The organism is Marinomonas alcarazii, assembly GCF_003208215.1.
Classification (GTDB): domain Bacteria; phylum Pseudomonadota; class Gammaproteobacteria; order Pseudomonadales; family Marinomonadaceae; genus Marinomonas; species Marinomonas alcarazii.
This window is the reverse complement of record NZ_QKLW01000012.1, coordinates 1-109,550: the sequence shown is the minus strand read 5'-3', so window position 1 is coordinate 109,550 and position 109,550 is coordinate 1. Positions and strand designations below refer to the sequence as shown.

The following is a 109,550-nucleotide window of genomic DNA, read 5'->3' as shown; positions in this document are numbered from 1 at the left end:
GCGTTTTTATCGACGATGGTGTCGGCAGACAGATCCGATTGACGACTGGCAAGAGACAATTGATAACGGAAGCCATAACAAGGCGAACCGTCTTTCAGCAGAGAATCGGAGATCGATTCATGCCCTTGGTATTCTCGAACGACGAGGGTGTCTTCTTCTATTCCGTCGAGTGCCAATGTAAACGTCAATGTAGCCATACCAGTTTCCTTTGTTATGACGGGTCAATCCAATGTGTAGAATGCAAGTCGTGAAGTGCGCATCTTAAACAGTCCATTATTCACGTTCAGAACAGACCATCTACCCCGAAGATCGTGATAATTGCGTAAGAATTGTGAACCATTAATACGCAAAAAGGCCGCCTGAGTGAACAGGCGGCCCGTACCAATACAAGCTTACGCTTCGATTGGCTTACTCCAGTCGTCAGAACCAGACGTACCAGAGTTGATGTGATCCCAAGTGATCTTACGGTAAGCCATAGAGACCGTTAGGTTTTGTGTAAAGTTGCCCATTGCTGGGTCTTGGCAGTGTGGCATTTCGCAATGAATGTCCACGATAACCGCGCCTTCAAGCGCCGTTACGAAGAAGTTTTCTTGCTTGCCTTCCGCAGAGGTGCGGTACCATTTCAATTCCACTTTTGGCAGTTTTTCACCAGAAGACAAGGCGTTGTAAAGCAGTGGAACCGCTTTGTTCAGAGCAACGGTGAATTTGAATGGCTTGTGAACGCGCTGACCAGATGGGTTGCCAGACTGAGGGTTGGTTGGCACCGTTACGTTGTGGTCGAACTTTTGAACCAGCATTTCGTCGTCATGGCCTTCCAAGCCCACGTCACCGATAGAATCAACAGACATAGCGCCCGCAGTGATCAGACCCTGAGATTCACCTTCAATAGAGATATAACATGGCGTTGGCATAATAAAATTCCTTATTCGTAAAATAGTAAAAACGTGTTCTTGAACACTCTATCCAGAAGAGCAATATAGATGCCAAAGAAAAATACCCAATGCTTTCATAGACTTAAATAAAATCGAAGCCACCAGCGAGCAAGACTTTGCTTAGAGTTAGGCAAAAAACCGCTCAGCGAGCAAGAGTTTGCTAAGAAAAGCCCCTCTAATAAAAAACCAGCAGGGGGAAGACTGCTGGTCTTTTGTTATCAATACACTCTGACGCTTATTTCATTTCATCAGACTGCAAATTGATTCATGGTGTTATCTTTGCCAGACGCTTTAAGCGCTTGCTCACCAGAGAAGTACTCTTTGTGGTCATCGCCTATGTTAGAACCAGACATGTCTTGGTGTTTCACGCAGGCTAATCCTTGGCGAATTTCTTTACGCTGCACTTCTCTCACATAGCCTAACATGCCCAGTTCACCGAAGTAGTCTTTTGCCAAGTTGTCTGTAGACAAGGCGGCTGTATGGTACGTCGGCAAGGTGATTAAATGATGGAAGATTCCTGCCTGCGCGGCGGCATCTTTCTGGAAGCGTCGAATACGCTCATCCGCTTCCTCGGCTAACATGCTGCCATCGTAATCTTGTGACATCAGTTTCTCACGCTGGTATTGGCTAACATCTTTGCCTTCTTCCAACCACGCATCAAACACTTGCTGACGGAAGTTCAATGTCCAGTTAAAAGAAGGACTATTGTTATACACAAGCTTGGCGTTTGGCATAACGTCACGAATACGATTCACAATTGCGGCGATTTGCCCAATATGCGGTTTTTCCGTTTCGATCCACAGTAGATCCGCGCCATTTTGCAAAGAGGTGATGCAATCCAACACCACGCGGTCTTCACCCGTATTCGGTTTAAAGCGCACCAAACCATTCGGCAAACGCGTAGGTTTGATTAAACGATTTCCTAGTTTGATCGCCATATCACCAGACTTCATTTGCTCAAGTGAGGTTACTTCCTCGCCATCAATAAAGGCATTGTATTGATCGGCTAAATCACCAGGTGTTTGTGACACAGGAATTTTTTGCGTTAAACCCGCCCCCAAAGAATCCGTGCGCGCTACGATTACGCCATCGTCCACGCCCAACTCCAAGAATGCGTAACGCACAGCGTTAATTTTCGCCAAGAAGTCCTCATGTGGAACCGTTACCTTGCCATCTTGGTGTCCACACTGTTTGGCATCAGATACTTGGTTCTCGATCTGGATACAACAAGCCCCCGCTTCGATCATTTTCTTCGCAAGCAAATAGGTCGCCTCTTCGTTACCAAAGCCCGCATCGATATCCGCGATAATCGGCACTACATGGGTTTCGAAGTTATCAATTTTCTGCTGAGCGGCTTGTTCTCGAACCTGGTCTCCCGCTTCTCTGGCGTCATCCATTTCTTTAAACAAGTGCTGTAATTCACGGGCATCCGCTTGTTTCAAAAAGGTGTACAACTCTTCAATCAACGCTGGCACAGACGTTTTTTCATGCATAGATTGATCTGGCAAAGGACCAAACTCAGAACGCATGGCCGCCACCATCCAACCAGACAAGTATAAGTAACGGCTGCGCGTGGTGCCAAAATGCTTCTTAATAGAAATCATTTTTTGTTGGCCTACAAAGCCGTGCCAGCACCCCAAGGACTGGGTGTAATTCGCTGGATCTTTGTCGTAGCTCGCCATGTCTTCACGCATGATTTTGGCTGTGTATTTAGCGATATCTAACCCCGTATTAAAACGGTTTTGCAATTGCATTCTCGCTACGAATTCAGGGTTCATCGCCGCCCAAGTTGGACCTTGTTGATTGATCGTACTGCTCGCTTGCTGTGTTTTATTGTTATAAGTTTGCATGGTTTTTCTCACTCTTTAGGTTGTTTAAAGGGATACAAATTCTTATTAATCCGTTTGTTTTCAATGCGTTTCCTTCACCTGCATTCGATAAGCATGAAGCAAAGGTTCCGTATAACCGTTAGGCTGAATCACGCCTTTGAAAATCAAATCTTGCGCTGCTTTAAAAGCGACACTATTGGCATTTTGTGCCATCGGGCGATATCCATCCGTCGCTGTGTTTTGCTCATCCACCACCCGTGCCATGCGCTGCATGACGTCATCAAGGTGTTCTTTGCTACACATTCCATGAAGTAACCAATTCGCCAAATGCTGACTAGAAATTCGCAAGGTGGCACGATCTTCCATCAAACCCACATTGTTAATATCAGGCACTTTCGAGCAACCCACGCCCGCTTCTATCCAGCGCACCACATAGCCCAATAACCCTTGAACGTTGTTTTCGATTTCTCGTTCAATCACTTGATCCGACAAGGTCAAATTGCTTGGAATCGTCGGGATGGTAAGCAAATCTGTTAGGCTCGCTTTCGGACGATTTTTGAGTCGCGCTTGCACCTCAAACACATTCACTTGGTGATAATGCAACGCATGTAAAGTCGCCGCGGTTGGCGATGGCACCCAAGCCGTATTCGCGCCCGCTTTTGGATGAGCTATTTTAGTTTCCATCATGGCGGCCATTTCATCCGGCATCGCCCACATACCTTTGCCGATCTGCGCTTTGCCCGGTAAACCACACTGCAAGCCTATGTCGACATTGCGATTTTCGTAGGCCTGAATCCAAGGCTGATTTTTAATCTGATCTTTTGGCAAGAAAGCGCCAGCTTGCATACTGGTGTGAATCTCGTCACCGGTGCGATCCAGAAAACCAGTATTGATAAAAAACACTCGAGATTTCGCCTGACGAATACACTCTTTCAAATTCAAGGTCGTGCGACGTTCTTCATCCATAATGCCGATCTTGATGGTGTTTTCTGGTAAGCCAAGCATCTGCTCAACTCGACCAAACAACTCACAGCTAAACGCCACTTCTTCTGGGCCGTGCATTTTTGGCTTAACGATATAAATGCTGCCAGTACGGCTATTGCGCATGCCTTGAGTACGCTGTAAATCCAACGCACCGATCAAGCTTGTGACGACCGCATCAATAATGCCTTCAGGCACAAAGTTACCCAGTTCGTCTTGCATCAGGTCGCATTCCATCAAGTGACCCACATTGCGAATCAACAACAAAGAACGACCATGTAAGCGGTATTCTTGATTGTCCAAGTCCGTAAAAATACGGTCTGGGTTCATGCGGCGCGTTTGCATTTGCCCGTCTTTTTCGAAGCTGGCTTCTAGCGTACCTTGCATTAGGCCAAGCCAATTTCGGTACACGTCAATTTTGTCTTCCGCATCAACGGCTGCCACAGAGTCTTCGCAGTCCATAATGGTGCTTAGAGCTGATTCGATAAGAATGTCATTGATATTGGCTGGGTCTTTCACACCGTTTTGGCCGTTACGGTCAAACTGGATTTCTACATGCAAACCGTTATTTTTCAGTAATACGGCTTCTGGCTCACTGCGTTGACCATTTACCGCCACCAGTTGACAAGGTTGCTTTAAACCGGTTTGGCTGCCATCTTGAAAAAAGGCCAACAAATGATGGTAATAAACCACGTAGCTGATCACGTCTTTGTGAGAACCAGATTCAAGCGGAAACACCTCATCCAAAAACTCTTTGGCTTTGGCAATCACGGCGTCACCACGAGCTGGGTTATAGGCTTTACCTGTGGCTAGTTCGTCTGTTTTGGTAATCACATCTGTACCGTAAAAGGCATCATACAAACTGCCCCAACGAGCATTGGCGGCATTCAATGCAAAACGAGCATTTTTCACCGGTACCACCAATTGAGGCCCAGCCAAGTGAGCAATCTCTTCATCGACATTCGCGGTGGTGATGGTGAAATCGTCACCTTCTTCGACCAAATAACCGATTTCACGCAAGAAGGCTTCATAAGCCTTTGTGTCCATGGCTTGGTCTTTATGATCCAAATGCCATTGATCAATTTGTTGCTGCATCTGATCACGAGTCGCCAATAGTTGACGATTAATTGGTGACAGATCGGCAATCAGCTGTTCAAGGTCGCGCCAAAATTTTGTTGGTTCGATAGCGTGAAGTGGCAGCACTTCTTCATTAATGAAGTGGCAAAACCCTGGATGAATCACACTGTTATTTTTAGCTTGGGGCATATTCATCTCGCTTTCCTTCTTTCTCTTATCACTCTGATTCTTAGGGTTAGCAATCCATGTAATCTTTCTCTCGGTTGCTTGATTTATAGTCTATGCCCGACTAACCTAAAATTTCACAATAAGAATTACACAGTGTAAATTTTACAAAAATGAAAAATAAAAATAGCCTCAATCGCAAAGCCCATTTCTTGGGCACTAAGATCCGCAACCTGCGTAAACGCAACCGTTTGACCATGGAAGACCTGTCGGCACGATGTATAAAAGTGGACGCAGAATCGGCCCCATCAGTGTCTTATTTATCCATGATAGAAAGGGGAAAACGCATCCCCAGTGAAGATGTATTGGAAGTCATCGCCAGCGTTTTTCAGAAAGAAGTTGAGTGGTTTTTGGATGATATTCCGGAAGAAGACGCCATTACCCCAACGAAAGGATCGGGCGGTGGCATTAATGGTATGGCGCTAGAACCCAACTTTTTGTTCTCAAAAGAAATATTGCAAATCGCCATTCCTGAAATGCTTTCTCAAACAGGGACTAGCGGTCGTCAATTTGCGCATTTATTGATTCGTGCCCACCAAGAACACCATCAAAATCATTTCCCTGATTTAGAACGCGCGGCAGAAGAAGTCGGACTTAAACGCTTACCACTGAGTCTTGATGAAATTGTCGCCATCACCAAGCAAATGGGTTTGCAAATTAAGTGGTTTAAAAAAACCCCGTTAGCCGTTTTACAAGAAATGGGCATCAGTGAAAGTCATGTGGTGACGTCTTTCTTTGATCCACCAAGTACGATTTACATAAACCAAATCATGAAAGCCCAACCACAAAGGTTGAAATACAACCTTGCGGTGCATATTGGTCATACGGTTTTACATGACAAAGACGGCATGAAAAATGTTTTGGTAACAGGGCGAAATGAGATCTCGCCCTTGCAAGCACAAACCGCGAAAATACAATCGTCAGGTATGGATGCACAGGATATTTTGTACGCTTGGCGAGACTTCGAATGCAGTTTTTTTGCGGGTGCTTTGCTTTGTCCAAAAGTGCCCTTTCGGCAAATGTTGGATCGCAACGGCTATGAAATTAATACTGCGCAGCTGGCAGGTGTTTCTGAATCCGTCACCATGCGCCGTATGACGGCGGCATCGCCTTATCCCCATTGGCATTATTTTGATGCTTATGCTCCTGGCAAACTCAAAGCCGTGTACCGAGGCAATGGCATTCCGTTGCCTTGGGGTAATATGAGCACCGTGGAAGACCCTTGCCAGCACTGGTCAGTGTTTCGCAAAATCAGCGAACCAAGCACTGGCACTTCAGCACAAATATCGATTCTTAATGTCGGTGACGAACCGCGAATTTACGCTTGTGAATCGATCAAAGTACAAGATCTTGCAGGCAACAACCACGTACTTTGCTCAGGCATCGATTTGAATCCTGCTATTGATGCTCAAGGTAAAGACGCCCTATCCATCGCCGCTGATTTACGGGAAGCCTGCGTCACCAAAGGCGGCTCCTCACAGATACCAAGAAGCATCAAAAAAGACCTAATGAGCGTGGCGAAGATTCTCAATATCAATTGGGTAGAACGCGGCATAGACAATGATGCCAGATTGATTTGCTCTCGCGGCGCCGTCTGTCCAAGGAAACCGAGCTGTTATCAACAGTGTGAAGCACGTTAGTTTGTTTTAGGAGAGTTTATCTTTGGATACCAAGCCGTGTGGTGTTTTGCTTGCGTCACTGACGTCGTCAGCGCCAAACACCACACGGCAAGGCTTTTGACAATCATTCACTCATTGCCCAATGCTGCGATTCATGGAGCACACGTAAGATTTCTAGGCAGTTTACAGACAAATTTTCTCGATAAACGACGACAAAAGGCAAGCCTGCAATAACAAGTTCTCGTGTGTTTTTCACTCTGCCATAGCGTCCAGCTCTCGGGTGTTCAGACAGAATAAGATTTACGTTATCAATGACCTTCATTACCACATCAATAGCAACAATTTGGCTATTATCTTCTGCGATGTAGACTTCGATTTTTTCTAAATCAAGTTCTGCTAAGTCAGTCCATTTGAGCAGCACGCTTTGCATCCCATTTCGCTTTAATATCAGAATGGTCGATCAATTTCCCTTTGTCCGCTGACTCAATGCCTTTTTCTACTTCATGAATAAACCAATCTTCGCGAGCAACATATTGCTTAATCGCTTCCGCCATTAGCCACGCACGAGGCCTATCCATTGCTTCCGCCATTTGACCAACGCGCTGTAGTGTCTCTTCGTCTAGTCTGACTGAGGTTGCTTTTAAAGACATTGACATTCTCCGAGGTTCTCTAAGAATCTAAATCATAGTCCATGCATGTTTCTTTGTCTTCATCAGTCTTAAAATTTGACAGTGAATAAGACAAGATAAGCACTACTTTTATTCTGCCTCCAAACACTCTTCTACTGCTATTGCGCCAACTTCAATACGCTTTAGAACCCCCGCTTTTTCTAAATAAATCATATCGTTACAAATGATGTTATCCGACACATTAAATCGCTGCTTCAGTGTCTCAGAGAATACTTGGCCTATTCTCGATGCTGATCATTTACTTCGCTCTTGGTTATTAACGAGAGGAAGTATTGCTGTAACGTCGTAGCCGCTCAGTTGTCACTAATATAACGACAGAAAGTAAGACCAATATCATAGGAAGCGAAGCAAAGGTGAATACTTTTGCGGCACCGCCTAGCAAGGGCGGAACGATCATGATGCCGATATACGCAGAGGCCATAGATAAGCCAATAATGGTTTGCGATGCAGCCGACCCAAAGCGTTTTGGTGTCATTTGAAGGGTATTGGGAAAGATAGGCGCGCAACCAAGCCCAATCAATATCAAGCCTATTTTTGCAAGCCCATCATAAAACGGCATAGCCAGTAATATACAGCCAAGTAAGATAATAAACACACCAGCTCGGATTAGAGCTTCTTCGGTAATTTTTTCCGCGATGACACCACAAGCAAAGCGGCCTACTGTAATGCCTAAATAATACATTGCCGCCCAAAACGCGGCATCCGCAGCCAAAACATCTCTTTGTGTGGTGAGATAACTTGCCGCCCACAATCCGGTACTCATTTCTATTGAGCAATAGCAAAAGAACACCGCCATTTGCAGTGGAACGCCTTGAATTTTTAAGGCAGTGGCATTCGAAACGACCGCCACACTTGTGCTATTGCGTTCAGCAGACTTAACAACAAACTTTTTCCACAGTGGCAGAGATAAAAAGAGCAAAATAACCAGTGAAAATTGCACCACGGCGATGGTGACATAGCCATCTCGCCAGCCTTCTTTTAGGGTCAAGTAATTCGCCATCAAAAGCGGGCCCGCTGTCGCACCCACGCCCCAGAATGAATGCAGATAATTCATATGTTTGGCTTTATAGTGCAGTGCCACGAAGTTATTTAATGCAGCATCGACTGCGCCAGCCCCAAGCCCCAAAGGAATGGCCAAAAATGCCAGAGCCAGCGCTACATTGGACAAACTAAAACCCAATAATGCGATGGCTGTTAGCAAAACGCTGATTGCGACGACTTTTCCAATCCCAAAAAAGTTGATTGCTTTTGTCACATAAAGACTAGAAAGAACGGTACCCGCACTAATAATGAGAGAAATCCCCCCCGCAAATTCCGTTGAGGCGTTTAAGTCTTTACTCATCACAGGCCACGATGAGCCCAGTACTGCATCAGGTAGCCCCAAACTGATGAAGGCAATATAAATGATAAAAAGCAATAACATAAAAAGACTTACCCATATTTAATTTGGTAGAACAATACCGCTTAATGCGCGTTAAATATAGGCAGACACATACTTAAAAACAGCCTAATTTCTAAAAACATGCCTGTCGCGTTATGGCAAAAGCACGTAAATTAAAAAGCCCGAAAGTCAGTAATTGGCTTTCGGGCTTTTGCCTCATTTATTCATGCTATTGTGCTTTTAGCGTTTCAAACCTTAGACCGCTGGCTGTTCTATTAGGAAAGCCCTTCCAGTAAGTGTGGTTGGCGCTATCCTCACCATCCCCCCAAGTGCCTTCATTAGAATGCGGCACTAAATCTAAATAGCCTGACATTGCATCATCATGCTTCAAATACTGACCTAACCAAGCCGTAATGAAATGGGTAGAAACATTGTTCATACGCACATTATCCCAAACAGGGTCGAGGTAATGCATAGACAAGTTGAAGCCTAACTCTGGGTCCACTTTATACATTTCAGCTGGCGGCGCCATCGGTGCCCCCGCGTTGTGGTTAGCGTAGTCAAACGTCAATAAAGCACGATCAACGCTGGTTGACGCTTTCCATAAAGCCCGCACTCCGTCTTCATAACCAACAACGTCGTCTACCGACCCTGCTATGTACAGCATAGGAACACGAATTCCCTTAGCGGTTTCAGCATCCATAAAACCATTATTCATACCAGCTGGAGCAAAGGTAACAGCCGTTTTAATACGCTCATCAGCCAAAGCGAGGTATTCATCACTGCCACTTAAATACTGATCTAGCGTGCCACTAGGCGTGGAAAAAAAACCTTCGTTTTTCTTAACACCATATGAGGTTAAACCACCGCCAACCGTCACAACGGTTCCATAACCGCCCATTGAATAGCCGATAATGCCAGTATTATTGGTATCCACTAGGTTATATAAGAAGGAAGATTTATCTTTCGCCAATTGACTAATTTGATCCAAAATAAACAACTGATCTTTGGTTCTGTTAACAATGCTTGAACTAATGTCTGATACGGTTCTATAAGTTGACTCTGTATGATCAATAGCAACAACCACATAACCTTTTGAGGCAATATTCTCAGCTATCGGAGCCATTAAGAAGCGATTACCTGGGTAACCATGGGAAAGTATAACCAGCGGAAAGGCGGTTTTTACCTTAGCTGGCTCAGCATCTAGAATCGCTTGGCCATGTAGCTCAATTTCTGTTTTACCGTCTCGTGCAAAAACCTTTAACACCTGAGAGCCTTTCGAATTAGCTTGTGCTGGATACCAAGCCTCAACCGTTAATGGGCGATCATAGTAAGGGAATGCATCACTTTCTTTTCTGTCTCTTGGGGTGTTTAAAACATCAATTTGGTTTTTATGAATGAAATCTATTTGCCTAACACCAACGGTCTGCTCGCCATAAGCCGCTAATTCAGGGGCATCCGCTCGGATAATATCAATTCTATTTTCAGCTTGTACCGCAGAAAATGGAACACAAGACGCCACAAGTAACGCAGCAGCGTAACGTGTCATTTGCTTATTTTTCATAACAACAGTCCTTATTATCTTTATTATATTGAATGTTTAAACATTATTGGGTTAATCGATTAACCAAATAAGTATAACCACGTCATTACACTTCGCTCAAGAGCGAAAGCACACCTAATAACAGCAAGATCAGTAACTTGCTTGTTGCCACTATCAATCAAGGCTAAAATCTTGGCTCTTTAATGCCTTTATCCCAAGGAAGAGACATGCCATCAGCTCCGCGCAGAAAGCAAAAAAACACATCGAATAAAAGAGTGTCTTTAGCGATGGTCGCTGCTCATGCCAATGTTTCGACGGCAACCGCCTCTCGAATTATCAACGGAATTACCAACAAGGCGTCAGAACAAACGATCCTTCAAGTCAAAAAATCTGTGGCTGAGCTTGGTTACCGACCTGCAAGTATTGGTAGAGCATTAAGGTGCCAGGAAAGCCGTATGGTTGGCGTCTTGGCCGCCAGTTTGGCTAACCCTACCATGTCGGCTATCGCGTCATCGATCGAATGGGCACTAAGAGACGAAGGCTTCATAATGTCATTGTGCGACACCCATCAAGAGGCGGACATACAAGATGAATATCTTCTAGAAATGCGTGCTCAGCTCGCTCGAGCGGTGGTCATTGTCGGCGCGGTTCAAAGCCCGCTATTAACGGATTATCGCAACAGTGACATGACCTTTGTTTTTGTTAATCGCCCCGCACCAGACCAAGAAAGTGCACTTTATGTTGGCATCGATAATTATCAAGCAGGTGTGGACGTTGCTGAATTGTTGCTTCAACATGGCAAAAAAAACATCGCTATTATTCATGCCTCACTTGATCAAACCGCTGCGGAAGAAAGGCGCAGAGGCTTACTCGATCGCCTAGCAAAGGCAGGTATTCACTCTGATCAAATCCCCCATGCTCACGCAGAAGGCTTAAATCATCTTGAAGTTGGCTATCAGTGCATGGGAAACATATTGAACATGGCTGAAAGACCAGAAGTCATTTTATGCCTGAGCGATATGCTTGCGTTCGGTGCCTACAGGCGAGTGCAAGAAACAGAATTGAGTGCGACGGATGATATGACTTTTTTCGGTTTCGATGATAATCCACTTAATCCTTGGATTGCTAATTGGCTGAATTCTGTGGGTGTCCCTGCGGAGTTATATGGCCCTGCCACGGTGGCGACCTTAAAAGCTATCTGGAACCATTCACCACCAACTACACCAACTTATTTATCCCACAAATTTCGCTTAAATAAGGCATTTACAGAGGTTAAGTAGAACTGAGAACAATTATCACCACTGGTAATATATCGAAAATTTCCTCTCATTTTTGGTTAAAGAAAAAGCAAGACTTGATTAGATCGACATAAAAATGCTTTTTTCCTCAATCTGCCCTATCGAAATACGCCCACAAGTATTAAAATCAGCGCAAATTCCCATACCCTTAGTTAAGGAAACCTCATGACTTTGTCGACCAGTCAGTCAACTAATGTCGTAGTTGTTAGTAACTCTTCTGATAATCCCTTTGCTATTGATGTTGCCTATGCAATGGGCCAGCATGAAGACATCGCTGATCTGATCAGTATGAAGCAATTCATGAACTCTGAATTTTGCCCTCGTTTTATTTCTGACGAAGCGGATTTTGAAAACATTGGCCGCAAACTTAAGGGTAAAGCTGTCGTTATCGTCAGTACTGGCAGTCATGTAAAAAGCCGCCAAGAATTGGCTATGTCAAATTTAATAATCGCCCGTGCTGCGAAAGAAAACGGTGCTGATCGCGTTATTCTGGTTGAGCCAGATCTATTCTATAGTGCACAAGACCGTGGTCCTCATAAAAGCTTAGGTGAAACCAGTTTTGATAGAGATATCAACGATATTAAAAAATTCGACGGCCAACCATTCACTGCCAAGCTTTACGCTCAACTGCTAAAACTGTCTGGTGTGGATACGGTAATGACCATCCACAACCACTCTGACTCTGTGCAAAAAATCTTTAATGATGTATTCGAAGGCGATTTCCACAACCTAATCCCTTATGAGATATACGCCCACTACTTACTAAACTCAAACATCTTAAACTACGGCGAAGACGGCGAAGGGCTTGTTCTTTGTGCTCCAGATAAAGGCGCTCGCGATTTTGTTAAAGAAATGTTCAGAACACTGGGCCTTAGCAAAGCAAAATTCATCATGCTTGATAAAGATCGCACCGCTGAACGCAAAGTAGAAATTACCCTTCACAAAGAAAGCGAGCACACTTTTGACGGTCTAGACGGCGCGAGTATTGTGTTGTTTGATGACATGGTTCGCACGGGCTCGACTGTTGTGAAATCTTGCCAGTTCTTACAGCAGATCAATCCTGAACGCATGGTGTTTGCGGTATCGCATTTTTATGCCAGCGATGAAGGTCGTGAACGTATGGCGCATCCAGCGATTGGCGAGATTCTGACACTAAATACCTTACCAACGATTTTGAACCGCGATGAGCAAGGCCGTCTGCGTAAAAAAATGGTCGTACTTAAGGTAGAGAAATGGCTTGCTCAAGAGCTTTGCAACATCCTTGATTTGCCGCAAACTCACGAGCCGAACCCTTACAAGATCGATATGTCGTCTAAGAACCCTCGTTTTAAACGCAAAATTTGGTTCAGTGAAGAGCTGTCTGAATTAAAAGGCTAATGTTATTCGTTTAGAACAACAGCCATAAAAATGCCGCTTAAAAGCGGCATTTTTGTTTCTATTCGAAGTCATGCATTTATTAAGCGCGAAACGCCAGCAAGAGAATATCTTTGATTTTACGATCTATTTCTACTTGCGCAGCCTCAAAATCGGCTCTTTCTACCTTGTACAAGTAAGGCTGAACACCACGCAGTTTCTTGATCGCTTGTGGGTCTTCCGCCAACAAAACTGCCACATAAGAAAACGCATCATAGTAAGGGAATGCCTGCTCTTTGAGTGCATTCAAATAAGAGTCAACGGACTCTTCTCCAAAGACTTGCTTAATGGCGGTAACAGCGCCAAACACGGCAACACCCTCACATAGAGCTGGGGTTTGCGCGCCTTCAAAGCCAACAGGATATTGACCACGAACCATTTCTTGAATTACATCCGCCAGCAACATCACATCGTTGCTGAATACTCGAGCTGGCATTTGGATTTTGTAACGATACGGCTCATCGGCATGTTCAAATACAGCATTTGGTTTGGCAATGTCATCATTGACTTCGAAACCATCAAACTTGGCTTCTTCAACGGCTTCGCCAAAAAGAAACTCTACCGCTGGCAACCAAGCTGCACGTAGTTTCTCTAATTTATTTACTTCTGTTGAGTAAGTGTCTGCCACAAGCTCATCCTTATTTATTCTAAAAGAAACAGAGCGTCAGACCCATGGTCAAACCACCCTTTTTGATAGGCGAAACCTTATCATATTGAGGGAGATCAAGCAGGAAAAATTCGACGGCAAATACGCAGATTCAGTGAATAACACTGGTATTTAGATCAATGAAACAAAAGAAAGTAACTTACGGATCTTATCTTAGCTGACTGTCTTTACTGCCCGCTCTATTATACAAAGCAGAACGGCCTTTCTTCTCTTGCTCGGACTGGCATTGAATGCACAAACGTACTCCCTGAATGGCTTTGCGCCGCGGCTCAGGAATTGCCGCATCACATTCTTCACAATGAGTCAGACTCTCACCTTTTGGCATACTGTTTTTTGCACGCTCAACTTCGGAGTCAACTGTTGCGTCTATTTGATCTTGCACCGCGCCATCTTGCGCCCAACCACTCGCCATACATACGCCCCTATTATTTTTATTGATTACTCTGCAATCTCCCACCACACATGGTAAGAAACAAGCTGCCAATGACTGTAATTTCCAAGTGTTTCAATGACAAGCGTTTTCCTAACTGAGCAATGACAAAAATATCGGTTAATTTACCACCATATTTTGTTAGAAGCTGAATATTTCGTTACCTATTGGCAACATCATTCAATTTACCCTCTCTGTGGGTATGTTAGAATCTCCGCTTCCAGCCGCAAGAGCGGTGGTTTCGAGAAGACCATTTCGTAAGGTCTTATTCATATTTATCTATTTTGGAGACGACACCATGCGTTTATCTTCGCTTAAAATGGCATTAGCCGCACTTGTTGCCGCAATACCAGCTCTTGCATCTGCTCACCCAGGACATGAACACACAACCAGTTTTATGACCGGCTTCATGCACCCTATGGGTGGTTTGGATCATTTATTGGCTATGTTAGCTATTGGTCTTTGGGCAGCTAGCCTTGGCGGTCGTGCGTTGTGGGCTGTGCCTGCGGCTTTTGTTGGTACTATGTTGGTTGGTGGCGGTCTAGCCGTTGCTGGTGTGCAAGTCCCTTTCATTGAGCAAGGTATTGTCTTATCTGTCATCCTAATGGGTGCATTGTTAGTCGGTGCGGCGCGCTTCTCTGTTGCGACTTGTGCTGGTATTGCCGGATTGTTTGCACTATTTCATGGCGCTGCGCATGGCTTAGAAATGCCTCTAAACGCTAATGGTGCAGAATATGCTTTGGGCTTTGCTGCTGCTACGGCATTGTTACATGTTGCAGGTATCGGCTTTGGTATGGGTGTTGCGCGTTTTCAAGCGCCTATCGTGACGCGCCTAACTGGCAGTATCATTGCTATTGCTGGCGTATTTTTAGCACTAGCATAAATACATGAAGCATTAATTGAAGCCACGTTATTTTGCAGAAATAGCGTGGCTTTTTTTATTCTTTAACGCTATTTCCCCCTAACCTATGGTGTTTATAAATCGATTCATTTTTTACATAGTTACCCAACAGCGCATTCTTTTACAAAAAGATTAAATACCCTGTAAAAGTTTATGTGTATGATTTTTGCATATTCAGTAATTTGCCAAGAAAGGATCAATCCTTGAAAAAAGCAGAGTTTAAGCAACCTTCCGCCTTATTTTTCTCCCTGATTGCTTTCTTCGCCATTGCGTCTTTTGGGGCTTATTGGACTCAATCAACAAATAAATCCATTATCAATCAACATCAGTCACTTCTAAGCGGACTGTCTCGTACCCAAGCATCCGTTCTGGAAAGACGCCTGTCTGCAGCCTTTACTTCGGCACAAATTCTCGCTTATGAAGTAGAACAAAATGGTGGCGATGGAGAATGGTTTCCTAATTATGCACATAAGCTGATCGATTCTATTGGCGGTATTGCAAACCTCCAGCTTGCACCTGACGGCATTATTTCAGACATCTATCCTATAGAAGGCAATGAAAGCGCCATAGGTTTTAACATCATATCAACACCAGGTTTTGAAAAAGAAGCGATGCTATCTATTCAGAATCATCGGATGTTCGTCATAGGTCCAGTAGCATTAGTGCAAGGTGGTGTTGCCGTTATCAGCCGTGCGCCAATTTTTCTTAATAAAGGCACGCAACGAGAGCTTTTTTGGGGCTTCGCCTCTGCGGTCATTTATTTAGACGATTTACTCGAAGCAACACAATTAAAACGCCTTGAAAGCGAAGGCTACCAATACAACTTATCAAGAAAACATGCGGCAACAAAGGATACGATAACCCTATCAAGCTCCCTTGCCCCCCTTTCTGACATCCAAGCATCCACCGAGCTTGTTCTCCCAGTCGGAACATGGACATTAAAAATTAGCAAAGCACTTGATAAGGATCTAGATCAAAGAAGAGTAACAGGCTATGCAGTGAGCCTTATCGTTTCACTATTGCTGGCCATCGCACTGTACGCGATATTAATCCAGCCCTTAAAACTTAGAACGCTTGTTAAAGAAAAAACAGCAGAGCTTCAAGACCTCGCGAATAAAGACCCCTTAACAGGACTTCCAAACCGACGTTTTTTACAAAACAATTTACCTAACGTTTTACAGCACAATCAAAAGCATAAAAGGACTTCTGCGTTTATATATTTTGACCTTGATAATTTCAAACGCATTAACGATACGATAGGTCATGATGTTGGGGACCAAGTTCTCATTATTGTTGGTGAAAGATTAACTAAGCTGAAAGGACAATCCGATCTAGTAGCCCGTTTAGGGGGAGATGAGTTCGGAATATTCTTAGGTGAAGTAAGTAGCGAGCATCAAATTGAAGAACATGCCAACCGCATCCTACAAAGCATCCGCGCTCCCATAAAAATGGATAATCGAGAATACCTATTAAGTACCTCTTTAGGCATTGCAAAGATTCCTGAACACGGTGATGACTTAGTTAGTATCATGCAAAATGCTGACATGGCGTTGTATCAAGCCAAGTTGCTGGGGAAAAATCAGTTCTCCTTCTATAGCGAGAACATGAAAGTTAATACGCACAATCTCATGAAAGCAGAAAATGACTTATCTCTTGCCCTACTCAGAAATGAATTCGAAATGTATTATCAACCTCAATTTGACTTGCATACGAATCATATTTTGGGAGCCGAAGCGCTTATTCGCTGGAATCATCCGGAAAAAGGCCTCATCTTTCCCAATGACTTTATACCTTTGGCTGAAAGCACAGGGAAAATTATTGAATTAGGCTACTGGATACTAGAAAACAGCATCGCTTATATCGCAAAGCGGAGAATAGAAAAAAGAGCAGATATTCTGCTGCATATTAACCTTGCCTCTCGCCAGTTATCGGACCCTCACCTTGTTGTTTTGGTGCAGGACCTGTTAGAAAAATACCAAGTACCAGCACACCTTATTGGCTTCGAGATTACTGAAACATCTATTCTTGAGGACGTTCATTTAACAAGAAAGTTGCTGCAGACCTTCAAAAATATGGGAATATGCATCGCCATAGACGACTTTGGAACAGGCTACTCTTCGCTTTCTCAGCTTAAAAACCTTCCGGTTAATCTACTTAAAATTGATCGCAGTTTTGTTATGGATTTAGAATCCGACCCAGACGACCGAAAAATTGTTGAGGCGATTATTGCCATGGCACACAAGCTTAATATAAAAGTGCTGGCAGAAGGCATCGAAACCAGAGAACAATGGAAAATGTTAGCAAACTTCCAGTGCGATTATGGCCAAGGCTATTATGTGAGCAAAGCAGTCACTATGGACGAATTCAATAATGGCAAGCCCATAGTTCACAATGATTCTTGATTAAAAATCATCGATAAGAAAGCAAAAGTTAGCCAATAAAAAAGCCCAAATGTGAAAATTCACACTTGGGCTTTCGGTATAGGCTAGATAGATAAGTCTGAGCTTATCGAACTAAGACGCTAAGCAAATTGCACTACCGTGGTTATGTACTTCAACCAATTCTTTGTGCAGGCTGCAAATCGCTTTTTCGTAATCTTCTTCATCAACCACAAACTGCATATCTACCTGACGCATAGATTGGTGCATAGCCAATACGTTAACGTCTTGCTCAGCGATCGCTTTAACCGCTTTTGCCAACATACCTGTGGTTTTCATATCACTACCAATCGCAGACACAATAGCAACCTTACGCTGAGTAATTTCAGCATCTGCAAAACGTTCGTGCAGAACTCTCATCACTCGCTTCAAGGTTTTCAGGTTAATAGCCAAATAATGCGTAATCGTATTGGCGTTAATGTCTTTTGCGATAATGTGAGCATGGAACTGTCTTAATACTTTAAGAATGTCCACGTCGAATTTATCGATATCACCAGCCATATCTTGATCAAATAGTTCCACAGCAAAGACACCACGACAACCCGCAATGATCTCTACACATGGCGCATCACTGACATAATCACCTGTAATCAATGTACCTGTATGGTCTGGCTCAAAGGTGTTTTTCACGCGTAATGAAATACCGCTCTGGCGCAAGCCTTTCGCTGCTTTTGGATGGATCGCTTCCATACCAAGGTTCGCAAGCTGGTCTGCAACATCGTAGTTAGTACGGCCAATAGGCACGGCATTTTTCTCACCAACTAAACGCGGGTCTGCACTACTCAAGTGGAATTCTTTATGAATAACAGCTTCATGTGCTTTTGTTAAAACCGCAATTCGACTAAAAGTCATTTCACTGTAACCACGGTCAAACGTAGACATTAGACCTGTTTCACTGTGAGCGTAACCCGTTGCAATCGGAAGTTCTTTGCTCAAATCAATGTCTTTAAAAGCGTCAACAATGCGTTCATCAAGAGACATGTGACTTGGGCTGTTCCAGCCAGTTAAGTCAACAAAAACAGCATTTACACCATCGCGTTTTAATAAATGCGCAGTATTCCAAGCACTGTGCGCTTCGCCAAGACTTGCAAGCATTTCTCGTACGGTAGCAAGGTGCTCACTAATCGAGAAATGACCGTGCTGACAAAGGCGGTGTAAATCTTCCAAGCATTCTTGTGCTTCTTTCAAGCGGCTGTTTAAAAAAGCATCTGCTTTTTCACGCAGCTCACCCTCTTCAAACAAAGCATGATTGACCTCTAACATGGCGGTGCGAACATCTTGCAATGCTGGGAACCAGTTATTTTGCTTACGCTCTTGAGCAAATAATGCGAAAACACCTGCATCACCTGTTTTCTTATGCTCTAGCAACTTATCGGTCATACCTGCATAAGCGGAAACAACAAAAATACGCTGATACATGCTGTTTACTTGAGTAGGCTTGAAAATGATATTGTCTCTAACTGAACGGTAGTCACTCATGGACGTGCCGCCAATTTTTTCAACTGTATGTTGTCCCATTATTTACCCAATTCATCAATGGGCCGAAAGCAAATTTTCGACCAGAGTCTAAAACTGCCGCTATATTGTCATAAGGTTGCGGAAATTTTAAGCATTAATCGTATTTTTAAATGCATAAAACCGCAGACAGAATATTCTTTGTTGAGGCTATATTGATTCTGTATTTAGCCCTAAGGAAAAATACATCGGAGGACAATAAGATGCGGCTGTATATAAAGAAGTTTGGGTGCCGTCTACCTCCAAGAGCAGAACAGCACCGACTCCTATAACGTAACCACTAAAATTAAGTTACGCTATATAAGAAGAAGCTCGACACATCAATCTAGAAGTTCGTAAGCACCTTCTGAGTTATGTACTTCTTTACCAGTAATGGGTGGATTAAAAACACACGCCAATTTCAATTCTTTAAAAGCACGCAAAGTATGTGCATCATGTTTATCTAGTACATAAACAACACCAGGTTTTATATGGTGTTTTTGGCCTGTTTCACGGCTCTCAACTTCACCCTCTCCAGAAATGCAGTACACAGACTCGAGGTGATTTTGATAATGCATATCAAAGTCTTTGCCTTCATAGATAGTCGTAATGTGAAAAGAAAAACCCATATTGTCTTCTTTTAATAAAAGACGAGTGCTTTCCCAGTTACCATCAGGTGACACTACTCGGCGCTCAGTTTTTTCGCATTCGGCTAAATCACGTGCAAACATTCTTTTCTCCTTATGATCTTGTTAGATCGATTAACATCTCGATAACGAATATCGAATAACGCTTGAGGTTTTGAACTTACAATTTACGTCACTCAAGCATGTAATAAGAACCACCGCAAAAATTAGGCCGCAGTTCTTTGGGTTACCTTTCTTAGCAAATGGGAACTAAACAGCAATGTCATAGTTCTCATCAAAGTAGCTTTTTGCTTCTGGCATATCGTCTTCCTTGGCACACACATCACGAATTGCACGTTCTAGAATATCGATACCTTGTTTTAGATCTTCATCACTAATAATTAGAGGACAAAGAAACTTCACTACTTGGTCATCGGCACCAGATGTTTCGATCATCAAACCATTCTGGAAACATTTCTTGGTAATCTTGCCAGCCAATTCGCCGCTAACGCAGTTGATGCCACGCATCATACCTCGGCCTTGAACAACGAAATTACCTTCGCCGAATTCATTAACAATGTCTTGTGTGCGCTGGTGAATGTATTCACCTTTTCGTTTGATTTCTTTCTCAAACGCGTCGTCTTTCCAATAGGTTTCAATCGCTACTTTAGCCGTTACGAAGGCCAAATTATTACCACGGAAAGTACCGTTGTGCTCACCTGGTTTCCATTCATCAAGTTCGGGACGCATAAGAACCACTGCGAATGGCAAACCATAGCCGCTCAAAGATTTCGACATAGTCACAATGTCTGGTTTAATTCCAGCGTCTTCAAAACTAAAGAAAGTACCAGTACGACCACACCCCGCTTGAATGTCATCGACAATTAATAAAACACCGTGCTTTTTACAAACCGCTTCAAGATTCTGTAGCCATTCAAAACCTGCCACATTAATACCACCCTCACCTTGAACCGTTTCCACGATAACTGCGGCTGGTGTGTCTACACCACTACTAGAGTCTGACAATACTTTGTCTAGGTATTCTGTTGTTTCAATACCATCCCCCAAATAGCCATCAAAAGGAACGGTAGAAACACCGCCACCCAATGTCGTTCCCGCTGCGCCACGGTGATGAGAATTACCTGTTACAGATAAGGCTCCCAAACTACAACCGTGGAAACCGTTAGTGAAACTAATAATATTTTCTCGACCTGTCACATTACGAGCCAGCTTAAGGGCTGCTTCGACCGCGTTAGTCCCTGTCGGTCCCGTAAACTGCATCATATATTCCAAGCCACGGGGCTCTAAAATATATTTTTTGAAGGTCTCTAAAAATTCACCTTTTGCTTTGGTGTGTAAATCAAGGCCATGTGTAATACCGTCTTCCATGATGTATTCAACAAGCTTTTCTTTAAAGACAGGGTTGTTATGACCATAATTCAATGTGCCGGCACCAGCCAAGAAATCTAGGTATTTATTGCCTTCTTCATCAAACAAATGAGCACCAAGTGCGCGATTAAAAACGCGAGGAAAAGAGCGAGCATAAGATTGTACTTCTGATTCGATTTCGTCAAAAATTTTCATAGTTCTATTATCCTTTTAAGTTTATTACTGTTTTTGATCAAAAAGCTGAGAGCGAAAGCTTGGCTTTCAAGCGTCACACCTTTTTAAATCACAAGACTATTGGACCAATCCGAACGAGGTGTTCGGTATCATGCAAGCCGTTAAAATGAGTCTGTTTATCAAACATGACTGACTCTTCTAATGGCGCGTTGAGCTGATCAGCAAGACGGCGAAACAGAGCCCAAGATCCGTCATTCGCTGCTGTAATACTGGTTTCGATGTAACGCACACCCGAACAACTAGACCGTTCAAGTAGTGATGAAACCATTCTTTTAGCAAGCCCTTGACCACGAGCTTTCTCACTAACTGCAACCTGCCAAACAAACAAAGTATCCGATTGGTTGGGAATGATATAACCGGAGACAAAACCAACCAGTTCGCCATCCTCCAAACTTGCAGCAACCGAGGTCTCGCTAAAGTGACTGGCTTGCAACAAATTACAATAAACGGAGTTGGTATCCAGCGGTGGGCAAGACGCCACCAGCAGATTCACAGCCATTCCATCTTTTGCCGTTGGTTTTGATAACACTATTTTTTTTGAATCCATAACTACATCCATTAGAAATCAAAGTATTAAATATCGAATACAAACGATATATAGGCGATTTGCAGATTAGTTGAGCATTTTTAGACTGCAAAAATAGTTTGATGTCTAATCATTATACCTAAAATGAAGTGCTTGGCTACATTTTATTTAGAGAACTAATCATTACATAACTAACATTTGTTACATTTATGCCGCCGACGATGGCTCAAGCAAGCCCCAGTCACTCCACGAAATTAGGTGAAAATAGAATAAAAACATCTTTTTTGTTGCATAAATGCACTGAAATTCGGAAAATCCTGCCCCTATTCGGAGTTCTGCTGATTATTCTCTTTCTATTAACTAGCGAAAGAGTGAAGCAAAGGCTTGGCAATAAAACCGACTCTGAACGCTGTTTATATACTTATATCAATAACTTAGAGATAACTATGAAAAATAAAACATCGATCCAAGGCTCGTGGGCGAGCCGATGGATTTTCATTTTAGCGGCGACAGGCTCTGCCGTTGGTTTAGGTAATATTTGGAAATTCCCTTACATCACAGGTGAAAACGGTGGCGGGGCATTTGTTCTTGTCTATTTAGCTTGCATATTGATGGTTGGTATTCCGATCATGATGGCAGAAGTATTTATTGGCCGTCGTGCTCGTAAGAACCCTATCAACGCTTTAGCGGATGTCGCAGAAGAGTCAGGAAGCACAAAGAAATGGGGCATTATCGGCCTTATGGGCATGCTATCTGGCGTACTGATTTTCTCTTTTTACTCTGTTGTGGGTGGTTGGGTCCTTCATTACATAAAAGTAATGCTTACAGGTGAAATGATCGGTGTTACTTCTGATGCAGCGGGTTCTGCATTTGGTGCACTACTTGCCGATCCTGCTACTTTACTTGGCTGGCACACTCTATTCAGCATTATGTCTATTGCTGTTGTTGCAGCAGGCATTAACAAAGGTATAGAGACAGCTACTCGCATCATGATGCCAGCGTTGTTCGTGCTACTGATCATCTTGCTTGGCTATGCCATGACAACCGGTGGTTTTGCACAAGGCTGGAACTTCATGTTCGAGTTTGATTTCAGCAAATTGACTTGGAATGCTGCGCTAGTTGCACTTGGTCATTCATTCTTTACCCTATCTTTGGGCATGGGCACCATCATGGCGTATGGTTCTTATATGACAAAGGATGCGTCAATCGGTAAAACGGTATTGGCTATCGGTGGCTTGGATACACTCGTTGCTTTGGTCGCTGGCTTAGCCATCTTCCCGATTATTTTCTCGAACGGAATGGACCCTGCTGCTGGCCCAGGTTTGATGTTTATCTCTTTGCCTGTTGCCTTTGGTCAAATGGCTTTTGGTCAATTGTTTGGTGTTTTGTTCTTTATCCTGATCGCCGTAGCTGCATGGACCTCCGCTATTTCCCTGCTGGAACCAACCGTTGCCTTCTTGATCGAGCGCCTCAAGATAAAACGTATGACAGCAGCAATTGGCTTAGGCATTACTGTTTGGGCTCTAGGCATCGCATGTTTAGGTTCATTTAGCTTTATGTCTGATGTGACTTTCTTCGGCAAGAACACGTTTGACTTCTTCGACTACATCACTGCAAACATTATGCTTCCATTGGGCGGTATCTTCATTGCATTGTTTGCTGGTTGGGTCGTAAAAGATAAGTTCGCACAAGATGAGCTGCAACTTCCAAGTGCTGTTTTCAAATTGTGGAATATCTCGATGAAATTTACAGCGCCAATCGCTGTAGCCATTGTGTTGTATTTCTTGATCAACCCAATGAAATAACCATCACAACATTCGTTGTCATAACCCCATTGGTACTCTGTGCCAATGGGGTTTCTTTTTCTATACGCCAAACATCACATTGATCTAAGCGCATAATTTTCTCCCGCCGACTGAATTGTCTGACTTAACTCAGCAGCCACGTCTGCTTGTTGAAGTTTGTTCCACACAAGTTCATGGAAATAGAATGCAACTGTATTGATCGCAGGCTCTACAATAGCGACCAAGCCACCCACTAACAAACTCCCAGTAATAAGGTAAGCAACAGAGAACGCGATAGAAAAATGCATTACTGCAAAAGTCATTGTTTTAGCCATGGTGAATCTCCTTCTTTTCGATTACAGAAAGAGTAGTGAAACCAGACTCATTATTAAAATATATTATTAATATCTATCTAATAGCTTTTTACATTTAATCATTGGGAGCAGGAATGATGATCCGCTCTATGAAGTCATTCACGCCTTCAAACGCCTCAGAATAGATCTTCACATCCTGCGAATCCTTTAAATTGCTTTCATTGGCTGCTAACCAAAAACTCGCCCCAATTACCGCAACAGGGCGCTGCCATTGCTGCATTTGATACACCAAGTCTGCTGCTTTGTTATTCAATTCACTTTCACAAAAAACCAACACTGACGCAGCCTGAACACCTTCCACTAAACTAAACCAGTCATTACTTTGCAGTACATTGGGCACTACGCAACATGACAACCCTTTATCCAATAACATGGCTGCTGCCATGTAGCACCACAAGCTACGCTGAGACGATAGCCCTGTAATCAGCACTTTATGCGCGCTCTTCTGCTGCCCCTTAAAGCTATTTAGACGAGTCATTAAGCATGACAGCACAATCGACTCACAAAACGCTAAGGCAGCCCCTTTTCCCAACTGCTCGAAGCTAGGCAACAGCCAATCTCGTACAGCAATATTGGCCGGGTACTGAGAAAATATTTGCTGATACATTTGCTCTATTTTCTCACCTTGAAAGGCTTCTGCCGCCTTCACCAGTGCCGCCTGAGACGCCAGCCATTCATTCGAAGGTGATACAGCATCAAACATAGCCCCTTGATCTAATAAGGCGCGCACTTTACTAACAGCAACCCCTTGCTGAATCCAACGCAAAATCCCTTCAACACGCTGTACGTCACCTTGGTCATACAATCGATGCCCTTTATTGGTTCGCTTTGGCTTTAGTAAACCATAACGACGCTCCCAAGCTCTCAGCGTGACAGAGTTAACACCTGTTTTTAGTGATAATTCGCGAATAGGAAAAAACGCCTCGCTGCCCAACGGCACAGCGTCATCTAAAGGCTCAGATGGTTTGAGACTTTCCACTTCCACATTTTGTTTTGACTGACTCATACATTTTTCCAATAAATCATCGTTCACCCAAGGTGATTTACTCATTGTGACCTAAACTTAATATAGCCTTAAAAAGCTATACAAATATTTTTTTGTACAATTTAATTGCTTTTATTGTACAAGATTCTATATTGTATAAGAAAACAATGCACTAACTGGAAAAAACACTATGAGCACATTAACCGCTAACCAAATACACACACCTGCCTTCGACATCGCCATCATTGGCGCAGGCTTAGCAGGCAGCCTATGTGCGCATTTGTTAGCCCAATCAGGCCATAGCGTCTGCATCATAGACAAAAGCCGTGGCAGTGGCGGTCGAGCCAGCAGTAAAAGATTGGAAGATGATACTAGCTGTGACCTAGGCACTCCTTTTATCCTAGCCCAGCATTCTGATGTTATTACTCTCTTGCAACAGCTCACTAAGGAGCAAGTTGCAGCGCCATGGAAACAATTAAATCAAGGTGACGCACAAGCCTTTGTTGGCACACCTAAAATGAGCGCTATCACTCGACACTGGATTCAACAGGCTCACTTTATCGCAAGCACTCGTATTCACCATCTTGATCAAGTAACGCAAAACGGCGATAAACAGGCAAGCTGGCTATTAAGAGACGATAAATACCAACCTGTTGTTATAGCTAGAAAGGTCATCATTGCGGCACCAGCCCCTCAAACGGCATCCATATTGGCTACCCATGAACAACTGGCGGTATTGTTACTCAGAGCAAATCAAGCGAGCGCTTCTTATCAATCTCAGTGGGCCATGTGGCTAGAAACAGAACCATGCGATCTAAATGCCTTAATTGAACCTAAAGATTCTTTAATCAAACGCATGATAAAAGACAATTACAAGCCCATGCGCCATAGTGAAAAGATAGATCGATGGGTCATTCAAACAACGGCCGAATGGAGTAAACAACACCTAGACTCAGATAAGGAATGGATCACTCAAACCTTGCTGAAAGCTTTCGCAGAAATCACGGAGCACAGAGTATTAAAGCACGGAGCACCACACCGCTGGTTCTTAAGCCGATTTAGCGAACACAAGGGCAATAAACCCTTTGCTTGGTCGCCAGAAAATAACATCGGACTTGTTGGAGACTGGTTGTGCCAAGGTGATGCTGAAGGCGCATTACTCAGTGCATTGTCTCTTATTCACCACATCACAGATGCTGAATAGACACTACGATGTCTATTGGAGGATTAACCTATGCCACACTCTCAACCATCACCAGATCAGCTAACACATAAGATTCCCGTTGGTATCAGCGCCTGCTTATTGGGAGATAATGTCCGCTACAACGGTGGGCACAGTCATTCGGACTATTGTGACAAAATCCTCAGTCATTATTTTGACTATCAAAAGTTTTGCCCTGAGGTCGCTGCTGGATTTGGCACACCACGCCCAACGCTTCGCCTAGAAGGTGATCCTGATTCACCAAGAATGGTATTTACTAAGAACTCGGAAGAAGATGTTTCTGAGGTATTTATGACCGCGTCGAATAAGTATCTGGAAAACCTGTCTCATCTAGATGGTTATATTTTGATGAAAAAATCCCCTAGTTGCGGCATGGAGCGTATTAAGGTTTATCAGGAAAATGGTCATCCTCATATGCAACGCAGTGCAGGACTTTTTACAAAAGCCCTTCAGCAACGCTATCCATTATTGCCCGTCGAAGAAGACGGTCGCTTGAATGACCCTGTTTTGCGGGAGAACTTTTTGTTGCGTGTGTTCACCCATCACGACTTCCGTCACAGCATGGGCGAACAGGCAAAAATGAAAGACCTTATCGCTTTTCATAGCCGCTATAAATACATGGTAATGGCTCATTCTCAGCCAATTTATCGTAAACTCGGCCGCATGCTTTCAGGCAATGATCCACGCCCCATTGAGCAATTAAAAACCGCTTACTTTGAAATACTCATGACAACCCTGTCAAAACCGGCGGCACGTAAAAATCATTGCAACGTATTGATGCACTTAGTTGGCTATCTAAAACATGCCGTGGATGTCTCTGTACGCAAAGACATTTTAGAAGTGGTGGAACAATATCGCCGTGGAGAAGTTAATCTAGCCACGCCTGTCACCCTACTTCATCATTACTTAAAGCATTACGGCAGTGACTATATAAACCAACAGAGTTACTTCATCCCATACCCTTCCCCTCTCGGCATCCGTAATACGGTTTAAGGTGACCTAATAGCATGAAAGTTGAACACCTAGTATGGTTGCGCAATGATTTGCGCCACTTAGACAATCCAGCACTTCACTTTGCCGCCAAGGAAGCTCGTGCACAAAATACGCAGCTTGCCGTACTCATTACACCAACACCTGCACAGTGGGCAGAGCATAATGAGTCGGATGCAAAAACAGGTTTACGCGCTGGTTTAATCAAAACTCTAGCGAAAACATTGGCACAGCTTGGCATTCCCGTGCACTTTCTTGAGGTAGATAGTTTCAATCAGCTGCCAGAGGCCATCACTCAATTTTGCCTCAGTCAGCAAATAAAACATCTTTGGTTTAATCGCGACCTGCCGGTTCACGAACAACAACGTGATCACGCTGTCTGTGAACAACTCGCTAAACATCAGATTCACGCTCATGTTCAAGCTGCTGATCTTATCGTTCCAGAGGATGTACTGAGCCAACAAGGAACACCATTTAAAGTATTCACCCCCTTTTTTAACCGTTGGGTGACCATGTTAGCTCTACAAGACACAACCCCCCTTGAGTCCCCAGAACCACAGGCCGATCCATTACCAGAACCTGATGTCGAGTTCGCTTGGGAGAAAACTTTCAGAGACGATTTATGGCCTGCAGATCAGGACACAGCTAAACAAAAGCTTTGGCAGTTTTGTCACCATAAAGAGCGCCACTACCAAGAAGCAAGAGATTATCCCATTGAACCAGCCACCAGCACCTTATCGCCCTATTTAGCGCTGGGTGCCTTGGGACCAAGACAATGCTTAGAAGCCATCTTCTATACCTGTAACCAAGAAGAAAAACGCTGGCAAGACAGCACGTGGCTAAAAGAACTCGCATGGCGAGATTTCTATCGTCAGTTAATGATGCACTTTCCATTTTTGTCTAAACACCAACCGTTCAAAGCGGAAACTAACGCCTTGATTTGGCGAAACAATGATGCAGAATTCCAAGCCTGGTGCGAAGGCAAAACAGGTTTTCCCATTGTCGATGCCGCCATGAGACAATTAAACCAAACAGGCTGGATGCACAATCGGCTAAGAATGGTAACAGCGAGTTTCTTCACCAAACTTATGTTTGCAGACTGGCGAAAAGGTGAAGCGTACTTTATGAGCAAACTGATTGATGGTGAGTTCGCCGCAAATAATGGTGGTTGGCAATGGAGCGCTTCGACAGGCTGCGATGCCGCGCCTTACTTTCGTGTTTTCAACCCCACTAGACAATCTCAAACCTATGACAAAAACGGTGACTTTATTCGCCGCTTTGTTCCAGAACTGGCAAACCTAGATGCGAAATCTATACATGACCCGAAACCGAGCCAAAGGAAGCAATGCGGTTACCCAGACCCTATCATTGATTATAAAACCGCTAGACAGAATGCAATTAACGCATTTGATGAGTTAAAAGCTGGATAAGCCTATTTAGAGGTATTTTTCGCGTTTACTATGCTTTCTCCGAAAAATACCTCTATAGTTTGAGCTGTAATATTTTTTTTGCACTTCGTCTTTACAGACTCAAACAAAGTCTTATAATTCGGGAAATTTTTTGGATCGATTACAGCTATGTCTAACTCTCCACAACACTTACATGATGTTCTAGTCCACTTGCGACGCATCATCCGCGCCACTGACCTACAATCCAAGCGTGTAGTAAAAGCCTGCGGTTTAACCATTCCTCAAATCATGGTGCTTCGTTCTATTGAAGAACTAGGCGATGTTACTGTGCGAAAAATTTCAGACAGTGTGTCATTGAGCCAGGCAACGGTCACCACTATTTTGAATCGCTTAGAAGATAGAAAATACGTTGAAAGAGTTAGAGGTCAAAAAGATAAACGTATCGTCAATGCGCGTTTAACCAGCTTAGGTATCGAAATATTGAAAACCACTCCGCCTCTTTTGCATGAAAAATTCATCGATGAATTTGATTCCCTAGAAGGCTGGGAGCAAACTCAGGTACTGGCCTCTCTACAACGCATAGCGATGATGATGGACGCTGAAACTCTAGACGCAGCACCTCTGCTTGATATCAACTCGCCAGACGCCTAACCTGCACTAACCGTTAAGCGCTAAGCTAACCAAATGCTAGACACAAAAAATGGCCGCATGTTTGCGGCCATTTTTGTGTCTAGGAATGAATAATCACTTTAGATTCAGAACATCCTGCATGTCATACATACCAGAAGACTTGCCTTCTAACCAGCTTGCTGCGCGAACAGCGCCTTTGGCAAAAGTCATACGGCTACTGGCTTTGTGAACAATCTCAATACGTTCACCTTCCGTTGCAAACCAAACACTGTGTTCACCAACCACATCGCCAGCACGAATGGTTTCAAAACCAATTTCTTTTTGGGTACGAGCGCCAATTTGGCCTTCGCGACCGTAAACAGCACACTCTTTTAAATCTCGACCTAATGCTTCAGCGACCACTTCGCCCATTCGCAAAGCCGTACCTGAAGGAGAATCTACTTTATGACGATGGTGTGCTTCCACAATTTCCACATCATAATCATCACCCAAAATTTGTGCGGCGGTTGCCAGCAACTTAAGCGTCAAATTCAAACCAACGCTCATATTTGGCGCGAACACCATAGGTGATTGTTGAGCACATTCATTTAATGCCGCTTTTTCTTCATCGTTTAAGCCCGTTGTGCCAACCACTATGGCTTTTTTATGCTTAGCGCAAAACGCCGCGTTTTCTAACGTTAAACTTGGTGTAGTGAAATCAATTAATACATCGAAATCGTTCACACAATCCGCTAATGACTCAACAGCAGCAATCCCCAACTTTCCTAGGCCAGCTATTTCGCCAGCGTCCGCACCAACTAAGCTACTGCCAGGCTTCAAAATAGCAGCGCCTAAAGTAACATCGCTGGCATCATGAATGGCTGTAATTAGATTTTTTCCCATGCGCCCTGATGCGCCAATAACTGCTACTCGCATTTCTCTGCTTCCTCAATTTTGTCTGCGTAAACCATAACAAAAAACCGTCTAAATCTCAGCATTAAAAATCAACAAGGTCTTTACAGGCCATAAAAAAAAGGAGCCAAAGCTCCTTTATAGAATCACAACCACAAACATCAAACTAAGGTGACTAGAAGATCTCGTCTGGTCTCAATTCTTCGACCATATCAAGGTCAAATTCTAGAACACCATCTGTCGGAATTTCATCTATGGTATTACGCATTTTCGGCCGTGACGTGTCATTTTGCTTAATCACAATCTCTACTCGTCGATTTGTTGCTCTATTAGCAGCCGTATCATTTGGCACTAATGGGCGAGTGTCTGCATAACCCGTTACAGCGAACCTACTTTGGTCAAGCTGCCCCGTTGAAAACAACTCTTCAGCGACTGAAATCGCTCGTGCCGAAGACAATTGCCAATTAGAACGGAAACGGCCACTGACAATAGGTACGTTATCCGTGTTCCCTTCTACAGAAATGGTCCCTTGTATACCAACAAGAACATCACGAATCACATCGATAACAGGAATAAAGTCGTAATTCAGCTCGGCAGAACCAGATTCAAAGGAGCCTTGGTCTTTAATTCGAATTGTGATGGTTTGTTCTTGGGTTTCAATTTCCACCAAACCTTTAGAGATCTCTTCACGCATGATCGAAGCGATCATTTGAGCATCACCTTCCGTTTCCTGAATTTTTTTCTCTCGATCAAAGTCCGCTTTTGATTTATCAACAAAAGTCACAGGTGAGGGTGAGCCTGAATCGCTTTGCTCTTTTAACTCTGCATCGCCCGGCTTACAAATCACCTCAAGCGTATTCTCTGGCGTCGTGTCTACCTTTTGCTTGACCTCATTAATGGGGGTTGGCTCAGGTCGACCAGGACTAAATTCTTGGGCTATTACAGACGTCCCCATAGGAATAGAGTCCGCCTCAACATCACGCTGAACACCAAATGCTAATTTTAATGAACCTGCTATTTGCTTGAACTTAATAACATCCATTTCAGAAAATGAAAGTAACAGCACAAAGAAACACATCAACAAGGACATGAGATCCGCAAAGGTCCCCATGTAAGCAGGTAAGCCCTCTACACATTCAGGGCAATCTGACTCTTCTTCATCGCTCATTCAAATATTCCATTAAAAACTGACATACTATTCACGCTCTACTCGCTTGCCTTCCGCCATGTAAGCTTTCAGCGCGCCATCCAAAATACGTGGATTCTGACCGGATTGAATGGCAAGCAAAGCGTCTAAGATTAACTTCTGACAGATTAACTCTTCATCGGCACGAACATTGAGTTTTACTTGCATAGGTAAAAACACCATATTCGCCATCATGGCACCATAAAGCGTTGTTAACAAAGCAACCGCCATAGCAGGGCCAATTGCCTTTGGATCAGACATGTTTGCCAACATCTGTACCAAGCCAACCAACGTCCCTATCATCCCCATGGCCGGACCAACATCGCCAAAGGCTTTAAATACCTTAGCGCCGGCATTATGCCGCACATAAGCCTGATTCATATCCTTGGTTAACTGACTTTTGACAACGTTACTGTCATGACCATCCACCAGCATTTGAATCCCCTTTGATAAGAAAGGATGACTCACCTCTCTTCCCTCTAAGGAAAGCAGGCCACCTTTACGTGCCTCATCAGCCAGACCGTAAATTTCGTCAATCAAAGTATCCAAGGGAACACTTTTAAACATAAAGGCTTTCGCTGCGACTTTACCAGCACTTAGAAACTGGCTTAGTGGATATTGCATTAATACAACAAATAATGAACCAATCAGCACAATCAATATTGATGGTACGTTGACGAACATCCCTGCCGACCCACCAACAAAAATAGCTGAAATAATTACTATAAAAGACCCTATGAGTCCTATTAACGTTGCGATATCCACACACGTCTCCTGACAAAAAAGCTATAATACGACTACTACGTTTCTGCAATTCTATACGAAAGTAAGACTAAGAATGACATCTTCTTACATGATTTTTGTAATTTTCATTAACACTCCCTCGAACAGTAAGTCATTTTCTGTTACAAAACGTGGGTTAAAATAAGAGTAGTCATCATGTCTCGAAAAACAACTGTACGTCATTTTGAAGAAAACCTCAGCGAATTAGATACGCTTGTCACTCAACTTGAGTCTAATCAACTTTCTCTAGAGGAAGCATTAAAGGCTTTCGAGAAAGGCGTTAAACTTAGCCAAGATTGCCAATCTGTTCTTACCCAAGCGGAACAAAAAGTTCAAATCCTGCTTGAAAAACAAGATGGCGAACATCTAGAAACTTTTGACCCGGAATAAAACTCGTGACCTTAGAAGATTTTTCTGACTATGCTCGCCGTCGAGTTGATGATTATTTAACGCAAAATCTGAACCAATACGCGCCCGCAGCACATCTGCAAGATGCCATGATGTACAGCTTATTCAATGGTGGAAAGCGAGTTCGACCAATGCTGACCTACGCGGCAGCCTCTTTGTTTGGAACCGCTGGAGAGTTGACGGATGCAAGTGCCGCTGCGCTAGAATCTATCCATGCTTACTCATTGATTCATGACGATCTACCCGCAATGGACGATGATGACCTGCGTCGCGGCAAACCCACTTGCCATATTCAATACGATGAAGCCACCGCCATTCTAGCTGGCGATGCCTTACAGACCTTTGCCTTTGAACTATTAAGTAATAAAAAACACCAAAATAATGGTATACAGCTACAATTGATTCAAGAGCTTGTTTACGCGTCTGGGCGTCACGGCATGGTGACAGGTCAAATGATCGACTTAGCCAATGTCGGAAAAACCATTGACGTTAAAGCGCTAGAACAAATGCACCAACACAAAACAGGTGCATTAATTCGAGCCAGCGTGCGCATGGGGGCGATTAGTACTGGAGGTCATAGCGAGCAAGACTTAGCCGCACTTGATGCTTACTCGGCCGCTATTGGTTTAGCTTTTCAGGTTCAAGACGATATTATTGATATCACCAGTGATACTGCAACGCTTGGAAAAACACAGTTTTCAGATGAAGATGCGAACAAACCAACGTACCCAAAGCTACTAGGATTAGAGGGTGCCCAAACACTTGCTCAAAACCTACATAAGCAGGCAATTGTCGCGATTTCTCCATTTGGAGAGAAAGCCAAACCGTTAGTTGAGCTCGCGAACTATATTATTGACCGCAACCACTGATATACTTACCCGCTTTTTTAGATTAATTAAATGTGACCAAACCTGTGCCGATGTTCGAAGAGATACCTACTGCGCGACCTGACACGCCGCTACTTGATCAAGTCAACTCACCTGCTGACTTGCGTGCCTTTAAAAAAGAGCAATTGCCTTCTCTTGTCCGCGAATTACGAGAGTTCATGCTGTACAGTGTCGGACAAACCGGCGGTCACTTTGGCGCAGGACTTGGCGTCGTAGAGCTTACCGTTGCCCTTCACTATCTATACAACACACCAGAAGATCGAATTGTTTGGGATGTAGGCCATCAAGCCTACCCACACAAAATTCTAACGGGGCGTCGCGACGCTTTGCTTAATATTCGCCAAGAAAACGGTATATCCGGTTTTCCAAAACGCGATGAAAGTGAATTCGACACTTTTGGTGTTGGTCACTCAAGTACTTCTATTGGCGCTGCATTAGGTATGTCTCTTGCTGCGCGTCAATTAAAAACAGGCCGCAAAGCGGTTGCCATCATTGGTGATGGTGCTATGTCTGCAGGTATGGCGTTTGAAGCACTTAATCATGCCGGTGATGTCAAAGCCGATATGCTGGTTATTCTAAACGACAACGAAATGTCCATTTCTAAGCCTGTCGGCGCACTGTCTAGCTATTTTGCTCGCATTTGGGCCAGTAAAACGTACGACCATATTCGCGAAGGCGGCAGAAAAGTCTTTTCTGGTTTACCTTCCGCATTAGAGCTGGCTCGTAAAGCCGAAGAACATATGAAAGGCATGGTATCGCCAGGCATGATGTTTGAAGAGCTTGGTTTTAACTATATCGGACCGATTGATGGCCACGATATGGATCATTTACTGACAACGATAGCCAACCTAAAAGACCGAAAAGGCCCTCAGTTCCTGCATGTCATAACAAAGAAAGGCAAAGGGTTTGAACCCGCTGAAGGCGATCCTATCGGCTACCACGCTATCAACAAGATAGAACCAGACCCGAAACCTAACGCAGAGAAAAGCAAATTACCAAAATACTGTAATGTATTTGGGAAATGGGTATGCGATGCTGCCGAACAAGACGAAAAGCTTGTAGCCATTACTCCGGCAATGAAAGAAGGCTCCGATCTCATTGAATTTGCCGATCGCTTTCCAGAAAGATACTTTGATGTTGCCATTGCAGAGCAACACGCAGTGACATTAGCAGCGGGGATGGCCTGTGACGGCATAAAACCTGTTGTCGCGATATACTCGACATTCCTACAACGAGCTTATGACCAGCTAATCCACGATGTCGCTTTGCAAAACCTTGATGTGCTGTTTGCTATTGATCGTGCTGGATTAGTTGGTGAAGACGGTCCAACTCATGCTGGTGTTTACGATTTAAGTTATCTTCGTTGCATTCCAAACATGGTTGTTATGGCGCCTTCTGATGAAGACGAATGCCGTAAGATGCTACAAACTGGTTACGAATACAAAGGCCCAGCCGCTGTGCGTTATCCGCGTGGAACTGGTCAAGGTGTTGATATTGAAGGAACATTGAAAACCCTTGAAATTGGTAAGTCTCGTACATTGAGAACAGGCCAATCAGGTATTATTATTTGCGGTTTCGGTCGTCCTACTTACGATGCCCTACAAGCCGCGGATGAGTTAGACGCCACCTTGCTCGATATGCGCTTTGTTAAACCGATCGATGAGGAAGCACTCCTTGCCAATCGCGAGGCAAAACTTATCGTCACCGTTGAAGAGAATGCCATCATGGGCGGAGCGGGATCGGCAGTAAGTGAGTTCCTACTTGCTAACAACATCAATATTCCAATGCTTCATCTTGGCCTGCCAGACCAATATGAAGAACATGCTAGCCATGCTTCTATGCTAAAACGCGTAGGACTGGATGCTGAAGGAATTAAAAAAGCCATTGAAAGGAAGCTGAACTCGCTATAAAAGCTTCCAAGGCTAAATCCAAACCACGGTCTGTCGTTATGCAGACCGTGGCGCAAACATAATAATGGCCATTCCTAATAGCGCCACACTAGACCCAATAATATCCCAAGTGGTTGGACGAATACCGTCTACCACCCACAACCATAAAACAGCCATGAAGATATACACACCGCCGTAAGCCGCATAGACCCGGCCTGATGCTGTCGGATGCAGCGTTAGCAACCAAGCAAATGCCGCCAAACTTAACGCCGCCGGTACTAATAACCAAATCGTTTTCCCTTCACGAAGCCAAAGGTAAGGCAGGTAACAGCCGACAATTTCTGCCAGTGCGGTCAGAATAAAAAGACCTATTGTTTTTAACTCAGGCAAAAGAACTTTCCTTCTAATAATCTAATCAACGCACCAAACACATAGGCACAAAGCGAATACCATTGAAATCGGCCTCGCTCCTTGTTACTTCAAACCCATAAGATTCATAAAAGCCAACCACATTCACTGACGAACGCAGACTGATTCTAACTCTGAACCTAGCCAGTTAGCCAAAAAATGAGTGTACAGGTAAAAGCAAAAATAACCGATAAAAAAAGGGGCAGATAAGTTTTATCCGCCCCTTTTTAATTGCGTATTTTTGGCATTTTACTTGGCTGTGATCACATCCATCACTAGCTTGCCGTTCACCTTGATTGGGCCGTCTTCTTTCGCACCTAAAGTGTATTCGAAAATACCGGTTTTCATGCCACCAGCTTCGCCATGCAACATCAGCATCAGCATTTCACCGGATTTAACTGGCTCTGTTAAAATCGCCGATACGTCATGATTCATACCTTTTCTAAGTGGTGCATACGCCACCACAGGGCCTGGTTTCATTGCCTTATCTGTGCGATGAACAACTAACCAACCATTACTATCCGCGGTAACGACATCCGCACTTACGGTGCCACCAGATACATCTTGATCGCTGCCTTTTACCGAAAGCTTGCCGTTCATTCCACCCGCTAACGCAGCACCAGTCATTGTCAAAACACCTAAACCAAGCGCAATACGTGAAAATGTATTTTTCATAATATACCTCTACATTGTGTCTTATTGAGTAGTATTTTCCTTTTACACTCATAGCTACGAGCACAATTTAAAAAGGTTTCAGTCACTACATGTTTTTTTGAATTATTTTTCAAAAACCTCAAAGTAAAGGCACAACATAAAAAAAGCCAACCTATTTAGGTTGGCTTCCATAACTATTATGTCTAGATTATAAAGACGTCGGGTACAGTCTGCCATGAATGGCCGGGCCTGTTGGCACGCCAGTTGGAGATCCCCCCGCAGGTTCCACACTGATACCAAACGTCGCGTGGCGAATCACCGCAGGGTCATAATTGATTTGCTTTTGAATGGGTGCAGCAACATTCGCCAATAAACCTAAAGAGCGCGGCGCTGGGCCAATTTCATCGGCTTTAATCCATAACTGATAGGTTTTACCTGCTTCTTGTCCTTGTGCGGTAACTGGTCGAACAGTAAGTTGTCGAGTTTCTATATCCAGCGACATAATAAAAGCTGGCTGCTTATCATCTGCTTGAAACACTGCAACAAAAGGCGCGTTAGCCTGAACGGCTGGCGCTATTGGCGGTTTAACGACCATAAAGATGGCAAGACAAGCCGCAATAGCTGATGCACCAAATGCCCCTAAACGCCAACGCTTCATTTTAATCCGCATCGCTTCCATTTCGACAACAACAGCGGAAGCGGCAGAATTTAGTGAATTATTACTGACAGGATTTTTATTCGTTCGTTGGTCGAGTTTAGCCAAAATCTCTTCAAACAAGCCTTCTCTTGGCTCTGCATCCTGCGCATAATCGTTCAAACCAGCAAAGTGGGCTTGCCAGTTTACAATGGCTTGCTCAAGCATAGGCTCATTCACACGTCGAGCTTCTACCGTCTCGCGCTCGTCCTTGTCCAACGTACCAAGCACATACTCTGCCGCCAATGTTTGAATGGATGTCTCTTCGTCGTTAATCATAATTTCATACAACCTTGCAGCTGCTTAATGCTGCGATGAAGCCAAGTTTTAATGGTGCCTAGCGGCTGTTTGAAACGTTCAGCAAGCTCTTGACGAGAAAGTCCGTCTAGATAAGCTGCTTTAATCATTTGTGCACGAGGCGGTTCAAGGCCATCCAAACACGTTTCCAGTTTTAATAAATCTTGGCTCTTAGTAAAAATGTCATCTGGTGCCATAGAATCGTCTGCGATTAAATCAAAATCTACATCGGCTTCACTGTCTGGCAGCTTATTTTTTCGAACCTCATCAATCGTACGATTACGTGCAATCGTCGCCATCCAAGTAATGGGGGAAGCAACACGTGCATCAAAACTCTCTGCCTTCTCCCATATCTTAAGATAAACTTCTTGCAGCACCTCTTCAGACGCCGCCTGATTCTTTAAGATACGAGAAACTATGCCAAAAAGTTTCCGATGAGTAGCATCATACAACTCAGAAAAGGCAAGACGATCTTCTTGAGCAACTCTAAGCAGCAAATTTGCTAAGGATTCCGTGGTGTGCTGTTCCGATAATAAAGATTGATTCATAAGACTCGCATCGATTAGGTGCCCACTTCGTAAGATGTCAGTATTACACTATTTTTAGTTAAACCCAATTCAAGAAATCATAACCTTAATAAACCATTTTGGCTGCGTTTGATTTAATTACACTCGCAGCGTTTCACTTTATATCAAAGTAATCCTCACCTAAAACCAATAAAAAAACCGCTCATTTACGAGCGGTTTTTAAGATATATCTTTTAATAAAGGCTATAAATAGGCAGTTACAAGGTTTTCAAAGCAGCCGTAAGCGCCGCCATTTCTTCGTCAGTACCAATAGTGATGCGAAGGTAGTTACCGATGCGAGGTTTGTTGCTACCAAAGAAGCGCACAAGGATGCCCCGCTCTTTTAGAGCCAAGTAAATTTGTTCGGCATTTTTTTCTGGGTGTGTTGCGAAAACAAAGTTTGTTGCTGATGGAATGATGTGGAACCCTAACGCTTCAAGGTCTTTGACGGACTGCTCTCGAGTGGCGATGGTTTTATCACAAATCTCTTTTAAATACGCTTCATCTTCCACCGCTGCTGTCGCACCTGCTAAAGCAATGCGATCGATTGGATAGGAGTTGAAAGAGTTCTTCAAACGCTCCAAACCTTCAATCAAATCTGGGTGACCCAATGCGTAACCCACACGAATACCTGCTAAGGCACGGGATTTAGACAAAGTCTGTACAACCAAAAGGTTTGGGTATTGGTTGATCAAAGACGCCGCACTTTGCGCACCAAAATCCACATAGGCCTCATCAACCAACACGACCACATCTGGGTTTGCTTTTAGAATCGTCTCAATATCCGTCAAAGGCAAAGCCTTACCCGTTGGTGCGTTTGGATTGGTAACAACAACGCCTGATACATCCAAGTTTTGGTAATCCGCGGGAACAATGTCGAAATCATCACTTAATGGGATCAGTTTTGGTTCGATGCTGTATAAGCCAGCATAGACCTTATAAAAGCTATAAGTGATGTCCGCGAATGCCAATGGTTTACCGCCAGCAAAATACCCCATAAAAGCCAAAGCCAAGACTTCATCCGAGCCATTACCAACAAACACTTGATTAGCGTCCAACTGATAACTATTTGCTAAAGCGTTTTTCAGCGTCACGCAGTTTGGATCTGGATAAAGACGTAAACGCTCACTGACTTCAAGGGCCATAGCCTCTAACGCCTTAGGTGATGGCGAATAGGGACTTTCGTTAGTATTTAGCTTGATGTACTTTTTGTCTTGCGGTTGTTCGCCTGGCACATAAGGGTCAAGAGAAGCAATTTTATCTGTCCAAAAACGACTCATATAACTCTCCATTACTTTTTATAAAGGGGTCAGAGCCCTTTAAAAGTAGATATTAGATAAGGCAAATTTTGTTAAAATTAATGGGATCTGGCCCCTTTAATAGAAACAAAATAAGGCCTCAATTGAGGCCTTATAAATACATTAGAATTTTTTATCAGTGACTATCCGGCCTAGGATCAGTCCTGAGGCTTCATATGTGGGAACAATAATACGTCACGGATCGAAGGCGCATTGGTGAACAACATCACCAAACGGTCGATACCAATACCTTCACCAGCGGTTGGAGGTAGGCCATATTCTAACGCATTGATGTAGTCTGCATCGTAATGCATGGCTTCGTCATCACCTGCGTCTTTTTCAGCAACCTGACGCATGAAGCGCTCGGCTTGGTCTTCTGGATCATTAAGCTCCGAGAAACCGTTAGCAATTTCACGACCACCAACGAAGAATTCAAAACGGTCTGTAATGAAATCATTATCATCATTACGACGCGCAAGTGGAGACACTTCCGCTGGGTATTCAGTAATGAATGTCGGTTGATCCAATTTGTGTTCTGCGGTTTCTTCGAAGATTTCTGTCCAAAGTTTGCCAAGACCCCAAATCGGTTTCACATCGATTTTTAGTTTCTTCGCAACCTCTGTTGCCTTCTCAACCGTTTCTAGATCCGCAGCCGTTAACTCTGGGTTGTAGTGCAAAATAGACTCAAGCATGGTCATACGTACAAAAGGCGCACCAAAGTCGTATTCAGAACCTTGATAGGTCACTTTGGTCGTACCCAAGACTTTTTCCGCGACAGTGCGCAACATGTCTTCTGTAAGATCCATTAGATCTTTGTAGTCCGCGTAGGCTTGGTAGAATTCGATCATAGTGAATTCTGGATTGTGACGAGTCGATGTACCTTCATTACGGAAGTTGCGGTTAATCTCAAATACACGCTCAAAACCACCGACGACCAAACGCTTTAAGTAAAGCTCTGGTGCGATACGCAAGTACATACTCATGTCCATGGCATTATGATGCGTTACGAACGGACGAGCCGTCGCACCACCAGGAATGGTTTGTAGCATTGGCGTTTCAACTTCCATGAAACGACGATCTTCTAGGAAGCGACGAATCGTAGAGATGATTTTTGAACGCATTTGGAACGTCTCGCGGGACTCTTCGTTTACAATCAAATCAACATAACGCTGACGGTAACGCATTTCCATGTCAGACAAACCATGATGCTTGTCTGGCAAAGGACGCAACGATTTGGTGAGCAATTGCGCTTCTTGCATATCAATGTACAAGTCGCCTTTGCCAGATTTGTGCACAGGGCCAGAAATACCAATGATATCGCCCAAGTCCCACGTTTTTTGATCAGCCAATAACTCTGGGCTCAAGGCTTTACGATTTACATAAGCTTGGATTTGTCCAGTCATGTCTTGTAGCAACATGAAAGCGCCGCGATTACGAACAATGCGACCAGCAATACTGACTTTATGGTCTTTCTCTTCTAGCTCGGCTTTTTCAAATTCGCCGAATTCGGCCTGAAGGTCGGCTGCGTATGCATTTGGACGAAACGTGTTCGGGTAAGCATTGCGCTCAGCGCGGATCGCCGCCAATTTACCACGACGTTCCGCTACTAAACGGTTGTCGTCTGATTGTGCTGTGGATTCTATGTTTTTTTCGTTAGCCATGATTTTGCTATCTACTCTTTTTAAATGTTCTAAATAAGAAACGCCGCTTTATAGGCCTTGCTTTAAGCTTGCAACAATAAACTGGTCCAAGTTGCCATCCAGTACCGCACCAGTATTCGAGCTTTCCACGCCAGTACGTAAATCTTTAATACGTGATGCATCCAAAACGTAAGAACGAATTTGACTGCCCCACCCAATATCAGATTTGCTATCTTCCAAAGCTTGCGCCGCTTCAGAACGTTTCATCATTTCCAACTCATACAATTTTGCACGCAACTGCTTCATCGCGAAATCACGGTTAGCATGTTGAGAACGCTGGTTTTGACATTGCACTACTATACCAGAAGGAACATGGGTAATACGTACCGCTGAATCGGTGGTGTTTACGTGCTGACCACCCGCACCAGACGAACGGTAAGTATCCGTGCGTAGATCCGCTGGATTAATTTCAATATCAACGTTGTCATCAATCTCAGGTGATACGAAGACGGACGCAAATGACGTATGACGACGATTACCTGAGTCAAACGGTGACTTGCGCACCAAGCGATGTACGCCTGTTTCGGTACGTAGCCAGCCAAAAGCGTATTCCCCTTCAAATCGAATTGTTGCAGATTTAATCCCAGCAACATCGCCTGCGGAAACTTCCATTAGCTCAACTTTAAAACCTTTATCTTCACCCCAGCGCAAATACATACGTAACAGGATGTTGGCCCAATCTTGAGCCTCTGTACCACCAGAGCCTGACTGAATGTCTAAGAAGGCGCTGTTTTCATCCATTTCCTTGGAGAACATGCGACGGAATTCTAGTTTCCCTAGTAGGGCTTCTAGCTCTTGCAGCTCGAGCTCAACCGCTTCTACAGAATCTTCGTCGTTTTCTTCTACAGCGATATCTAGCAGCTCTTTAGAATCGTTCAGACCGGATTCCATGCTGTCTAGGGTTTCAACTACAGCTTCAAGCGCAGAGCGTTCTTTGCCAAGTTTTTGGGCGTACTCTGGATCATTCCAAATAGCGGGATCTTCCAGTTCACGGTTAACTTCCTCTAAGCGTTCTTTCTTTGACTCGTAGTCAAAGATACCCCCGTAGGGTTACAGAACGGGCAGAAAGGTCTTTTATCTTAGAAAGTATCGGGTTTATTTCCATATTGGCGTCAATTTGCTATAAACAGTGTGGATAAATGTAATTCGGAATTGTAACGAATTTAGTCGCAGCATAAAATGCCATTCGCTACCCAATGATGGAAAAACAGACCATTTTTTGTGGGCCTTGCTATCAAATGGAGTCAATATGGATAAGCCAACTGTGTCAGTCGCCATACTGGGACAAAATTATAAGATAAATTGCCCTAAAGGGCATGAAGCCGATTTAAAAGAAGCGGCTGAATATTTGAACAATCAAATGCGTGAGATCAAAGCCAGTGGGAAAATCATCGGTCTTGAAAAAATCGCTGTACTTGCTGCATTGAATATTACTCACGATATGCTAAATAACAGAAAATACGCACGCTCTAACGAGCAACAGTTGCGAGAACTGACATCGCAGCTTGATGCAGCATTAGCGCATGAAACAAAGTTGGTTAACGAATAAACATCCGTGGTTTATTTCTTGATCTACTTTTTTGATTGCAAGCGTAGAACACGAATTTTCTTCATAGAGCACAGAAAACGAATGGGCCGATTGAGTGATTTCTCTATCAACATACTCTATACTGCACTTCGTTTCCTGGGTTGTTCGAAGCGGCTTAACGCCCTTGAGCCTATGAGTAATACCCCGGAAAGAGCCTGCTGGTTTGGTGTGCATGTCCGTGCGTCGGAAAGCCTAAAGAATCACAGCTCTCTCCACCTTGAACCACTGGGTTCAAGGCCAATAGCCGAAACGGCAACTTGGGAAACTCTTTTATGACCTCTCATCTAGACCCTAGACAAACACTACGTCGACAATTACGCCAAACTAGAAGAAGCCTATCGGCAGAGGAACAGCTAGCAGCTGCAACTCAACTCGTTTTTTGTCTTAAGAATCATCTTAATCTCCCAGAAGTAGAGAACGCTAAGCGCATCGCCTTGTACCTTACAAATGATGGCGAAATTTCACCACACCTTTTATGCGACTACTATTGGCAGCAAGGAATCCAGACTTATCTTCCTGTTATTCAAGGGAAACAACTAACCTTTGCACGCTATACTCCTAACACGGTTTGGCAAGAAAATGTGTTTGGCATAAAAGAGCCCGTCACTACCGAATATCTGTCTGGCGATGAACTGGATGTGGTTTTGCTGCCCTTGGTGGGGTTTGATTCACAGGGTGGACGTCTTGGTATGGGAGGTGGCTTCTATGACAGAACATTTGCTGACAAAAAAGCCAACGAAAAACCACTGCTAATTGGCTTGGCCCATGACTGCCAAGAAGTAAAAAACCTGCCTGTTGAAGGTTGGGATGTGCCTTTGCAGGCGATAATAACACCAAGCCGTATTATCAATGTATAAGTAAGAAAAACCTAAAATGCGAACGCATACCCTAACGAAAAGCTAATACTTCTTGGGGTGCTATCGGCACTTTCCAAGCCATAAGCTAAATCTAAGTTGAAGCGTCTACTTAAGGTCAGACCACCTGTTAGATAGCTTAATTGGCTACCAGCATGGTTCTTTCTGTAACCAACACGAATACCAGGAAAGAAGATATTATCGCTAAAATGGGAGATTGAGACGGTACTCCATTGATACTTATCACCCAAAGGCCCCGCAATTGAATTCACATCAAATGACCCTGCTAAGGACCAATTTTGATTTACGCTCATGATCGCTGCATCAACGGTCAACTGCGCCTTCTTTTTATATGTTTCATTTAATGTCAGCTTATCTTTATTTGCTAGGTCAATAGCGACATTACAAGCGTTCAATTCAGAGCCCGATAACCCTGTACAATTACCCAGTTTTTTAAACTTAAACTCAGGCTCATTAATGTTAGCTACCGTCGCACCTAGTTGATAATTCGGCGCAGCCCAGATCGCACCAAGATCAATTCCTATCCCAGAATCAACATAATCGCGGTCAAATATGTAGCTCATCGACAAGCTGTCATCACTGTCACCATCAGATAGCACTGATATTTTTTGCCCCAGCGCCATTCGATGAAGGTTTACTTTACCCCCAACAATAAGCGCACCGCTGACTGGCCTGCCCACCAATTGACTGTAACCAACGCCAAAACGATAGTCAGTTGCCCGCTTTATAATGACAGAAGAGTTAGATTCAAAATTAAAATCACTGCCTGTATTAACAACCGAAATATCGTCCGCTAATAACCCTAAGCGAGCGACGAAAGAAGCACTCGCATCAATAGAGAAAGCGCCTCGATTATGAGTCTTGTAAATAATTGGAGCAAATGGGGCTTGTAAGGAACCATAGACCTTTAGATAAGCATCCCCTTCTAACAACGCAAGAGAGGCGTTTACTTCAGCTAGAGCAGCATTAATTTCAGCCTCGCTACTGTAGTCTGCTTCCAGTTTATCGCCCAGATCGCCAACCTTATCCTCTATCCCTTTTATATCACCAATCTCTAACCCAAAATCTAAAGGTCCCAAAAAGCCGACGCGAAAGTCATTAATTGGTGTCATCAAATAGGAGGCTGCTGGGTTTGATAAAGATGTCTCTAATGATTGTCTATTTGCGTAACCCCCTAGAGAAGTATTGGAACCAATAGGCACATACACAGGCACGGATGCCGCGACGTTCGCACTAATAACAATCAAAAATAAAACTAAATACCGCATCAATCCATTATCCATTTAGGGAAAATATTGTATCTATCTGCACTTCAAACAAAAAAGCCGATAACCTTACAAAGGTTATCGGCTTTATTTGTTAAATCTTTACAGTTTTAGAACGCAGTATCATAACCGATAGAGAAGAAAGCACTACGAGGCATTTCATCACCGTCTTCATCTTTAACTGTGTCCAAACCAACCGCAAGATCAATATTTAGACGCTTAAGGAAGGTTAGACCAAAAGTCGCATAGCTTAGCTCAGTACCGGCCATATTCTGACGGTAGCCAACGCGAAGACCTGGAAGGAAGTGTGAGTCACCATAGTAAGACAAAGAAGCGGCAGCCCATTGATATTCATCACCCACAGCGTCTTTTACAGCATTAGTGTCGTAAGACATCCCTAAAGTAACTTGCTTACCTTTAGTAGAAACAGCCGCATCGATTGTGGTTTGCATTTCCATCACGTATTTATCTGACGCGGTAATACCGTACTTATCTGAAGCAGCATTCGTTGTAATAGGAGCACCATCAAATTCAGGCTCATTAATATTCGCAACAGTCACACCAACTTGGTAGTAATTAGACACCCAAACCGCACCTAGATCGATACCAACACCAGTGCTGCTAACCGCATCATCTGAAATAGAATCCGAAATTGCATCGCCTGCTTCAACGTCTTCATCATCCAATTTCACCAAGGCACGACCCATAGAAAGATTATGAAGATTAGCCTTAACACCACCCACTAACATACCATGGGAGTTTTCCCACATAGACTGGCTGTAGCCAAGCCCAATCTGAAGGTCAACGGCAGTTTGCGCATAGAATGAAGTATCAGTAACTAGCCCGTCATTGGTGCCATTTACATTTACATCATCGGCCAATAAACTGCCTTTAGCAACTGCAGACACACTTGCATCCAAAATGAACGCAGCATTGTTGTCGGTTCTGTAAATAACCGGCATAAAAGGGACTTGCAAACCTAGGGATGTTTTTACATACGCGGTATTACCAATTTCGTCCAAAATATCATTTGCACGATTTCGATTAGCTACTGCATTACCAGCATTAGCATTATCAACAAGATCTTCTATCTCTTCAATTTGATCGCCTAGGTCACTCACATCACCCATTTCGATCCCCACACTAAGAGGACCAACAATACCAAAGCGGAAATTGTCTTCGTCTTCTTGGTTAACCATTAGAAATGGTGCAGCGGGGTTCGCAAGGGCAGTAGCCAATGCACGTTGGTTCGGCGCATTACTCAAGGTAAAACTAGAGCCCACCGGCTGATTAACAGGCATCGCAGCGAATACTGCGGTGCTTAATAAGCTGCTTGATACAAGTATGAGTTTTTTCATGGTTTATCCCTTCGCGAAAGAAAACGTAAGCAAATAGCAATAAATAATTACCTTTAAGCTAATTGTATACGCATTTCTTACATTTTTCCTACCCTAAATAAGGCAAAAAAACACGGTAAAACACATGAAATAAAAAAAAACGGCAAACCTTGTATTGATTTGCCGCTTTCTGGCCTATTCGACCTTTTCTTTGAACTAAAAAGCTACATACAATTTAAAGATAGCTGATGTCGAAGCTTCTCTAAATCTTCTGGCGTATCGACCCCATGAGTCGGTAAACCATCTGCCATAGCCACTTGCACCTTAATACCTTGATGCAAGAAGCGTAGCTGTTCCAGTTTTTCCCAACGCTCTAAAGGCGACATAGGTAAATCCGCGTATCTTGCCAATAAACTCGCACGATACACATACAAACCGATATGACGAAGCGCTGGAAAATCAGCAGGCAACGATCCTGTTCGTTCTAAATTACTGGCAAAACCATCTCTATCCCACGGCATGGGTGAGCGACTAAAGTAGAGCGCACGCTGCTTTTCATCGCAAACTACTTTCACCACATTTGGGTTAAAGAAATCTTCTGCTTTATCAATAGCACAAGCCACCGTAGCCATTTCAGCTTCTTTGTCTTGGTTTAATGCGATCACACTGGAATGGATCAAGCTAACAGGTAAAAAAGGCTCATCACCTTGCACATTGACGACAATCTCATCACCTAGCCAAGCCATTTTGGCCGCCACTTCTGCAAGACGCTCAGTGCCATTTTCATGGTCATCACGCGTCATAACGACAGGCGCACCAAAAGCAATCGCAGCTTCTTCAATAATTTTATGGTCTGTGGCAATCGTCACAGACTTTGCGCCAGCTTTCAAAGCCAGCTCATAAACCCAGCGTAATACTGGCTTACCACCCAAATCGGCCATTAGCTTCTGTGGAAAACGTTGAGAAGCATAGCGAGCGGGAATGACGATGTGAAAATCAGGTAAGATTTGAGTAGTCATTATTTTTCAAACTCCGGCTTTTGAGCCAATTCATAAGCTTGTTCCAGTGACATACGAGATGCCAGCACCATATCCGCGACTTCTCTAGCCACACCGTCACCGGCAGCTTTACTAAGTATAATGGGACAATGACGTTGCAGTAACTCATGAGCATCTGCTGGGCACAAAGGCACCCCAACTTTGGGCATAACTTGAAGATCGATTACATCATCCCCAACGTAAGCGGCCTCTTCTGGCGTAATATCCAAACGCTCAATCAACTCTGCAAAGGCTTCGGCTTTGTTATGACAACCAGGATAAAAATGTTCAACTTTTAGGTCTTTCATCCTTTGCCTTAATGGCGCAGAATCTTTTGCTGTAATAACCGCAACTTGAACGCCCCACTTTGGCAACAGCTTCATGGCCACACCATCTTTTACATTGAAGCGTTTTATGGTTTCGCCTTGCTCTGTATAAAGTAAACGGCCATCAGTTAGTACGCCATCCACGTCAAACACGACTAATTTCAGAGCTTGCAGCTTGGCCAACAAAGTTTGGTCACTATCTAACGCTGGATAAGAAGAAAGAAAAGCCGCGTCCATTTTTATGCGCTCGTATCTAATTCTTCAAACGTTTTCACCAACTCATCAAGCTGCTTCATCTGCTTTAGGAATGGCGCAAGCTTACCTAAAGGCAAAGCACATGGACCATCACATTTAGCATTATCTGGGTCAGGGTGAGTTTCTAAAAACAAGCTAGACAAACCAAGTGACATACCGGCACGAGCCAATTCTGTTACCTGTGCACGGCGGCCATCGGCAGAATCTTCGCGACCACCTGGACGCTGTAAAGAATGGGTTACGTCAAACATAACAGGGAAACCAAACTTTTTCATTTCACCAAAGCCAAGCATATCAACAACCAAATTGTTGTAGCCCATCATGGTGCCACGCTCACAAAGCATAAGTTGATCATTTCCAGCTTCTTGGCATTTTGTCAGGATATGCTTCATTTCGTGGGGTGCTAGAAACTGTGCTTTCTTGATATTAATCACAGCACCTGTTTTCGCCATTGCCACAACTAAGTCTGTTTGACGAGAAAGGAACGCTGGCAATTGAATGACATCAGCCACTTCAGCAACTGGCGCACATTGATAACCTTCATGGACATCAGTAATGACAGGCACGCCAAAAGTGTCTTTTATTTCTTGCAGAATTTTCAGCCCTTCTTCCATGCCCGGGCCACGGAAAGAGTTAATAGATGAGCGGTTTGCTTTATCAAAAGAGCCTTTAAATACATAAGGGATCCCCAGCGCTTCCGTTACTTTTACATGCTCTTCAGCAACACGCATCGCCAAGTCGCGAGACTCCAATACGTTCACACCACTGAATAAAACAAAAGGAAGGTGGTTAGCTACTTCAATCTTATTGCCAATTTTAATAATCTTACTTTCCTGAGACATCTCTCGCTCCAATCTAAATTCGGGTTAAGCCTATTGCAAAATGGCAAAGTGCTTAGTCAATATTGCTTATCTATCGTAAATTTCTAATACGCCAACCAAAGCATTGTCGTCATTGGTCACCACTAATAAGGTGATTTTATCTCGTAGCATTTGCTCTTCTGCTTGTACTATCATGACATTCTCATTAATGGTTTTTGGATTCGGTGTCATCAAACTGGCCATGGGCTTATGTATCATACCTTCGCTTTCTTTCAGCATAGCGCGGCGTAAGTCACCATCGGTAAAAATGCCCAACAACTTACCTTCTTGTTGAATCAATACAACGCCCATTCTGCCATAAGTCATCACCGTTATAGCGTCTTTTAATGTCGTCTCAGGCGAACAAACAGGAAGGTTATCTTTGTGCATTAGGTCTTTAACACGAGTTAACAATTTACGACCTAAGCTGCCACCAGGATGAAAGCGAGCAAAATCTTGCGGCTGAAAATTACGACATTCCATTAAAGCGACTGCCAACGCATCACCCATGGCCGTTGTCATAGTTGTCGATGTTGTAGGCGCTAAATTGTTTGGGCAAGTTTCTTTGTCGATGGAAAGATCAAGCACACAATCACAATGTTTCGCTAGAGTAGAATGAGTATTCCCAACCATCGCAATACTTGGGTTACCAAAGCTTTTTAAAGAAGGCAGTAAGCGCATCAGCTCTTCTGTTTCACCAGAAAAACTAATCAAGACCAAAACATCTTCAGGCTGGATCATACCTAAATCGCCATGGAACGCTTCGCCCGGATGAAGGAAGAAGCTCGGCGTACCTGTTGATGCCAAAGTAGCAGCAATTTTTTTACCTATTAAACCAGACTTGCCCATACCACAAATAATCGTACGCCCTTTGCTGGCAAGAATCATTCGAACGGCTTTGGGAAATTCTTCGCTCACCTGATTGGCGAGATTGGCTAAGGCTTGAGCTTGTATCGATAAAGTACGTCGAGCACTTTCAATAAGGGTATCGGAATGGGTACTCGAATCGCCACTCAAATTAAATAGATCGCTCATAAAGCCTCGCTGCTAAATGTAATAATCGTAAAGTGAAATCATTATACAGAGGAGGAAGCGGGAGGACTATCAAAGAGCAAGCATTCAACACTTACTCTTTGATAAACAGAGAGGAATTACCCTAAGCAGTTAAGAAATTGACCACTTAAACTATCCAGAAATGAGAAATAAGCATTTTGGCCCATTTTCACATTTTCCCCCAATGGATCTAAAGGAGCCGTTTTCACGTCTGAGCCCTCCAGCAATGTTTTAACAATAGCTGGGCTAAACTGTGGCTCACTGAAGACACACTGAATATTATGCTCTTCAATTTCACGACGAATTTCAGCAACTTTTTTCGCGCCTGGCTTACGTTCTGGACTGACGGTAATTTCACCGGCATGACTCAAGCCGTAATGTTGCTCAAAATAGCTATAGCCATCATGGAACACAATGTAAGGGACTGTATTCACTTTATTCAGCGCTTTGCGTATTTCTGCGTCTTTCGCACTAAGGCCTTTTTCAAAGGACGCCAAATTGCCTTTGTAATACTCAGCATTCGCCGCGTCTAAAGAAACTAGACGAGCGGTCACTGCTTTTGCCAACACGCGTACATTATCTGGCGACAACCAAACATGTGGATCAACACCATCATGGTGATGCCCTTCGTGGCCCTCATGCTCGTGGTGATCATCATGGCCGTGACCTTCATGCTCGTGGTGGTCATCGTGATCATCATGGCCGTGGCCTTCATGCTCGTGGTGGTCATCATGATCATCATGGCCGTGGCCTTCATGCTCGTGGTGGTCATCATGATCATCATGGCCGTGGCCTTCATGCTCGTGGTGGTCATCATCATGATCATCATGACCGCCATGATCATCAGCAAAATTATGCAGAGCCATTCCTTGTAAAGCCAACCACTCTATTGATGACTCCTCTTTACCAGCATTTTCTAATGGCTTTTCTAAAAAACGCTCTAGCGATTCGCCAACCCAAACGACAGTATCGGCTTCCAGTATTTTCTTAAGATCCGAAGGACGCATGGCAAAGTCATGCGGCGATGCCGTACTAGATACGATCTGCTGAATATCCGCTTTATCACCAGCGATTGCAGCTACTACCATAGAAACAGGCTTAATACTGGTGGTAATAACAGGTTTAGCTAATGCTAAGGGAGATAGCGCAGACACACCTAAGGCAAGAAGAAGTTTATTCATTAATTTACTACCAATTAGTTAACGTTATAACGTAACAATACGATATAAAAAAAAGAGATTCAAGCGGTTTGGCTTAAATCTCTTTTTACAAGTCGTGAACTTAGCTTAAGTAAGCTGCAAATCATCCAACGCAATTGGTCGCACCATCAAACCAGCGCGCTGCCCAACAGGCAAATTCGTATTAGGAAACACAATCGCATCACCTGTTTGCTTTATGTAGTAATCACTTTTCTTCGAATGAGCTAAAGGATAACCTTGTTCGAACTGAGTAAAGTTCTTAACCTCATTGTCGATGGACAGTTCATAGCTGTCATCGTCTTTCACCAAACTATCCACCACACGGAACACCTGCAAATAAGCCAAGGAAGACTCCGCAAAAGCGCCCTTTTCTAATAATAATATTAAGCTGGTCTTAAGATCCGCGAAGCGCGATAAATCATTTTCACCAAATGGATACACCTTTCCAAGCTCTACGGTAAAAGCATGAGCCCTATGAACTAGATAACTATAGTAGGAAAAGGTTGTCGTCGGTTGATGTGACAGCAGCACCGCGTTAATACCGCAGGCCGCCAAGAAAGCGAGCTGCTCTTTGTTGTATACCGAGTTTTCAACATAAGGATAAACAACAAACTTTTCATGCATTGAGCCACGAATCGCAGTATGCAGATCATAATGCAGCTTCACAGACTCTGCTTTATAACTAGACTCAGCATAAAAATCGCTAACTGCCTGCTCTAAACGCTGAGCTCGCAGTGCCTCAAAGCCTTCGTACTTCTTCCATGCACCGTTAAAAAGACGATTAAGATTTACGTCACAAAAGCGCTTTGCCAAGTTGGCCGCTACCGGGTTACCAATTAATACCAACAACCTGATGTTCAATAATATTCGGCCATCTAAAATAGCGGCCACCAACTGGTTAACCAGCTCAATAGGGCCAGTCTCATTACCATGAACACCAACGGATAACACCAGACTAATGCGACTTGATTGCTTAGGCTCAAGACGTAAAATACCGGTATCTTCAACAAACCCAGTACCACTTGGAAAAGCGAACTCAAACGGTGCTAAAGCTTCTTGGTTGTCGAGCGTTAAAGCTAAAAAGTCATTATTCAAAATGGACATTTTTTACCAACTTTCCCTATCATTTTTTTTACAAAACAAGCCTAAAATACGCTTTGATCATACCGTTTTTCCACGCATGATCACCCGTAATTTTTTACGTCGCGTGAAATATATAAAAACAAGTCGCTTTTTTTATACTCACTCGACATTGAATGGTTTACTTTCTTAAGATGTAAGAAGGCTTTTCTTTCAAGACAAATGCCGATACCCTTTCGCTTTCTACTAGATTCACTTATAAATAGAGTATTTTATGCCTGTAAATGACGAAGTCATTACCTTAGTCGACAGAAGTAACAAGGTCATTGGTGATGTACCAAGACACCTAATGAACTTTGGCAGAGACTACCATCGTGTTACTTATATCTTGGTATTTAACCAAGCAGGTAATTTGCTCGTTCAAAAAAGAACGGATAATAAGGCGTTTTGTCCGGGATTCTTCGGTGTAACCACAGGTGGCGTTGTCGAGAAAGGGGAATCGTATATTGATTCTGCGCACAGAGAGCTGCAAGAAGAGCTAGGCTTCGATGCCCCACTTGAAAGCCAAGGAGTCTTTTTCACAGAAGGTGAAGGCTTCAAAATATGGGGGAAAATCTATACTTGCCACTATGACGCAACGATTCATGGCGAGCTTATTTTGCAGCCTAAAGAAGTCGCTTCAGTACATGAAATGAGCATTGATAGTATTCTCAGCAATACCGATAAATTGCCCTTTACCCCTGACTCCCTTAGCGCGCTAGAACACTATGCGAACAAATTAACCCAGCCTAAGTCTGATGATCCGCTCTAGCATCCTTTGCTTCCTTACTATATTTGCTTCTTCGTTCGCTCTGGGCGAAGAACGTTGGCAAAACGACGCTTACATACAAGAAAGCTTTGTAAAAATCGCCTTAGAGCGAGAATACAAAGAAACCAAATACCCTATGCTCATCCGCTGGACGACACCCGTAAAGCTCTTTTTTGAAAGTGACACAGGTGATGCCAGCCTACAAAAAGAACTGCTCAGCGTTCATGCTCAGCATCTTACCCATATAACAGGGTTGCCCATTGACTTCACTAATGACCCTAAACAAGCCAATATGTTTGTTATCTTCACCAAATACGATAATTTGGAAAATAAGGTAAGGCAATACATAGGCGACCCCGAGAAAATCCGTACAGCTCTGAATGAGGCAATTTGTTTAGGTAATTTTCGCCATAATAGAAACTACGAGATAACCAAAGGAAGTATCATTATTCCAGTTGATTATGCTCGTGCAAAAGCGCGCTTTTTAGATTGTATTGTCGAAGAAATCACCCAACTGCTGGGGCTTCCTAATGATTCAAATGAGGTTTTCCCCTCTATTTTCAATGATGTCAGCATCGACTCTTATCTCAGTCCGTTAGACTATTTACTGCTTAAAGCACTCTACTCCCCTCACCTTCAACCGGGAATGGATGTGACACAAACAAGAGCGGCATTCCCTAAAGTATTAGCAGAGCTACACGCCAACAAAGACATAGAAAATGCAGCTCAGCGAGTTCAGAAACACAGCCTAAAAACCTATTTAGGTGATTAACGTGTCTTATAATTTGCCAATCTCATGGACAAAAACAAACCCTGCCATAGATCAATATTATTGGCCTTTTCAGCCGCCTTCTCATAAATTGTGCTTATTCACTCTGCTTTTCCTGTCCAACTTAGGTAAAATGCGCCAACTGAAAATTCATACTGGAGAGTCCTAATGTTTCCTGAGCTAAAAAATGACCGCTTTTTGCGCGCATTACTCAAACAACCTGTCGATACAACACCTGTATGGATGATGAGACAGGCAGGACGTTACTTACCAGAATACCGAGCGAGTCGTGCAACAGCTGGAGACTTCTTAAGCCTTTGCAAAAACGACGCATTCGCGTGCGAAGTGACGCTTCAACCATTAAAACGATACGATTTAGACGCGGCTATTTTATTCTCGGATATTCTTACTATCCCTGATGCAATGGGCTTGGGTCTGTATTTTGAAACTGGCGAAGGCCCAAAGTTCAAGCACACTATCCGCAGCCAGGCAGATGTTGACGCAATTCCTGTGACCACTGCTAATGATCTAGATTACGTCATGAAAGCCGTGACAACGATTCGTCATGCCTTAAACGGTGACGTTCCATTAATTGGTTTTTCTGGCAGCCCTTGGACACTGGCAACCTACATGGTAGAAGGAGGCTCTAGCAAAGATTTCCGTCATATCAAAGCCATGATGTACCGTTCACCAGAAGTCTTACATGCCCTACTAAGCAAAATAGCAAAATCTGTTACCGCTTACCTCAATGGTCAAGTCTTAGCGGGTGCTCAAGCTTTGCAGATTTTCGATACATGGGGCGGTGTATTAAGTGGGCCTATGTACCAACAGTTTTCATTACTCTACATGAAAGAAATTCTTGATGGCTTAATTCGAGAACATGAAGGCAGGAAAATCCCCGTTATTCTATTCACTAAGAATGGCGGCCAATGGCTAGAAAACATTGCTGCAACTGGCGCCGATGCGCTAGGTTTGGATTGGACAACAGACATTGCAGAAGCCCGCGCTCGCGTCGGCCACAGTGTTGCCCTACAAGGTAATATTGATCCTTGTGTTCTTTATGCTGATAAAGAGGTTATTGAGCGCGAAGTCGAAAACGTCTTGTCTGGCTTCGGTCACGGCAGCGGACATGTGTTCAACCTTGGTCATGGCATTCACCAATTCGTAAACCCAGAACATCCAAAGTATTTGATCGATGCTGTACATGAGCTAGGTAGAAAGTACCACGAACCTATATTCGACGACTTGGATTCATTAAACGGTCTTTAAGATTGATGTCATTACTGTGAGTCTTACAATAAGGCTCACAGTTCATTCGTTTAAATTATCAAAACTCTGTAAACATACCTTTTCCGCACTTTTCGCTTGCTTAACCCAAACATCATTTGATTCTCTTGTTACGCAATCAAACCTCTCATTTACGTAACAACAAACATGATCGACCCCTCGTATATCCAACCAAGACAGTCGGCCTAGTAAGCGACCATTTGCCAGTGGAATTAATACCAATCGCAACCAATACTTTTTTTTCAAGCCTTTCGTCTGGTAGCAAGCCACACTTTGCGGTGCCGACACATTCGCGAGCCGCACCCCCTCTTTTCGAAAGAGCAAAGCAGCAACATCGGCAAAGAACGACTTTGAAGCAGACATAAAATGATCGCTTGATGCTATCGTTTCCATTTTCAGCACCTTTTATTAAGGAACATAGGTTCACTAAATGTAGATCATATTCATCGAGCCTGTGGCGACTTTTACAATAGAGTGGTATTTTTAGACTAATTAACGCTTTATTCGTATGGAGAAAAGAAATGAAATTAATCACGGCCATTGTTAAGCCTTTCAAACTAGACGAAGTGCGCGAAGCGCTTTCTGAAATTGGGATTAACGGCATCACCGTCACAGAAGTGAAGGGGTTTGGTCGCCAACGAGGCCATACTGAGCTTTATCGCGGCGCAGAATATGTCGTCGATTTTCTACCGAAAGTTAAATTAGAACTTGCAGTAGAAACGGACCAAGTAGAGCGTGCTATTGAAGCGATTCAGCACAGCGCCAACACAGGAAAAATTGGCGATGGCAAAATTTTTGTAACGGCTCTTGAGCAAATCATCCGTATTCGTACTGGTGAAACAGGCGCTGAAGCAATCTAGTCATCATGAACACTCATAAAAAAAGAGGCCTTAGCCTCTTTTTTTATGAGTGATAATCCATCAGCCTTTGTCTGGCACCTTAATCGATAAGGTTCCTAAATAGCGATTTTGACGCAATTCAATCTGTCGGAAAATCGCAATGATCACAATGCTGATTACCAAATAAATTGCGCCTGCCGCGATAAAAATCTCCATCGGCGTATAGGTTCTAGCAATGATGGTTCGCGCCATACCAGTAAGATCCAAAATCGTAATGGTACTAGCCAAAGCACTGCCTTTTAACATCAAGATAATCTCATTACCGTAAGCGGGCAATACGATACCAAAAGCGCGAGGCAGTAGAACACGTCGATACATCTGAGTCTTCGTCATACCAATGACTTTACATGCCTCAACTTCACCATGCGGAATCGCCTGAATAGCACCACGGAAGATTTCAGCCGTGTAAGCAGAGGTGTTCAACGTAAAGGCAATAATGGCACACCAAAATGGTTCCTTCAGTATTGGCCATAAGATGCTTTCCCGTACTGCATCAAATTGTGACGCTCCGTAGTACACCAAAAATATTTGCACCAGCAGCGGCGTGCCACGAAAGAAAAAGATATACGCAAAAGGGATAGCTCGAATCCATCCGACCGGAGAAATCCTCGCCAGCGCAATAGGTAAAGCAAAAATCCCACCAAGTATGATAGAAATCAATACTAACTGAAGGCTAACCCAAGCCCCTTCTAACAAACGCGGAAAATATTCAACGACAACAGAAAAGTCCATACCTTATCCCCTTGTTAATCCGCGATTGGCGCGCTTTTCCATAAAAGAAACGAACACCATAGAGATAATGGTTAAAGCCAAATACATAAATGCTGCCACCAAATAAAACAAAAATGCTTCTTTAGTACTGCTCACTGCGATATTCGCTTTGCGCATAATATCGTCCAACCCAACAACAGAAACCAACGCCGTGTCTTTTAGCAGAACCAAAAACAAGTTTCCAAGCCCAGGTAAAGCAATTCGCCATACCTGCGGCAAAATAATACGGTAAAGCTTTCTAATAGGCCCCATTCCTAATGCTGTGGCGGCTTCATGCTGCCCCTTTGGAATGGATTGTAACGCACCACGAAATACCTCAGTGGCATAGGCTCCAAACGTTAGTCCCAACGCAGTGACACCTGCAGCAAAGGCCCCAACTTCAATGTACTCGTCATAACCAAATAGCCCAGCTATGGCCATCAAAACACTGGTCGCACCAAAATAAATAATAAGAACCGTTAGGAGTTCAGGAATGCCACGAATAATGGTTGTATAGCCATTGGCTATCCACCGAAGAACACGTACTGAAGACAATTTTGCCGACGCGCCTAGCAATCCTAAAATAAGACCGACGAACAACGAACACAAGGCTAGCTCTAAGGTAACAACAGCACCTTGTAACAGCTGATCACCGAACCCATGAAGATCAATCATAGTTTTTTCTCAGAGTAAGCTTAAAGTAAGTTTCTTGGAGCAAGAGCACCAAGAAACTCTAAGAAATATCAACTCTCGAACACATCAAAGGGCCATCACAAACTAAAATGAAAGCCCTTTGAAATACCCACTTAGTAGATAGAGAAAGGGAAGTACTTAGCGTTAATTTTCTGATAAGTGCCATCAGCAAGAATCGCATCAAGCGCTTTGTTCAGCTTCTCTTTCAGTTCCTTGTCGCTCTTACGAACGGCAATTGCAATGTTGTCCGTCTTCATGAACGCATCGCCTTTAAACTCAAATTTAGAACCACTTTCAGAGGTTTTCAACCAGTTGTAAGTAGGCAATTCATCAGACAATACGATGTCTAGACGACCAGAAACCAAGTCCAAATATACATTATCTTGGTTATCGTAGAATTTAAGGTCTGCTTTACCTGCAAAGTTATCCTCTAAATATTGCGCACCTAAAGTCGCACGCTGAGCACCGATCGTTTTGCCAGATAGGTCAGCTAAGTCAAATGTTTCGCCAACACGACCCATGAAGCGCAAACCACCAGAGTAATATTTGTTTGTGAAATCAACGACTTTCAATCGATCTTCAGTGATTGACATGGACGCGATGATAGCATCGAACTTACGTACTTTTAGGCCTGGAATAAGACCGTCCCAATCTTGCGTTAGGATTTCGCAATCCGCTGCCATTTTTGCACACAAAGCACGAGCAATATCCACGTCAAAACCCTGAGGCTTACCCTCAGAATCAATGAAGTTAAAAGGTGCCCAAGCCCCTTCTGTCACAAAGCGAACTTTGTCAGCTGCTTGTGCAGAAACGGATGATAAGGCTGCACCTAACAGTAACGCCGAACCCAATGCTATTTTTTTAAATTTCATTGCAATATCCCCTTAGTATATTTGCTTATATAATCATTTTTGATGTTATATTTTCGTTCACTTAAATGTGCTGTTAACTTAAAACACACTGGATAAGAATGCCTTACAGCGTTCTGATTTTGGCGCCCCAAATACTTGATCTGGAGTGCCCTTTTCTTCCACCACACCCTGATGCAAGAAAACAACTTCACTCGAAACGTCACGAGCAAAATTCATTTCATGAGTCACAATCAGCATGGTTCGGCCTTCTTCCGCCAAATTGCGCATCACGCCAAGCACTTCCCCCACTAATTCAGGATCTAACGCTGAGGTCGGTTCATCGAACAATATGACCTGCGGGTCCATTGCCAATGTTCTGGCGATTGCAACACGCTGTTGTTGCCCACCCGAAAGCTGGTTGGGATACATATTCTTTTTCTCGGCGATACCAACCTTACGCAATAAATGCTCAGCGTACTCAGCTACTTCATGCTTAGGACGCTTTAGAACATGCAGAGGGCCTTCCATCACGTTCTGAAGAATGGTCATATGAGGCCATAAGTTAAAGCTTTGAAAAACAAACCCAATTTGCTGACGCATTTGAGTAAGCTGCTTCATATTACTCGCCACTAAGTCGGATTCACCTTGAATCAAATCAAGCTTATTGCCGTTAAAAAGAATTTCACCGCGGGTTGGGTTTTCAAGTAAGTTCACACAGCGTAAAAATGTACTTTTACCTGAACCACTTGATCCCAAAATAGAAATGACATCGCCATCGTAGGCTTTTAAAGAAATACCCTTTAACACCTCGACATCACCAAACGTTTTGTGAATATCAATGAGCTCTAACGCCGGGACTTTCGACATGTTTTCTACCTTCTTTGTTTTATTTGAACTTATTACTTTTTATCTAGTATATGTGTAGTCATTCAACTGCACCAAATCTATCAGAATCCCTCCCAATCTCTCTCACCTAGAATACAAGAATCACGCCAAGAGCAATTCACCCTGTATTTTAAGTTACTTTTTCCATAGCCGCCTCTTTTTCTTGTCCATTAGGACAGGCACTGTACTCTTATTGTGGATTTTATTACGTTCTTCTCTTGGTGTAATCCCAAAGAAGCCCTTATAGGTTGTACTAAAATGGGGCGCTGAACCAAATCCGCACTCCGTACCTATTTCCGTAATCGTCTTATCCGTTTGAGTAATGAGCTGTTTTGCATGTTGAAGACGCAATTCTAGATAGTAACGAGATGGCACAATATCCAAATTACTTTTAAATAGCCGCTCCAAATGTCTCCGAGAAACCCCCACATGATAGGCAATATCATCCGATGACAAGGGTTCTTGAATATTGGCTTCCATTAATTGAACCGCTTCAACTAACTTAGGTTGGCCAGTACCTATACGCGCCTGAAGAGGAATGCGCTGCGGGTCTTCGTGTGTACGAATACGCTCACAAACAAACTGCTCAGAAATTCCACTTGCCAACGACATGCCATGTTGTTTGCCTATCAAAAACAACATCATATCCATTGCCGCTGTGCCACCACTGCAAGTATAACGGTCTCGATCCACTTCAAAAAGATGATTTGACACAATCGTCTGTACAAATTCATCACGTAAATTTGCCAAACTGCGCCAATGAATCGTCGCCCGATATCCGTCCAGTAAGCCTGCTTTTGCCAGCAAATAACTTCCAGTGCAGACACCACCTAAACCTATGCCTTTTTTCGCTTGTTTTTTTATCCAATTTTCTAAAGTCGGACTTTCGTTTTTTATACCTGGTGATGAGCCACATACGAAAACAGCGTCCAAATCCCCTGGTGCATCACTGGTAAGGTAGTCTGAAACCGTTGAGACGCCTGTATTTGAAGGGATATTCTTATCTTCATGGCTAATCGTACAAAAAGAATAGAGCTCTTTTCCTGCCACCCAGTTCGCCATATGCAATGTTTCAATAGCAGATGAAAAACCCAACATAGAATAATGTGGCAAGAGTAAAAAACCGTATTTTAATGGCTTTTTGCTCGCCTGCATGATTTCTCTTGATGCGAATTCAGTCTTGTACAAAATATTATCCTGCGAACTATAGACAAATAAGGAGTTTATTTCGTTTAAAATGGATAACAAAGGTTTTTTTCGTGTTGGGCAAGACTTTTCTAGCCCAATTAACCAGACTACACAACAAAGTGTCGCAATTTGAAAAGTTACCCGCTATCAAAGGAGGCGAATTTTCATAATAATCTAATACAGAGTCCTAACCCCATACTTTCGAAAAATTGCATTTACAACTAGTTTTATTAAGAACACCACTCATGAGGGATGAGTTCTAATGACTGATTACAAAAAAAACGAATTGATCGAACGCGTTGAAGTCGAAATAAACGAGAACTTTAGCGCCGCAGAAGCAAACAACTTGGTTCAACTTACCCGTCTTTACTTTCAGGACTCTCTAACTGAAGACTTGGTTAATGAATCAATCGAAAACCTATATGGCACAGTACTTTGCTTATGGGATTTCATCCAACAACGTCCAAGCAACCAACCTAAAGTTCGTGTCTACAATCCGAACTACGAGGAGCACAGCTGGCAATCCACCCATACCGTTATCGAAATTCTAACGGATGACATGCCTTTCCTTGTATCGTCTTTCAATATGGCATTGGTTCGTCTTGGCCACACTATTCACCTAACAGCACACCCTGTTGTGCCTGTAGAGCGCAACAAAAAAGGCGAGCTACAAAGCATCAACCTTTCATCTAAATCTCATGAAGCCATGATGCGCTTCGAGATAGATCGTCTTTCAGACATCAACCTGCTTGACGAAATAAAAGAAGAACTGCTGAGCAGTTTAGTCGATGTGAAAAAAACCGTCTCTGATTGGCCAACAATGAAAGCCAAGCTAAATGACGTTATTAAAGAATCTGAGCAACTGCCACACCTGAAAGACAATGAAGAACACTTAGAGGTTCTTGATTTCTTACGCTGGGTAGCAAATGATCACTTTACCTTTATCGGTTTCCGCGCTTATGACTTATCTGTTGAAGGCGAAGAAACTCACCTTAAGCTAGTTGATGGTTCTGGCCTTGGTACATTCCGCGACATTAATGACAAAAAAGTGAAACGCGACATTATCTTGCAAGATCACTTAGCCAAGCTTGCCGTTGATACCAGCAACATATTAGTACTTACCAAATCAACTGCGGTTTCTACTATTCACCGCCCTGTTCATTTGGATTACCTTGGCATTAAACGTTTCGACAAAAAAGGCAATGTGGTCGGCGAATGGCGCTTCTTCGGGCTTTACTCTTCTGCCGCTTATATTGCTCGTCTGCAAGATATTCCATTGTTGCGTAAGAAACTCAATGTCATCGTTGAAAAAGCCAATGTAGACCCGAATAGCCACAAAGGCAAAAACCTTAAGCACATTCTAAACAGCTACCCTCGTGACGAAATGCTACAAGCGCCTGTGGAAGAGCTATTTGGTACGATCGAAAGCATTTTGGCGATACAGGAACGACGTCAATTACGAGTCTTCCTACGCAAAGACATTTACGGTCGCTTCCTAAACGCCTTAGTGTATGTGCCACGAGATCGTTACAACACAGAACTGCGTATCAAAATGCAAGACATCTTGATGAGCGCCTGTAACGGAACCAGCTCTGAATTCAACGTACAATTCTCGCAATTGGTCTTAGCGCGCGTTAACTTCACTATTCAGATAGCCGATCCAAAACAAAGCCCAACCATCGATGCAGAAGACATTCAGCGTAAGATGCAAGATGCAATGAGCTCATGGGAAGACAAGCTACTAACCGCGCTCCATAAAAGCCATGGTGAAGAAAGCGGCAACATTCTTTTCAATGAGTATGTGCCGTATTTACCTGCTGCTTACCGTGAGGATTTCTCTCCAAATGCGGCCGTTCTAGACATTGAGCGTTTGGCGCAATTATCCGGTGAAGGTGATATTTCAACGCACATCTACCGCCAAGTTGGTCAAGCGAAAAACAACTACTTTTTCAAAGTATACGGCACTGGCACAACACTTATTTTGTCCGACGTATTACCTATTTTGGAGTGCATGGGATTACGTGTGTTAGAAGCACGTCCATATGAACTAGATCAAAATGGCGATGGGTCAGCGAATACTTGGGTGGTCGAATTTGCTATCAGCGTAGACGCTGATGTGAACCTTGAAAAGAACACTCAGCGTGAAGCGTTCCAAGATGCCTTCAATCAAGTGATCAACCGTCGAGTTGAAAACGACCGCTTCAACGCCTTGGTACTAAGCGCTTCCCTAACATGGCGTCAAGTCACCATGTTACGTGCTTTGACAAAGTACTTAATGCAACTACAAGTGCCTTTCTCTTTGCAGTACATGCAGCAAACGCTAGAGAAAAACGCGGGCATAGCTCGCCTTTTGGTTCAACTGTTCGAACAACGCTTCGACCCTAGCCAAGAAACCAAGCGTGACGACAAGGTTCAAAAGCTACTTGAAAAAATTGACCTAGAGTTGGACCAAGTTGCCAATTTGGACGAAGACCGTATTCTGAAACATTACTTGTCTGTTATTCAGGCAATGTTGCGTACTAACTTCTACCAAGCGGGTAGTGAAGGCGAAGTAAAAGACTACGTTTCTTTCAAACTGGATCCTTCACAAATTCCAGCGGTACCACTTCCAAGACCGAAATTCGAAATATTCGTTTATGCGCCTTGGGTAGAAGGTATCCACATGCGCGGCGGTAAAGTTGCTCGTGGTGGCTTACGATGGTCTGATCGTATGGAAGATTTCCGTACTGAAGTACTAGGTCTCGTAAAAGCACAAATGGTGAAAAACGCCGTTATCGTACCATCTGGTGCTAAAGGTGGTTTCGTTGCCAAACAGCTTAAAAAGAACGCATCTCGCGAGGAAGTGCAAGCAGAAGTTATCCATTGCTACACCACCTTCATTAGTGGTTTGTTAGACATCACTGACAACCTAGTACAGAACCAAGTAGTCCCACCTCTTTCTGTACTTCGTTACGACGAAGACGACCCGTACTTGGTAGTTGCAGCAGATAAAGGCACAGCAACATTCTCTGACTTGGCAAACAGTATTTCTGCGAAATACGGTTTCTGGCTGGGCGATGCCTTTGCTTCTGGTGGCTCTAACGGTTACGACCACAAGAAAATGGGCATCACGGCACGTGGTGCTTGGGAATCCGTTAAACGTCAATTCAAAGAAATTGGCATTGACTGCCAAACAACAGATTTCACCGCTGTTGGTGTAGGCGACATGGCGGGTGACGTATTTGGTAACGGCATGCTGTTATCAAAACACACGTGTCTAATCGCTGCATTTAACCATATGCATATCTTCATCGACCCAACGCCAGATGCTGCAACGTCTTTTGCAGAGCGTGAGCGCATGTTCAAACTGCCGCGTTCTTCTTGGGAAGATTACAACAAAGAACTTATTTCAAAAGGCGGTGGTATCTTCAACCGCTCCGCGAAATCTATTCCGATCAATGCGGATATTCGTAAAGCACTAGGCATCGAAGGCAATATCAAATCGATGGCACCAACAGATCTAATCAACGCGATTCTAAAAGCGCCTGTGGATCTACTATGGAATGGTGGTATCGGTACTTATGTGAAATCCGAAGGCGAATCCCACGCCGATGCTGGCGACAGCGCAAACAACGGATTGCGTGTAAACGGTAAAGAACTACGTTGTAAAATTGTCGGTGAAGGCGGAAACCTAGGTTTAACACAGCTAGGCCGTATTGAATTCGCTCAAAAAGGTGGCTTAATCAGCACCGATGCGATCGATAACTCTGCGGGCGTAGACAGCTCGGATCACGAAGTAAACATCAAGATCCTACTAAACCGTGTTGTTGAAAATGGCGATTTGACCGAGAAGCAACGTAACAGCTTATTGGCCGAAATGACGGATGAAGTGGGTAAATTGGTGTTACGCCACAACCGTGGCCAAAGCCACGTCTTGTCTTTGGCAAACGCACAGGCACCAGAGCGTTTAACCGATCATTGGCGTTTAATTCAATCTCTTGTAAGAGAAGGTCGATTAAATCGTGAAATCGAGTACTTGCCTAGTGACACGCAAATCAAAAAGCGTTTAAACAAAGGCCAAGGCTTAACACGTCCAGAAATCTCTGTTTTGCTGGCTTATTCAAAAATCAAATTATCTGAACAGCTAGTAGAAGACGGTATTGGTGAAGATGTTGATTTGACTACTCAAATCAACGAATACTTCCCTACGCAGTTGACTAAGCACTTCGGTGGACAAATGTCATCACATCCGCTGATTCAAGAAATCATTGCTGGGCATGTGACCAACAACTTAGGCAACCGCATGGGGCCAACGTTTACCACCTACATGCAAGAAGAGACTGGTGCGACTTCTTTGAACGTTGTACGTGCTTACATGGCAGCGGAAGACATTTTTGGCATTCCAGCACTTTGGGATGCAATCAATGAACTGGACTTTACCGTTGCGAACTCGGTTTTAAACCGCTTACTGATTCGTATTCAAGGGCTTCTAGAGCGCGCGACACTTTGGCTACTACGCAACACTCGCGAAAGTTTATCGATCCAGCGCTTGAAAGACACTTACAAGCCGGGTGTTGAAGTCATTCGCGCCAATATGCAGGCAATTCTGACAGAATCCAGCCAAGCGCATTTGGCCGATATTGCCGCCAACCTTGTTGAGCAAAATATCCCCGTAGAAATAGCAGAACGCTTGTCGTCTTTGCATTATCTATTCTACGGGTTAGACATTATTCGCGTCGCGGCAAATACCGAGACCGAAGTGCTGGATGTCGCTCAAACCTACTTTGCTCTTGAAATGGATCTAGAACTGCATTGGTTGCGTCATAAAGTCAGCGAACTGTCTGCTGATGACATGTGGCAACGTCGAGCAAAATCAGGTTTAGGCGACGAGGTCGACAATAGCTTAAGAACGCTTACCCAAGAAGTCATTCAATCCAGTGCCGATATCAAGAAACTGGAGCTACGTTTGACCCATTGGCGCGAGTCAAATAGTGACAGCATCAAACATTACCGTGCCGCTTTTAGCGAAATAAAAGCGGAAAGTGAATTAACACTTGCCATGGTAACTGTCGCTATTCGCGAGCTAAGAAATCTGATATAAACCAACAGGCGGCCGTCCTTTCGGCCGCCTATTTTTAAGAGGTCTTTTTTGAGGATGGATAGAAAAGTGACACAACAAGTAACGAGAGCAACCTTTGACGAAGTAATGGTTCCTAACTATGCACCTTCTGCGATTATTCCAGTGCGTGGTGAAGGCTCTCGCGTATGGGATCAAGAGGGCAAAGAATACATCGACTTTGCAGGCGGCATTGCTGTTACTGCATTGGGTCATTCCAATCCAACTCTAGTCAACGTCATGCGTGAGCAAGCTGGGCAACTTTGGCACCTATCTAACGTTATGACCAATGAACCAGCGCTACGATTGGCGAAAAAGTTGACAGAAAAGACCTTTGCCGATCGAGTTTTCTTTGCTAACAGTGGCGCAGAAGCCAATGAAGCAGCATTCAAACTTGCTCGTCGTTATGCGTTTGATAATTTTGGTCCAGAAAAGCACGAAATTATCGCCTTTTACAAATCTTTCCACGGTCGTACTTTGTTTACCGTTTCTGTAGGCGGACAAGCAAAATACAAAGAAGGTTTTGAGCCAACGCCAGGTGGCATCAAGCATTGTGACTACAACGACATAGAACAGCTTAAAGCCATCATTAGCGATAAAACGTGTGCCGTTGTTATGGAACCAATCCAAGGCGAAGGTGGAATCATTCCTGCCGACGTTGAATTTGCCAAGCAAGTTCGTGAACTGTGTGATCAATACAATGCACTGTTGGTATATGACGAAGTGCAATCCGGCGTAGGCCGAACAGGTACGTTGTTTGCGTATGAACAGTTAGGCGTAACACCTGACGTATTAACAACCGCTAAAGCACTAGGTAACGGCTTTCCTGTCGGCGCTATGTTAGCCACAGAAAAAGCAGCCAAAAGCTTATCATTTGGTACTCATGGTAGTACTTATGGTGGTAACCCAATGGCGTGCGCTATTGCTGAAGCTGTTGTTGATATTGTTGATACGCCAGAAGTCCTTGGCGGCGTAGCAAAACGTCATGGCTTATTTGTTGAAGGCCTTAAAGCATTAAACGAAAAGTACCATGTCTTTAAAGAGATTCGTGGTATGGGCCTTTTGATTGGTGCGGAGATGGTTGATAGCCTTACTGGAAAAGCTGGTGAGATTATTAAAGCGGGCGCCGAAGAAGGTCTGTTTGCACTTGTAGCCGGTCCGAACGTATTGCGTTTGGCTCCGTCTTTGATCATTCCAGAACAAGACATTGCCGAAGGCCTTGCTCGACTGGATAAAGCCATTGCAAAAGTCGTCGCGAACAACAAAGCGGCTTAAGCTGGTTTGTCACAAGCAAAACAATAAAAATCGGACTTAGGTCCGATTTTTTTGTTACAAGATCCACAAAAAAAACTATTAATCACTTACCTCTGATATTAACTCTCATATACAAACCTTATAAAAAGATTGAACAAAGACTAATATATCGATAATATCGCCGAAATTTTAAGTTATATATCTATACAAGAGGGTAAAAGGAATGACTCCAATTAAATTTAATGGATCGGGTTTAGAGTATTTCAAAATTTGGATAGTAAATATCCTACTAACAATTGTAACACTAGGCCTATATAGACCATGGGCAAAAGTTCGAACCTTACGCTACTTCTATGGTAATACAGAGCTTGATAATTCAAACTTTGAATACCACGCAACAGGTAAACAACTATTTTTCAGTTTCATCATTGCCGTTGCACTGCTTGTTGCCTACCTGGTTATTGGCCAATTAAGCCCAATATTAGGTCTCATCCTACCAATCGCTCTTCTTATTGCTTTACCTTGGATTATTTGGCGCTCAATGAAGTTTAACCTTAATATGTCCAGCTACCGAAATGTACGCTTTGGCTTTAATGGAGAGCTTTCTGGATCTTATATTGCTCTGCTTGCATACCCTATCGGATTGCTAGCTGTTGGTATTGCTGCATTGTACTTCGTTAGTCAAATAAGTATTTGGCTAGCTCTTGTCTTATCTTTGATAGCATACCCTGCTTATTTCGCAATGATTAGCAAGGTCACCAATAGCTATGTAGTGAATGGCTCTCATTTTGGTCAAGGACAATTTTCAACCAATCTTGAATTTAAGCCTTTTTTCATGATTATTTTGAAAGCAGCAGGTCTAGCTTTTCTATTTTTACTCATAGTACTAATTATCGCATTTTCCATTATTTTAAGCAGCGCCAATTCTGGTGGACTTAGATCCTTCTTTCAAGCATTGGCAAGCTTTGGTCAAAGTATAAATACTGCTAGCCTTATATTTGGTATGATTATTTTTATGTACGGCATTTTTATTTTGACTGGCCTTTATATTTTCTCTTATGTGAAAGCACACCAACGCATGTACCTTTTAAGTAAAACAACCTTAAATAAATCTATCACATTTGAGTCAACATTAACGACTAACAAATATTTTTCGGTCATGCTAACAAACTTATTATTATTGGTTTGCACCCTAGGTTTGGGTTACCCATGGGCAGCTGTACGTCTTTACCGCTGCAGCATTGAAAGTATCAATGTTCAAGCTGAGGAAGGTTTTAATAACTTCATCTCTAAGCAAACTGGCGAAGAAGGGCCTTTAGGTGAAGAACTTGGCGATGCATTTAATGCTGACATTGGTAGTCTTGCTTTTTAATGATCGAAGGTAGGTTATATCAAGCAGGGGCATCCAACTTTGTCCCTGCAAGGTTACTTATCTCTGGCAGTGACTTTCAGCTTTATACTGAAGGTCATTTTGTTATAGGTGGAAGCTGTGAAGAACTTCACACTTCACATCGACTTGGCAATATTGCTCGAAAAATAACACTTCAATATGGCAGTGTTTTTGAGACAAAAGATAATAACGCCATAGACAAACTACTAAAACCCAAAAGCCATGCTTCTCGTGTTATGGCTTTTGTAGATACCTTAGAAAAAAATCTTTCCTTAGTGATTTTAAGTACTTTTATTGTTGCTGGTGCTGTTTTTATTAGCTTCAAATGGGGACTACCTACAATTAGCCATGCAATTGCAGAGGCTCTACCTAACTCAGTTAATCAGTCTTTATCAAGTCATGCCTTACAATTTCTAGATAAGAGCATTTTAGAACCTAGTAAATTGTCAAAATTAAAGCAACAAGATATTCGCCAGAACTTCGATCACAATATAGCGCCTTTATATCAAGCAAACGACACTCCTAAATTCACATTGCACTTTCGTCATTGGCCATCAGGTAGGAAAAACAGTATTGCTAATGCACTGGCACTGCCTGATGGTAATATCATAGTCACTGATCGATTGGTCGAACTCGCACAAAATAATAATGAAATTAATATCGTTCTATTGCATGAAATGGGGCATATTGTAGAGCGCCACACTCTAAAAAAAGTAATTGAAGGAGGGATTATTACCGTCGCCTCAGTACTTATATTCGGCGACATGAGTTCTATTTCCGATTTAGGTGTTGGTGTAGGATCGCTACTTATCAGCAACGCATACTCTCGTGAATATGAGTCGCAAGCAGACCAATTTGCATATCAACTTGCTTTGAAAGCAAATATTCCCCCTTCCAGTTTAGGAGACATATTAACTAGAATGGAAAATGATACACATGATGATGTAAATCAGACAAATAAAAATACAATAACCAAAAAAGCATTAGATATATTGTCAACTCACCCTAATAGAGAACAACGCACTATAATGGGAAAACATTATCAGGACTGTTTTGATAAAAGCATAACCCAATGCCCCTTAGCCCAGAATTAACAAACTTCCAAGTATCAACAATACACCATCTCATATGCTGATATAGCATACCCTATCAAACGCCCCTTCCCCTCCAACTTGAACCTGCGTTAATTCCTCTTTATCTATGGTTAATTGAGTCACTAGACGCGATGACACTTCCATCGCCCGCCCTTGCTCAAAAATCGCCTGCTGATAACCAAAGTGCCGGTTCAAATAACAGACTAACGCGCCACTCGAACTGCCTGTCGCGGATTCTTCGGGTATACCAACCGCTGGTGCAAAGTTACGGCAACTGGCGGTATAAGCACTTTCCTGTAGGTTCATTTCAAAGACATGAAAACCGACATACTGGTGTTGTTGGCAAAACCGAGTAATCGCCTCATGATCCACTTCAAGACAATCTAGCACTCCATAAGGAACAGGAACCATCAGGTCAATCAAGCCAGTAGAAATAGCTTGAATAGGCAAACCTGTTTGCAAAATCAGTGACGGCGCAATACCTAACAAAGGCGCGATCTCTTGAGCACTAAACTCGTCAAACCAAGTTGGTAAGCTTTGACTCATTAAGATATCACCATTTAACGCCACATCGACATCTAAGACGCCCGCTTTCGTTTCTTGTCGATATTTTCCAGCAGCAATAGATTGAAAATGATGGAGCAACCAAAAGGTACTTAACGTGGCATGACCGCAAAAATCGACTTCTACGGTAGGAGTGTAAAAAGATACCTGAAAATCAGCCTTATCACTTTTACTAACAAATGCTGTTTCAGACACACCCACTTGCTGCGCTATGAATTGTCTCTGTGGCTCTGTTAAGGGATCTGCATTTAACACCACACCCGCCAAATTTCCGCCTTGGCCCGCAATAGAAAAAGCTCGAATTAGATACACCTCAACCTGCGCCATATTATTTCCCTGTACCTTAAGTTTGCCATAAAGTGCTTTAGTATAATGAAAACGACTCTTAGTTAATAAATTGTCGCCTTTTTTGCTGATTCAAGTACTGGTATCTGATTGTCATTATCACTTCACTGGTTTAAGCTCGGATGATTCGCCATTAACTAACCCTGTGTAAATCAATGGCTTACTCATCCCAACTAATTAACTAACATAGAGAAACAACAACGTGTTTCAATCTTTTTTCCCAAAACCCAAGCTCTTTTTCCTAAGTTTTGTCATCTGGGCACTAGTTTGTGTGATTGGCTGGTATGCTGTCGTTCAGGACTTAGGACACATTTTAAGCCTAGGCTCCTTTTTTGGCGTCCACTTTCCTGAGGCTTTAGCGGAAGGTGCTGATGCTGCTGCCCAAAACGCATTTCAGAGCGCACAAAGTACGGCATTAGATGCGTGGCTCTATCAATACATAGCGGTATGTTATGGGTTATTTATCGGGATCTGGATGATCTTCGGTGGCCATAAATGGGCAAAATGGTCAGTGATGGGGTCGGGCTTAATTATTTTTGCTACTTGGTTCAGCGTACAACTTAGCGTCATGCTGAACAGTTGGTATGGCGATTTTTATAACCTAGTTCAAAAAGCCTTAACAACCCCAAATTCAATCACTATGGATGACTACTTTGCTCAGATCTATGTCTTTTTTGGGATTGCAGCAACACACATAAGCCTCGTGGTTCTAAAAAGCTTCTTTGTGAGCCATTACATCTTCCGCTGGAGAACGTCCATGACGGAATATTATTCATCAAAATGGCAGCAAGTTAGGCACATTGAAGGGGCATCACAGCGTATCCAAGAAGACACCATGCGCTTTGCCAGCATAATGGAAGGTCTAGGAGTGCGTTTGATCAGCTCAGTTATGACTTTGATCGCCTTTTTGCCTGTACTGTGGGGGCTCTCCTCCTATGTCAAAGAACTTCCCTTTATCGGTGAAGTACCACAGGGGTTAGTTTTCACCGCATTATTTTGGTCGATTATCGGGACAGCACTTCTTGCGGTAGCTGGTATCAAACTTCCCGGTTTGGAATTTAAAAATCAACGTGTTGAGGCTGCCTACCGAAAAGAACTGGTATATGGTGAAGATAGAGCCGACAGAGCAGAGCCTGCAACATTAAAAGAACTGTTTAACCATGTACGTAAAAACTACTTCACTCTTTACTTTAACTACTTGTATTTTAATGTGGTTCGTTACGGTTACCTTCAAGCAGGTGTTTTAGTACCATTAATCGCACTCGGCCCATCTATCGTTGCTGGCGCCATCACTTTTGGGATATTTCAACAAATCAATAATGCGTTCAATCAAGTAGAGAATTCCTTCCAGTACTTGGTTAACTCTTGGACAACGATTGTAGAACTATTATCTATCTACAAACGTCTTAAAGCTTTTGAAGCGGCTATTTACGATCAACCACTGCCTGAAGAAGACCAGAGTTTTATCGAAACACAGCAGTAAATCAATAGCGTATTTTCGTGAATATAAAAGGCCCATTAGATTCAATCTAACGGGCCTTTTATTATTAAGTACATTTCAAATAAACGTTTTTATACGGTGTCAAACGTTAACGTTTATATTCTGACCTAAGTTATCCGTCGTAGTGTGCGACCCACTATTCGCGGCAGGCGTTACCGTTTTTGCCGCTTCCTCTAACAAGGCAAGCTCTTGCTCTGCCTTTTGTTGCTGGGCAACTTTTGACAAGCTGGCACTGTATACCTCACTAGCATAATCCATCGCAGGACTACTCAAACCATTAATACTTGGCATTTTTCCTCCTATAAACCTACTAACGTGTTTCGCGTTTGTAGGTTACTCATTGATCAAAAAAACATCAATACATCCAGTATAGTCAGAAAATAACATATTTACGAATGACTTTTTGTAAACGGGATGAAATTTACTCAAACATTTTTATCCGTCACAAAATGACTCCAAAACTGGCTGACCATATTTTGGTTACTGACTAGCTTTTCATTTTGAATAACTCGACTTTGATGTTGCAAACTCAAACGGTGAACGAGCGAGCGATACAAGGTATAAGTGTCAGTCATCTTCTCTGCTTGATCTTTATCTAGAAGCCCAACACTTGCTGCGGCTTCTAACTGGCGGACATTATCCGAAAAACGCATAAGTTCAGGATACTGGTGCGACCAAGCCAATACTAAGTACTGCACCATAAATTCGATGTCTATAATGCCACCAGCGCCCTGCTTAAGATCAAAACCTTTGTCTTTACCGCCAGTATCAAGGTGAGCACGCATTTTCTCACGCATTTTTATTACTTCCGCTTTGAGTTCGTTTCGATCTCTAACAGAAGCAATAATCTCTTTGCGGCAATCTTCAAACTTAGCCAGTAGATTAGGGTCTCCTGCCAAACCACGAGAACGCGTCAATGCTTGATGCTCCCAAACCCACGCTTCCTTTTGCTGGTAATCTTTAAAGGCATCTAAACTAGAAACCAATAGGCCAGAATTACCAGAAGGACGCAAGCGCATGTCTACCTCATACAATCGACCCGCAGCGGTAAAGCTCGTGATCATGTGAATTAAACGCTGCCCTAGTCGAGTATAGAAAGTTAAATTATCGATACTGCGTTCGCCGTCTGTGCTACCTGTTGCTTGTGCATCATGAATAAACACAAGATCCAAATCTGAATCGTAACCCAGCTCCCAGCCACCGGATTTTCCATAACCTATAATCGCCAGTTGCGGAGAATACGCAGCTTCACCTTGGCTCACAGGAAAGCCATGTTTCTTGGTCAAATATTGCCAAGACTGCTGCAATACTTGATCAAGAAGCACTTCTGCCAACCAAGTTAAGTGATCACTCACTTTCATGACAGGCAAGATTTCGGTGATATCACAGGCCGCAATACGCAAGATAATAGAACGTCTAAAGCGACGCATAGCATCCATTTGTGCTTCTTCATCTTCTTCCGGCAAACGCAATAATATCTGCTGAAGCTCTTCAGCAAGCATCGTCTTATCAGGTGGAGAAAACAGCGTATTGGCATCTAACAACTCATCCAACAATGCTGGCGTTGTCGAGATCGCCTCGGTGAACCAAACACTTTCTCGGCATAAGCGAATCAGGTGTGTCAGCGCAGTTTGGTTCTCACATAGCAGCACCAAATAAGCCGTTCTGCGCAATACCGCTTCTAATATGGGGAAAACACGCTCCAACACTAGATCTGGATTCACTTCATCCGTTAATTTCGTTATGAGCGCAGCTAAAAACACCGCAAGCCGTTCATGCCCAATAGGTTGCATGTAAACAACAGTACGCGAGCTAAGCAATTGTGCGATTCTCATAATCGCTGCTTCTTGATCTTGCCAAGCAATTAATGCGATAGCATCTTCAATGGCTTCTTTGTCTTCTGGATGCTTAATCAATAAACGCCATGTTTCTTGGTTCTTAACCTCTTCACTGCTTTCATGACCGTCATCGATCAGGGCGACAAAAGAACGATGAACATTTTTACGTACTTCCCATAAACGTTCATCTAACGCCTCCCAAGAAGGAAACCCAACCATCAAGGCAATGCGAGTACGAGCTCTTTCATCTTCAGGCAACAATTGGGTTTGCTCATCGTTGACCGCTTGCAATGCATGCTCTGTTCGGCGCAGCAGTAAATAAGCATCGCGTAATTGCTCAACTTCCTCTGTGGGTAAATAATCCTGCTTAGCAAGGTAAGGTAAGACTTCTAGCAAAGCGGGTGTTTGTAGCTTCTGATCTCTACCGCCATGGAGGATTTGCAAAGCTTGGGCTATGAACTCTACTTCGCGAATTCCACCTTCGCCTAATTTAATATTATGCTCTATGCCTTTACGACGCACTTCTTTGGCAATCATTTGTTTAAGATCACGCAGCGCCCCGATTGCTCCAAAGTCTAAATACTTGCGATAGACAAAAGGCTTTCGTAACGCTTCAAATTCACGAACATCTAAGGTATTTCCTGACATGACACGAGCTTTGATCATGGCATAGCGTTCCCAATCTCGGCCTTGATCTTGGTAATAGTTCTCTAGAGAATCCATGTTCAACACCAAGGCCCCTGACTGACCAAACGGTCGCAAGCGCATGTCGACTCTAAATACAAAGCCATCGGCACTTACCTGATCCAAATGCTGGATCAGTTTTTGTCCCAACTTAGTAAAGTACTCTTGATGAGATAGGCTTTTTTTACCACCTTGGGTGTCACCATGTTCGCGGAATGCAAAAATGAGGTCGATGTCGGAAGACAGGTTTAATTCGTTGCCCCCCAATTTCCCCATACCAATCACAATCATCGACTGAGGCTGGCCGTTACTATCCAACGCCTGACCATACAAGGCTAGATAGTGCTGCGTTGTCCATTGCAAGCTGGCGTTAACACACGCATCCGCTAGGCCACTTAGGCGTGATGTCAGCTCAGTCAATGAAATTTGTTGCTGAATATCCAAGGCGATTAGTCGCACCATCCACCACTGTCGATACAAACGCAAACGTTTAATAAAACCCGCTTCATCTAGTGGTTCTGACGTCTCTGTCGAACATGCACTCGCCTCACATGAGAAAAACGCTTCCCCAGCCATTAACGCTTCCACTGATGGTTTTTCCGGCAACTCTTTTAACGTTAAGAGATCATCTAACCAATGAGGGAAACGAGTAAATTGCTGATGCAAATACTCACTCAGAACCCATAACGGCTCTAATGTATCGATTTGCTCTTGGCTCAATGCATCAAGACCATGCCTCTCTCGTGCGTCTTGAACATGCTCCAATAACAAGGAACGAGAAAGAGATTGCTCACAAAATATCGCGTAATTTGGGTTTAAATGAGGTGGTGTCACAGGGCTTCCTTACAACATTTTCTTTTTATTTTTTCGTTACAACATAGATCATTAAGCTTGGCTGTTTAACCATTGCCCGACAAGTAACATATTGACGCCAATGTTTGTCATGCCAGCTAACTGTTTTAACACAACAGATTCGTCTGCTAAATAAGGCATTAACTCATTATCTAATGCGGTTAATTGCTGCGCTAATGTGTCTGGTAAGCAGTTTTTCAACTGCGCCATAGAGTGACGGAATGGTTGCAAAAGCGCTTCATCCTCCATGAAATACATTGCCTCCCAATACACTAACCATACTTCATACCAATACGCCGCCAGCTCAATAGAACTTGACGTCGCAAGTGGTTTATCAGGGAACTCTATCTGCCCATATTTCAAACGTACGCCTTTTTGAGCCTTAGAGACAATGCTCACTTGCACTGGAACCCGCTCGGCCAACTGCAATGCAAATTGATATAAGCCGGATTCGTCACCTTGCTTCAATTCCAGTTCTAACTCACAAATTGAATCTTCTCCATATGGAGAGGTAACCAAACCTTGATCACAAACCACTTCCATTTTGCAGGCGGCTGAATGAATATTCCAAACTTGGCGCTCGAAGTCCGTTCGATATACTTCAACCAGCTCATTGGCCCAGGACATATCTTGCAAGCTTTCTGGCAAAGGCACTTCATTCAATAGTGATAAATCTAATTGGTCATTAGGTAAAAACCACTCCCACTCTCCCCGGGCGTGCATGCCAATACGATTACTACCTCGAGTTTTTACCGTTTGAATAAAGGTCTTGTTTACCGCTCGAATACGCAACGCCATGCCTCCTTTCATAAGACTGGCGTCTTCAGTATCAAAGTAGGCATTCATCAAAGCCAAGGTTGGCTGACGAGATTGATCCTCCGCATCAGCAAGCGCGCAAAATTCATCAAGAAAATCACTTGCGGACTTGAGATACTCAGACTGAAGCATTAACTTTAGCTCTAGCTCGGTAGCCATAATATACGAACCTCTAAAACCTTTGCTGTTGAGCAAACAACAAAGAAAAAATAATGTGCGAGCAAGTGTACCAGATGCCTAGCGTTCAGTAGTAATATTCGCTCATAACTCGGATTCAAGGAACGCCTTTTATGCCCGCATTGCCTTCGCTCATTAGTATGATGTCTCAGCTTATTGCATCGCCTTCTATCAGTTGTAGTCAAGCTGATTGGGATCAGTCAAATAAAGGGGTTATTCAATTGCTCGAGAGCTGGCTCAGCTCCCAAGGCTTTCAATGTGAAGTAATGCCTTTGCCAGACAACCCGAACAAATTCAATTTGATTGCCACGCTTGGCAGCGGTGATGGCGGTTTAGTGCTATCCGGCCACACAGACACAGTGCCTTACGACAAAGGTCGATGGAAATCAGACCCCTTTAAATTAGAAGAGCGGGAGCAAAAACTCTATGGCCTTGGCAGCTGTGACATGAAAGGCTTCTTTGCTATCGTGATCGATACCATTCAACAGATGCAGCTATCTAATCTGAAGCAACCACTCATCATACTCGCCACGGCTGATGAAGAAAGCTCCATGTCAGGCGCAAGAGCACTTGTGGATCAAGGCACTTTAAAGGCAAGGTATGCCCTGATAGGTGAACCTACATCATTAACACCTATCTATGCCCACAAGGGCATTATGATGGAACGAATCCAAGTAACAGGACAATCTGGTCATTCCTCTAATCCATCATTGGGAAACAATGCACTGGATGCCATGCACGATGTGATGTCGGAATTAATGCTGTTTCGCCAACAATTGAAAACAAACTATCGCGACGCCAATTTTGTTATTGACTACCCAACAATGAATTTTGGCTGCATCCATGGTGGCGACAACCCGAATCGAATTTGTGGACATTGTGAACTTGAATTTGATTTACGAGCCCTACCTGGAATGAGTAATCAGGCTCTTATGGCAGAAATTGCCGCCATTCTTCCCCGCATAGAAGAAAAAACTGGCACAATAATACAGTTAAATAGTTTGTTTCCTGACGTTCCGTCTTTTTATACATCGGTCGAATCAGATATCATAAAAGCATGTGAAGCCTTAACCAAACGCCAAGCCAGCACAGTGGCGTTTGCAACGGAAGGCTCCTTCCTAAATCAAATGGGAATGGAGACGTTGATTTTAGGGCCTGGCTCGATTGATCAGGCTCACCAGCCAAATGAATTTATGGCACTGGATCAAATTAAACCTATGCAAGGGGTAATTCGCGGTCTTATAGAGCGTTTCTGCCTTCAATTAAACGAGCAAAAAAATGAGGAATAAAGTGCCTGAAGAATTCAACTATGTGGACTGGTTCCGCCATTCTTCCCCCTATATTAATGCCCATAGGGGAAAAACCTTCGTCATATTGATTCCAGGTGAAGCTGTCGAATGCACACACTTTTCCAGCATAATTCATGACCTTGCGTTGCTGGATTCATTAGGAATTCGCCTTGTCTTAGTACAAGGTGCTCGACCACAAATAAGCCGAGCGCTATCTAATCGAAATTTAGTCAGCCGCGTCGAAGATGACTATCGTGTCACGCCACAGGATCAGTTATTGGATATTATCCAAGCTTCTGCTGCAGTGCGTGTCCAACTTGAAGCCCAACTTTCTATGGGGCTTTCAAACACCCCTATGGATGGCGCTAGATTAAAAGTGTGTAGTGGTAATTATGTTATTGCTAGACCTCTGGGTGTGGTTGATGGCATCGATTACGGACACACAGGAGAGGTTCGTCGAATCGACACAGAAGCCATTTTTCGCCTACTTGAAGACGACAATATGGTGCTCTTGCCGCACCTTGGTTTCTCGCCAACAGGTGAAGTCTTCAACTTAAAAAGCGAAGACGTTGCCATCCAAGCGGCCACTCAACTAAAAGCTGACAAGCTTATTATTTACGCTGAAGACGAAGGTGTCTTTAAAAGCGATGGGGAGCTTTACTCAGAGCTGTTAACCAAGGATGCAGAAGCCATACTGAAAGAAAAATCGCTTTCTAGCATTACCCATGCCGCCTTAGACGCCTGCGTGCAAGCGGTTCGCAAAGGCGTGCCAAGAGCGCATTTGATTTCATACAATGTTAATGGCGGATTACTGCAGGAGCTTTTCACTCGTGAAGGCTCAGGCACCATGATCGACGAAGACAGTTATGAGCAATTGCGTCCGGCGCACATTGATGACGTTGGTGGCATGATGGCATTATTGTCGCCATTAGAAGAAAAAGGCATCTTAGTAAGGCGGTCACGCGAGCTGTTAGAAAATGAGATAGATCGTTTTATCGTCATCGAGCGTGACGGAGCAATCGTTGCTTGCGCAGCCTTATACCCATTCGAACAAGAGTATTCTGGTGAGTTAGCTTGTTTAGCCGTATCGCCAGATTATCGTGGTTCCAACCGTGGTGAACGCTTACTAAAAGGCATAGAACAAGCCGCTAAACGCCTTAACCTTTCAATGCTTTTCCTGCTTACCACTCGAACAGCTCATTGGTTTATCGAGCGAGGCTTTAGCGAAACAACCTTAGCCAGTTTACCAACGCAAAAGCAAGCACTGTATAACTACCAGCGTAACTCCAAAATCTTCGCTAAAAAGTTGTAGCATTTGCATTAACAGCACGAAGTCAAAAACGACCTATGGGGCTTATCTCTAGGTCGTCATCGACTTTTATTCAGTCCAGCGCTTTGCAGTAATCACTAAACTCCACCAGGATATAAAGCTGCTTATTAAGCTGCACAGTGCCTTGAATGCAATGATGATCTCGATACTCAAGACCGTTCGTGTCTACACTTTGCGGTATATCCATCACCTGCTCAACCTCTTCTACCCGAACGCCAAAGTAGCCAGTAGGAAAATCCAACACAATAATATGGCCTTCCTTCTTACAGGAATTGGGGTCCAATTTTAGAAGATATGTACCATACAAAACGGTGACCATATTTCCACGTACATCAATCATACCTTCAACACCTTCGCCTGCACCCGGCACAGGTGCTGGAGACTGGTAACTGAGAACTTCTTTTACGTTTGAGAGAGGATGAATGTACCGCTCACCACCTAAACAAAAGCAGATCCCTTTCTCTACAGCTTGATCCACAACCTAACCTCCAAACAATACACTACTTCAATAAGACTTACTTAACGTAAGTCATCGTTCTCACAAAAATAGTTACATGTCTAATCTTTATTCACAAGTTTTAGGCATAAAAAAAGCGACCTGATGGCCGCTTTTTTTCTATCAACTGCTTTTATTCAATGATTTTAAATGGAATAAACATTGGGTAACCCTGCCTAATAACTCGCATTGGCACTGATCGCCCATTAGGAACATTTTTGGCAATCTCCGTAAAAGTCGCCACGCTATCAATGCGTTTACCATTCAGCATAGTGATCACATCACCTGGCTGAAGTCCATTACGCGCTGCTGTACCACCAAGCACTTGCTCGATAACAACACCGCCATCAATTTCAAATTGCTTAGCCATATCCGCTGGCACTTCACCAACAATCATACCTAGGCGGTTTTGATCTTGTTGTGATTGCGCAATGACGTTAGGGTCATTAGGGCGCGCATCCAGTGTCACTGATATCGTTTGCTCCTTACCATCTCGATATACTTTCGCCTCTACTTTTTCACCCGCTTTCATTTGCCCAACGATATAAGGCAGTTCACCCGAATGCGCGATAGATTGACCATTGAATTCCAAGATGATGTCGCCTGATTTTAAGCCTGATTTTTCTGCTGGTGAATCAGGTAATACACGACTGATTAAAGCACCATTTGATCTGTCTAAACCAAATGACTCTGCCAGTTCATTATTTACATCCTGAATCAGCACACCCAACCAAGCACGAGACACCTTACCGTCGCTCTTCAGCTGCTCAACGACTGACATAGCCACTTTGGACGGAATCGCAAAAGACACGCCCATAAAGCCACCCGAACGGGTATAAATTTGTGAATTTATGCCTACCACTTCGCCATCTAAGTTAAACAAAGGGCCACCAGAGTTGCCTGGGTTAATCGCGACATCGGTTTGAATAAAAGGCACATAGTTGTCAGAAGGCAAGTTTCGCCCTGTTGCACTGACAATACCGGCCGTCACGGTATAATCAAAACCAAATGGCGAGCCAATCGCTAATACCCACTGTCCTGGTTTAAGCTTGTCTGAATCCCCCATTTTTACGATAGGCAAGTCATCAGCTTCGATTTTAAGTAAGGCTAAATCGGTACGCGGATCGGTTCCGACTAACTTAGCAACATACTCTCGACGGTCACTTAAGCGCACATGAATAACATCCGCACCATCAATAACATGGTTGTTAGTCAACACATACCCATCATGCGAAACAATGAAGCCAGAACCTAAAGAACTGCGCTGTCCTTGCTGTGGTGGCGCTTGCTGACCGAAAGGCTGCTGACCAAAGAAATGCTTAAAGAACTCGTTAAGCTCTTCGCTATTTGGCCCTAATTGCTGACCACCTTGGTTAGCCGTTTTTGTGGTAACAGTCTGTTCCGTACTGATATTCACAACAGCGGGGGAAGCTTCTTCAACTAACTCGGTGAAGTCAGGCAGAGAAGCCGCATGAGAAAGCATTGAAGTCATCAAAAACATGCTGACGAAGATCATGCTTACGTGTTTAAGCAATCTGTTCATTGATTGGTCTCCTTAAAACGTACCAAGTTCATTACAGTGCCAGGTGAAGATCATTAGACATCTATGGCGTCACAACCAAGGGGATGTGACCGTCATCAAGCGCCTCAATTCGTAAAATTTTTGGATAATAATCCAGGTTATATGTTTCTTTTCTCGATTTATTCCGCGCCAGTAACAAACCACCAGCAAAACCAATAATAGAGAAGATAACCGCGACGCCAGACTCTCCTCCCCATAAAGAGGGCAAAACAGCACCGCCAATTAAGCCAAGTAAAGGTATGAGATACATCCACATAGACGCCTGTAGCAAGGTATCTTCAGGTATACCAACCACCACTTTTTGACCCACTTTCACATTAAAAGAATCAATTGCTTTCATGCGCATTCTATTGGCTGAAGAAACTTGCGCAATCGCATGGTGACCACAGCCGTGGCGTGCACGACACGAAGTACAGGTGCTAGTTCGAATCGTTTCGACATCAGCAAACCCTTCTTCGGTCGATAATACGGTTCCAGATTCTTCAATCATGCTCAGGCCTTGGCATAAATACAGTCATCAGTTTTTCAATAGTCGGTTCAGGTACTTCACCCACCATGGTCAACAAGTACAGCTGGTCTTTTACCTTAATACTTCGTTCGCCAGCAATGGTCGCTCCCATATTCAAAATCGACATGGGCTTAGGCTTCATTGTTGGCTCAATGAACACAGATACTGTTGTCATACCATCCGATAATAAAAGCATGCTAGTTCCATGATTCAAAGAACGCGCTTCAGGCCAAACTAAGGAAAAGCCCTTAGGTAGCCAATCGAACCGCCAAAGATTTTTGACCCGTCTTGGCGGTGTATCAACAACAGATTCTGCATAACTCCCCTCTTTTGGGACAAAATCTTTATCTTTCAAGTCTGGTGCAAAGTTAACGGACGTAAATTGAATTCTTTCTAATAGCTTTCCGTCTGTTTTCATCATGTCATGTTTTAGAAGAAAGTGATTCTCTTCATCTAACCAAAACTGATGTCCATAGCGGTATTGGTCTTTTGGTATAAGTTTTACAGCCACCACTTTACGCCCAGCAATACGGCTCGTATGGTCACTAATTACCATGTCATATCCCTTGATAAGCCGATCACTCTCAACATCTTTAAAGCGCTTGAAAGGCGGTATCAAGGGTGCGCGAGTATTTGCAAGCATCGCATTTGGGTAAACAGAAATAATTTTGTCATCGATGCGCAAAACTTCAATTTTATCGCCATCCAGATCCACTAAGCTTTCATATTCAACGCCATTCATCAAACTATGACGAACACGCATGCTATTCATATTCATTGCTTCAGAATGCACGAACACACCATCATAACTCAGTGTCGAAAATGACTGTGTCATGCTTCTTAGCAAATGCAAAGCATCCGGTGACGCATTACTTGCTAAGCTCGTTCCCGAAATAATAAAGCACAGTACCGTGAAAAAAATGTGAAATGGCGAAATCAATTTCATAAACTACTCTTTTATCGGGTAACTAACGACACGAGCCATAGGAATCATGCCTTGACCTACTGTCATTGTCGCTTGCTCAGCGTGCTGTCGCAGATAGTGCTGCAACTTCTCATTGTCGAATTGCGACGCTTCGCTATCTAACTCAGCCAAAGGGGTAACAACCATATTTGGTAACGACGAACTGACATCAGCCGTTAATTTTTGTATTTGCGGCTCTGATGTTAAGAATTGATTGCCTGCAAAAATAACCACAAATGTCACGCTGGCAGCAATCGCCACACTAGATAACGCCATACGCCAAGCAGGTCGAGACACTGACGAGCTTTCTGTCGGTAGCACGAAAGGCAGTAAGTTACTTCCTTCTGTATTGTCTTGTACATCGGGAAAAGAAGCATCAACGTCAAGTTCTGCACGTATACGAGACAGTAAACTCCCTTCAAGTCCAACCGCCACAGAGGACTCTTTGTGGAGTGTTTGTTGAATCAAGTGAAAACTTTCTAACTGTCGGCTTACATCCTGACTGTCTGCGTTTAATAAACATTCTAAATCTTGCTCCGTCGCCTCGCCATCAAACATGGCCGACAAACTTGGGAGCACATCAGGGTAACTATTCACGTCTAGGGAGTTACCTTTCTCTCGGGAGCTATGATTTTCTGGGAAATCATCATTTAAAGCTTTCATCTTTACTCTCCTGACCCCATCAAGGGACGTATGTGTTTTTCTACCGCCTCTCGAGCACGAAATATACGTGAACGAACCGTTCCTACGGGACAGTCCATAATCAACGAAATATCTTCATAACTCAGACCGTCAAACTCTCGTAGCGTTAATGCACTGCGCAACTCTTCAGGCAACTGTTGAATGGCATAATGAATCGCTTTTTCAAGGCGATCACTGTTTAGTTTCGCTTCAGGTGTGTCTATATCAGCTAAGGGCTCATAGACACTGAACACTTCTTCATTATCCAGTTCAACATCCGACTCTGGAGGACGGCGGGAGCGACTGACTAGATAGTTTTTTGCGGTGTTTACGGCAATACGATACAACCAAGTATAAAAAGCACTTTCTCCACGAAAGCTTCCAATCGCGCGGTACGCCTTAATAAAACTATCCTGAGCTACGTCTAATACTTCACTTCTGTCTTGTACATAACGTCCAATTAAGCCAATAACCTTATATTGATATTTGACTACAAGTAGATCAAAAGCCCGCTTGTCGCCCTGCTGTACTTTTTCAACTAACGCCTGATCTGAAGACGTTTCGTGCTGCATAGGCACCTCATGTAAAATAAACCTATTCGTCTGCGCCTCTGCTACTTCAAGAGAAGACAACGCGCATTCCTATGAGTTCCCGTTTGATATTCTAAACAGCCTGTTTAAACAAGATAAAACACACTCAAAACGACAAAGTATGGTGAATATTCAAAATGTGATCTCAGAAAGTATTCACTATTGAGTGACAACAATAGTAACATTAATTTTTTATTCATAATTAGATCAATACAATGAGCCGACATTATAAATACGACATCGTCATTATTGGCGCAGGCGCTGCGGGATTAACGCTTGCTCTTGAGCTGGCCGATCAGCATCGAGTAGCAATTTTGACTAAAGCCGATATCCGTGAAGGTTCAACATTGTATGCTCAAGGTGGTGTTGCAGCTGTATTATCGGACAAAGACACCATAGATTCTCATATTGATGACACAATTGACGCTGGTGTTGAACTTGGCGACCCAGATGCTATTCGCTTTACGGTTGAACACTCTAAAGAAAGTATTGATTGGCTAATAGATCAAGGCGTTCCCTTCACCCGCTACGGTGAAAGCGAAGAATATCACTTAACAAAAGAAGGTGGTCATAGCCATAGACGCATTATCCACAGTGCAGATGCAACGGGATTAGCCATCTCAAAAACCCTAATTAAAAACGCCAGTAAACACCCCAATATCGATTTTTACCCTGATCGTGTTGCGATCGATGTTATTACCACTGACAAACTTGGCGTTGATGGTCCCAACCGTGCTGTTGGTGTTTACGCGTTAAATCTAGACGACGATGTTATCGAAGTCTTCCACGGCCAATTTATCTCCTTGGCATGTGGCGGCAGCAGCAAAGTGTATCTATATACCAGTAACCCTGATACCGCTTCTGGAGATGGCATTGCCATGGCATGGCGTGCTGGCTGTCGAGTCGCAAACATGGAATTCAATCAATTCCATCCAACCTGCCTCTACGACTCCAAAGCCAAAACCTTTTTGATATCGGAAGCGGTACGTGGTGAAGGCGGAAAACTCTTACTGCCAGACGGCTCTCAATTCATGGAGAAGTTCGATAAACGCAAAGAGCTAGCCCCACGTGACATTGTTGCTCGCGCCATTGACCACGAAATGAAACGCCTTGGCATTCATCATGTTTTGCTAGATATTTCCCATAAAGACCCAGAATTTATCAAAGAGCATTTTCCAACCATTTATAAACGCTGCTTGGAATACGGCCATGATATGACCAAAGGGCCGATTCCTGTCGTGCCCGCGGCTCATTACACTTGTGGTGGTGTCGTGGTAAATCGTCACAGCGCAACAGACATAGCCAACTTATACGCTATCGGTGAAACCGCCTATACAGGCCTTCATGGTGCAAACCGTCTAGCCAGCAACTCTTTATTAGAATGTATTGTTTTTGCTCGCTCAGCGGCCCGCCACATCTCTGAAAACAAGCAAAAGGCAAATGACATCACCATTCCAGACTGGGATGAAAGTAAAGTGACTAATTCAGATGAAGATGTGGTTATCACCCATAACTGGCAAGAGTTACGACGCTTTATGTGGGATTATGTCGGCATAGTGAGAACGGACAAGCGCCTTTTAAGGGCCAAGCATAGAGTCGATTTGTTACAATCAGAAATCCAAGAGTTCTATACTAACTATAAGGTTTCTAACGATTTACTGGAGCTACGAAACTTAGCGGTTGTGGCAGATTTAATCATACGTTCCGCGATGTCTCGCAAAGAAAGCCGAGGCTTACATTTCACCTTAGACTATCCAAATAAGCTGGCAACCAGTACACCGACCATACTGACTCCGAAAAACACAGACTAAGCTGTGTTTTTCGATTCTGAGTTAAAATTAAGCTTTTGAACCAAAACGCTTTTTAGCTTCTTCACTGCGGCTCAGCAAAATTTGCTGTGCCGCATAAGAAAGCAGTGTGTGGTATTGATCCAGCTGAACGCTGTCTCGATAAATAACGCGATAATTAGGCCAAATACGTGCAACAAAAGACTTGCCTCGCTCCACTCTCGCGATCAGTTGCACACTGTTGGCGCGTACAAAAGTTAGCCTCGCATAATGTCCATTCTTAACTAAATACGCACCCTGCCCATCAATCCCAACCCGTTGTTTCTCCATGAAAAAAGCACGAATTAATAAGGTTGCACTAAGCAGTCCAATACCAATATAAAACAATGCCCGCCAAAAGGCAGGCATCCAAAAAACTTGCAATAAAGCCATGTAAGCGATGACCGTTAGTAGCCATACGCTTAAACCAATCCAAGAGCCTTTAAGCTCGGTAGTTTTCAGGCTGAACACGAGTCAAAATAATGTTAACAATGCGAGCATGATCTTCGTCTTCCGGCACTTCACTTTGCATAAACCACGGAAACAATTCCTGATCTTCACAGGTCAACAAGCGAGCAAATCGCTGTTTATCATCCTCTTCCAATGTCAGATATGCATCCGCTAAAAAAGGCTCAAGAAGAACATCAAGCTCCAACATGCCACGACGGCATTGCATTTTAAGACGTTTAAAACTCAATGATTCTACTGTTTCACTCATGACATAACCTCTTAACTAGAATGTCGCCATTATAGCCACTTATATAAAAAAAACGAAAACGCCTCGACCTGAATTACTGACATTTGTCATGTAAAACCTTATTAGTCAAAGGGATAGCCCAATTAAAGGAACATCAAAAGAGTATTATATTGACTCAATTTTGAATAATCCCATAAAAATGAAACAAAATAGTACAAGTATTGGCGGATTATGTATTAACAGGTCAATTATTATATAACTTATATTGATGATCACTTGATAACCAAATATCAAGAATTAGGTACGACTATAAAAACAAAGAAACTCCAAACTGGGGGAAACCTATGAAACGCCTTACCAAGAATACCCTAACTTATGCGGTATCTATAACTGCAGCTATGACGGCTGCAAGTGCATTCTCTGCGACACAAATCACAGTGGCAACCGTAAACAACGGCCACATGATTGAAATGCAAAAACTGACTCCTGAGTTTGAAAAAGCCAATCCTGACATCAAAGTAAAATGGGTCACGCTAGAAGAAGGTGTGCTCCGTCAAAACGTTACTCAAGACATTGCAAATGGTAGTGGGCTTTATGACGTTATGACCATTGGCATGTATGAAGCGCCTATCTGGGGTGAACGCGGCTGGCTACAAGCCGTAGACACAAGCGGAAACTACGATGAGAAAGACATTTTGCCATCTATTCGTGGTGGTCTATCTTATGAAGGAACTATGTATGCTGCGCCCTTCTATGGCGAAAGCTCTATGGTTATGTACCGTAAGGACCTTGTTAAAGCGGCTGGAATGGAAATCAATGATCGTGACAGCTGGGAACATATTCGCGATGTCGCCGCTGCAGTCAATAATCCAGAAAAAGGCATTTACGGCATTTGCTTACGTGGTAAAGCTGGCTGGGGGGACAACATGGCATTCATGACCGCCATGGCAAACTCCTTCGGTGCGCGTTGGTTTGATGAGAACTGGAAACCTCAACTAGAAACAAGCGAATGGAAAAATGCGGTTAGTTTCTACGTTGATTTGCTAACAAAATACGGCCCTCCAGGTTCAAGCAGCAACAGCTTTAACGAAAACTTAGCATTATTCAACGAAGGCAAGTGTGGCATGTGGATTGATGCCACTATCGCGGCATCTTTCGTGACCGATCCTAAGCAAAGTAAAGTGGCGGACAAAGTTGGTTTTGCACAATCGCCTTACGCTGTTACCGAAAAAGGAGCTAACTGGCTATGGGCATGGGCTCTTGGCATTCCAGCAGCCACAAAAAATGCTGAAGCAGCACAGAAATTTGTGCGCTGGGCAACTTCTAAGGAATACATTCAGCTCGTGGGTCAAAAGAATGGCTGGGCTGCGGTACCAACAGGGACAAGAACCAGTACCTATGAAAACCCTAAGTTCCAAAAAGCCGCCGTCTTTGCTGACGCAGAACTAAAAGCCATCAATTCTGCCGATCCAACTGACAGTACGCTCAAACCGTCTCCTTATGTGGGCGTTCAGTTTGCAGCGATTCCTGAGTTCCAAGCAATTGGTACTACTACAGGGCAAATGATCTCCGGAGCGTTATCAGGTTCTATGTCAGTGGATCAAGCATTGAAATCTGCAAACACCTCTGCCGATCGTCAAATGCGTCAAGCAGGTTACTACTAACCGACTTTAAGCTCGACAAAGAAATAGGGCCAAAAAGCCCTATTTCTTACTTTTGATACGTTCTATTTAAGAACAAGCACCCTGCTTATAATAAGAGAAACTCAACATGAAGCGCTCAATCACTCGCTTATTAATGGCGCCATCAGTCATCATGCTTTTGGTTTGGATGATCATACCGTTATCCATGACCATTTACTTTTCAACCATTCGCTACAACTTATTGTACCCAGGTCAAAACAACTTTGTCGGTTTGATGAACTTTGAGTTCTTTATTACCGACCCCGGCTTTGTTCCTGCGGTATCGAACACATTAATTTTGCTGCTTTCCGTTTTAATCATCACGGTAGTTTTAGGTGTCATGCTGTCCGCTTTGATTGATAAGCCATTTTTTGGACAAGGCATTGTACGCGTCTTATTAATATCGCCTTTCTTCATCATGCCAACCGTCAATGCATTGATTTGGAAAAACATGATGATGAATCCCGTCTATGGCATTTTCGCTTGGATCTCTGAATCACTCGGTTTTGAACCCATAGATTGGCTCTCTAGTTATCCATTGGTATCCGTCATTATCATGGTCAGCTGGCAATGGCTGCCATTTGCTATTTTAGTGTTTGTTACCGCACTTCAGTCCCAAGATACTGAACAAAAAGAAGCGGCTCAGATGGATGGCGCGACTGGCTGGCATATCTTCCGCTACCTAACCATTCCACACCTTGCCCGCCCGATTGCGGTAGTTGTCATGATCGAAACCATCTTTTTGTTGGCTGTTTTTGCTGAGATTTTCGTCTCCACTGGTGGCGGCCCAGGTTACGACAGTACCAACCTGGCGTATTTAATTTACAACCAAGCTCTTCTTCAATATGACGTTGGTGTGGCCTCTGCTGGTGGTTTGTTTGCCGTGTTGCTTGCCAATATCGTAGCCATTTTCTTAATTCGTGCCGTTGGCAAAAACTTAACGGTGTGAGGTAAATACAATGACGCTTAATCAACAACGCAAACTAAAAACCATTCTGACAGGCTTATTCGCTTGGTCGGTCGCATTGGTGTTATTTTTCCCAATTTTTTGGATGTTTATCACTTCATTCAAAACCGAATTACAGGCGATATCCGTACCACCGTCGCTGTTCTTCGAACCCACATTGGATAACTTTCGAATCGTTCAAGAGCGCAGTGATTACATTCACCACGCTTGGAATTCCGTGGTTACCTCGTTCGGTTCAACCATCATCGCGCTGATTATTGCCATCCCGGCGGCTTACTCTATGGCGTTTTTCCCCGGCAAGCGTACGAAAGACATTTTGCTTTGGATGCTTTCTACCAAAATGCTACCAGCTGTAGGTGTTCTGGTGCCTATTTACATACTTTGCCGAAACTATGGTTTATTGGATTCAAAAACGGCTCTCGTGATCATTTTCACCCTGATGAACTTGCCTATTATCGTTTGGATGCTGTTCTCTTACTTCAAAGATCTACCAAAAGAGATTCTAGAAGCCGCACGCATGGACGGCGCCACACCTTGGGATGAGGTTGTCAAAGTCGTATTGCCTCTTTCAGTTGGTGCTATTTCCTCTACAGCGCTTTTGTCCATTGTACTTTGCTGGAACGAAGCATTTTGGTCTCTCAACTTAACAGCCTCTGATGCCGCGCCATTAACCGCGATGATTGCCTCTTATTCGAGCCCTGAAGGCTTGTTCTGGGCGAAGTTGTCTGCGGCCTCAACACTTGCTTGCGCCCCCATCGTCATTTTCGGTTGGTTCTGTCAGAAACAATTAGTCCAAGGCCTTACGTTCGGCGCCGTAAAATAATTATTAGGAAGCTTTTTATGTCTTACTTAACGATCACAGATCTACAAAAACATTATGAGAATTACCATGCACTGCGCGGCATTAATCTCTCCATTAGTGAAGGCGAATTCGTCGTCTTTGTTGGGCCTTCTGGCTGTGGTAAATCTACTTTACTGCGAACTATAGCAGGCTTGGAATCCAGCACGGGCGGTAGTATAGAGCTAGATGGCAGAGACATTACCGAAGTGGCTTCATCAAAACGCGACCTTGCCATGGTGTTCCAGTCTTATGCCTTGTACCCACACATGACGGTAGCAGACAACCTGTCCTTTGCCTTGCGTCTTGCTAAGGTATCTGACGCTGAAATCAAAGAAAAAGTCCGTTCGGTATCGGCTTCTTTGCAACTTGATGCCTTGCTGGAGCGAAAACCAAAAGAGCTATCAGGTGGTCAACGCCAACGGGTTGCCATTGGCCGCGCTATTGTTCGCCAACCAAAAGTTTTTTTGTTTGACGAGCCGTTATCCAACCTCGATGCCGCCCTTCGTGTACAAATGCGTTTGGAACTGGCTCGCTTACATAAAAAACTTGGCACCACCATGATTTATGTAACCCATGACCAAGTCGAGGCGATGACCTTGGCTGACCGTGTCGTTATTCTTAACGCAGGCCAGATAGAACAAGTCGGCACGCCATTAGAACTTTATCGCCAACCGAACAGCCGCTTTGTTGCGGAATTCATTGGTACGCCCAAAATGAACCTCATCCCAGCGAATAGAATCCTACGCAATGAAGACACGCTATCAATCGATATATTTGGACAGCAAATATCTTTCCCCGCTAACCGTTTGAAAGGACCATTGCCAGATTCGGTTGTCATTGGCATTCGTCCGGAACACATGTCCTTGGTAGAAACGGACGGAGATTTAACTGGACGCATTGAATTGGTTGAACATCTTGGTTCAGAAGCTTATGCCCATCTTCAGTTGTCCAGTGACCAAACTATTATCATCAAAGCACCGGCTCGAACTGAGCTAAAAGACGGTCAAGAAGTTTGCATCAAAATTGACACTTCAGAACTCATATTGTTTAACGAAAACGACCGTGTCATCTCTGTTATTCCAGAGGAAGCGTAATATGACTAATTACTTACAAGCCTCCTACAATATGGAGCAGCTTTGCACGCAAAACTACGCCAAAGACACGATTAAAGCGGGCATAGTGCACTTAGGAGTTGGTGCTTTTCACCGTGCTCATCAAGCTGTGTACATTGATCGTCTGTTAGCTCATGATTCTCAGCAAAACTGGGGGATTATTGGCGTCAATATTCGCCCACAAGACAGCCAAGTTTTCGATCGCTTTATCAAGCAAAAAGGCGAATATGTCTTAAAAACCATGGCGGCAGATGGCACCACAAATTACGAACACATTCGCTCTATTGTTCAGCAAATTGACGGAGCACAGAATCCCAAAGAAGTCGATGAGGCTCTCGCTGATGCGAAGGTGCAACTTGTCACCTCAACCGTCACCGAAGGTGGTTACTATCTGGACGAAAACCGCTGCTTGATGCTAGAGCACCCAGCAATAAAAGCAGACCTAGAAGGAGGTAGAAACACGCTTTATGCTTTCTTATATGCGGGATTAAAACTGCGTAACGAAACATCGAAAGCCAAAATAACCCTATTGTGCTGCGATAACCTTCGTCATAACGGTGACTTGCTAAAGGCTGGCTTGATGCAATTTTTAGAAGCGAAAAATGACCATGCTTTAGCTTCTTGGGTGGCCGTAAATGTGTCTTTCCCATGCTCTATGGTGGATCGCATAACCCCAAAACCAAGCCAGCAACATGTCGATGACGTGCGTGCCCGCTTTGGTGTTGATGATGATATGACTGTCATGGGTGAAGACTTTATTCAATGGGTGGTGGAAGACAATTTTGCAGGCGAAAAGCCCGCTCTTGATTTAGTTGGCGTTCAGTTCGTTGATAGGGTCGACCCATTTGAAGAAGCGAAGATTCGTATTCTTAATGCAGGCCACACCTGCGTCACCTATCAAGCAGCATTAAAGGGTCTCACCTATTTTGATGAAGCCATGCGAGACGATGAATTAAGGCAGTATTTTACAGACTTTATCCTGCAAGACTCGATTCCAGCTATTGGCGACTCGGTGGTGGATCTGCCAGCTTACTTCAACATTATTGCGCAGCGTTTTAGCAACGCCAATATTGGCGATACGGTAGAACGTATATGTACAGACGGTTATGCTAAATTTCCAATTTTCGTCTTCCCAACACTGGAAGGTGTTTATCGCAAAGGCGGCACACCGACAAAAACCATTCAAGGCATTGCGAGCTGGTTTACCTTTATACAATTGTCGAACCAAGGCAAAGTAGCCACGCCATATCATGAACCGAACAAAGCCTCATTGGCAGCGTTTAGTAATGATGCAAAAGGTATTCAGGCTTTTGTCACAGACCGCTTTTTATGGGGTAGCATACCGACAGAATTCCCAGATTTTGTTGCACAGCTTACACAAGCTATTCAGACAAATATGGAAAAGTATGCTTAGATAAAGGTATCTCTAACTCAAGAAATTACTGGCATTCCATTGTATTTAATACCTTAATTTCTTGAGTATATTTTTTATAGAAGAATAAGAACATAAAGCAGCTACGATGCAGAAACATCATTATTTTTTGCTGCTTGAGCGAGAATATTATGCCCAACACCGTCAAACGCATCACCCCAGAATATGAAATCGTTCAAGATAACGAAACCATTCGCTACCTCGAACATGGGCATCCGAGTGACCTTATTCGTTGGCACGCCCATGATGATTATGAGCTGCATTTTATCGTTGCGACCTCGGGTAAAGTATTTGTTGGAGACTACATTGGGAATTATTCTCCAGGCCAACTTATTCTGACAGGTCCCAGACTTCCTCATAATTGGATTTGCCAAAACGATCAACAAGTCGTAGAGCGCAGAGACATGGTTATTCGCTTCGACCATGAGTCTTTTTCCAATGGCATGAAAATTATCCCCGAACTTGCTGAAGTGCTACCTATGCTAGCTAGGGCAAAATCTGGCATCGAGTTTTTCGATTTAGATCATAAATATTTAGAAGAAGTGTTCCAAAATGTGAGGGACTCAATTGGCTTATCAAGACTAATAGTCGCATTGCCTTTATTACAAAAGCTCGCACAAAGCCGAAGTTACCGCTTACTTTCCACAGTACAAATCGACCTAAAATCCAACGAAACACTGCAACGAAAAATCAATACGGTTGTCGATTATGTCTCTCAAAATTACAGCCAAGATATCACGCTTTCTAGCGTAGCCAGTTTAATTGGTATGTCCGATAGCCACTTCTCTCGCTTCTTTAAAAAGGCAACAGGGAATCGTTTTATTGAATTTGTCAATCGCGTTAGAGTCAGCCGTGCTTGCAGTTTATTAACCGAAACCGATCAACAAATTGCCACTATTTGCTTCCAAGTCGGATTCAACAATGTCGCTAACTTTAACCGCCGTTTTCATGAGTTAAAAGGCGTTACTCCAAGGGATTTTCGCTCTCAAAGCAATATCCACATTGAAGGTGTCGTACCCGCTTCATGACCATGAAAAATAACAAGAACACATAAAAAAACGCCGCGGCACAATATTTGTTAAGCGGCGTTTCTCTTACTAAGCAACAACGAATATCAGGAGAGCAAAGAGGCCAACTTTTCATTAAACCCTTTTGTGGATTGGTAAAAGGCTTTATATAAGTCGTATTTGTCTTGATAGTATCGACCGAAAGTCGAATCAGGCTCATTCACTTCTAATATTTCAGGCATAGTACAATATTCTGTAATCAATAACTCGATGTCTTTCCCCTGACTGTGTTGTTCTCCTAACAAAGCCAAGCGCGCCGCCCCCAAACCAGGACCAACATCGCCACCGTCACGGTAAATAAGACGTTTGTTTAATACATTGGCAATAATTTGACGCCACATGGCAGAACGCGCGCCACCACCAATAAGTGATAATTCATCCACAAAGCTACCTGCGCTTTCCAAAGCATTTTGGCAATCTAATAAAGAGAATGCCACACCTTCCAAAATTGCTAAGGTCATCGCCTCGGTATTCGTCGTATTGGTTAGACCGACAAACTGCCCGTTCGCTAGAGGATCATTATGCGGCGTTCGTTCACCGCTAAGATAAGGTAAAAACAACACATTAGTACGCTGTATATCACTGTCTTCCAACGCATCTAATAACTCAGCTACGGATTTATCCACCAGCTTAGCAAACCAAGCAAGAGAATTTGCAGCACTGAGAGTGACCCCCATTTGATGCCAACGATTAGGCAAAGCATGACAAAACGCATGTACCGTATTGTCTGGATTGGCTTTATGGGATTCGCTTACTGTGAAATAAACACCAGAAGTCCCCAAAGAGATAAAACCTTGGCCTGGGTTCGTTATCCCCATACCAACCGCACCAGCAGCATTATCGCCCGCTCCGGCAACAATAGGTAATTGGGTCAGCTCGAGTTCTTGCGCTATTGGCTCAGCTAAAAGCCCAACAAGATCACAACCTTCATACACTTTTGGCATGTTGGCTTGCGATAAAGCTGTTGCCGCCAATAAAGCATCGTCCCATTGCCTTGTTTCAGGATTTAACCAAAGCGTACCAGCAGCATCAGAACAGTCCGATGACATAACCCCCGTCAATCGATAAGCCAAGTAGTCTTTAGGAAGTAGAACGAATGCCAACTTTGCGAAGATGTCGGGCTCATTCTCCTGCACCCAACGTATTTTAGGAGCAGTAAAGCCAGGCATAGCAAGGTTGCCAGAGCGCTCTTTTAATTCTGGAAATTGTGTCATTAGAGCTTCGCACTGAGCCTGACTTCGACCATCATTCCATAAGATACAAGGTCGTAGAATGTTACCTTGAGCATCAAGTAAAGTAGCGCCATGCATCTGTCCAGAAAGGCCAATTGCTTTTAATTTACTTAGGTCTAGACGCTGTTGTAATTGCCGAATCACCTCGACACAAGCTTGCCACCATGACTCGGGGTCTTGCTCCGACCAGAGTGTTTGAGGCGAGTTAACAACCAAAGAAGCCGACTCTTGCGCTAGCACGTTTCCATCAGCACCAATAACAACCCCTTTCAACCCAGAGGTTCCAAGATCCAGACCTAAATACATTTCATTACTCATCTTATCAAGAAATAGTGGTTTATTTTGTTCTTTTATCTGGCAAGCATTAACCAAAAAACTCATACATCTTCATACTCGAAATATTGGGAAGGATAGTCAATAAAATTCGGCAAACTGGCCTCTTTAGTACAAACAAAGCATAAAAATGGTTAGTTTCGGTAAATGACAGAATCGCCAACATCTGATCAGCCTGATGGTTTTATATTGCTAGGCTCTAGTACGCTTTTTACTTTACATTGTTTAATTTGCAGAGACTGAGACAGAATAAAATTCATTCTCTTCTGTCTATTGAAAAGCAGAAAATAGGCATTACAAATAAGCTAACTTGTCAAAAACGTATTACGCTATTTTTGGTCCACCTATTTATGGAAAGTTTTATGCCCTCGCTGCAAAATATTGTTGATTCAACGCTGTTAAACCAAGACGTCATTGCAAAACAGCCTGATATTGGTGCTTTGCGTGTCTCTGGCCCAGACGCTAAAAAGTTCCTGCAAGGCCAAATAACCTGCGACATTAATGCTTTATCGGCAGATTCTGGGCTTTATGGTGCGATCTGTAATATCAAAGGTCGTATCATCACAAACTTCTACATAGTCCAGAGCAACGAAGACATCCTAATGCTGATGGCAAAGGACTTGGTCGAGAAAACCGTATTGCATTTGAAAAAGTACGCGGTCTTTTTCAAAACAGAGCTCACGAATGCACAAGACGACTTGACGGTTTATGCCAAGTTAACACCAAAAAGTTCAGGGGCAGCGCCGTTTGCGACAACCCGAGACAATGACACCATCACTTTGACTCTGAGCAATACACCACTCAACGTTGAATGGTTAATCACCCGCTCAGCTGTGGAAGAAGCAAACTCGGAACTGGCAGCTCTTAGCTTGCTCATCGCACGTCCGGTGATTACCTTAGAGCAAAGCGAAACAACGCTTCCGCAATGGCTGAATATGCAAAGCACAGGCGGCATTAGCTTTACTAAGGGCTGCTATACAGGACAAGAAATCGTTGCTCGAATGCAATACAAGGGTAAATCGAAGAAGCAACTCGCCTTAATTACGTGGCAAGGGTCATCAGAGACAACGAATGAACTTGTCGATGAGCAAGGCAAGAGCGTAGGTCAACTTTTTGCGACTTCTCAAATCAATAATACACACTACGCTCAAGTTATTTTAAACATCGAGCCAAGTGACGCTAAGCAACTGTTTTTAGGTAACGAAGAAGTAACCTTGTTACCCCTTCCATATTCGCTGGATAGCAAAAAATAGTGACAGCGCGTTAAGAGGGTCTAACGCTAAGCGTTTGACTCTCTTAACAACTCTTAAAACGGCAAACCAAACTGGGCACCGTCTTCGCTTCCTCTATGATCTATAGGCTCTAATGCCCATTCGATTGGCTTTTTATTCTGTTGTATTAAATAGTCGTTGGCCTTTGAAAAGTGACGACACCCCAAAAAGCCCCGATAAGCGGACAAAGGCGATGGATGCACACTTTCTAATACGCAGTGCTTTTCTCTATCAATAGAACGGCCCTTTTTCTGTGCGTAAGATCCCCACAACATAAACACCACGCCTTGATGCTCTCGATCAATTAATTCGATAATTTTATCGGTAAAGATTTCCCAGCCTTTGTTTTGATGAGAGTTTGCCTTACTCGCCTCAACGGTTAACACACTGTTGAGCAGTAAAACCCCCTGTTCAGCCCACTGCAATAAAAAGCCATGTTGCGCTGGTGCAATACCCAAATCTGCCTCTAGCTCTTTGTACATATTCATCAAAGACGGCGGCACTTTTATTCCTGGTTTTACTGAGAAGGATAAGCCATGGGCCTGATTTTCTCCGTGGTAAGGGTCTTGACCTAAGATCACCACCTTCACTTGCTTAAATGGTGTGGCATTTAGCGCACTAAAATATTCGGTTTGGGCAGGATAAATCGTCTTTGTTTTTTGCTCTTCACTCAGAAAGGCTTGCAAGTCTTGCATGTATTCTTTTTCAAGTTCACTGGCTAAGTAATGCTGCCAATCTCCTGTTAATTCCATTATTCAATTCTCTTTTGTATTTGAAGCCAATATTAGGCATAAAACGGATTGAGCGAAGGTGTTGCTTTGAATTCGTAATAATACTTCAAAGAAATACGGTCCTTCGGGGTCACTAGATGTTTTAGTAATAACCAAGCCATTTCCCGCACGGCGTAGGCTTTTTTGTATTCAGACATTGCAGCTAAAGATTCTGATAAAGGCAAACTCACATCGTACTCAGCCATCAAAAGCATCGTTTGCCTTTCATCTAAATTATGCGACTTTGCCACCACCGCAAGATCAAATAATGGATCACCTACACCACAGTATTCCCAATCAATAATCCACAATTGCTCATTATCCATAAGAACGTTCTTAGGATTCAAATCATTGTGACAAAGGACAGAGTTAAATAGCTGATTCGGCTGCGCCAGTTGACTAAAAACAGATTTCAGATACTCATATTCTTTCAGCAATACAGCATCCTTCTTAGCATAAGAATGGATGCCACTTAAATAATGCTCAATAACCTCAAAAACAGCGTATTGATGATTCGTAATAGGCAATCCTTGGTGACTACTGGCTAATGACTTAGCAATTCGTGACACATCCTTATCTTTATGAACAACCGACCAATCAAGAGAAGGCTGAACAACAAACTGACAAGCAAAGGCACCTTTTTGGTCATTCCAAATAACGGCGGGCGACAAACCTAACGCGGCAGCACTTTTCAACGCTGCCATTTCACTAGCTCGATTAATATAAAATATATCACTATCTATAAAAGGAACTCGCAATACCAAATGAATGCTTTCTCCCCAATCGATTAAGTAGGCTTCATTAGAAAAGCCTTCTTCTAGTAATGTTGTTTTAATCTCACCGGTGGTTGGCAAAATACAAGCCAGATTTGCGAAATACTCAGATAATTCAGTCATTTTTCATCATTTTATTGCCAGAAATGTAAGTCGCTGTCAGAATGTACAACTGAACCATCCGAGTCAATAGACAACTTTGAAGCAGATCAATGAATAAACACGAAGACATTATTCGTAAAATACAAGAACGTTTAAGCACACTGAGCAAATCCGAGCGAAAAGTTGCGGAAGCGATTCTTGCCGACCCTAAAACAACCATCCACTCAAGCATTGCGAAATTGGCTGCAAGAGCCGAAGTGAGTGAACCCACCGTAAACCGTTTTTGCCGAAGCCTAATCGGTAGTGGTTTTCCGGATTTTAAGGTATCACTGGCTCAAAGTCTTGCAACAGGTACGCCATACGTTAACTTAAACGTGGAACCAGACGATGCTCCAGGCGCTGTCACTGCGAAAATTTTTGAAGCCGCGAAGAACAACTTAACGCGTGCTCAAGAAATTTTACCGGAATCACTCATCAGCAGAGCTGTCGATGTACTCGCCCAAGCCCGACGTATCGAATTTTATGGTTTAGGTGCATCCGGACCCGTTGCGAAAGATGCTCATCACAAATTCTTTCGTCTAAATATGCCGGTTGTTGCTTATACCGACATATTAGTACAACGCATGGCAGCAGCTGGCGCTCATTCAGGCGATGCGATTGTTGTCATCTCTTACACTGGTCGAACCTTACCGCTCATTGAAACAGCTCGCGTGGCTAGAGCGACTGGCGCGTCTGTGATTGGTATTACTAATCCAGATTCTCCGTTGACTGAACATTGCTCTATTGTACTTCCTATTGAAGAGACTGAGGATACAGATATTTATACGCCAATGAGTTCGCGTATTGTTTATCTAACCTTGATTGATGCGCTTGCTACTGGTGTGCTTTTAAAACGAGGCCCTGAGTTCAATGCCCACCTTAAAAAGCTCAAGCAAAGCGTTCAAGACACTCGCTTACCAAAAGTAGAAAAGAAATAATATTCTAGTAAGGCGCACTGGCTGCGCCTTATTTTTATTCAAATCCATTGACTCAACAAGGAAATCAGATTTTTTTGTAAATTTGCGAGAGCATTTTGAAAGATTATCAACCATAAGCCACTTAGAATCCGATCGAGTCTTTAGGTATGTTAAAATGCCGTCCATTATCTTTACAGTCAGACGATTATTTTTACACCTAATATCGATGGCTATCATGATAACGATTTAGACGTTACCACTTTTCGGGACACAAATAAGTAACCCAACTTATTCAAAGCTGTTCCACACAAAACAATTCCGACTAGGGGACAATAATAATGATAGAAAGCAGCTATGCGATCAGCTTTACATTCCTAGCCTATCTGGTAGTTATGCTAGGTATTGGGCTTTACGCTTACAAACTCACTTCCAGCTCTGAAGATTATTTTCTTGGTGGACGCTCCCTAGGCCCTTGGCCGACAGCTCTTTCAGCTGGTGCTTCAGACATGAGCGGCTGGTTATTGCTTGGGGTGCCGGGCTACGCTTTTGCTTCAGGTCTAGAAGCCGTTTGGATTACAGGCGGTCTACTTGCGGGCACCTGGCTGAACTGGCTAATCTGTGCAAAACGACTAAGAACCTACAGTATCAAAGCAAACAATGCTTTAACGCTTCCAGACTTCCTATCTACTCGCTTCAATGACAAATCCAAGCTAATTCAAACAATCTCAGCTTTATTCATATTGCTGTTCTTCTTGTTCTATACAAGCTCTGGCTTAGTTGCTGGCGGTAAGTTGTTTGAAACCGTATTTGGCTTAGATTACACCTATGCAGTGGTTATAGGCACAGTATGTGTTGTGTCGTACACTCTTTTTGGTGGTTTCCTTGCGGTTGCATGGACAGATCTAGTTCAAGGCCTAATGATGAGCGCAGCCTTGGTTATCGTGCCTCTTGTAGCGCTTGACGGTGGCTGGTCAGAACTAACGAGCACACTAACAGCCAAAAACCCTGAGCTGCTAGATATTTGGACAAGTGTAAGCGGTGAACCATTAACAGCAATTGGTATTATCTCTCTTGTTGCGTGGGGACTTGGCTACTTTGGTCAGCCTCACATTCTAGCGCGCTTCAAAGCATCTCGTTCTAATAAAGACATCAAAACAGCGCGTCGCATTGCGGTTATCTGGACATTCATCTCAATGGTTGGCGCTATATTGATTGGCCTTGTTGGTATCACATTTGTTGATAACAACCTTGCTGGCACGCTAGATGATCCAGAAAAAATCTTTATGATTCTTGTTAATGCTGTCTTCCACCCTGTGGTTGCAGGTATTCTTCTTGCTGCTATTTTGGCTGCAATTATGAGTACAGCGGATTCTCAACTACTCGTATCTTCTTCTGCCTTGGCGGAAGATTTTTACAAGCAACTATTCAACAAAGAAGCGACACAAAAACAAATCGTTAACGTTGGACGTTTTGCCGTTGTCGCGATTTCTATTGTTGCTTTAGTTCTTGCATTAAATCCTGATAGCTCGGTGCTTGGTCTAGTATCTTATGCTTGGGCTGGTTTCGGTGCGGCATTTGGTCCTGCGATTCTGCTAAGTCTATTCTGGCGTAACATGAACCGTAACGGTGCTTTAGCAGGTATTATCGTTGGTGGTGTTACGGTTGTGGTATGGAAGCAGTTAACTGGTGGTCTCTTCGACCTATACGAAATCCTTCCTGGCTTCGTATTTTCAAGCATCACAATCTTTGTCGTCAGCATTGCTACAGGCAAGCCAGAAGAGTCTGTAACAGAATCTTTTGACGAATACGAGAAAGCACTAGAAACAATGAACTAAGCAGTAAGAGCAACCAGCTCAATAGACTTATTGCTCTAGAAGGCCCAAATCCATAAAGGATTCGGGCCTTTTTTATACCCACAAGCTCCCACTTAGATTAGCTAAAACACTGAGACACAAAGTCCCCTAAAGATGAGAGCTCACCAAGATTAATTAATACAAGAGAAGAAAATTTAGACAAAAAAATGGGGCTTGAAACAAGCCCCTAAACACCATTTACTAACAAATGTTAGTAGTCAGAGGAAAGGTTTAGTCATTAAACAGGCTGCAAGCGCCTTGTTCAGCACCGCTTACTAAAATGCGTTGCGCACTAAATAGTTCTCGCCCCATACCTTGATGGGAATTCGTTAAATCTTGCGAAGCCGCTTCGCGTTGATTGAGCTCTTCATCAGAAACCAGCACAGACAAAGTCCCTTCAATGGCATCCAAGCGAACCATGTCGCCATCTTGAATTTTCGCAATCAAGCCGCCCGCTAACGCTTCTGGAGTTAGGTGAATTGCCGCAGGTACTTTACCGGATGCACCAGACATACGACCGTCAGTCACTAACGCCACTCGATAACCTTGATCCTGTAAATTACCAAGGTAAGGCGTTAATTTATGCAACTCAGGCATCCCTATCGCTTTTGGCCCTTGGAAGCGAACCACAGCCACACAGTCACGTTTTAGTTCACCGCTGGCAATAGCATCAGCTAATTCATTTTGACTATGAAATACAGCCGCTGGAGCCTCTATAATTCGATTCTCTTCTTTCACGGCAGAAACTTTAATCACGGAGCGACCAAGATTACCTTTGAGCAACGCCAATCCGCCCTCTTTGCTGAATGGATTATCGATAGGTCGTACAACGTCCATATCCAAGCTTTCATCTGTACCATCACGCCACACTAGATTATCGCCATCTAGGAATGGTTCTTTGGTGTAATGCGTTAAACCTTTTCCGACGATAGTATTAACATCTTCATGCAACAAACCACCTTTCAGTAACTGCTTAACCAAAAATGCCATCCCACCTGCCGCATGGAAGTGGTTAATATCAGCTTGGCCATTAGGGTAGATTTTTGTCAGTGATGGCACCACTTTCGAAAGAGCAGAAAAGTCATCCCACGTTACAATAATGCCAGCAGCTCGAGCGTAAGCCACAATATGCATTGTGTGGTTAGTAGAGCCGCCCGTTGCCAACAATCCAACAATCGAATTAACAATACTGCGCTCGTCAATTATTTCGTATAAAGGACGATAATCTCGCCCAAGCGCTGTGATCTTGGTAGATAGTTGAGAAGCGTATTTAGTTAGCGCTCCTCGTAATGGATCATCAGGATTAACAAAAGAGGAACCAGGAAGCTGAAGCCCCATGATTTCGACTAATAACTGATTGGAGTTTGCCGTTCCATAAAAAGTACAAGTGCCAGCACTGTGATAAGACGCAGACTCGGCTTCGAGTAATTCTTCTCGAGTCGCCTGTCCTTGTGCGTAACGCTGACGCACTGCAGCTTTAGCTGCGTTGGTAATACCAGAACGCATTGGTCCAGCAGGAATAAATAAAGCCGGCAAATGACCAAAGCGTAAAGCTGCAATCAATAAGCCTGGAACAATCTTGTCACAAATCCCCAAATAAATAGCGGCGTCAAACATGTTATGAGAAAGCGCTATCGCAGCACCCTGCGCAATGTTGTCGCGACTAAACAAACTCAACTCCATGCCATCTTGCCCCTGGGTGACGCCGTCACACATGGCAGGCACACCACCCGCGAACTGAGCGACAGAGCCCATTTCTTTTACAGCGGAGCGGATTTGGTCTGGGTAATTCTCGTAAGGTTGGTGAGCGGACAGCATATCGTTATAAGACGATACTATGCCAATATTCGCCTCATCCATTAGAGTCAATTTTTGTTTATCCTGAGGTTCGCATGCCGCAAAGCCATGAGCCAAGTTGCCGCAGGATAACTTCCCCCTGTGTGGCCCTTGCTCTTGCGCTTTTCTCATATCTTTAAGGTATTGCTCGCGCAAGGTTTTACTACGCTCAATAATGTCGTTCGTTACCTTAGCAACAATCGGATTCATGCTTCTCTCCGTTTTTTCATTCTGTTATCTCAGCAAGCTGCCTGACTCTATATTTATGTAATATTACTACATTTTAATTTTATTTCACGCCAAAAATCCCAAAAAACACACCAAAAACATATTATTTTGTAATTTTTTTACATTCAGGATTCGAAAAAGACATTTTTTCGGCTAAAATATCCCAACATTTGTAATATACTTCTATGCAACATGATCAATGACAGTTAATTGATCGAAATATAGTCAAACTACAAGGAATTTGTTACTAATCCTTGCTTAAAAAATTACTTATGTAGTATTTTTACGTCAAAGAACATTATTGAACGCTAATTGTTCGAATTCGAACATTAGTAACTTTCGCACTATTTAGAGGTGAGTATGACAATTAAAGTAGCTATCAATGGTTATGGACGCATTGGACGCAACACGCTTAGAGCTTTGTATGAATCAGGTAAGCGTGATCAAATCCAAATTGTTGCGATCAATGATCTAGGCGACTCCAAGACCAACGCTCATTTAACAAAATACGACACTGTACATGGTCGCTTTGGTGAAGAAGTCACCTTTGATGATGAAGCACTTTACGTCAACAAAGACAAAATCCGCACTTTCTCTGAACGTAACCCTGCCGACCTTCCTTGGGCTGAACTAGGTGTTGATGTTGTTTATGAGTGCACAGGCTTTTTTACAACAAAAGAAAAAGCCAGCGCGCACATCAAAGCTGGAGCGAAGAAAGTCATTATTTCTGCACCAGGCAAAGAAGTTGATGCTACGGTTGTATTCGGCGTTAACCAAGATGTACTTACCTCAGACATGACGGTTATTTCTAACGCTTCTTGCACAACTAACTGTCTAGCTCCTGTTGCTAAACCGCTTAGCGACAAATTGGGAATCGAAAGTGGCTTGATGACGACTATTCATGCTTACACTAACGATCAGCGTTTGTCAGATGTTTATCACGAAGACCTATACCGTGCTCGTGCTGCTGCACAAAATATGATCCCAAGTAAAACGGGTGCCGCTGCTGCTGTTGGCCTTGTTGTGCCTGAACTAGTTGGTAAGTTTGATGGTATGGCCGTTCGTGTCCCTACGATCAACGTTTCCTTGGTTGATTTGACTTTCCTAGCACCACGCGAAACGACAGTAGAAGAAGTAAACAAAATTATAGAAGATGCCATCAAAGCTGACCCTATTCTTGCTCAGGTATTACATATCAATTATGAGCCACTCGTTTCTTCTGACTTTAACCACAGCACTTACACATCTAACTTTGATGCGACGCAAACACGCGTTCAAGGCAAGTTGGTTAAAATTATGGCTTGGTATGATAACGAGTGGGGCTTCTCAAACCGCATGCTCGATAATACTATCGCATTAATGGCTGCTAAATAGTCAAAATACACGAAGGCTGCTGACGCAGCCTTCGTCGTCTCTTATACTTCACTTCACGCTTTCTAATCTTTGGTACTTAACATGACTCGTAGAACTAAAATTGTTGCCACTTTAGGCCCAGCTTCCAGCTCACCAGAAATGATCGAAAAACTGATTCTGGCTGGAGCAAATGTCTTTCGCTTGAATTTTTCCCATGGTCAACCAGAAGATCACATTAATCGCGCTGAAGTAGTTCGTGAAATGGCGAAGAAAAACAATCGTCATGTTGCGATACTTGGTGACTTACAAGGCCCAAAAATCCGTATTGCTCGCTTCAAAAACACCAAAATTGAGCTAGAAGACGGAGCCACTTTTATCCTTGATGTAGGCTTTGACAAAAACAATGGTGATGAAACTCGAGTTGGTATTGATTACCCTCAATTAGCAAAAGACTCTCAACCAGGTAATATTTTGCTTCTTGATGATGGACGAGTAGTCCTTGAAGTGTTGGAAGTGAAAGGCCAAGAAGTCATTACTAAAGTCATCGTTGGCGGCGCTCTGTCGAATAACAAAGGCATCAACCGTCAAGGTGGTGGCCTGTCTGCAGCAGCCCTTACCGATAAAGATCGCGAAGACATTAAAACAGCAGCAGCATTAAAAGCTGACTACCTAGCCGTTTCATTCCCTCGTTCTGCAGAAGACCTTCACGAAGCCCGTGCACTTGCAGAAGCTGCTGGTCTGAAAGCAGGCATTGTATCTAAAGTAGAACGTGCTGAAGCCGTTGCTGACAACGAAACATTGGACTCTATTATTCTGGCCTCTGATGCCGTTATGGTTGCTCGTGGCGATCTAGGTGTGGAAATTGGCGATGCCGAATTGATTGGTGTACAGAAACACATGATCAAGCGCTGCCGTCAATTGAACCGCCCTGTTATCACCGCGACACAAATGATGGAAACCATGATTACCAGTGCAATGCCAACTCGTGCTGAAGTGTTTGACGTTGCGAACGCTGTACTAGATGGTACAGACGCCGTAATGCTTTCTGCTGAAACAGCGGCTGGTGCGTACCCAGAAGAAGTCATCAAAACCATGAACCGCGTTTGCTTAGGTGCTGAAAAACAACCAGCAATCAACCGTTCTAAACACCGCATTGATGTTACTTTTACGAGTATCGATGAAACAATCGCCATGTCAGCTATGTACGCGGCTAACCATTTGGAAGGCGTAAAAGCGATCATCAGTTTGACTGAATCTGGCACAACACCACTTCTCATGTCTCGCATCAGTTCTGGTCTGCCAATCTACGCATTGTCTCCAAACCAAGCGACGCTTAATAAAGTAAACCTTTATCGCGGCGTAACTCCTGTGGCTTTTTCTTCACAAGAGTATAACGTAGACACTATCATTACAGGCTTGGTTGACCATGTTAAATCACTTGGTTTAATCAAAGATGGTGACCTTGTCATAGTGACAAAAGGTGATCACCTAGTAAGCTATGGCACAACTAATATGATGAAAGTCGTGAAAGTTGGCGCTGCTGAGGAATAATCCACAGTGAAAAACAATACACTGCAACAAAAAACCATCATGACACCAGAGCGTAAAAACGTCGCTCTGGTTGCTCATGATAATATGAAGCCTGCTCTTATCGAATGGGCTGAAAAGCATAAAGAAAGGCTAATCAAGCATAATTTGATGGCAACAGGAACAACTGGAAATTTAATGCAGAAGCAATTAAACGTTCCAGTAAAGTCCCTAATTAGTGGCCCCTTGGGTGGAGACCAACAACTTGGCGGTCTCATTGCCGAAGGCAAAATTGATGTGTTGATTTTTTTCTGGGATCCTTTTGAGCCTATGCCTCATGATCCAGATATTAAGGCCCTGCTTCGAGTTGCAGCAGTGTGGAACATCCCGATTGCATGCAGTGTTTCTTCTGCAAACTTTCTGGTTTCTTCTCCATTATTTGAATCCGAGTTTGAACGGCAAATTCCAGATTACGATAAATACCTCCAAGAGCGACTTTAGTCGCTCTTTTCTTTTCCATTCATTATCTTTCCACTTAAGCACTTATCCCCCCTCAAAGCTCGCGGTTTACTTCAAAATCGGCTATATTAGCCGCCAATTATTATCTGATATAGATGCTCTAGGCCTCATGCTATGTTCGATAAGTTTACTGACCGAATTCAACGCTTTAACTCCCTCAGCACCACGTTGGATTCCTCGATAGGAGAAAAATTTTGCAAGCAGAAGTTGCTCTAATAATGGGTTCTAAAAGTGATTGGGCTACCATGGAAGGTGCGGCTGAAATAATGGACGCTCTTGGTGTTAGCTATCACGTTGAAGTTGTTTCCGCTCATAGAACCCCTGTAAAACTTGCGGAGTTTGCCGAAAGTGCCGTAGAAAAAGGCTTCAAAGTTATTATTGGTGGTGCTGGTGGCGCTGCTCATTTACCAGGTATGGTTGCCGCTCACACTCGATTGCCAGTTCTAGGTGTGCCTGTTCAAAGCAAAGCACTCAATGGTATGGATAGCTTATTATCTATCGCGCAAATGCCAAAAGGTGTCGCCGTAGGTACACTAGCTATTGGCACAGCTGGCGCTTTTAATGCTGGTCTATTAGCGTGTCAAATCCTTGCTATCACCAACCCCGAACTAGCTAAGAAGATTGAAGAGTTCAGAATAAACCAGACTGAAACCGTCTTAGCCAACCCAGATCCAAGAGAGGCCTAATTTATGTCAGTTCTATGGGTATTGGGTGCTGGTCAGTTAGGCGCTATGTTAAAACAAGCTGGAACACCTCTCGGCCTCGATGTTCGTCCAGTCGATATCGAATCAACTGAAACGCTAAATCTATCACCAACAGATATTGTCACAGCAGAAAGAGAAGAATGGCCAGAAACTGTGGCAACAAAGCAACTTGCTACTCACAGCAACTTTGTCAATTTAGCGACGTTCCCACAACTAGCAGATCGCCTAACACAAAAGCAGTGGTTAGATCGTCTCGACCTAGCTACAGCACCATGGTTCCCTGTTGAATCAGATTCAACCGCCGCTTTTGCTTATGAAACATTAGGCGAACGCGTCCTTATGAAACAACGCCGCGGTGGCTATGATGGTAAGGGGCAATATTGGTTAAAACAATCCGACGCGACTGAAATCCCTGAAGATTGGAAAGGACGTGCTATTGCTGAGCAAGCAATCAATTTTGACGAGGAAGTTTCTTTAGTCGGTGTTAGAGGCAAAGACGGTGAAACACATTTTTACCCTCTTACTCTAAACCTACACATTAACGGCATTCTGTACGCCTCAATATCGCCATTAGAGCGCCTGAAGCCTCTACAGGACAAAGCTGAAGCTATGCTTAGTAAACTGATGGGCGCGCTAGACTATGTCGGTGTAATGGCTATGGAGTGCTTCCGCGTAGGTGATGATCTACTCATTAACGAGCTTGCCCCACGAGTTCATAATAGTGGCCACTGGACGCAAGCAGGCTCAAGCGTCTGTCAGTTCGAAAATCATGTGAGAGCTGTAACAGGCTTACCACTGGCACCAGCTGAAGTGAAAAACCAAAGTATGATGGTCAACCTCATCGGCGTAGACCTTGACTATCAATGGCTCAACATTAAAGACCTAGAGCTATATTGGTATAAGAAAGAAGTACGACCAGGAAGAAAAGTTGGTCACCTCAACTTTTGTTCTGGCGACCCAGAAGTACTACAAGCAGCGCTCAATCAATTGAATATGCCTGCTCCTTATCCTGAAGCACTAACTTGGTTATCTGAGAATCTACCTCAAAAATAGTCATTTACCATAAAGCAGCCCATCAATGCCGCTATCAATTATGATAGGCGGCATTTTTTTATCCCTCAGAATCAAAACCTTCTATACTTTCAAAAACAAAAGTGCAAATAAATGCATAAAAAAATGCAAAAATAAAGCTTTTAAGCTTGTTTAGTTTACAAAACCCCTTATTCTTGTTGATCAAGCTAAAAACGGCTTAGCAAATATAAAAATAGCAGCACATATTTATAGATGCTGATTAAGGAACTTTGAATGAGTCATATTGAACTAGACAGTTATGATTGGCGATTGCTACGAGCACTGCAAACAAACGCAAGATTAAGTAATGTTGCCTTGTCCGAACAAGTAAATTTATCACCGTCACAATGCTCTCGACGCTTACAGAGACTTGAACAAAACAATCTAATAGAAGCTTACTTTACTCAATTAAATGCCAGTGAGCTTGGTTATCAAATAACCGCCTTTGTCAGTATCACCCTCGATAAGAGAGTAAAGAACTCTGATAAAGAATTTAAACAAGCAATTGAAGCAATTCCCGAAATATTAGAATGCTATTCTGTCAGCGGTGATGCTGATTACTGGCTGAGAGTCATAAGTGAAAACCTTCCATCGCTTTCCTCTTTTTTAAGCGAGTCACTTTCGAGTCTAACCTGCGTTCGAGATCTTACCTCAACAGTCGTATTGAATCGTGTAAAGCACGCACCCTCTATCCCTTTACCAAATTAACAATGAAGGGCTTAAAGCGACAGGAAGCAACAAACTAATGGCGCTTTAAGCCTCTGGTAAACAACGAATCACCATAATAGCACCAGCTAAAGTTATAAATGAAAATATCAAAACCAGAGTTTCCAGAGAAACAACATAAGACAATAAGCTGATACTGCTCATAGCCAGCAAAACAATACCAATCAATGTATTACTAACGGATACATAACTGGTGCGCAGATTACCCTCTCCCAAATTAACTAAATACGTCTTACGCCCAATCCGAATCCCCTGATGAGCGATGCTAAGAACAAAATACAACAGAGGTAACAACCAACTACCTGAGAGCATTTCTACCTCAAAACGAACACTGAGAAACAACCCCACCCCAGAAAAAACACTCAATAATGAAGATAGCACCATCACCTGACGGCTAGAGTAATCGGAAAACAACCCCCAAAATGGAGATGACAACAAAGAAGCCAAGCCACTAACCAGTATAAACAGCCCTAGGGTTAAAACGGAATTCTGGGCGTCATTTTGAGCAATTAGAACGTAATAAGGGGCACTCAAAGCAGCGCATAGAAATAAAGATCGAGCGATAACAAATGAACGAAATGGCCGATCTGTACGCAGTAATGCAAACTCCCTAAAGATGTCCAGTAAACTCGAACCAGCCCCTTTAACGTCACTAAAAGGTTCTCGCACGAATGAATATATTAAAGCAGCAATCAACCAAATCAATGTCGCAGCAACAATCCCCCAAACGTAGACATCAGTATTTTTATGAAAACTGTCAAAGCCAAACAATATAGTGAGAGCTATGATAATCGTGATGAATCCAGCAGCGCTTGCAGACCAACCGCTCACACTACCTCGTTTATTCTTGACTACCGTCTTGCCTAAAACATCTTTAGAGGCGACGGAGTTCAAACCTCTTGCCACACTAAATACAACTAAAGCACTAATAATAGCCCAACCAGCAGATTCACCTTCAAGTGTCACAGCCGCAAAACCGATCAATACGACACACAAAGATTGAATAACACTTCCAAGCACCCACACCCACTTTCTGACTTTTATTTTGTACATAAAGTGAGCAATAATAACCTGTGGTAACAAAGACCCAGACTCACGAATCGGTACAAGCCAACCTAATAAAAACAAAGGTGCACCTACGCTTTGTAGAAGCCAAGGAAGAGTCACTTTAGGGTTAATCAAAACATCCCCTAAATTGATTAAAAAATTCGATATGACTAACTTAAATACATTCGCCTTATCAACTTTCTTCTGTGCTTCTTTATCTGACATAAAGGTACTCTGAGGTTGTTAATATCTTTGTTGACGCTATTTTAAACGAAAAAAAGCCCTGACAGCATAAATAACTCTCAAAGCCTCTTTGATATACGCATGACACCTACGACCACGTCGTTTAAAAAATATGGAAAAAGCTATTCTGATAGATGACACAAGGCGAGCTCTTTTAATATACCGCACTGACGCACCGAAGGATAAGACAAGCGCAAACTGGATACAGAGGGTAAGCCATTACTACGTGGCATGACTTCTTTTGATGACGCGCTCAAATAAACGATATAAGGCGTTCTCTTTTGATGACGCGCTCAGATAAACGATATAAGGCGTTCTCTTTTGATGACCCGCGCAGACGCGTCGAAGAATGAGACAGGCGCAAGCGGGGCACAAAAGAGTAAGCCATTGCTGCAAGAGCAAACCATTGCTGCGTGCACGTGAAGACGGCTAACCGCAGACGAAAAAAAGCCCTGACAGCATCAGCTATCAGGGCCTTCTTAATATAAAGCTTGACGACGACCTACTCTCACATGGGATCTCCCACACTACCATCGGCGATGGCGCTTTTCACTTCTGAGTTCGGGATGGGATCAGGTGG

100 protein-coding genes, 1 rRNA gene, 1 other RNA gene and 1 pseudogene are annotated in these 109,550 nt (G+C 43.4%); 43 read left to right on the top strand and 60 right to left on the bottom strand.

What is annotated here, in order from left to right; genetic code table 11:
• From DFP75_RS17475 to DFP75_RS17460, 4 genes and pseudogenes are all read right to left on the bottom strand, one after another.
• Window positions 1–197, bottom strand: a pseudogene (locus tag DFP75_RS17475) (type VI secretion system tip protein VgrG); the annotation flags it as partial.
• A gap of 195 nt (window positions 198–392) precedes the next feature.
• A complete protein-coding gene (locus DFP75_RS17470) occupies window positions 393–911 on the bottom strand; it encodes an Hcp family type VI secretion system effector (RefSeq protein ID WP_110577336.1) in 519 nt (172 codons plus the stop codon).
• A gap of 269 nt (window positions 912–1,180) precedes the next feature.
• Complete coding sequence (locus DFP75_RS17465; protein WP_110577335.1) at window positions 1,181–2,782, bottom strand: isocitrate lyase; 1,602 nt, start codon at window positions 2,780–2,782, stop codon at window positions 1,181–1,183.
• Between the two features lie 60 nt (window positions 2,783–2,842).
• Window positions 2,843–5,014 carry a malate synthase G gene (locus DFP75_RS17460; protein WP_110577334.1) on the bottom strand — a complete coding sequence of 724 codons (2,172 nt, stop codon included), beginning with the start codon at window positions 5,012–5,014 and terminating at the stop codon, window positions 2,843–2,845.
• Between the two features lie 143 nt (window positions 5,015–5,157).
• Here DFP75_RS17460 and DFP75_RS17455 point away from each other — a divergent pair, with 143 nt between their 5' ends.
• Window positions 5,158–6,684 carry a DUF3612 domain-containing protein gene (locus tag DFP75_RS17455; protein WP_110577333.1) on the top strand — a complete coding sequence of 509 codons (1,527 nt, stop codon included), beginning with the start codon at window positions 5,158–5,160 and terminating at the stop codon, window positions 6,682–6,684.
• A gap of 103 nt (window positions 6,685–6,787) precedes the next feature.
• Here DFP75_RS17455 and DFP75_RS17450 read toward each other — a convergent pair whose 3' ends face one another.
• The 5 genes from DFP75_RS17450 to DFP75_RS17430 all read right to left on the bottom strand — a co-directional run bounded on the left by DFP75_RS17450 (window position 6,788) and on the right by DFP75_RS17430 (window position 10,297).
• Window positions 6,788–7,084, bottom strand: coding sequence for a type II toxin-antitoxin system RelE/ParE family toxin (locus tag DFP75_RS17450; protein WP_110577343.1), 297 nt, complete (start codon window positions 7,082–7,084; stop codon window positions 6,788–6,790).
• A complete protein-coding gene (locus tag DFP75_RS17445; protein WP_110577332.1) occupies window positions 7,065–7,313 on the bottom strand; it encodes a CopG family ribbon-helix-helix protein in 249 nt (82 codons plus the stop codon). The genes DFP75_RS17450 and DFP75_RS17445 overlap by 20 nt, the downstream gene beginning before the upstream one ends.
• A 108-nt stretch (window positions 7,314–7,421) precedes the next feature.
• On the bottom strand, window positions 7,422–7,550 hold the full coding sequence (locus DFP75_RS17440) for a DeoR family transcriptional regulator (RefSeq protein ID WP_281270084.1): 129 nt from the start codon (window positions 7,548–7,550) through the stop codon (window positions 7,422–7,424).
• A 58-nt stretch (window positions 7,551–7,608) separates the two neighbouring features.
• Window positions 7,609–8,775, bottom strand: a complete 1,167-nt coding sequence (locus DFP75_RS17435; RefSeq protein WP_110577330.1) for an MFS transporter — start codon at window positions 8,773–8,775, stop codon at window positions 7,609–7,611.
• A 187-nt stretch (window positions 8,776–8,962) separates the two neighbouring features.
• Window positions 8,963–10,297 carry an alpha/beta hydrolase family protein gene (locus DFP75_RS17430; protein WP_175404954.1) on the bottom strand — a complete coding sequence of 445 codons (1,335 nt, stop codon included), beginning with the start codon at window positions 10,295–10,297 and terminating at the stop codon, window positions 8,963–8,965.
• A 206-nt stretch (window positions 10,298–10,503) separates the two neighbouring features.
• Between DFP75_RS17430 and DFP75_RS17425 the strand changes: the two genes are divergently transcribed.
• Complete coding sequence (locus DFP75_RS17425) at window positions 10,504–11,556, top strand: LacI family DNA-binding transcriptional regulator (RefSeq protein ID WP_110577329.1); 1,053 nt, start codon at window positions 10,504–10,506, stop codon at window positions 11,554–11,556.
• 183 nt (window positions 11,557–11,739) lie between these two features.
• A complete protein-coding gene (locus tag DFP75_RS17420) occupies window positions 11,740–12,951 on the top strand; it encodes a phosphoribosyltransferase family protein (protein WP_110577328.1) in 1,212 nt (403 codons plus the stop codon).
• A gap of 79 nt (window positions 12,952–13,030) precedes the next feature.
• On the opposite strand, the gene DFP75_RS17415 is transcribed toward DFP75_RS17420, so the two are convergent.
• Both DFP75_RS17415 and DFP75_RS17410 read right to left on the bottom strand, forming a co-directional pair.
• Window positions 13,031–13,615 carry a hypothetical protein gene (locus tag DFP75_RS17415; RefSeq protein ID WP_110577327.1) on the bottom strand — a complete coding sequence of 195 codons (585 nt, stop codon included), beginning with the start codon at window positions 13,613–13,615 and terminating at the stop codon, window positions 13,031–13,033.
• Window positions 13,616–13,802: 187 nt separating this feature from the next.
• Window positions 13,803–14,066: a DksA/TraR family C4-type zinc finger protein gene (locus tag DFP75_RS17410; protein WP_110577326.1), complete on the bottom strand. Its 264-nt coding sequence runs from the start codon at window positions 14,064–14,066 to the stop codon at window positions 13,803–13,805.
• Window positions 14,067–14,382: 316 nt separating this feature from the next.
• Here DFP75_RS17410 and DFP75_RS17405 point away from each other — a divergent pair, with 316 nt between their 5' ends.
• A complete protein-coding gene (locus DFP75_RS17405; protein ID WP_110577325.1) occupies window positions 14,383–14,967 on the top strand; it encodes a HupE/UreJ family protein in 585 nt (194 codons plus the stop codon).
• 221 nt (window positions 14,968–15,188) lie between these two features.
• On the top strand, window positions 15,189–17,387 hold the full coding sequence (locus DFP75_RS17400; protein ID WP_110577324.1) for a bifunctional diguanylate cyclase/phosphodiesterase: 2,199 nt from the start codon (window positions 15,189–15,191) through the stop codon (window positions 17,385–17,387).
• Window positions 17,388–17,498: 111 nt separating this feature from the next.
• Here the strand turns inward: DFP75_RS17400 and DFP75_RS17395 are convergent, their stop codons facing one another.
• The 4 genes from DFP75_RS17395 to ectA form a co-directional block, all read right to left on the bottom strand.
• Window positions 17,499–18,941, bottom strand: a complete 1,443-nt coding sequence (locus DFP75_RS17395; RefSeq protein ID WP_110577323.1) for an aspartate kinase — start codon at window positions 18,939–18,941, stop codon at window positions 17,499–17,501.
• A gap of 317 nt (window positions 18,942–19,258) precedes the next feature.
• Window positions 19,259–19,648, bottom strand: coding sequence for an ectoine synthase (locus DFP75_RS17390; protein ID WP_067013657.1), 390 nt, complete (start codon window positions 19,646–19,648; stop codon window positions 19,259–19,261).
• A gap of 165 nt (window positions 19,649–19,813) precedes the next feature.
• Complete coding sequence (ectB, locus tag DFP75_RS17385; protein WP_110577322.1) at window positions 19,814–21,127, bottom strand: diaminobutyrate--2-oxoglutarate transaminase; 1,314 nt, start codon at window positions 21,125–21,127, stop codon at window positions 19,814–19,816.
• Between the two features lie 88 nt (window positions 21,128–21,215).
• A complete protein-coding gene (gene ectA / locus DFP75_RS17380; RefSeq protein ID WP_245927092.1) occupies window positions 21,216–21,713 on the bottom strand; it encodes a diaminobutyrate acetyltransferase in 498 nt (165 codons plus the stop codon).
• A 425-nt stretch (window positions 21,714–22,138) separates the two neighbouring features.
• On the opposite strand from ectA, the gene DFP75_RS17375 reads away from it, so the two are divergent.
• A complete protein-coding gene (locus DFP75_RS17375) occupies window positions 22,139–23,497 on the top strand; it encodes a sodium-dependent transporter (protein WP_110577320.1) in 1,359 nt (452 codons plus the stop codon).
• Window positions 23,498–23,571: 74 nt separating this feature from the next.
• Here DFP75_RS17375 and DFP75_RS17370 read toward each other — a convergent pair whose 3' ends face one another.
• Entirely contained in the window at window positions 23,572–23,811 is a 240-nt protein-coding gene (locus DFP75_RS17370) for a DUF2061 domain-containing protein (RefSeq protein WP_110577319.1), read from the bottom strand.
• Between the two features lie 94 nt (window positions 23,812–23,905).
• Window positions 23,906–24,856 (bottom strand): MerR family transcriptional regulator, encoded by a 951-nt coding sequence (locus DFP75_RS17365; RefSeq protein WP_245927091.1) that lies wholly within the window; start codon window positions 24,854–24,856, stop codon window positions 23,906–23,908.
• Between the two features lie 169 nt (window positions 24,857–25,025).
• Here DFP75_RS17365 and DFP75_RS17360 point away from each other — a divergent pair, with 169 nt between their 5' ends.
• From DFP75_RS17360 to DFP75_RS17345, 4 genes are all read left to right on the top strand, one after another.
• Window positions 25,026–26,039: an NAD(P)/FAD-dependent oxidoreductase gene (locus tag DFP75_RS17360; RefSeq protein ID WP_110577318.1), complete on the top strand. Its 1,014-nt coding sequence runs from the start codon at window positions 25,026–25,028 to the stop codon at window positions 26,037–26,039.
• A gap of 30 nt (window positions 26,040–26,069) precedes the next feature.
• A complete protein-coding gene (locus DFP75_RS17355) occupies window positions 26,070–27,050 on the top strand; it encodes a YbgA family protein (RefSeq protein ID WP_110577317.1) in 981 nt (326 codons plus the stop codon).
• Between the two features lie 14 nt (window positions 27,051–27,064).
• Entirely contained in the window at window positions 27,065–28,477 is a 1,413-nt protein-coding gene (phrB, locus tag DFP75_RS17350) for a deoxyribodipyrimidine photo-lyase (RefSeq protein WP_110577316.1), read from the top strand.
• A gap of 147 nt (window positions 28,478–28,624) precedes the next feature.
• Complete coding sequence (locus tag DFP75_RS17345; RefSeq protein WP_110577315.1) at window positions 28,625–29,107, top strand: MarR family winged helix-turn-helix transcriptional regulator; 483 nt, start codon at window positions 28,625–28,627, stop codon at window positions 29,105–29,107.
• 93 nt (window positions 29,108–29,200) lie between these two features.
• On the opposite strand, the gene dapB is transcribed toward DFP75_RS17345, so the two are convergent.
• The 3 genes from dapB to pomA form a co-directional block, all read right to left on the bottom strand.
• Entirely contained in the window at window positions 29,201–30,001 is an 801-nt protein-coding gene (gene dapB / locus DFP75_RS17340) for a 4-hydroxy-tetrahydrodipicolinate reductase (RefSeq protein WP_110577314.1), read from the bottom strand.
• A gap of 151 nt (window positions 30,002–30,152) precedes the next feature.
• Complete coding sequence (locus DFP75_RS17335; RefSeq protein ID WP_110577313.1) at window positions 30,153–31,145, bottom strand: flagellar motor protein MotB; 993 nt, start codon at window positions 31,143–31,145, stop codon at window positions 30,153–30,155.
• Window positions 31,146–31,172: 27 nt separating this feature from the next.
• Window positions 31,173–31,928 carry a flagellar motor protein PomA gene (gene pomA / locus DFP75_RS17330; RefSeq protein WP_110577312.1) on the bottom strand — a complete coding sequence of 252 codons (756 nt, stop codon included), beginning with the start codon at window positions 31,926–31,928 and terminating at the stop codon, window positions 31,173–31,175.
• Window positions 31,929–32,102: 174 nt separating this feature from the next.
• Between pomA and DFP75_RS17325 the strand changes: the two genes are divergently transcribed.
• Genes DFP75_RS17325 through dxs form a run of 3 tightly spaced genes read left to right on the top strand, consistent with a single transcriptional unit; the run spans window position 32,103 to window position 35,151 of the window.
• A complete protein-coding gene (locus tag DFP75_RS17325) occupies window positions 32,103–32,336 on the top strand; it encodes an exodeoxyribonuclease VII small subunit (protein WP_110577311.1) in 234 nt (77 codons plus the stop codon).
• A 5-nt stretch (window positions 32,337–32,341) separates the two neighbouring features.
• A complete protein-coding gene (ispA, locus tag DFP75_RS17320) occupies window positions 32,342–33,223 on the top strand; it encodes a (2E,6E)-farnesyl diphosphate synthase (protein ID WP_110577310.1) in 882 nt (293 codons plus the stop codon).
• 50 nt (window positions 33,224–33,273) lie between these two features.
• Window positions 33,274–35,151 (top strand): 1-deoxy-D-xylulose-5-phosphate synthase, encoded by a 1,878-nt coding sequence (gene dxs / locus DFP75_RS17315; RefSeq protein WP_110577340.1) that lies wholly within the window; start codon window positions 33,274–33,276, stop codon window positions 35,149–35,151.
• Window positions 35,152–35,187: 36 nt separating this feature from the next.
• On the opposite strand, the gene DFP75_RS17310 is transcribed toward dxs, so the two are convergent.
• The 8 genes from DFP75_RS17310 to prfB all read right to left on the bottom strand — a co-directional run bounded on the left by DFP75_RS17310 (window position 35,188) and on the right by prfB (window position 41,852).
• Entirely contained in the window at window positions 35,188–35,520 is a 333-nt protein-coding gene (locus tag DFP75_RS17310) for a YnfA family protein (RefSeq protein WP_110577309.1), read from the bottom strand.
• 25 nt (window positions 35,521–35,545) lie between these two features.
• Window positions 35,546–35,659 (bottom strand): GNAT family N-acetyltransferase, encoded by a 114-nt coding sequence (locus DFP75_RS17305; RefSeq protein WP_281270083.1) that lies wholly within the window; start codon window positions 35,657–35,659, stop codon window positions 35,546–35,548.
• A gap of 128 nt (window positions 35,660–35,787) precedes the next feature.
• On the bottom strand, window positions 35,788–36,213 hold the full coding sequence (locus DFP75_RS17300) for a DUF7282 domain-containing protein (protein ID WP_110577308.1): 426 nt from the start codon (window positions 36,211–36,213) through the stop codon (window positions 35,788–35,790).
• A 187-nt stretch (window positions 36,214–36,400) separates the two neighbouring features.
• The gene (locus DFP75_RS17295; RefSeq protein WP_110577307.1) at window positions 36,401–37,165 is read right to left on the bottom strand and encodes an anti-sigma factor; all 765 of its coding nucleotides are present in this window, start codon (window positions 37,163–37,165) and stop codon (window positions 36,401–36,403) included.
• On the bottom strand, window positions 37,162–37,731 hold the full coding sequence (locus DFP75_RS17290; RefSeq protein ID WP_110577306.1) for a sigma-70 family RNA polymerase sigma factor: 570 nt from the start codon (window positions 37,729–37,731) through the stop codon (window positions 37,162–37,164). The genes DFP75_RS17295 and DFP75_RS17290 overlap by 4 nt, the downstream gene beginning before the upstream one ends.
• Window positions 37,732–37,967: 236 nt before the next feature.
• Window positions 37,968–39,029, bottom strand: a complete 1,062-nt coding sequence (gene hisC, locus DFP75_RS17285; protein WP_110577305.1) for a histidinol-phosphate transaminase — start codon at window positions 39,027–39,029, stop codon at window positions 37,968–37,970.
• A gap of 176 nt (window positions 39,030–39,205) precedes the next feature.
• Complete coding sequence (gene lysS / locus DFP75_RS17280; protein ID WP_110577304.1) at window positions 39,206–40,708, bottom strand: lysine--tRNA ligase; 1,503 nt, start codon at window positions 40,706–40,708, stop codon at window positions 39,206–39,208.
• 48 nt (window positions 40,709–40,756) lie between these two features.
• Window positions 40,757–41,852, bottom strand: a protein-coding gene (gene prfB / locus DFP75_RS17275; RefSeq protein ID WP_110577303.1) for a peptide chain release factor 2 whose coding sequence is annotated in 2 segments (ribosomal slippage) — window positions 40,757–41,779 and window positions 41,781–41,852 — 1,095 coding nt in all. Because the reading frame shifts where the segments join, the coding sequence is not laid out codon by codon here.
• 144 nt (window positions 41,853–41,996) lie between these two features.
• Here prfB and DFP75_RS17270 point away from each other — a divergent pair.
• From DFP75_RS17270 to DFP75_RS17260, 3 genes are all read left to right on the top strand, one after another.
• Window positions 41,997–42,296, top strand: a complete 300-nt coding sequence (locus DFP75_RS17270; protein WP_110577302.1) for a cell division protein ZapA — start codon at window positions 41,997–41,999, stop codon at window positions 42,294–42,296.
• A gap of 129 nt (window positions 42,297–42,425) precedes the next feature.
• Window positions 42,426–42,603: non-coding RNA, 6S RNA (gene ssrS / locus DFP75_RS17265), on the top strand.
• Window positions 42,604–42,607: 4 nt separating this feature from the next.
• Window positions 42,608–43,192 carry a 5-formyltetrahydrofolate cyclo-ligase gene (locus DFP75_RS17260; RefSeq protein WP_110577301.1) on the top strand — a complete coding sequence of 195 codons (585 nt, stop codon included), beginning with the start codon at window positions 42,608–42,610 and terminating at the stop codon, window positions 43,190–43,192.
• A gap of 11 nt (window positions 43,193–43,203) precedes the next feature.
• Here DFP75_RS17260 and traF (DFP75_RS17255) read toward each other — a convergent pair whose 3' ends face one another.
• The 8 genes from traF (DFP75_RS17255) to astE form a co-directional block, all read right to left on the bottom strand.
• The gene (gene traF, locus DFP75_RS17255; protein WP_181417046.1) at window positions 43,204–44,478 is read right to left on the bottom strand and encodes a conjugal transfer protein TraF; all 1,275 of its coding nucleotides are present in this window, start codon (window positions 44,476–44,478) and stop codon (window positions 43,204–43,206) included.
• A gap of 107 nt (window positions 44,479–44,585) precedes the next feature.
• Window positions 44,586–45,833 (bottom strand): conjugal transfer protein TraF, encoded by a 1,248-nt coding sequence (traF, locus tag DFP75_RS17250; RefSeq protein ID WP_110577299.1) that lies wholly within the window; start codon window positions 45,831–45,833, stop codon window positions 44,586–44,588.
• Between the two features lie 203 nt (window positions 45,834–46,036).
• Window positions 46,037–46,831 carry a 3-deoxy-manno-octulosonate cytidylyltransferase gene (gene kdsB, locus DFP75_RS17245; protein ID WP_110577298.1) on the bottom strand — a complete coding sequence of 265 codons (795 nt, stop codon included), beginning with the start codon at window positions 46,829–46,831 and terminating at the stop codon, window positions 46,037–46,039.
• Complete coding sequence (locus DFP75_RS17240; RefSeq protein ID WP_110577297.1) at window positions 46,831–47,412, bottom strand: KdsC family phosphatase; 582 nt, start codon at window positions 47,410–47,412, stop codon at window positions 46,831–46,833. The genes kdsB and DFP75_RS17240 overlap by 1 nt, the downstream gene beginning before the upstream one ends.
• A gap of 2 nt (window positions 47,413–47,414) precedes the next feature.
• Complete coding sequence (gene kdsA, locus DFP75_RS17235) at window positions 47,415–48,272, bottom strand: 3-deoxy-8-phosphooctulonate synthase (RefSeq protein WP_110577296.1); 858 nt, start codon at window positions 48,270–48,272, stop codon at window positions 47,415–47,417.
• Between the two features lie 66 nt (window positions 48,273–48,338).
• Window positions 48,339–49,325: a KpsF/GutQ family sugar-phosphate isomerase gene (locus DFP75_RS17230; protein WP_110577295.1), complete on the bottom strand. Its 987-nt coding sequence runs from the start codon at window positions 49,323–49,325 to the stop codon at window positions 48,339–48,341.
• Window positions 49,326–49,441: 116 nt separating this feature from the next.
• Entirely contained in the window at window positions 49,442–50,524 is a 1,083-nt protein-coding gene (gene znuA / locus DFP75_RS17225; RefSeq protein WP_110577294.1) for a zinc ABC transporter substrate-binding protein ZnuA, read from the bottom strand.
• A gap of 105 nt (window positions 50,525–50,629) precedes the next feature.
• On the bottom strand, window positions 50,630–51,646 hold the full coding sequence (astE, locus tag DFP75_RS17220) for a succinylglutamate desuccinylase (RefSeq protein WP_110577293.1): 1,017 nt from the start codon (window positions 51,644–51,646) through the stop codon (window positions 50,630–50,632).
• A 250-nt stretch (window positions 51,647–51,896) separates the two neighbouring features.
• Between astE and DFP75_RS17215 the strand changes: the two genes are divergently transcribed.
• The 3 genes from DFP75_RS17215 to hemE all read left to right on the top strand — a co-directional run bounded on the left by DFP75_RS17215 (window position 51,897) and on the right by hemE (window position 54,468).
• Entirely contained in the window at window positions 51,897–52,433 is a 537-nt protein-coding gene (locus DFP75_RS17215) for an NUDIX hydrolase (protein WP_110577292.1), read from the top strand.
• Window positions 52,420–53,202 carry a DUF2927 domain-containing protein gene (locus tag DFP75_RS17210; protein ID WP_110577291.1) on the top strand — a complete coding sequence of 261 codons (783 nt, stop codon included), beginning with the start codon at window positions 52,420–52,422 and terminating at the stop codon, window positions 53,200–53,202. Before DFP75_RS17215 ends, DFP75_RS17210 begins: the two co-directional genes overlap by 14 nt.
• Before the next feature lie 165 nt (window positions 53,203–53,367).
• Complete coding sequence (gene hemE / locus DFP75_RS17205; protein WP_110577290.1) at window positions 53,368–54,468, top strand: uroporphyrinogen decarboxylase; 1,101 nt, start codon at window positions 53,368–53,370, stop codon at window positions 54,466–54,468.
• A 42-nt stretch (window positions 54,469–54,510) separates the two neighbouring features.
• Here hemE and DFP75_RS17200 read toward each other — a convergent pair whose 3' ends face one another.
• Window positions 54,511–54,879, bottom strand: a complete 369-nt coding sequence (locus tag DFP75_RS17200) for a hypothetical protein (protein WP_110577289.1) — start codon at window positions 54,877–54,879, stop codon at window positions 54,511–54,513.
• Window positions 54,880–55,007: 128 nt separating this feature from the next.
• On the opposite strand from DFP75_RS17200, the gene DFP75_RS17195 reads away from it, so the two are divergent.
• Complete coding sequence (locus DFP75_RS17195; protein WP_110577288.1) at window positions 55,008–55,346, top strand: P-II family nitrogen regulator; 339 nt, start codon at window positions 55,008–55,010, stop codon at window positions 55,344–55,346.
• 60 nt (window positions 55,347–55,406) lie between these two features.
• Here the strand turns inward: DFP75_RS17195 and DFP75_RS17190 are convergent, their stop codons facing one another.
• From DFP75_RS17190 to DFP75_RS17170, 5 genes are all read right to left on the bottom strand, one after another.
• Window positions 55,407–56,117 carry an ABC transporter permease gene (locus tag DFP75_RS17190; protein WP_110577287.1) on the bottom strand — a complete coding sequence of 237 codons (711 nt, stop codon included), beginning with the start codon at window positions 56,115–56,117 and terminating at the stop codon, window positions 55,407–55,409.
• A gap of 3 nt (window positions 56,118–56,120) precedes the next feature.
• On the bottom strand, window positions 56,121–56,810 hold the full coding sequence (locus DFP75_RS17185) for an ABC transporter permease (RefSeq protein WP_110577286.1): 690 nt from the start codon (window positions 56,808–56,810) through the stop codon (window positions 56,121–56,123).
• 131 nt (window positions 56,811–56,941) lie between these two features.
• Window positions 56,942–57,700 (bottom strand): transporter substrate-binding domain-containing protein, encoded by a 759-nt coding sequence (locus DFP75_RS17180; protein WP_110577285.1) that lies wholly within the window; start codon window positions 57,698–57,700, stop codon window positions 56,942–56,944.
• 78 nt (window positions 57,701–57,778) lie between these two features.
• Complete coding sequence (locus DFP75_RS17175) at window positions 57,779–58,546, bottom strand: ABC transporter ATP-binding protein (protein WP_110577284.1); 768 nt, start codon at window positions 58,544–58,546, stop codon at window positions 57,779–57,781.
• Window positions 58,547–58,699: 153 nt separating this feature from the next.
• Window positions 58,700–59,719, bottom strand: a complete 1,020-nt coding sequence (locus DFP75_RS17170) for a GlxA family transcriptional regulator (protein WP_110577283.1) — start codon at window positions 59,717–59,719, stop codon at window positions 58,700–58,702.
• A 295-nt stretch (window positions 59,720–60,014) separates the two neighbouring features.
• Between DFP75_RS17170 and DFP75_RS17165 the strand changes: the two genes are divergently transcribed.
• The 4 genes from DFP75_RS17165 to DFP75_RS17150 all read left to right on the top strand — a co-directional run bounded on the left by DFP75_RS17165 (window position 60,015) and on the right by DFP75_RS17150 (window position 68,585).
• The gene (locus tag DFP75_RS17165) at window positions 60,015–64,832 is read left to right on the top strand and encodes an NAD-glutamate dehydrogenase (RefSeq protein ID WP_110577282.1); all 4,818 of its coding nucleotides are present in this window, start codon (window positions 60,015–60,017) and stop codon (window positions 64,830–64,832) included.
• A gap of 54 nt (window positions 64,833–64,886) precedes the next feature.
• A complete protein-coding gene (locus DFP75_RS17160; protein ID WP_110577281.1) occupies window positions 64,887–66,122 on the top strand; it encodes an aspartate aminotransferase family protein in 1,236 nt (411 codons plus the stop codon).
• Between the two features lie 202 nt (window positions 66,123–66,324).
• Window positions 66,325–67,473: a YjgN family protein gene (locus tag DFP75_RS17155; RefSeq protein ID WP_110577280.1), complete on the top strand. Its 1,149-nt coding sequence runs from the start codon at window positions 66,325–66,327 to the stop codon at window positions 67,471–67,473.
• Window positions 67,473–68,585, top strand: coding sequence for a M48 family metallopeptidase (locus DFP75_RS17150; protein WP_110577279.1), 1,113 nt, complete (start codon window positions 67,473–67,475; stop codon window positions 68,583–68,585). Before DFP75_RS17155 ends, DFP75_RS17150 begins: the two co-directional genes overlap by 1 nt.
• A 30-nt stretch (window positions 68,586–68,615) precedes the next feature.
• Here the strand turns inward: DFP75_RS17150 and DFP75_RS17145 are convergent, their stop codons facing one another.
• Entirely contained in the window at window positions 68,616–69,476 is an 861-nt protein-coding gene (locus DFP75_RS17145) for a PhzF family phenazine biosynthesis protein (RefSeq protein WP_110577278.1), read from the bottom strand.
• 220 nt (window positions 69,477–69,696) lie between these two features.
• Here DFP75_RS17145 and sbmA point away from each other — a divergent pair, with 220 nt between their 5' ends.
• Window positions 69,697–70,977, top strand: a complete 1,281-nt coding sequence (gene sbmA, locus DFP75_RS17140; protein WP_110577277.1) for a peptide antibiotic transporter SbmA — start codon at window positions 69,697–69,699, stop codon at window positions 70,975–70,977.
• A 99-nt stretch (window positions 70,978–71,076) separates the two neighbouring features.
• Here sbmA and DFP75_RS17135 read toward each other — a convergent pair whose 3' ends face one another.
• The 3 genes from DFP75_RS17135 to DFP75_RS17125 all read right to left on the bottom strand — a co-directional run bounded on the left by DFP75_RS17135 (window position 71,077) and on the right by DFP75_RS17125 (window position 75,344).
• A complete protein-coding gene (locus tag DFP75_RS17135; RefSeq protein ID WP_110577276.1) occupies window positions 71,077–71,286 on the bottom strand; it encodes a hypothetical protein in 210 nt (69 codons plus the stop codon).
• Window positions 71,287–71,420: 134 nt separating this feature from the next.
• Complete coding sequence (gene glnE / locus DFP75_RS17130; protein WP_110577275.1) at window positions 71,421–74,351, bottom strand: bifunctional [glutamate--ammonia ligase]-adenylyl-L-tyrosine phosphorylase/[glutamate--ammonia-ligase] adenylyltransferase; 2,931 nt, start codon at window positions 74,349–74,351, stop codon at window positions 71,421–71,423.
• Between the two features lie 51 nt (window positions 74,352–74,402).
• The gene (locus tag DFP75_RS17125) at window positions 74,403–75,344 is read right to left on the bottom strand and encodes a CYTH domain-containing protein (RefSeq protein ID WP_110577274.1); all 942 of its coding nucleotides are present in this window, start codon (window positions 75,342–75,344) and stop codon (window positions 74,403–74,405) included.
• Between the two features lie 131 nt (window positions 75,345–75,475).
• Between DFP75_RS17125 and argE the strand changes: the two genes are divergently transcribed.
• A complete protein-coding gene (gene argE, locus DFP75_RS17120; protein ID WP_110577273.1) occupies window positions 75,476–76,651 on the top strand; it encodes an acetylornithine deacetylase in 1,176 nt (391 codons plus the stop codon).
• Complete coding sequence (gene argA / locus DFP75_RS17115) at window positions 76,641–77,963, top strand: amino-acid N-acetyltransferase (RefSeq protein ID WP_110577272.1); 1,323 nt, start codon at window positions 76,641–76,643, stop codon at window positions 77,961–77,963. Before argE ends, argA begins: the two co-directional genes overlap by 11 nt.
• Window positions 77,964–78,033: 70 nt before the next feature.
• Here argA and DFP75_RS17110 read toward each other — a convergent pair whose 3' ends face one another.
• The 6 genes from DFP75_RS17110 to rpoE form a co-directional block, all read right to left on the bottom strand.
• Complete coding sequence (locus DFP75_RS17110) at window positions 78,034–78,459, bottom strand: chemotaxis protein CheW (protein ID WP_110577271.1); 426 nt, start codon at window positions 78,457–78,459, stop codon at window positions 78,034–78,036.
• 151 nt (window positions 78,460–78,610) lie between these two features.
• A complete protein-coding gene (locus DFP75_RS17105) occupies window positions 78,611–80,020 on the bottom strand; it encodes a DegQ family serine endoprotease (protein WP_110577270.1) in 1,410 nt (469 codons plus the stop codon).
• A gap of 61 nt (window positions 80,021–80,081) precedes the next feature.
• Window positions 80,082–80,549, bottom strand: coding sequence for a SoxR reducing system RseC family protein (locus tag DFP75_RS17100; RefSeq protein ID WP_110577269.1), 468 nt, complete (start codon window positions 80,547–80,549; stop codon window positions 80,082–80,084).
• Complete coding sequence (locus DFP75_RS17095; RefSeq protein ID WP_110577268.1) at window positions 80,542–81,513, bottom strand: MucB/RseB C-terminal domain-containing protein; 972 nt, start codon at window positions 81,511–81,513, stop codon at window positions 80,542–80,544. Before DFP75_RS17095 ends, DFP75_RS17100 begins: the two co-directional genes overlap by 8 nt.
• A gap of 3 nt (window positions 81,514–81,516) precedes the next feature.
• The gene (locus DFP75_RS17090) at window positions 81,517–82,194 is read right to left on the bottom strand and encodes a sigma-E factor negative regulatory protein (protein ID WP_110577267.1); all 678 of its coding nucleotides are present in this window, start codon (window positions 82,192–82,194) and stop codon (window positions 81,517–81,519) included.
• A gap of 2 nt (window positions 82,195–82,196) precedes the next feature.
• On the bottom strand, window positions 82,197–82,784 hold the full coding sequence (gene rpoE, locus DFP75_RS17085; RefSeq protein ID WP_110577339.1) for an RNA polymerase sigma factor RpoE: 588 nt from the start codon (window positions 82,782–82,784) through the stop codon (window positions 82,197–82,199).
• Window positions 82,785–83,017: 233 nt separating this feature from the next.
• On the opposite strand from rpoE, the gene nadB reads away from it, so the two are divergent.
• The gene (gene nadB / locus DFP75_RS17080; protein ID WP_110577266.1) at window positions 83,018–84,613 is read left to right on the top strand and encodes an L-aspartate oxidase; all 1,596 of its coding nucleotides are present in this window, start codon (window positions 83,018–83,020) and stop codon (window positions 84,611–84,613) included.
• A 27-nt stretch (window positions 84,614–84,640) separates the two neighbouring features.
• Here the strand turns inward: nadB and DFP75_RS17075 are convergent, their stop codons facing one another.
• Together DFP75_RS17075 and DFP75_RS17070 are read right to left on the bottom strand one after the other, a co-directional pair.
• Window positions 84,641–85,021 carry a hypothetical protein gene (locus tag DFP75_RS17075; RefSeq protein ID WP_146219966.1) on the bottom strand — a complete coding sequence of 127 codons (381 nt, stop codon included), beginning with the start codon at window positions 85,019–85,021 and terminating at the stop codon, window positions 84,641–84,643.
• A gap of 49 nt (window positions 85,022–85,070) precedes the next feature.
• Window positions 85,071–85,346, bottom strand: a complete 276-nt coding sequence (locus tag DFP75_RS17070) for an FAD assembly factor SdhE (protein ID WP_110577264.1) — start codon at window positions 85,344–85,346, stop codon at window positions 85,071–85,073.
• Between the two features lie 323 nt (window positions 85,347–85,669).
• Between DFP75_RS17070 and DFP75_RS17065 the strand changes: the two genes are divergently transcribed.
• The 6 genes from DFP75_RS17065 (at window position 85,670) to DFP75_RS17040 (ending at window position 92,387) form a co-directional block, all read left to right on the top strand.
• Window positions 85,670–86,989: an ABC transporter substrate-binding protein gene (locus tag DFP75_RS17065; RefSeq protein WP_110577263.1), complete on the top strand. Its 1,320-nt coding sequence runs from the start codon at window positions 85,670–85,672 to the stop codon at window positions 86,987–86,989.
• A 106-nt stretch (window positions 86,990–87,095) separates the two neighbouring features.
• Window positions 87,096–87,956 (top strand): carbohydrate ABC transporter permease, encoded by an 861-nt coding sequence (locus DFP75_RS17060; protein ID WP_110577262.1) that lies wholly within the window; start codon window positions 87,096–87,098, stop codon window positions 87,954–87,956.
• A 10-nt stretch (window positions 87,957–87,966) separates the two neighbouring features.
• Entirely contained in the window at window positions 87,967–88,797 is an 831-nt protein-coding gene (locus DFP75_RS17055) for a carbohydrate ABC transporter permease (protein WP_110577261.1), read from the top strand.
• Between the two features lie 17 nt (window positions 88,798–88,814).
• The gene (locus DFP75_RS17050; RefSeq protein ID WP_110577260.1) at window positions 88,815–89,909 is read left to right on the top strand and encodes an ABC transporter ATP-binding protein; all 1,095 of its coding nucleotides are present in this window, start codon (window positions 88,815–88,817) and stop codon (window positions 89,907–89,909) included.
• 1 nt (window position 89,910) lies between these two features.
• Window positions 89,911–91,341 (top strand): mannitol dehydrogenase family protein, encoded by a 1,431-nt coding sequence (locus DFP75_RS17045; RefSeq protein ID WP_110577259.1) that lies wholly within the window; start codon window positions 89,911–89,913, stop codon window positions 91,339–91,341.
• A gap of 149 nt (window positions 91,342–91,490) precedes the next feature.
• Window positions 91,491–92,387 carry a helix-turn-helix domain-containing protein gene (locus DFP75_RS17040; protein ID WP_110577258.1) on the top strand — a complete coding sequence of 299 codons (897 nt, stop codon included), beginning with the start codon at window positions 91,491–91,493 and terminating at the stop codon, window positions 92,385–92,387.
• An 86-nt stretch (window positions 92,388–92,473) separates the two neighbouring features.
• On the opposite strand, the gene xylB is transcribed toward DFP75_RS17040, so the two are convergent.
• Window positions 92,474–94,039: a xylulokinase gene (gene xylB / locus DFP75_RS17035; RefSeq protein ID WP_245927090.1), complete on the bottom strand. Its 1,566-nt coding sequence runs from the start codon at window positions 94,037–94,039 to the stop codon at window positions 92,474–92,476.
• A 314-nt stretch (window positions 94,040–94,353) separates the two neighbouring features.
• Here xylB and ygfZ point away from each other — a divergent pair, with 314 nt between their 5' ends.
• Window positions 94,354–95,244, top strand: coding sequence for a CAF17-like 4Fe-4S cluster assembly/insertion protein YgfZ (gene ygfZ / locus DFP75_RS17030; RefSeq protein WP_175404958.1), 891 nt, complete (start codon window positions 94,354–94,356; stop codon window positions 95,242–95,244).
• Window positions 95,245–95,297: 53 nt separating this feature from the next.
• Here the strand turns inward: ygfZ and ung are convergent, their stop codons facing one another.
• On the bottom strand, window positions 95,298–96,014 hold the full coding sequence (gene ung / locus DFP75_RS17025) for a uracil-DNA glycosylase (RefSeq protein WP_110577256.1): 717 nt from the start codon (window positions 96,012–96,014) through the stop codon (window positions 95,298–95,300).
• A gap of 32 nt (window positions 96,015–96,046) precedes the next feature.
• On the bottom strand, window positions 96,047–96,928 hold the full coding sequence (locus tag DFP75_RS17020; RefSeq protein ID WP_110577255.1) for a choline kinase family protein: 882 nt from the start codon (window positions 96,926–96,928) through the stop codon (window positions 96,047–96,049).
• Window positions 96,929–97,017: 89 nt separating this feature from the next.
• Between DFP75_RS17020 and hexR the strand changes: the two genes are divergently transcribed.
• Both hexR and putP read left to right on the top strand, forming a co-directional pair.
• Complete coding sequence (gene hexR / locus DFP75_RS17015) at window positions 97,018–97,884, top strand: transcriptional regulator HexR (protein ID WP_110577254.1); 867 nt, start codon at window positions 97,018–97,020, stop codon at window positions 97,882–97,884.
• A gap of 317 nt (window positions 97,885–98,201) precedes the next feature.
• A complete protein-coding gene (gene putP / locus DFP75_RS17005) occupies window positions 98,202–99,698 on the top strand; it encodes a sodium/proline symporter PutP (protein WP_110577252.1) in 1,497 nt (498 codons plus the stop codon).
• Window positions 99,699–99,947: 249 nt separating this feature from the next.
• On the opposite strand, the gene edd is transcribed toward putP, so the two are convergent.
• Window positions 99,948–101,762, bottom strand: coding sequence for a phosphogluconate dehydratase (gene edd / locus DFP75_RS17000; protein ID WP_110577251.1), 1,815 nt, complete (start codon window positions 101,760–101,762; stop codon window positions 99,948–99,950).
• A 378-nt stretch (window positions 101,763–102,140) separates the two neighbouring features.
• Here edd and gap point away from each other — a divergent pair, with 378 nt between their 5' ends.
• The 6 genes from gap (at window position 102,141) to DFP75_RS16970 (ending at window position 107,662) form a co-directional block, all read left to right on the top strand.
• Window positions 102,141–103,154: a type I glyceraldehyde-3-phosphate dehydrogenase gene (gap, locus tag DFP75_RS16995; protein ID WP_110577250.1), complete on the top strand. Its 1,014-nt coding sequence runs from the start codon at window positions 102,141–102,143 to the stop codon at window positions 103,152–103,154.
• An 81-nt stretch (window positions 103,155–103,235) separates the two neighbouring features.
• On the top strand, window positions 103,236–104,684 hold the full coding sequence (pyk, locus tag DFP75_RS16990; protein WP_110577249.1) for a pyruvate kinase: 1,449 nt from the start codon (window positions 103,236–103,238) through the stop codon (window positions 104,682–104,684).
• Between the two features lie 39 nt (window positions 104,685–104,723).
• Entirely contained in the window at window positions 104,724–105,161 is a 438-nt protein-coding gene (locus DFP75_RS16985; protein WP_110577337.1) for a methylglyoxal synthase, read from the top strand.
• A 212-nt stretch (window positions 105,162–105,373) separates the two neighbouring features.
• Complete coding sequence (gene purE / locus DFP75_RS16980; protein ID WP_110577248.1) at window positions 105,374–105,865, top strand: 5-(carboxyamino)imidazole ribonucleotide mutase; 492 nt, start codon at window positions 105,374–105,376, stop codon at window positions 105,863–105,865.
• Window positions 105,866–105,868: 3 nt separating this feature from the next.
• Window positions 105,869–106,936: a 5-(carboxyamino)imidazole ribonucleotide synthase gene (gene purK / locus DFP75_RS16975; protein ID WP_110577247.1), complete on the top strand. Its 1,068-nt coding sequence runs from the start codon at window positions 105,869–105,871 to the stop codon at window positions 106,934–106,936.
• 252 nt (window positions 106,937–107,188) lie between these two features.
• Entirely contained in the window at window positions 107,189–107,662 is a 474-nt protein-coding gene (locus DFP75_RS16970; protein ID WP_110577246.1) for an Lrp/AsnC family transcriptional regulator, read from the top strand.
• 45 nt (window positions 107,663–107,707) lie between these two features.
• Here DFP75_RS16970 and DFP75_RS16965 read toward each other — a convergent pair whose 3' ends face one another.
• Complete coding sequence (locus DFP75_RS16965) at window positions 107,708–108,952, bottom strand: MFS transporter (RefSeq protein WP_110577245.1); 1,245 nt, start codon at window positions 108,950–108,952, stop codon at window positions 107,708–107,710.
• Between the two features lie 507 nt (window positions 108,953–109,459).
• Window positions 109,460–109,550: ribosomal RNA gene (rrf, locus tag DFP75_RS16960) — 5S ribosomal RNA — on the bottom strand; the annotation flags it as partial.

Coding starts and splice junctions, on each gene's coding strand:
- DFP75_RS17230 (WP_110577295.1), bottom strand. CDS start 49,325: ATGAGCGATCTATTTAATTTGAGTGGCGATTCGAGTACCCATTCCGAT.
- DFP75_RS17365 (WP_245927091.1), bottom strand. CDS start 24,856: ATGAGTCAGTCAAAACAAAATGTGGAAGTGGAAAGTCTCAAACCATCT.
- DFP75_RS17420 (WP_110577328.1), top strand. CDS start 11,740: ATGACTTTGTCGACCAGTCAGTCAACTAATGTCGTAGTTGTTAGTAAC.
- DFP75_RS17040 (WP_110577258.1), top strand. CDS start 91,491: ATGCCCAACACCGTCAAACGCATCACCCCAGAATATGAAATCGTTCAA.
- lysS (WP_110577304.1), bottom strand. CDS start 40,708: ATGGCTAACGAAAAAAACATAGAATCCACAGCACAATCAGACGACAAC.
- DFP75_RS17295 (WP_110577307.1), bottom strand. CDS start 37,165: ATGATTAACGACGAAGAGACATCCATTCAAACATTGGCGGCAGAGTAT.
- nadB (WP_110577266.1), top strand. CDS start 83,018: ATGAGCCGACATTATAAATACGACATCGTCATTATTGGCGCAGGCGCT.
- DFP75_RS17180 (WP_110577285.1), bottom strand. CDS start 57,700: ATGAAATTTAAAAAAATAGCATTGGGTTCGGCGTTACTGTTAGGTGCA.
- DFP75_RS17325 (WP_110577311.1), top strand. CDS start 32,103: ATGTCTCGAAAAACAACTGTACGTCATTTTGAAGAAAACCTCAGCGAA.
- kdsA (WP_110577296.1), bottom strand. CDS start 48,272: ATGTCTCAGGAAAGTAAGATTATTAAAATTGGCAATAAGATTGAAGTA.
- DFP75_RS17160 (WP_110577281.1), top strand. CDS start 64,887: ATGGATAGAAAAGTGACACAACAAGTAACGAGAGCAACCTTTGACGAA.
- DFP75_RS17335 (WP_110577313.1), bottom strand. CDS start 31,145: ATGAGCGATGAAGAAGAGTCAGATTGCCCTGAATGTGTAGAGGGCTTA.
- edd (WP_110577251.1), bottom strand. CDS start 101,762: ATGAATCCGATTGTTGCTAAGGTAACGAACGACATTATTGAGCGTAGT.
- ung (WP_110577256.1), bottom strand. CDS start 96,014: ATGGAATTAACAGGAGATTGGCAGCATTACTTAGCCAGTGAACTTGAA.
- DFP75_RS17215 (WP_110577292.1), top strand. CDS start 51,897: ATGCCTGTAAATGACGAAGTCATTACCTTAGTCGACAGAAGTAACAAG.
- DFP75_RS17460 (WP_110577334.1), bottom strand. CDS start 5,014: ATGAATATGCCCCAAGCTAAAAATAACAGTGTGATTCATCCAGGGTTT.
- DFP75_RS17360 (WP_110577318.1), top strand. CDS start 25,026: ATGAGCACATTAACCGCTAACCAAATACACACACCTGCCTTCGACATC.
- gap (WP_110577250.1), top strand. CDS start 102,141: ATGACAATTAAAGTAGCTATCAATGGTTATGGACGCATTGGACGCAAC.
- DFP75_RS17020 (WP_110577255.1), bottom strand. CDS start 96,928: ATGACTGAATTATCTGAGTATTTCGCAAATCTGGCTTGTATTTTGCCA.
- DFP75_RS17095 (WP_110577268.1), bottom strand. CDS start 81,513: ATGAAATTGATTTCGCCATTTCACATTTTTTTCACGGTACTGTGCTTT.
- DFP75_RS17370 (WP_110577319.1), bottom strand. CDS start 23,811: ATGGCTAAAACAATGACTTTTGCAGTAATGCATTTTTCTATCGCGTTC.
- putP (WP_110577252.1), top strand. CDS start 98,202: ATGATAGAAAGCAGCTATGCGATCAGCTTTACATTCCTAGCCTATCTG.
- hisC (WP_110577305.1), bottom strand. CDS start 39,029: ATGAGTCGTTTTTGGACAGATAAAATTGCTTCTCTTGACCCTTATGTG.
- znuA (WP_110577294.1), bottom strand. CDS start 50,524: ATGAATAAACTTCTTCTTGCCTTAGGTGTGTCTGCGCTATCTCCCTTA.
- DFP75_RS17150 (WP_110577279.1), top strand. CDS start 67,473: ATGATCGAAGGTAGGTTATATCAAGCAGGGGCATCCAACTTTGTCCCT.
- DFP75_RS17270 (WP_110577302.1), top strand. CDS start 41,997: ATGGATAAGCCAACTGTGTCAGTCGCCATACTGGGACAAAATTATAAG.
- DFP75_RS17240 (WP_110577297.1), bottom strand. CDS start 47,412: ATGGACGCGGCTTTTCTTTCTTCTTATCCAGCGTTAGATAGTGACCAA.
- DFP75_RS17175 (WP_110577284.1), bottom strand. CDS start 58,546: ATGTCGAAAGTCCCGGCGTTAGAGCTCATTGATATTCACAAAACGTTT.
- hexR (WP_110577254.1), top strand. CDS start 97,018: ATGAATAAACACGAAGACATTATTCGTAAAATACAAGAACGTTTAAGC.
- ygfZ (WP_175404958.1), top strand. CDS start 94,354: ATGCCCTCGCTGCAAAATATTGTTGATTCAACGCTGTTAAACCAAGAC.
- DFP75_RS17410 (WP_110577326.1), bottom strand. CDS start 14,066: ATGGCGAGTGGTTGGGCGCAAGATGGCGCGGTGCAAGATCAAATAGAC.
- DFP75_RS17145 (WP_110577278.1), bottom strand. CDS start 69,476: ATGGCGCAGGTTGAGGTGTATCTAATTCGAGCTTTTTCTATTGCGGGC.
- dapB (WP_110577314.1), bottom strand. CDS start 30,001: ATGCGAGTAGCAGTTATTGGCGCATCAGGGCGCATGGGAAAAAATCTA.
- DFP75_RS16965 (WP_110577245.1), bottom strand. CDS start 108,952: ATGTCAGATAAAGAAGCACAGAAGAAAGTTGATAAGGCGAATGTATTT.
- DFP75_RS17050 (WP_110577260.1), top strand. CDS start 88,815: ATGTCTTACTTAACGATCACAGATCTACAAAAACATTATGAGAATTAC.
- pyk (WP_110577249.1), top strand. CDS start 103,236: ATGACTCGTAGAACTAAAATTGTTGCCACTTTAGGCCCAGCTTCCAGC.
- hemE (WP_110577290.1), top strand. CDS start 53,368: ATGTTTCCTGAGCTAAAAAATGACCGCTTTTTGCGCGCATTACTCAAA.
- DFP75_RS17125 (WP_110577274.1), bottom strand. CDS start 75,344: ATGGCTACCGAGCTAGAGCTAAAGTTAATGCTTCAGTCTGAGTATCTC.
- traF (WP_181417046.1), bottom strand. CDS start 44,478: ATGCGGTATTTAGTTTTATTTTTGATTGTTATTAGTGCGAACGTCGCG.
- DFP75_RS17060 (WP_110577262.1), top strand. CDS start 87,096: ATGAAGCGCTCAATCACTCGCTTATTAATGGCGCCATCAGTCATCATG.
- DFP75_RS17090 (WP_110577267.1), bottom strand. CDS start 82,194: ATGAAAGCTTTAAATGATGATTTCCCAGAAAATCATAGCTCCCGAGAG.
- DFP75_RS17345 (WP_110577315.1), top strand. CDS start 28,625: ATGTCTAACTCTCCACAACACTTACATGATGTTCTAGTCCACTTGCGA.
- DFP75_RS16970 (WP_110577246.1), top strand. CDS start 107,189: ATGAGTCATATTGAACTAGACAGTTATGATTGGCGATTGCTACGAGCA.
- DFP75_RS17155 (WP_110577280.1), top strand. CDS start 66,325: ATGACTCCAATTAAATTTAATGGATCGGGTTTAGAGTATTTCAAAATT.
- DFP75_RS17465 (WP_110577335.1), bottom strand. CDS start 2,782: ATGCAAACTTATAACAATAAAACACAGCAAGCGAGCAGTACGATCAAT.
- DFP75_RS17045 (WP_110577259.1), top strand. CDS start 89,911: ATGACTAATTACTTACAAGCCTCCTACAATATGGAGCAGCTTTGCACG.
- DFP75_RS17075 (WP_146219966.1), bottom strand. CDS start 85,021: ATGGCTTTATTGCAAGTTTTTTGGATGCCTGCCTTTTGGCGGGCATTG.
- DFP75_RS17395 (WP_110577323.1), bottom strand. CDS start 18,941: ATGGGACAACATACAGTTGAAAAAATTGGCGGCACGTCCATGAGTGAC.
- DFP75_RS17210 (WP_110577291.1), top strand. CDS start 52,420: ATGATCCGCTCTAGCATCCTTTGCTTCCTTACTATATTTGCTTCTTCG.
- DFP75_RS17105 (WP_110577270.1), bottom strand. CDS start 80,020: ATGAACAGATTGCTTAAACACGTAAGCATGATCTTCGTCAGCATGTTT.
- DFP75_RS17195 (WP_110577288.1), top strand. CDS start 55,008: ATGAAATTAATCACGGCCATTGTTAAGCCTTTCAAACTAGACGAAGTG.
- DFP75_RS17405 (WP_110577325.1), top strand. CDS start 14,383: ATGCGTTTATCTTCGCTTAAAATGGCATTAGCCGCACTTGTTGCCGCA.
- DFP75_RS17200 (WP_110577289.1), bottom strand. CDS start 54,879: ATGGAAACGATAGCATCAAGCGATCATTTTATGTCTGCTTCAAAGTCG.
- purK (WP_110577247.1), top strand. CDS start 105,869: ATGTCAGTTCTATGGGTATTGGGTGCTGGTCAGTTAGGCGCTATGTTA.
- DFP75_RS17170 (WP_110577283.1), bottom strand. CDS start 59,719: ATGCAGGCGAGCAAAAAGCCATTAAAATACGGTTTTTTACTCTTGCCA.
- DFP75_RS17300 (WP_110577308.1), bottom strand. CDS start 36,213: ATGAAAAATACATTTTCACGTATTGCGCTTGGTTTAGGTGTTTTGACA.
- DFP75_RS17435 (WP_110577330.1), bottom strand. CDS start 8,775: ATGTTATTGCTTTTTATCATTTATATTGCCTTCATCAGTTTGGGGCTA.
- DFP75_RS17470 (WP_110577336.1), bottom strand. CDS start 911: ATGCCAACGCCATGTTATATCTCTATTGAAGGTGAATCTCAGGGTCTG.
- DFP75_RS17355 (WP_110577317.1), top strand. CDS start 26,070: ATGCCACACTCTCAACCATCACCAGATCAGCTAACACATAAGATTCCC.
- argA (WP_110577272.1), top strand. CDS start 76,641: ATGAGGAATAAAGTGCCTGAAGAATTCAACTATGTGGACTGGTTCCGC.
- DFP75_RS17375 (WP_110577320.1), top strand. CDS start 22,139: ATGAAAAATAAAACATCGATCCAAGGCTCGTGGGCGAGCCGATGGATT.
- DFP75_RS17425 (WP_110577329.1), top strand. CDS start 10,504: ATGCCATCAGCTCCGCGCAGAAAGCAAAAAAACACATCGAATAAAAGA.
- dxs (WP_110577340.1), top strand. CDS start 33,274: ATGTTCGAAGAGATACCTACTGCGCGACCTGACACGCCGCTACTTGAT.
- DFP75_RS17100 (WP_110577269.1), bottom strand. CDS start 80,549: ATGATTGAAGAATCTGGAACCGTATTATCGACCGAAGAAGGGTTTGCT.
- DFP75_RS17185 (WP_110577286.1), bottom strand. CDS start 56,810: ATGATTGATCTTCATGGGTTCGGTGATCAGCTGTTACAAGGTGCTGTT.
- DFP75_RS17290 (WP_110577306.1), bottom strand. CDS start 37,731: ATGAATCAATCTTTATTATCGGAACAGCACACCACGGAATCCTTAGCA.
- DFP75_RS17065 (WP_110577263.1), top strand. CDS start 85,670: ATGAAACGCCTTACCAAGAATACCCTAACTTATGCGGTATCTATAACT.
- xylB (WP_245927090.1), bottom strand. CDS start 94,039: ATGAGTTTTTTGGTTAATGCTTGCCAGATAAAAGAACAAAATAAACCA.
- DFP75_RS17260 (WP_110577301.1), top strand. CDS start 42,608: ATGACCTCTCATCTAGACCCTAGACAAACACTACGTCGACAATTACGC.
- argE (WP_110577273.1), top strand. CDS start 75,476: ATGCCCGCATTGCCTTCGCTCATTAGTATGATGTCTCAGCTTATTGCA.
- phrB (WP_110577316.1), top strand. CDS start 27,065: ATGAAAGTTGAACACCTAGTATGGTTGCGCAATGATTTGCGCCACTTA.
- DFP75_RS17135 (WP_110577276.1), bottom strand. CDS start 71,286: ATGCCAAGTATTAATGGTTTGAGTAGTCCTGCGATGGATTATGCTAGT.
- rpoE (WP_110577339.1), bottom strand. CDS start 82,784: ATGCAGCACGAAACGTCTTCAGATCAGGCGTTAGTTGAAAAAGTACAG.
- DFP75_RS17430 (WP_175404954.1), bottom strand. CDS start 10,297: ATGAAAAATAAGCAAATGACACGTTACGCTGCTGCGTTACTTGTGGCG.
- DFP75_RS17165 (WP_110577282.1), top strand. CDS start 60,015: ATGACTGATTACAAAAAAAACGAATTGATCGAACGCGTTGAAGTCGAA.
- DFP75_RS17055 (WP_110577261.1), top strand. CDS start 87,967: ATGACGCTTAATCAACAACGCAAACTAAAAACCATTCTGACAGGCTTA.
- ectB (WP_110577322.1), bottom strand. CDS start 21,127: ATGAAAATTTTTGACGAAATCGAATCAGAAGTACAATCTTATGCTCGC.
- astE (WP_110577293.1), bottom strand. CDS start 51,646: ATGTCCATTTTGAATAATGACTTTTTAGCTTTAACGCTCGACAACCAA.
- DFP75_RS16985 (WP_110577337.1), top strand. CDS start 104,724: ATGACACCAGAGCGTAAAAACGTCGCTCTGGTTGCTCATGATAATATG.
- traF (WP_110577299.1), bottom strand. CDS start 45,833: ATGAAAAAACTCATACTTGTATCAAGCAGCTTATTAAGCACCGCAGTA.
- DFP75_RS17070 (WP_110577264.1), bottom strand. CDS start 85,346: ATGAGTGAAACAGTAGAATCATTGAGTTTTAAACGTCTTAAAATGCAA.
- DFP75_RS17445 (WP_110577332.1), bottom strand. CDS start 7,313: ATGTCTTTAAAAGCAACCTCAGTCAGACTAGACGAAGAGACACTACAG.
- DFP75_RS17390 (WP_067013657.1), bottom strand. CDS start 19,648: ATGTTTGCACGTGATTTAGCCGAATGCGAAAAAACTGAGCGCCGAGTA.
- ectA (WP_245927092.1), bottom strand. CDS start 21,713: ATGGATTCAAAAAAAATAGTGTTATCAAAACCAACGGCAAAAGATGGA.
- DFP75_RS17455 (WP_110577333.1), top strand. CDS start 5,158: ATGAAAAATAAAAATAGCCTCAATCGCAAAGCCCATTTCTTGGGCACT.
- kdsB (WP_110577298.1), bottom strand. CDS start 46,831: ATGACTACTCAAATCTTACCTGATTTTCACATCGTCATTCCCGCTCGC.
- DFP75_RS17190 (WP_110577287.1), bottom strand. CDS start 56,117: ATGGACTTTTCTGTTGTCGTTGAATATTTTCCGCGTTTGTTAGAAGGG.